The 115,343-nt window shown below is 43.7% G+C and carries 95 protein-coding genes, 2 tRNA genes, 3 rRNA genes and 1 riboswitch (1 of these 101 cut by a window edge); of the genes, 54 read left to right on the top strand and 46 right to left on the bottom strand.

The window, feature by feature from the left end:
- The 3 genes from MARME_RS19365 to nrtS all read right to left on the bottom strand — a co-directional run.
- Positions 1-187, bottom strand: the 5' portion of a protein-coding gene (locus MARME_RS19365) for a hypothetical protein (protein WP_013662964.1). It extends 437 nt beyond the left edge of the window; the window shows 187 of its 624 coding nt (coding positions 1-187); its start codon is at positions 185-187; its stop codon lies off the left edge, out of view.
- Positions 188-214: 27 nt separating this feature from the next.
- Positions 215-862, bottom strand: a complete 648-nt coding sequence (locus MARME_RS19360; protein WP_013662963.1) for a hypothetical protein — start codon at positions 860-862, stop codon at positions 215-217.
- 253 nt (positions 863-1,115) lie between these two features.
- On the bottom strand, positions 1,116-1,334 hold the full coding sequence (gene nrtS, locus MARME_RS19355; RefSeq protein ID WP_013662962.1) for a nitrate/nitrite transporter NrtS: 219 nt from the start codon (positions 1,332-1,334) through the stop codon (positions 1,116-1,118).
- A gap of 111 nt (positions 1,335-1,445) precedes the next feature.
- Here nrtS and MARME_RS19350 point away from each other — a divergent pair, with 111 nt between their 5' ends.
- Both MARME_RS19350 and MARME_RS19345 read left to right on the top strand, forming a co-directional pair.
- Positions 1,446-1,928, top strand: a complete 483-nt coding sequence (locus MARME_RS19350) for a GNAT family N-acetyltransferase (RefSeq protein WP_013662961.1) — start codon at positions 1,446-1,448, stop codon at positions 1,926-1,928.
- A gap of 231 nt (positions 1,929-2,159) precedes the next feature.
- Positions 2,160-2,987 (top strand): 5'-nucleotidase, lipoprotein e(P4) family, encoded by an 828-nt coding sequence (locus MARME_RS19345; protein WP_013662960.1) that lies wholly within the window; start codon positions 2,160-2,162, stop codon positions 2,985-2,987.
- A 73-nt stretch (positions 2,988-3,060) separates the two neighbouring features.
- Here MARME_RS19345 and MARME_RS19340 read toward each other — a convergent pair whose 3' ends face one another.
- Both MARME_RS19340 and MARME_RS19335 read right to left on the bottom strand, forming a co-directional pair.
- A complete protein-coding gene (locus MARME_RS19340) occupies positions 3,061-3,858 on the bottom strand; it encodes a DUF547 domain-containing protein (RefSeq protein WP_013662959.1) in 798 nt (265 codons plus the stop codon).
- A gap of 6 nt (positions 3,859-3,864) precedes the next feature.
- On the bottom strand, positions 3,865-6,015 hold the full coding sequence (locus MARME_RS19335) for an FAD-dependent oxidoreductase (RefSeq protein ID WP_013662958.1): 2,151 nt from the start codon (positions 6,013-6,015) through the stop codon (positions 3,865-3,867).
- Between the two features lie 202 nt (positions 6,016-6,217).
- On the opposite strand from MARME_RS19335, the gene MARME_RS19330 reads away from it, so the two are divergent.
- Positions 6,218-6,748 (top strand): hypothetical protein, encoded by a 531-nt coding sequence (locus MARME_RS19330; protein ID WP_013662957.1) that lies wholly within the window; start codon positions 6,218-6,220, stop codon positions 6,746-6,748.
- A 50-nt stretch (positions 6,749-6,798) separates the two neighbouring features.
- On the opposite strand, the gene MARME_RS19325 is transcribed toward MARME_RS19330, so the two are convergent.
- Positions 6,799-7,707: a LysR family transcriptional regulator gene (locus MARME_RS19325; RefSeq protein ID WP_013662956.1), complete on the bottom strand. Its 909-nt coding sequence runs from the start codon at positions 7,705-7,707 to the stop codon at positions 6,799-6,801.
- A gap of 87 nt (positions 7,708-7,794) precedes the next feature.
- On the opposite strand from MARME_RS19325, the gene MARME_RS19320 reads away from it, so the two are divergent.
- The 5 genes from MARME_RS19320 to MARME_RS19300 all read left to right on the top strand — a co-directional run bounded on the left by MARME_RS19320 (position 7,795) and on the right by MARME_RS19300 (position 14,478).
- Positions 7,795-8,760, top strand: a complete 966-nt coding sequence (locus MARME_RS19320) for a DMT family transporter (RefSeq protein WP_013662955.1) — start codon at positions 7,795-7,797, stop codon at positions 8,758-8,760.
- 400 nt (positions 8,761-9,160) lie between these two features.
- Positions 9,161-10,648 carry an ANL family adenylate-forming protein gene (locus tag MARME_RS19315; RefSeq protein ID WP_013662954.1) on the top strand — a complete coding sequence of 496 codons (1,488 nt, stop codon included), beginning with the start codon at positions 9,161-9,163 and terminating at the stop codon, positions 10,646-10,648.
- 12 nt (positions 10,649-10,660) lie between these two features.
- Positions 10,661-12,460, top strand: a complete 1,800-nt coding sequence (locus tag MARME_RS19310) for an AMP-binding protein (protein WP_013662953.1) — start codon at positions 10,661-10,663, stop codon at positions 12,458-12,460.
- Positions 12,461-12,467: 7 nt separating this feature from the next.
- A complete protein-coding gene (locus MARME_RS19305) occupies positions 12,468-13,382 on the top strand; it encodes a hypothetical protein (RefSeq protein ID WP_013662952.1) in 915 nt (304 codons plus the stop codon).
- A gap of 34 nt (positions 13,383-13,416) precedes the next feature.
- Positions 13,417-14,478: an MBOAT family O-acyltransferase gene (locus tag MARME_RS19300; protein ID WP_013662951.1), complete on the top strand. Its 1,062-nt coding sequence runs from the start codon at positions 13,417-13,419 to the stop codon at positions 14,476-14,478.
- A gap of 218 nt (positions 14,479-14,696) precedes the next feature.
- On the opposite strand, the gene MARME_RS19295 is transcribed toward MARME_RS19300, so the two are convergent.
- Both MARME_RS19295 and MARME_RS19290 read right to left on the bottom strand, forming a co-directional pair.
- Positions 14,697-15,632: a DMT family transporter gene (locus MARME_RS19295; protein WP_013662949.1), complete on the bottom strand. Its 936-nt coding sequence runs from the start codon at positions 15,630-15,632 to the stop codon at positions 14,697-14,699.
- Between the two features lie 121 nt (positions 15,633-15,753).
- A riboswitch (FMN riboswitch) is annotated at positions 15,754-15,947 on the bottom strand.
- 162 nt (positions 15,948-16,109) lie between these two features.
- Entirely contained in the window at positions 16,110-17,210 is a 1,101-nt protein-coding gene (locus MARME_RS19290) for an NAD(P)-dependent alcohol dehydrogenase (protein ID WP_013662948.1), read from the bottom strand.
- A gap of 238 nt (positions 17,211-17,448) precedes the next feature.
- Here MARME_RS19290 and rarD point away from each other — a divergent pair, with 238 nt between their 5' ends.
- Complete coding sequence (gene rarD, locus MARME_RS19285; RefSeq protein ID WP_013662947.1) at positions 17,449-18,333, top strand: EamA family transporter RarD; 885 nt, start codon at positions 17,449-17,451, stop codon at positions 18,331-18,333.
- Positions 18,334-18,486: 153 nt separating this feature from the next.
- Here the strand turns inward: rarD and MARME_RS19280 are convergent, their stop codons facing one another.
- Positions 18,487-19,212, bottom strand: coding sequence for a sulfite exporter TauE/SafE family protein (locus tag MARME_RS19280; protein ID WP_013662946.1), 726 nt, complete (start codon positions 19,210-19,212; stop codon positions 18,487-18,489).
- 252 nt (positions 19,213-19,464) lie between these two features.
- On the opposite strand from MARME_RS19280, the gene MARME_RS19275 reads away from it, so the two are divergent.
- A complete protein-coding gene (locus MARME_RS19275) occupies positions 19,465-21,432 on the top strand; it encodes a methyl-accepting chemotaxis protein (RefSeq protein ID WP_013662945.1) in 1,968 nt (655 codons plus the stop codon).
- 136 nt (positions 21,433-21,568) lie between these two features.
- Here the strand turns inward: MARME_RS19275 and MARME_RS19270 are convergent, their stop codons facing one another.
- A complete protein-coding gene (locus MARME_RS19270; RefSeq protein ID WP_013662944.1) occupies positions 21,569-22,027 on the bottom strand; it encodes a GyrI-like domain-containing protein in 459 nt (152 codons plus the stop codon).
- A gap of 169 nt (positions 22,028-22,196) precedes the next feature.
- Between MARME_RS19270 and MARME_RS19265 the strand changes: the two genes are divergently transcribed.
- Positions 22,197-23,024, top strand: coding sequence for a polyphosphate kinase 2 family protein (locus MARME_RS19265; protein WP_013662943.1), 828 nt, complete (start codon positions 22,197-22,199; stop codon positions 23,022-23,024).
- Positions 23,025-23,103: 79 nt separating this feature from the next.
- On the opposite strand, the gene MARME_RS19260 is transcribed toward MARME_RS19265, so the two are convergent.
- Positions 23,104-23,961, bottom strand: a complete 858-nt coding sequence (locus tag MARME_RS19260; protein ID WP_013662942.1) for a LysR family transcriptional regulator — start codon at positions 23,959-23,961, stop codon at positions 23,104-23,106.
- A gap of 116 nt (positions 23,962-24,077) precedes the next feature.
- Between MARME_RS19260 and MARME_RS19255 the strand changes: the two genes are divergently transcribed.
- Together MARME_RS19255 and MARME_RS19250 are read left to right on the top strand one after the other, a co-directional pair.
- Positions 24,078-24,731, top strand: a complete 654-nt coding sequence (locus MARME_RS19255; RefSeq protein ID WP_013662941.1) for a glutathione S-transferase family protein — start codon at positions 24,078-24,080, stop codon at positions 24,729-24,731.
- Between the two features lie 98 nt (positions 24,732-24,829).
- A complete protein-coding gene (locus tag MARME_RS19250; protein WP_013662940.1) occupies positions 24,830-26,176 on the top strand; it encodes a S41 family peptidase in 1,347 nt (448 codons plus the stop codon).
- Between the two features lie 36 nt (positions 26,177-26,212).
- Here MARME_RS19250 and MARME_RS19245 read toward each other — a convergent pair whose 3' ends face one another.
- Together MARME_RS19245 and MARME_RS19240 are read right to left on the bottom strand one after the other, a co-directional pair.
- Positions 26,213-26,812 (bottom strand): DNA-3-methyladenine glycosylase I, encoded by a 600-nt coding sequence (locus MARME_RS19245; protein ID WP_013662939.1) that lies wholly within the window; start codon positions 26,810-26,812, stop codon positions 26,213-26,215.
- A gap of 87 nt (positions 26,813-26,899) precedes the next feature.
- The gene (locus MARME_RS19240) at positions 26,900-27,976 is read right to left on the bottom strand and encodes a PA0069 family radical SAM protein (RefSeq protein WP_013662938.1); all 1,077 of its coding nucleotides are present in this window, start codon (positions 27,974-27,976) and stop codon (positions 26,900-26,902) included.
- 402 nt (positions 27,977-28,378) lie between these two features.
- Between MARME_RS19240 and MARME_RS19230 the strand changes: the two genes are divergently transcribed.
- Both MARME_RS19230 and MARME_RS19225 read left to right on the top strand, forming a co-directional pair.
- Positions 28,379-29,176, top strand: a complete 798-nt coding sequence (locus MARME_RS19230) for an alpha/beta fold hydrolase (protein WP_013662937.1) — start codon at positions 28,379-28,381, stop codon at positions 29,174-29,176.
- Between the two features lie 107 nt (positions 29,177-29,283).
- Positions 29,284-30,075 (top strand): GGDEF domain-containing protein, encoded by a 792-nt coding sequence (locus MARME_RS19225; protein WP_190273411.1) that lies wholly within the window; start codon positions 29,284-29,286, stop codon positions 30,073-30,075.
- Positions 30,076-30,212: 137 nt separating this feature from the next.
- On the opposite strand, the gene MARME_RS19220 is transcribed toward MARME_RS19225, so the two are convergent.
- The 4 genes from MARME_RS19220 to MARME_RS19205 form a co-directional block, all read right to left on the bottom strand.
- Positions 30,213-30,761: a DNA-deoxyinosine glycosylase gene (locus MARME_RS19220; protein ID WP_013662935.1), complete on the bottom strand. Its 549-nt coding sequence runs from the start codon at positions 30,759-30,761 to the stop codon at positions 30,213-30,215.
- A gap of 28 nt (positions 30,762-30,789) precedes the next feature.
- Positions 30,790-31,689: a nuclear transport factor 2 family protein gene (locus MARME_RS19215; protein ID WP_013662934.1), complete on the bottom strand. Its 900-nt coding sequence runs from the start codon at positions 31,687-31,689 to the stop codon at positions 30,790-30,792.
- A 153-nt stretch (positions 31,690-31,842) separates the two neighbouring features.
- Positions 31,843-32,763 carry an AraC family transcriptional regulator gene (locus MARME_RS19210; protein WP_013662933.1) on the bottom strand — a complete coding sequence of 307 codons (921 nt, stop codon included), beginning with the start codon at positions 32,761-32,763 and terminating at the stop codon, positions 31,843-31,845.
- 43 nt (positions 32,764-32,806) lie between these two features.
- A complete protein-coding gene (locus MARME_RS19205; protein WP_013662932.1) occupies positions 32,807-33,592 on the bottom strand; it encodes an endo alpha-1,4 polygalactosaminidase in 786 nt (261 codons plus the stop codon).
- 171 nt (positions 33,593-33,763) lie between these two features.
- Between MARME_RS19205 and MARME_RS21665 the strand changes: the two genes are divergently transcribed.
- On the top strand, positions 33,764-34,834 hold the full coding sequence (locus tag MARME_RS21665) for a hypothetical protein (protein ID WP_013662931.1): 1,071 nt from the start codon (positions 33,764-33,766) through the stop codon (positions 34,832-34,834).
- Between the two features lie 38 nt (positions 34,835-34,872).
- Here MARME_RS21665 and MARME_RS19195 read toward each other — a convergent pair whose 3' ends face one another.
- Positions 34,873-36,501 carry a methyl-accepting chemotaxis protein gene (locus MARME_RS19195; protein ID WP_013662930.1) on the bottom strand — a complete coding sequence of 543 codons (1,629 nt, stop codon included), beginning with the start codon at positions 36,499-36,501 and terminating at the stop codon, positions 34,873-34,875.
- Between the two features lie 25 nt (positions 36,502-36,526).
- Positions 36,527-38,155, bottom strand: a complete 1,629-nt coding sequence (locus MARME_RS19190) for a methyl-accepting chemotaxis protein (RefSeq protein ID WP_013662929.1) — start codon at positions 38,153-38,155, stop codon at positions 36,527-36,529.
- A gap of 688 nt (positions 38,156-38,843) precedes the next feature.
- Between MARME_RS19190 and MARME_RS19185 the strand changes: the two genes are divergently transcribed.
- The 9 genes from MARME_RS19185 (at position 38,844) to MARME_RS19145 (ending at position 49,162) form a co-directional block, all read left to right on the top strand.
- Positions 38,844-40,835 carry a methyl-accepting chemotaxis protein gene (locus tag MARME_RS19185; protein WP_013662927.1) on the top strand — a complete coding sequence of 664 codons (1,992 nt, stop codon included), beginning with the start codon at positions 38,844-38,846 and terminating at the stop codon, positions 40,833-40,835.
- 444 nt (positions 40,836-41,279) lie between these two features.
- On the top strand, positions 41,280-42,332 hold the full coding sequence (locus tag MARME_RS19180; protein WP_013662926.1) for an HTH-type transcriptional regulator GntR: 1,053 nt from the start codon (positions 41,280-41,282) through the stop codon (positions 42,330-42,332).
- A gap of 129 nt (positions 42,333-42,461) precedes the next feature.
- On the top strand, positions 42,462-43,505 hold the full coding sequence (locus MARME_RS19175) for a TRAP transporter substrate-binding protein (protein WP_013662925.1): 1,044 nt from the start codon (positions 42,462-42,464) through the stop codon (positions 43,503-43,505).
- Positions 43,506-43,620: 115 nt separating this feature from the next.
- On the top strand, positions 43,621-44,196 hold the full coding sequence (locus MARME_RS19170; protein ID WP_013662924.1) for a TRAP transporter small permease subunit: 576 nt from the start codon (positions 43,621-43,623) through the stop codon (positions 44,194-44,196).
- A 20-nt stretch (positions 44,197-44,216) separates the two neighbouring features.
- Entirely contained in the window at positions 44,217-45,527 is a 1,311-nt protein-coding gene (locus MARME_RS19165; RefSeq protein ID WP_041648985.1) for a TRAP transporter large permease, read from the top strand.
- A gap of 45 nt (positions 45,528-45,572) precedes the next feature.
- Complete coding sequence (gene ltnD / locus MARME_RS19160) at positions 45,573-46,478, top strand: L-threonate dehydrogenase (RefSeq protein ID WP_013662922.1); 906 nt, start codon at positions 45,573-45,575, stop codon at positions 46,476-46,478.
- Between the two features lie 10 nt (positions 46,479-46,488).
- Positions 46,489-47,754: a 3-oxo-tetronate kinase gene (gene otnK / locus MARME_RS19155; protein ID WP_013662921.1), complete on the top strand. Its 1,266-nt coding sequence runs from the start codon at positions 46,489-46,491 to the stop codon at positions 47,752-47,754.
- Positions 47,751-48,401 (top strand): 3-oxo-tetronate 4-phosphate decarboxylase, encoded by a 651-nt coding sequence (otnC, locus tag MARME_RS19150; RefSeq protein WP_013662920.1) that lies wholly within the window; start codon positions 47,751-47,753, stop codon positions 48,399-48,401. The genes otnK and otnC overlap by 4 nt, the downstream gene beginning before the upstream one ends.
- On the top strand, positions 48,401-49,162 hold the full coding sequence (locus MARME_RS19145; RefSeq protein WP_013662919.1) for a hydroxypyruvate isomerase family protein: 762 nt from the start codon (positions 48,401-48,403) through the stop codon (positions 49,160-49,162). The genes otnC and MARME_RS19145 overlap by 1 nt, the downstream gene beginning before the upstream one ends.
- 97 nt (positions 49,163-49,259) lie before the next feature.
- On the opposite strand, the gene hpxO is transcribed toward MARME_RS19145, so the two are convergent.
- On the bottom strand, positions 49,260-50,414 hold the full coding sequence (gene hpxO, locus MARME_RS19140; RefSeq protein ID WP_013662918.1) for an FAD-dependent urate hydroxylase HpxO: 1,155 nt from the start codon (positions 50,412-50,414) through the stop codon (positions 49,260-49,262).
- 281 nt (positions 50,415-50,695) lie between these two features.
- A complete protein-coding gene (gene uraH, locus MARME_RS19135; RefSeq protein WP_013662917.1) occupies positions 50,696-51,052 on the bottom strand; it encodes a hydroxyisourate hydrolase in 357 nt (118 codons plus the stop codon).
- Between the two features lie 134 nt (positions 51,053-51,186).
- Between uraH and uraD the strand changes: the two genes are divergently transcribed.
- The gene (gene uraD, locus MARME_RS19130; protein WP_013662916.1) at positions 51,187-51,720 is read left to right on the top strand and encodes a 2-oxo-4-hydroxy-4-carboxy-5-ureidoimidazoline decarboxylase; all 534 of its coding nucleotides are present in this window, start codon (positions 51,187-51,189) and stop codon (positions 51,718-51,720) included.
- Between the two features lie 146 nt (positions 51,721-51,866).
- Positions 51,867-52,490 (top strand): SGNH/GDSL hydrolase family protein, encoded by a 624-nt coding sequence (locus MARME_RS19125; protein WP_013662915.1) that lies wholly within the window; start codon positions 51,867-51,869, stop codon positions 52,488-52,490.
- A gap of 50 nt (positions 52,491-52,540) precedes the next feature.
- Here MARME_RS19125 and MARME_RS19120 read toward each other — a convergent pair whose 3' ends face one another.
- Both MARME_RS19120 and MARME_RS19115 read right to left on the bottom strand, forming a co-directional pair.
- Positions 52,541-53,197, bottom strand: coding sequence for a TetR/AcrR family transcriptional regulator (locus MARME_RS19120; RefSeq protein WP_013662914.1), 657 nt, complete (start codon positions 53,195-53,197; stop codon positions 52,541-52,543).
- Between the two features lie 51 nt (positions 53,198-53,248).
- Positions 53,249-54,547, bottom strand: coding sequence for an NAD(P)/FAD-dependent oxidoreductase (locus MARME_RS19115; protein WP_013662913.1), 1,299 nt, complete (start codon positions 54,545-54,547; stop codon positions 53,249-53,251).
- 187 nt (positions 54,548-54,734) lie between these two features.
- Here MARME_RS19115 and MARME_RS19110 point away from each other — a divergent pair, with 187 nt between their 5' ends.
- The gene (locus tag MARME_RS19110) at positions 54,735-56,078 is read left to right on the top strand and encodes a glutamine synthetase family protein (protein ID WP_013662912.1); all 1,344 of its coding nucleotides are present in this window, start codon (positions 54,735-54,737) and stop codon (positions 56,076-56,078) included.
- A 193-nt stretch (positions 56,079-56,271) separates the two neighbouring features.
- The gene (locus MARME_RS19105) at positions 56,272-57,393 is read left to right on the top strand and encodes a polyamine ABC transporter substrate-binding protein (protein WP_013662911.1); all 1,122 of its coding nucleotides are present in this window, start codon (positions 56,272-56,274) and stop codon (positions 57,391-57,393) included.
- A 12-nt stretch (positions 57,394-57,405) separates the two neighbouring features.
- On the opposite strand, the gene MARME_RS19100 is transcribed toward MARME_RS19105, so the two are convergent.
- The 8 genes from MARME_RS19100 to aguB form a co-directional block, all read right to left on the bottom strand.
- Complete coding sequence (locus MARME_RS19100) at positions 57,406-59,799, bottom strand: DNA/RNA helicase domain-containing protein (protein WP_013662910.1); 2,394 nt, start codon at positions 59,797-59,799, stop codon at positions 57,406-57,408.
- Between the two features lie 279 nt (positions 59,800-60,078).
- Positions 60,079-60,993 (bottom strand): GGDEF domain-containing response regulator, encoded by a 915-nt coding sequence (locus MARME_RS19095; RefSeq protein WP_013662909.1) that lies wholly within the window; start codon positions 60,991-60,993, stop codon positions 60,079-60,081.
- Positions 60,993-63,728: a response regulator gene (locus MARME_RS19090; protein ID WP_013662908.1), complete on the bottom strand. Its 2,736-nt coding sequence runs from the start codon at positions 63,726-63,728 to the stop codon at positions 60,993-60,995. Before MARME_RS19090 ends, MARME_RS19095 begins: the two co-directional genes overlap by 1 nt.
- 16 nt (positions 63,729-63,744) lie before the next feature.
- Positions 63,745-64,587 carry an avidin/streptavidin family protein gene (locus tag MARME_RS19085; RefSeq protein ID WP_013662907.1) on the bottom strand — a complete coding sequence of 281 codons (843 nt, stop codon included), beginning with the start codon at positions 64,585-64,587 and terminating at the stop codon, positions 63,745-63,747.
- Positions 64,588-64,598: 11 nt separating this feature from the next.
- Positions 64,599-65,843 (bottom strand): pepsin-like aspartic protease, encoded by a 1,245-nt coding sequence (locus MARME_RS19080; RefSeq protein WP_013662906.1) that lies wholly within the window; start codon positions 65,841-65,843, stop codon positions 64,599-64,601.
- A gap of 305 nt (positions 65,844-66,148) precedes the next feature.
- Positions 66,149-66,502 carry a hypothetical protein gene (locus MARME_RS19075; RefSeq protein WP_013662905.1) on the bottom strand — a complete coding sequence of 118 codons (354 nt, stop codon included), beginning with the start codon at positions 66,500-66,502 and terminating at the stop codon, positions 66,149-66,151.
- Between the two features lie 6 nt (positions 66,503-66,508).
- Entirely contained in the window at positions 66,509-67,636 is a 1,128-nt protein-coding gene (gene aguA / locus MARME_RS19070) for an agmatine deiminase (protein WP_013662904.1), read from the bottom strand.
- 17 nt (positions 67,637-67,653) lie between these two features.
- Positions 67,654-68,532 carry an N-carbamoylputrescine amidase gene (gene aguB / locus MARME_RS19065; RefSeq protein ID WP_013662903.1) on the bottom strand — a complete coding sequence of 293 codons (879 nt, stop codon included), beginning with the start codon at positions 68,530-68,532 and terminating at the stop codon, positions 67,654-67,656.
- Positions 68,533-68,693: 161 nt separating this feature from the next.
- On the opposite strand from aguB, the gene MARME_RS19060 reads away from it, so the two are divergent.
- The 3 genes from MARME_RS19060 to MARME_RS19050 all read left to right on the top strand — a co-directional run bounded on the left by MARME_RS19060 (position 68,694) and on the right by MARME_RS19050 (position 72,584).
- Positions 68,694-69,578 (top strand): LysR family transcriptional regulator, encoded by an 885-nt coding sequence (locus tag MARME_RS19060; protein WP_013662902.1) that lies wholly within the window; start codon positions 68,694-68,696, stop codon positions 69,576-69,578.
- 147 nt (positions 69,579-69,725) lie between these two features.
- Positions 69,726-71,225, top strand: a complete 1,500-nt coding sequence (locus MARME_RS19055; protein ID WP_013662901.1) for an aldehyde dehydrogenase — start codon at positions 69,726-69,728, stop codon at positions 71,223-71,225.
- A gap of 75 nt (positions 71,226-71,300) precedes the next feature.
- Positions 71,301-72,584 (top strand): NAD(P)/FAD-dependent oxidoreductase, encoded by a 1,284-nt coding sequence (locus MARME_RS19050; RefSeq protein ID WP_013662900.1) that lies wholly within the window; start codon positions 71,301-71,303, stop codon positions 72,582-72,584.
- Between the two features lie 158 nt (positions 72,585-72,742).
- Here MARME_RS19050 and MARME_RS19045 read toward each other — a convergent pair whose 3' ends face one another.
- Both MARME_RS19045 and MARME_RS19040 read right to left on the bottom strand, forming a co-directional pair.
- Positions 72,743-73,990 carry a hypothetical protein gene (locus MARME_RS19045; protein ID WP_013662899.1) on the bottom strand — a complete coding sequence of 416 codons (1,248 nt, stop codon included), beginning with the start codon at positions 73,988-73,990 and terminating at the stop codon, positions 72,743-72,745.
- Positions 73,991-74,202: 212 nt separating this feature from the next.
- On the bottom strand, positions 74,203-75,003 hold the full coding sequence (locus MARME_RS19040; RefSeq protein WP_013662898.1) for a response regulator transcription factor: 801 nt from the start codon (positions 75,001-75,003) through the stop codon (positions 74,203-74,205).
- Between the two features lie 354 nt (positions 75,004-75,357).
- Between MARME_RS19040 and MARME_RS19035 the strand changes: the two genes are divergently transcribed.
- The 6 genes from MARME_RS19035 (at position 75,358) to MARME_RS19010 (ending at position 81,770) form a co-directional block, all read left to right on the top strand.
- Complete coding sequence (locus MARME_RS19035) at positions 75,358-76,689, top strand: glutamine synthetase family protein (RefSeq protein WP_013662897.1); 1,332 nt, start codon at positions 75,358-75,360, stop codon at positions 76,687-76,689.
- A gap of 128 nt (positions 76,690-76,817) precedes the next feature.
- Positions 76,818-77,921 (top strand): polyamine ABC transporter substrate-binding protein, encoded by a 1,104-nt coding sequence (locus tag MARME_RS19030; RefSeq protein WP_013662896.1) that lies wholly within the window; start codon positions 76,818-76,820, stop codon positions 77,919-77,921.
- Between the two features lie 208 nt (positions 77,922-78,129).
- Positions 78,130-79,287, top strand: coding sequence for an ABC transporter ATP-binding protein (locus tag MARME_RS19025; protein ID WP_013662895.1), 1,158 nt, complete (start codon positions 78,130-78,132; stop codon positions 79,285-79,287).
- Positions 79,284-80,210 carry an ABC transporter permease subunit gene (locus MARME_RS19020; RefSeq protein ID WP_013662894.1) on the top strand — a complete coding sequence of 309 codons (927 nt, stop codon included), beginning with the start codon at positions 79,284-79,286 and terminating at the stop codon, positions 80,208-80,210. The genes MARME_RS19025 and MARME_RS19020 overlap by 4 nt, the downstream gene beginning before the upstream one ends.
- On the top strand, positions 80,210-81,037 hold the full coding sequence (locus MARME_RS19015) for an ABC transporter permease subunit (protein ID WP_013662893.1): 828 nt from the start codon (positions 80,210-80,212) through the stop codon (positions 81,035-81,037). The genes MARME_RS19020 and MARME_RS19015 overlap by 1 nt, the downstream gene beginning before the upstream one ends.
- A gap of 19 nt (positions 81,038-81,056) precedes the next feature.
- Positions 81,057-81,770, top strand: coding sequence for a glutamine amidotransferase-related protein (locus MARME_RS19010; protein WP_013662892.1), 714 nt, complete (start codon positions 81,057-81,059; stop codon positions 81,768-81,770).
- A 123-nt stretch (positions 81,771-81,893) separates the two neighbouring features.
- On the opposite strand, the gene MARME_RS19005 is transcribed toward MARME_RS19010, so the two are convergent.
- On the bottom strand, positions 81,894-83,333 hold the full coding sequence (locus MARME_RS19005; protein WP_013662891.1) for a glycoside hydrolase family 32 protein: 1,440 nt from the start codon (positions 83,331-83,333) through the stop codon (positions 81,894-81,896).
- Positions 83,334-83,874: 541 nt separating this feature from the next.
- Here MARME_RS19005 and MARME_RS19000 point away from each other — a divergent pair.
- The 5 genes from MARME_RS19000 (at position 83,875) to MARME_RS18980 (ending at position 89,470) form a co-directional block, all read left to right on the top strand.
- Positions 83,875-85,476, top strand: coding sequence for an ABC transporter substrate-binding protein (locus tag MARME_RS19000; RefSeq protein WP_013662890.1), 1,602 nt, complete (start codon positions 83,875-83,877; stop codon positions 85,474-85,476).
- Between the two features lie 96 nt (positions 85,477-85,572).
- Complete coding sequence (locus tag MARME_RS18995; protein ID WP_013662889.1) at positions 85,573-86,583, top strand: ABC transporter permease subunit; 1,011 nt, start codon at positions 85,573-85,575, stop codon at positions 86,581-86,583.
- Positions 86,584-86,591: 8 nt separating this feature from the next.
- Positions 86,592-87,500, top strand: a complete 909-nt coding sequence (dppC, locus tag MARME_RS18990) for a dipeptide ABC transporter permease DppC (protein WP_013662888.1) — start codon at positions 86,592-86,594, stop codon at positions 87,498-87,500.
- A gap of 9 nt (positions 87,501-87,509) precedes the next feature.
- A complete protein-coding gene (gene dppD, locus MARME_RS18985; protein WP_013662887.1) occupies positions 87,510-88,478 on the top strand; it encodes a dipeptide ABC transporter ATP-binding protein in 969 nt (322 codons plus the stop codon).
- Positions 88,475-89,470 carry a peptide ABC transporter ATP-binding protein gene (locus MARME_RS18980; protein ID WP_013662886.1) on the top strand — a complete coding sequence of 332 codons (996 nt, stop codon included), beginning with the start codon at positions 88,475-88,477 and terminating at the stop codon, positions 89,468-89,470. The genes dppD and MARME_RS18980 overlap by 4 nt, the downstream gene beginning before the upstream one ends.
- A gap of 38 nt (positions 89,471-89,508) precedes the next feature.
- Here the strand turns inward: MARME_RS18980 and MARME_RS18975 are convergent, their stop codons facing one another.
- Positions 89,509-89,880 (bottom strand): VOC family protein, encoded by a 372-nt coding sequence (locus tag MARME_RS18975; protein WP_013662885.1) that lies wholly within the window; start codon positions 89,878-89,880, stop codon positions 89,509-89,511.
- 68 nt (positions 89,881-89,948) lie between these two features.
- Entirely contained in the window at positions 89,949-90,314 is a 366-nt protein-coding gene (locus MARME_RS18970) for a VOC family protein (protein WP_013662884.1), read from the bottom strand.
- A 106-nt stretch (positions 90,315-90,420) separates the two neighbouring features.
- On the opposite strand from MARME_RS18970, the gene MARME_RS18965 reads away from it, so the two are divergent.
- On the top strand, positions 90,421-90,930 hold the full coding sequence (locus tag MARME_RS18965; RefSeq protein ID WP_013662883.1) for a hypothetical protein: 510 nt from the start codon (positions 90,421-90,423) through the stop codon (positions 90,928-90,930).
- On the opposite strand, the gene MARME_RS18960 is transcribed toward MARME_RS18965, so the two are convergent.
- The 3 genes from MARME_RS18960 to MARME_RS18950 all read right to left on the bottom strand — a co-directional run bounded on the left by MARME_RS18960 (position 90,927) and on the right by MARME_RS18950 (position 94,121).
- Positions 90,927-91,622 carry a helix-turn-helix transcriptional regulator gene (locus tag MARME_RS18960; protein WP_013662882.1) on the bottom strand — a complete coding sequence of 232 codons (696 nt, stop codon included), beginning with the start codon at positions 91,620-91,622 and terminating at the stop codon, positions 90,927-90,929. The two genes, MARME_RS18965 and MARME_RS18960, sit on opposite strands and share 4 nt — an antisense overlap.
- An 8-nt stretch (positions 91,623-91,630) precedes the next feature.
- On the bottom strand, positions 91,631-91,894 hold the full coding sequence (locus tag MARME_RS18955; RefSeq protein WP_013662881.1) for a hypothetical protein: 264 nt from the start codon (positions 91,892-91,894) through the stop codon (positions 91,631-91,633).
- 202 nt (positions 91,895-92,096) lie between these two features.
- A complete protein-coding gene (locus tag MARME_RS18950; protein ID WP_013662880.1) occupies positions 92,097-94,121 on the bottom strand; it encodes a phytase in 2,025 nt (674 codons plus the stop codon).
- Between the two features lie 339 nt (positions 94,122-94,460).
- On the opposite strand from MARME_RS18950, the gene MARME_RS21660 reads away from it, so the two are divergent.
- Both MARME_RS21660 and MARME_RS18940 read left to right on the top strand, forming a co-directional pair.
- Positions 94,461-95,450 (top strand): hypothetical protein, encoded by a 990-nt coding sequence (locus tag MARME_RS21660; protein WP_013662879.1) that lies wholly within the window; start codon positions 94,461-94,463, stop codon positions 95,448-95,450.
- A 38-nt stretch (positions 95,451-95,488) separates the two neighbouring features.
- Complete coding sequence (locus MARME_RS18940) at positions 95,489-96,493, top strand: AraC family transcriptional regulator ligand-binding domain-containing protein (RefSeq protein ID WP_013662878.1); 1,005 nt, start codon at positions 95,489-95,491, stop codon at positions 96,491-96,493.
- A 35-nt stretch (positions 96,494-96,528) separates the two neighbouring features.
- Here the strand turns inward: MARME_RS18940 and MARME_RS18935 are convergent, their stop codons facing one another.
- The 3 genes from MARME_RS18935 to MARME_RS18925 all read right to left on the bottom strand — a co-directional run bounded on the left by MARME_RS18935 (position 96,529) and on the right by MARME_RS18925 (position 100,517).
- Entirely contained in the window at positions 96,529-97,719 is a 1,191-nt protein-coding gene (locus MARME_RS18935; protein ID WP_013662877.1) for a nucleotidyltransferase domain-containing protein, read from the bottom strand.
- 135 nt (positions 97,720-97,854) lie between these two features.
- Positions 97,855-98,493 carry an NAD(P)H-dependent oxidoreductase gene (locus MARME_RS18930; protein ID WP_013662876.1) on the bottom strand — a complete coding sequence of 213 codons (639 nt, stop codon included), beginning with the start codon at positions 98,491-98,493 and terminating at the stop codon, positions 97,855-97,857.
- Positions 98,494-98,582: 89 nt separating this feature from the next.
- Positions 98,583-100,517 (bottom strand): putative bifunctional diguanylate cyclase/phosphodiesterase, encoded by a 1,935-nt coding sequence (locus MARME_RS18925; protein WP_013662875.1) that lies wholly within the window; start codon positions 100,515-100,517, stop codon positions 98,583-98,585.
- A 187-nt stretch (positions 100,518-100,704) separates the two neighbouring features.
- Here MARME_RS18925 and MARME_RS18920 point away from each other — a divergent pair, with 187 nt between their 5' ends.
- Both MARME_RS18920 and MARME_RS18915 read left to right on the top strand, forming a co-directional pair.
- Complete coding sequence (locus MARME_RS18920; protein WP_013662874.1) at positions 100,705-101,208, top strand: glycine cleavage system protein R; 504 nt, start codon at positions 100,705-100,707, stop codon at positions 101,206-101,208.
- Between the two features lie 189 nt (positions 101,209-101,397).
- Entirely contained in the window at positions 101,398-102,672 is a 1,275-nt protein-coding gene (locus MARME_RS18915) for an MFS transporter (protein WP_013662873.1), read from the top strand.
- Positions 102,673-102,755: 83 nt separating this feature from the next.
- On the opposite strand, the gene ahpF is transcribed toward MARME_RS18915, so the two are convergent.
- Together ahpF and ahpC are read right to left on the bottom strand one after the other, a co-directional pair.
- Positions 102,756-104,300 carry an alkyl hydroperoxide reductase subunit F gene (gene ahpF, locus MARME_RS18910; protein ID WP_013662872.1) on the bottom strand — a complete coding sequence of 515 codons (1,545 nt, stop codon included), beginning with the start codon at positions 104,298-104,300 and terminating at the stop codon, positions 102,756-102,758.
- An 87-nt stretch (positions 104,301-104,387) separates the two neighbouring features.
- Positions 104,388-104,945 carry an alkyl hydroperoxide reductase subunit C gene (gene ahpC / locus MARME_RS18905; RefSeq protein ID WP_013662871.1) on the bottom strand — a complete coding sequence of 186 codons (558 nt, stop codon included), beginning with the start codon at positions 104,943-104,945 and terminating at the stop codon, positions 104,388-104,390.
- A 756-nt stretch (positions 104,946-105,701) separates the two neighbouring features.
- Here ahpC and MARME_RS18900 point away from each other — a divergent pair.
- From MARME_RS18900 to rrf, 5 genes are all read left to right on the top strand, one after another.
- A 16S ribosomal RNA gene (locus MARME_RS18900) occupies positions 105,702-107,240 on the top strand.
- A gap of 72 nt (positions 107,241-107,312) precedes the next feature.
- Positions 107,313-107,389: transfer RNA gene (locus MARME_RS18895), tRNA-Ile, on the top strand.
- A 313-nt stretch (positions 107,390-107,702) separates the two neighbouring features.
- Positions 107,703-107,778: transfer RNA gene (locus tag MARME_RS18890), tRNA-Ala, on the top strand.
- A 338-nt stretch (positions 107,779-108,116) separates the two neighbouring features.
- Positions 108,117-111,003, top strand: a 23S ribosomal RNA gene (locus tag MARME_RS18885).
- A gap of 263 nt (positions 111,004-111,266) precedes the next feature.
- Positions 111,267-111,381: ribosomal RNA gene (gene rrf, locus MARME_RS18880) — 5S ribosomal RNA — on the top strand.
- Together the 16S, 23S and 5S rRNA genes with 2 tRNA genes alongside form the textbook arrangement of a ribosomal RNA operon.
- 195 nt (positions 111,382-111,576) lie before the next feature.
- Here rrf and MARME_RS18875 read toward each other — a convergent pair.
- Positions 111,577-112,740, bottom strand: a complete 1,164-nt coding sequence (locus MARME_RS18875; RefSeq protein WP_013662870.1) for an IS256 family transposase — start codon at positions 112,738-112,740, stop codon at positions 111,577-111,579.
- A 281-nt stretch (positions 112,741-113,021) separates the two neighbouring features.
- On the opposite strand from MARME_RS18875, the gene MARME_RS18870 reads away from it, so the two are divergent.
- Positions 113,022-113,924, top strand: a complete 903-nt coding sequence (locus tag MARME_RS18870) for an IS110 family transposase (RefSeq protein ID WP_013662869.1) — start codon at positions 113,022-113,024, stop codon at positions 113,922-113,924.
- Between the two features lie 427 nt (positions 113,925-114,351).
- On the opposite strand, the gene MARME_RS18865 is transcribed toward MARME_RS18870, so the two are convergent.
- On the bottom strand, positions 114,352-115,089 hold the full coding sequence (locus MARME_RS18865; RefSeq protein ID WP_013662868.1) for a substrate-binding periplasmic protein: 738 nt from the start codon (positions 115,087-115,089) through the stop codon (positions 114,352-114,354).
- Positions 115,090-115,343 lie beyond the last annotated feature (254 nt).

Genomic DNA, 115,343 nt, shown 5'->3' with positions numbered 1-115,343 from the left:
AGTCATTGCTGCTTTCACTAATAAAGCTAGAGTGATAACCACCCCCGATTTGTGCGAAGGTGCCGGAGTGTTTTGCGTCCGTTTCGTCTGTATCGGCAAAGGCGAAGATAGGAAACGCCAGTGCCGCGATTGCAGGTAAAGATAGTAGGGCTGTTGTTCTTGCGACAGCAAAGGTTGCTCTTCTCATGGGTCTGTCCTCAATTTGAAAATAGGCTTAATGTCGTTTCTGGTTACCGCGACTTCCCTTGTCGCTGCTGGCATCGCGTCCGCCCCTTTTCGAACTGCGACTGCCTTTATTCGAATCACGTGAGCGGCTATTGGATTTAGAGTCTGATTTCGAGCGATCACTTTTTTTGGTGTTTTGCTTGGTGTTTTGCTTGGTGCTTTGTTTAGTGTCTTTATCCGTAATTTGATTTGAGTTGTTTGTGCTCGGACTATCGTTATTGGATGCGTTGTTGGATGTATTGGATGCTTCTTCGTCTGACGCATCGGATTGATCGCTACTAGTAACCTCTTCGTCACTTGATGAGCTGCCACTCTCTTCATCTGCTGCGGAGTCTGAATCGTTTGATGTGACGTCCTCATCTGAGGTGGTGACTAAGGTTTCTTCATCCGAAGCCGTCTCATCGTCTGAATTCGTGACAGACTCGTCGTCTGACGTTGTGGACGTTTCTTCATTAGTAGCGTCACTTGAATCACTGCTTTCTTCGGTCGAACCGCTGCTGGTTTCTTCGCTTGTTGCCTCTGTCTCTGAGTCCCCAGTGACGTCTTCATCAGACGCCCACAAAGCGTTACCGAAAAAGCTGGTTGTCGCGATAACAAAAAAGGTGAATAACAATTGTTTTTTGAGTTTCGAAATCATGGTCATTCTCTATTTGTTTTGTTTGTGTGAAATAATCACACTTAGTATCTTTATATTAGGTGTGGAAAAATCACACGTAAATAGGGTGGAAAGAGGTTTGGTGTAAAGTTTTTGTAAGTTTATGGCGGGGCTGGCTGATTTTAGATGGGAAAAGCCAATAAAAACGGCGGCTTTTTAGCTTGAATCAATGTAAGTAAGCGTTAAAGGTTCTTGGGTAAATCTTAGTTCAATGAGTGAGACTTTCGATCAAAAGCTATGCCTTTTTCTGAATCTGTATTTTTGCTGCACTGTAAGACGAGACACAGTAAGGGACGAAATAGTTTAGGAGGAGTTTCCCCCATTCTATTTCGAGTCCATTAACGATGGCATCGCCTTGGTTGATGGCGTTTAGAACGGTTCCGACGACCAACGCAATTTTAATCGCGTTCATAGCGACGGCTTTTGACGATAGAACAGAGAGCCAATTGCGCATATTTGAGACCTTTGTAAACGTTTTGATTTGGAACTTTACGGTAAGTAACACCACATAATCCCAGATCTGAGTATTTGATGCTATCTACCCGTCACAAAAAGGCAATCAATCATGCATATTCGTGTTGCAACCATGAAGGACCTCGACGCTATTTCGCAATTGTCCGCTCAAATTCAGCGAGATCAGTACCGATCTGAGCCCGACTTGTTTTTAACGCCGGATCAAGTTTCTGACGAAGAGTACAGACATTATTGGAAACAGGTCTTAAATGGTCGTGAAAATAGAATTTTTGTTGCTGAGCAAGAAGGTCGGATTGTGGGGTATGTTAGTGCTCATATTCTGCGATTTGAGATGCCCTTTATGATTAAAAAAAATATGGGGCGTATAGGCACCATCGTCGTCGCGTACTCTATGCAGCGTTTGGGGGTGGGGAGACGGTTATCTGAGCATGCCGAGCAATGGTTGGTCTCAGCTGGCGCGCAGGAAGTCGCGTTGGAAGTACTTGAAAGAAACACAGACGCGCAATCCTTTTATACAACGCAAGGTTACAAAACCTGTACTCGTACTTTGTCAAAGACCCTCTCTCGTGCCTGAGAGCGATTATGCATTACCACTTGTCTAAACGGTTCGTGGCTTCTTGATTGAGCGTTGCTCGCTTAGGAGCGTTTTGAGCTGTACGGCGGTTTTTGACAGCGGGGAAAATGTGGAATAAATTTGACTTGTCGGTCAAGAAAAAGGAATTTGAGTCAGCCTGAACCCTATTCATATTATGCATGTGCCTATAATCGAGCCTCACACTACCGTGACAGAAGAGGAGAGTTGGACATGATGAATACCGTTTTTCGTACTTTTGTTTTATCAAGCACCCTTTTGCTTGGCAGTATATCGCTTCCATCTTGGGCTGATGAGAGTACTTACACCACCAAGGATTTGAATGAGCAACTGGTGCTTGCCAGTGTTTGGATGCAGAACTCAGGTGAATTTAAAGCGCTTTCTTATCAGGCGTTTAACTTGGCTAAGATGAGCTTGGACGACTACTTGGAACAACACAAGGGGTCGAAAAAAGTGGCGGTGGTCGTCGATGCGGACGAAACCGTCATTGATAACGGCGCTTATGAAGCGTGGCTTGTTGGTAAAGATTTTGGCTATTCGAGTAAAACGTGGGCGAAATGGATGGAGGCTGCGCAAGCGACGGCTATGCCGGGTGCGCTAGACTTTTTAACCTACGCTGAGCAAAAAGGCGTTGAGATTTTTTATGTCACTAATCGTAAAATGGTAGGGCTTGAAGGCACACGCAAGAACTTAAAAGCATTGGACTTTCCGTTCGTTGATGATGCCCATCTTATGCTGCGTGACTCGACCAGCAACAAAGAGCCGCGTCGTCAAAAAATCTTAGCGGATTTTGATATTGCTTTGCTTATGGGTGATAACCTGAACGATTTCTCCGCTGATTTTAAGACGAAAAGTCTAGAAGGATCGTATGCTGCGGTTGAGAAAAACAAAGCGCTTTTTGGCACTAAGTATATTGTTCTTCCAAACCCGACTTACGGTGATTGGGAAGGTAAAGTATACAAGGGCAATTGGGGTGCTTCAGCGGCAGAGAAAGATCAAATGCGTAAGGCACACCTAACGGCTTGGAAGCCAGAAAGCTAAACGCTACACATGCGTCTTGGTACTCAGAGGAGCAGCAAGACGCATTATTTATTACTGTTGTATTCGTTCGGAATTAATTAGTGCCGTTCAACGCCCAGTTGTAAGATAAGTAATCAATCTCTAAGTCGTGTTTCGAGAGCTTTCTTTGCTGCTCATCGGTCAAGTGCAATGCTTCTTGATAGTTTATTAGAAAATCGAACAGAGACCTGTAGCCCATCCAACCTTTTTCGAAATCCTCTTCGTACCATTTAAAAATAGATGAGAGTTCTAGGGTATTACCATTCGCACGATTGCGACTGTCGTCAGCAAGAAAGCGTCGTGTTTGAGACTCTAATTGCGCCTCCAGTAACGTACTTGTGTAAGCTTCTTCAAGTAACGCAGGGCAACCAATACTGGCGCAATTGACCGCAAAATGAATGCGAGGATCGTTATAGCGTCCCCAACCGCGAATCATCTTATGCTCAATGTCATCTAGGGAAACTTGCTTGCCGAACAGTGGAATAAACGAGCGCTTCCAAGGGTTGGAAAAGAACCCTCCAATGTCTTTGATCGAATCAAGGTCTGGCCATTCTGTGAGAATCAGTTCAACCGTCCAAGCATTGTAGGCATTGATCAGAAACGCGAGCTGTTCACTAAGCGGCCATTGATCAAAGTCGGATCTCGACACAGCACTCAGAGATTTTAAATAGCGAGTTAACTGAGGTCGGTCGTTGTCAAATCCTTGATAATCGACTTCGGTAGAGTGACCATCTCGAACGCTGACTACATGCGCATTAAGCAGCCTATTCCACTCGTCGTGATTCACGTTCGCGGCCATGCTCGTAACGGGCGTAAGAAGACACAGCAATAAGATAGAACATAATGTGCGCATACCTTGTTATCCTCTTCGCCATGTGTGGTATTTTTCGAGCCATTTCAGAGCGGTTTCAGGTGCATGTGCTTTTTTCCACTCACCAGCTGCATATTTGTTGGCTTCTGCCCATGTGGGATATGTGTGTATGGTGCCGAGTATTTTATTAAGACCCAGCCCATGCTTCATGGCCAGAACGAACTCCGCCAGCAAGTCTCCGGCGTGGTCGCCAACAATGGTCGCGCCGAGAATTTTATCTTTGCCGGGAACAGTCAGTACTTTAACAAAACCTTTATCTGCACTTTCAGCAATGGCTCGATCGAGATCATCAATGCCGTATTTTGTTACTTCGTATGCAATGCCTTTTTCTTGTGCATCCTGCTCGCTGAGCCCAACTCTGGCAACTTCCGGGTCAATAAAGGTTGTCCAAGGTATGACACTGTAATCGACACGGAATTTCTTCAAGTTGCCAAACAAGGCATTCACGGCGGCATACCACGCTTGGTGCGCGGCTGTGTGTGTGAACTGATAAGGCCCCGCAACATCGCCTGCGGCGAAAATATTAGGGAAGAGCGTTTCCAAATAGTCATTGGTGACGATTGTGCGTTTGGTCTCGATGCCGAGTTTTTCTAAGCCGTATCCTTCAAGTCGAGCAACACGGCCAACGGCGCAAATCATGTCGTCAAATTCGACGTGTGATTCGACGCCATTGTGTTCGACCGTGAGCCTTTTTTCACCGTTTTCAAGCGCACATCGAATTGCGGAATGGTTGGTGAGCAGCGTTACGCCACTCTCGCTGAGACTTTGAGTGGCATACTCTGAAACGTCTACGTCTTCACGAATCATGATGCGTTCAGAGCGCTCAACCAAGGTAACGTCAGAACCTAATCGAGCAAAGGATTGTGCCAACTCGCATCCTATTGGCCCGCCTCCTAGAACTACTAAGCGTTTAGGAGCTTCGTCGCGCTCCGCAAAGGTGTTCCACAATGTATCGCTGGTTTCGTAGCCAACGTCTTCAATTCCAGGCAGCGGCGGAACGAAAGGGCGCGCACCGGTTGCGAGAATGATGGCGCGACTGGTGAGGCGTTGGGTTTCACCATTGTTTAATTTGATTTCGATTGTCCAGGGGTCAATCAATTGAGCGTAGCCTTGAATGACTTCCACGCCTAATTTTGTGTAGCGTTCGACACTGTCGTGTGGTTCCACTTTGGCAATGACGTTGTGAACACGCTCCATGACTTTTTTGAAGGAGAATGTTGCATCGCTTGCCTCAAGACCGTAGTTATCCGCGTGTTTCATTTGGTGAGCAATCTTGGCGCTTTTTATGATGGCTTTGCTGGGGACGCAGCCGTAATTCAGGCAATCTCCTCCCATTTTATGTGCTTCAATTAAGGTGACTTTGGCTTTCACGGCAGCGGCAATGTAAGCACTTACTAATCCGCCTGCACCTGCACCGATGACTATGAGATTACGGTCGAACTTTGCAGGCTTCGTGTAGCCTTGGTATACGCGGCGTGCTTTGATAACGTCCAGTATTTTCTTAGCGATCAATGGGAAAATACCAAGCAGTGCAAACGAACCTAAAAGAGCGGGGGAAAGAATGCCACTTAAGCCTTCAAGCTGAGCCAATTGAGTGCCCGCATTGACGTAAACGATGGTGCCTGCCAGCATACCGATTTGGCTTACCCAATAAAACGTTGCGGCTTTAAGGGTGGTCAACCCCATTAATAAGTTGATCAAAAAGAAGGGGAACACTGGAACGAGACGAAGAGTGAATAGGTAGAAGGCACCGTCTTTTTCGACACCTTCGTTGATTGCTTTTAGACGATCTCCAAATTTAGCCTGAATGCTGTCTCTCAGCAGATATCGGGATACAAGAAACGCCAGTGTCGCTCCAATAGTGCTTGCGAACGATACAAGTAACAGCCCCCACCAAAGCCCAAATAACGCGCCCGCTGCGAGTGTCATGACTGCAGCACCGGGTAGAGAAAGCGCGGTGACTAACACGTAAAGAACAAAGTAGCCTCCAGCCACTAAAAGAGGGCTCGCATCCAACCACTCCTGAAACTCACTCAGTCCAGATTTTAAACCTGAAAACGTCAGCAAGTGATGCAAATCAAAATAGAAAAAGCCTGTAATGACACATGCCAATACCAAGACCAAGCCCAATTTTTTCATTCAAACTCTCCTAAAGAGTAAATCAACTGTTTGTTAGTCGTCTGTTACACACTCTTATTACAGCATAGTTAAGAAAAAATGAGACTAAGTGTATTTGACTCTATAGTCGACCTTTAGGGTTCGAAAGAAGGTTCGAAAGCGAGTTTCTGTTTCTAAGTGATTAGTGTGTATACTGCATGAGTTTTATACTCACGGAGGCGATATGAAATATCTATTACTATTCTTTATTATATTTTCAGTAGGATGTGCAACTGGACCAATTCCTGAAACATCCAACCCTAAAAAGAAAATAGAAAATGCTTATCGACTGAGAGATCGTGGTGAGCCGCTGAAAGCTGAAGCGCTAATTGGAGAGGCTCTTGCCATCTTTAAAACAAGAGAGAGTCGTTCAGGTATTGCTGGCGCCTATATCGCTTATGGCGATCTATATAAATCTAAAAGTTATCAAGGTACCGCTGACGCGCCAGAAAATGTACAGAAACTAAAAACCTATCAAGATTCCGCAAATTACTACCAAAAAGCCTCAGATGTGTATTACGAGTATGGAGATACATTCATGGCGTCGTGGGCATTGATGGGGATGGGGGATGCCTACTATAGTGCTGATAATCTTGAGCTAGCATGTGAATCATATGACAAGGCTGAAGTGATTTCTCAGGAAGTCTCTAAAAATAAAAGAGAGCTAGAATCAGGAATTCGTCGATTTAGGAATCATGTGAATTGTAACGAATAAATAGGATGTTCATAAAATAAGTGTTTGTAATCGTGCTTTGATACCCTCGCTTAATATACATCCCAATAGGGGGTATCTGTACCAATCTGCTCAATTATAAAATCGATAAAAACTCTCACTTTTTTGGGTAGGTAATGTCGCTCGGGGTATACCGCATACATGCTTTGACGTGGCATCTCGTATTCCTCAAATAAGGCAACGAGATTGCCTTTTTTTATCTCAGGGCCTGCAATAAACGTAGGCAATCTACCGATACCGAGTCCCTGAATAATGGCTTCTTTTAGTGCTTCACTGCTATTGACCTGATAATTACCTGAGATTGAAATGCGCTGTACTTCGCCTTCCTTCATAAAAGTCCATTCTCTTTTATCATTCGAGTATGTGAAAGCAAGACAATTATGCGAAGACAGCGCTTCCAATTCAGCGGGAACCCCGTGCTGATTTAGGTATGTTTGAGAGGCGCAAAGAACACTTCGCAGCGGTGCGAGTTTTCGAACCACCAAATTGGAATCTGGCAATACTCCTCCACGAATCGCAAGATCAAACCCTTGACCAATGATGTCGCTGATTTTGTCGTCCATCACGAGATCAATCGTAATTTTAGGGTATTTTTTTAAAAATTTTGGGGTAAGTGGTGCGAGATGTAATCGACCAAAAGACATTGGGCAACTGATTTTCAAGCGGCCTTGCGGTTCCCCCTGTAATTGAGCAACTGCGTCGATCGCGTCTTTAGATGCTTGATGGGCGATTTGAGCGTGTTTGAAAAAATGCTCACCTGCTTCCGTCAAACTCAGTTTTCGAGTCGTTCTATGCAGTAGCTTTACACCTAGTTGTGCTTCTAGCTGACTCACGCGTTTGCTGATAGCGGATTTCGATATCCCCAGACGCTCTGCTGCTTTTGAAAAACTGCCGGATTCAACGACCGTCACCAGTATTGAAATATCACCTTGGCTGTCCATGTGGACACCTCCTTTAGGGAAACTGTTTCCATTATCTCAACATAGAGTGTCTGGGGACTTGGATTATTAGCATAAAGGAGAAAGTGTATGCTTGCTAGATATTATCTAGAGGGAATACATATGATGACTACTGCTAAGAATGACGCAAAAACGCCAGTAGATTTGTTCGATCAAACTCTGCCTCGCACTTGGCCGATACATGGCTTGATGTTGGTGATGGTCTTGTTTGTGGCCAGTTCATTTCCGGTTGGTAAGCTCATTGCAGGTAAATTGCCTTCCGATGTCATGATGCTGATTCGGTTTAGTATGGCTGCCTTACTGTTCGCTCCGTATATCTTTATTAAGCATGGATTGCATATTCCAACTGTTCGGTCGCTTTGCCGTTATGCCTTATTAAGTTTGCCATTGGTGACGTTCTTTTGGTGTATGTTTGAAGCGCTAAAATATACAACGGCTCTGAATACGGGCGCTTTATTTACAACCGTACCGCTTATGACGGCAGTATTTTCGACCATTATTAATAAAGAGCGTACGAGAATACTCAAAAGCACTGGATTATTATGTGGCGCTGTTGGGGCAATTTGGATTGTTTTTAAAGGAGACTTTTCGGCCTTACTGTCTTTAGATTTCAATATAGGCGACAGTATTTTCTTAGTAGGAGCGCTGGTTTTCAGTTTGTACAACCCGCTTATAAAACGCATGCATGATGGCGAACCAACTGAGGTGATGACATTTTGGGTAATCTTATTTGGTGCAGGCTGGTTGTTGTTGCTCTCACTTCCTGAGTTGGTGTATGTCGAATGGGGTAAAGTAGACGCAATGGTTTATGGAGGGCTTTTGTATCTGGCAGTGTTTACTACTTTACTTAGTTTTTTCCTCACTCAATACGGCATCGTTAAATTAGGAGCAACAAAGGTTGCATCTTATAGCTTTTTAAACCCATTGTTTGTATTGGTACTGACAATTTTGATGGGGTCTGTCTCGTTTTCGTTGAGTATTGCTCCCGGCATATTGCTGGTGATTTTTGCTATGTTTCTTATACAGATAGAGTGATGAGATCGCCCTATATCGTGTTTTGAGATACCGATCGAATATGTCTAAATTGCCCCGTTATTATTGATATCCAGTGTTTATTTTCTAAGTGCAGTTTGGAAGAGATCGGTACCGTAGCCTTTTCCATTTCAGCAAGAAAGAGTTGTTCTTTTGATTTCCTAATATTTAGTCCGCAACAAATGTTGCTCAGTATCAATGGGAAGCTGTTACTTTAATTTCGTGAATTGCGTTGCTATGATGATCTTCAAGGTAGCTAAATTGCTATTGAAAGGAATGTTTGTGGAAACACGGAGTATGGTGGGTGTTCTAGCTCTCTATGTTTCAAATATATGCTTCAAAAAATAGTCCTTTCCAGATCCGCTAAAAGCGCTTCTTTCCATAAAGAACGAGAATTGAATATATGACTGTGTTCAAGACCTGCACCAATGATTCGAGCTGCTATATAGATGTTGATGAGTTAACTTATAATTTTGGCGTTGAAATAAAGGAATTTGTTTTACAGTTAAGTCAATCTTTTCGTCTTTATGCAGAGCAAGGGACATTGGCGATCGATAAGGTTGATATAGATAATGCTCGCATTTTAATGATCTCCGCATGGTTTGCAGGATGGAAAGTAGCGGTGATTCCTGAAAACAAACTGGCTGACCAAAAAAAAACGATGGTAAGCGATTTACAGGCTGACATTCTTATTACTGGTCAGAGCGCTAGTGGCTACAAAGGCGCTTCCTCTCAATCTTTTTTACATCTTGTTGTTGAGTCGGATGAGAGTGAACCGAAGCACTATGAACAAGACTTCTTTCTCTGGTTCTCAGAGCAAACAAAACGGATTTTTGAGTTAGCTACCGAAAGTTATCGTTGGGCGCCAAATTCTCCAGCATTAGTATTGTTTACATCTGGCACGACAGGCAAGCCAAAAGGTGTGCTCATCTCCATCCAAAGTTTGTGTCATTTGGCAGAAAATTTTACGCGTCATTTTAATATTACGAAAGACGACCGGCTCCTAAGTACAGCGGCATTACACACTATTTCAGGTATACGGAATTCAATATTTATCCCTCTTATGTATGGTACTGAGGTAATTGCCCCGCAATGCACTTTTTCTGTTAACAGTGTTATGGATCTTATGATTAATGACTCGCCGAGTATTATCTTCAGTGGGCCTAAGTTTATCCATCTTATGGCTGCAATTGGAGAAAGAGAGACAGACTCAGCGCCAAGCTTGAGGTTTGTTATTAATGGAAGCTCCAGAATGGATCACCAGCATAAGCTACAGGTTGAAAAACATTTCAATGTCCCCGTTTACAACACCTACGGTTCGACTGAGGCGATAGGAACGGTATTGGCTGAAAACCTGCATGAAAGAGCCCTTAACTTAGGGCTGGGCGGTAAAGCGTTTGGCGATATGACTCTAAAAGTGCTTGATGAGAATGGAGTGGAGCAGGATACCGGCGAAGGTGAACTCAGAATTTATTCTAATTATCTTTTCCTTGGTTATTTAGGGAAAGAGGGCGTTAAGCCAACTTACATTGATACTCAGGATATTGTTGAAATCAATGAGGATGGGTATGTTTCTTGGAAGTATCGTTTAAGCAATCGGATAAAAGGCGATAGCGGTGATTGGATTTTTTCCGAGCATGTTAATCAGTGCTTACAGCAGTATTCATGCGTGAGTGATTTGAACACGACTTTAATTTATAGCGAGGCCGGTGTTCCTTCTTTTCAGGTTGAGGTGTCTATAGATGGCTTAATTGACGGTGAGCTGTGGAAAAAGGAAGCCTATTCTAGATTGATTATCGAGCTGGGAAATGACTATAAAAGAACAGAATTGATTATAGTCAAAGACATTGTTCGCTCAAATTTGGGAAAATTTGAGCACTCGATTAAATAGATGTAGGTGATAATGAAAACACTTAACGATATATATCAAATTTTATCCTCTGAAAGTAACAAAAAGAAGACATTTATAAAGTTTGAAGCGCGCCATTTTAACTATCAAGAAGTGACACTTTCTGTACGTAAGTTATCTGGTTTTTTCAGATATCATTGTCTGGAAAAAGGCCATCGCGTATTAATATGCAGTGACAGAGAAGATATCGTTGTTTTTAGCGTTTTATCCGCTTTACTGAACGGCATTTCTTCAGCAGTGCTTCCTACTGATGTAAGTTCTCATCGTGCTCAAAGTATATTGGATACCTATCAACCCGATTTAATTGTTTTCGACGATAATCTTACTGCTTTTAGCGACGTTCGCTTTCCATATTTCAAAATCAAAGAAAAAAAAGCCCCTAAAGGCTCATTGTTATCTCGTTTTATTAATCGAGATAACTCTCCAGACCTGTCTATGTTTGAAGCATTCGAAGCGGAAGAGCCGAACCTGAGCGCGATGTCTGATGATTTGGCATTTGTTAATTTTACATCGGGTACTACATCGTCACCTAAAGGCGTCAAAATAACCTATAAGAACTTGTTTTCTCACCTTGAAACACTGGGTAAGCAGTTTAGTTACAATGCAGATAGCCGCATATTAAACAACTTAACTCTTTCGCATGCCGATGGAATGATACAAGGTCCGGTACTGGCACTTTATTACGCTTGCTCCTTATATCGGCCTTGTAGTACTGATTTACAAAAGCTGGAATATTTCCTGAACAGTATACATCGTGAACAGATTACTCATATGATTACCGTGCCGACAATTTTGAGTTTTATGGATCGATTTGCAAGTTATAACGATTATTTTGACACACGCTTTTTTCAACACCTTTTGAGTGTCGCTGGAGCCTTAAATAAAGACTTATGGAAACGAGTAGAGCGACGCTTTAAAACAAGAGTGTGTAATGTATATGGCTTGACGGAAACGGTCGCTGGAGGGGTATTTTGTGGTCCTAATGATAGTACCTATAAGACTGGAAGTGTTGGCGTCCCCATTGATATGGACGTGAAAATTGTTTCAAAAGAAGGCGTTGAGCTGTCCGAAAACGCCGAGGGAGAAATTCTTCTTAAAGGAGATAACGTTTTTGAAGGTTACCTCAACAACGTTCAGGCGACGGAAGCAGCGGTGAAGGACGAATGGTTTCTCACTGGGGATCTGGGCTATAGAGACGAAGAAGGCTTTCTCTTTATTTCAGGAAGAGCCAAGGAGCTTATCATTTCAGGTGGCTTTAATATCCATCCAGCAGAGGTAAATGAAGCACTGTTAAAAATAGAGGGAGTAGCTGAAGCCGCCACTGTCGGTGAGCCGCACCCTGACCTGCAAGAAACAGTGACAAGTTTTGTTGTATTAAAAGCGGATGTAAGCGAAACAAAGGACTCGTTATTAAGGAAGCTTCCGGTTTTTTTAGAGCATTACAAAGTCCCAAAAGATCTTTTTATTGTCGATCAACTTCCGGTTGGTGATTCTGGGAAAGTGATCCTATCTGAACTAAAAAAAATCATAAGTCATTCAAGAAATAAGCATAAGAAAGAGGAAATACTAGACCTCGATGCATTTTTTGCTTTAGTGTCAAAAGAGCTTAATGTCGAAAAGAATGTTCTTTCGTTGTCTACGTCATCACAAGATCTGCCATCTTGGGACTCTTTAGCCCATTTAAATATTATTGTCTCAGTTGAGAGTGCTATTGGCTTTAAACTGTCTAACCAAGATGTCGTTTCTATTACATCATTAAACGATCTTTGGAAAATAGCCTCTAAAGGACTTTAGCTTTACTATGAAAAGTGTGTTATCGATTAAAGCATGGTTCGTTATTTTCATATGTTTATTTCTTACCGTTTTTGTAATGGGGAGTGATTTTTTTTTAAAAGGTGATAATGCATCCGAATTTTACAATATTAATAGGCTAAGTATTAAAAAAGAGAATCCTAGTATTTTTATGGTGGGAACTTCTTTAATTAGGTGTGGTTTTTACTATGATGATGAACTTGAGTTAGAGTTAAATGGAAAAGGTTTGAATTACGATTTTTTTAGGTTTGCAAAATCGGGTTTTGATCCTCTTCCTTTTAGCGAAATAATTGATGAGGTTCTAGCATTTAAACCGAACGTTATTTTTTTGCATGCAGACTATTTTATTGACTATTCTGGGACTGATAGTCAGCTCTATAGTGTTGTCTCTGATTATCTAAATCAGTACAGACAGTTAATAATATCAATAAAAGAACTGTTTCTTGATGAGCTTTTCTATCAAGAAACAGTTCAAGAAACAGTTCAAGAAAAAGAAAACTATCCGTCATCTGGAAGCTGTGGAATTAAACAAAAAAAGATTGATATTGATAGAAAGTTGAAAAAAACTTACTCTGACTGGTACCCGAGACTAAAAAACTATGGAGAAATCCCATATTTGTATGACTTTGTAGAAGATCTAAAGGCGCAAGGAACTAAAGTTATCTTCATCGAAATGGGTCGTTCAAAGCTTGCAAATCGTTATTTAGGAAAGCAAAAACTAGAAGCCCTTTCACAATCGTTAGAAGAGCTAAAAAATGAAACGGGTGTATCGTATTGGCGTTTTCCTGCTAATTTAGATGAAGAATACTATTGGGATTTTTCTCATTTGAACAGTAAAGGTCGCGAAATATCAACGAACTGGTTTATAGACCAGTTATCACAGCATATTCAATTAAATGACTAGTTTTCACTTTTATCACTTCATGGCTTTATTCACTATGTCCTTAATGGCACGGTCTCTTCCTCAGAAAGCTCAGCTTCCTGCGGTGTCTCTGCTAGGTAATTTATTTGTTTTATGGTTCGCTCCCTATGCGTTTGCCGCAATGTCTATTAGTGCTTGTCTGGTGTATCTAATAAGTCATGCGAAAAGCCAGAAAGGGCATTGGGTTCTATTTGGCGTTGTGTACTGTATCTCTCAGTTTTTCTTACTTCGCTTTCTTCAAGAACACAGTGTTGATCTTGGATTAGGAGGGAGCTTTTCGGTATTGGGTGTTGCGTATTTTACCTGTCGTGATGTTCATTATTTAGTCGAATCTTACAAAGGTAATGTGAGAAAAAATATTGTTACTTTTTGGTATTATCAAAGTTTTCTTCCCGTTATGATCGCGGGGCCGATCAATCGATATCATGAGTTTGAAAGAGAGATTCAGCGAAGAAGCTTAGATTTTGATCAAATTTCTAAAGGGATTGAGCGAATCATATATGGGTATGCAAAAGTAACGGTATTAGGTAATTATCTGATTGAACATAAAATTCAGTCTTATCTTACTCAACTCCCTAATCAAGAGAGTATTTTGCATTCTTGGCTTGTGTCTTTGGCTGACTGGGCCTATTTGTATGCTCAATTTAGTGGTTGGTCTGATGTCGCAATAGGTTTCTCGCTGTGTATAGGGATAAAAATATCGGAAAATTTTAACCGTCCGCTAAGTTCAAAAAGCTTAGTCGATTTCTGGAAACGTTGGCATATTTCTTTATCATCTTGGTGTAAGGATTATGTGTTCACTCCTACGCTACTTATTACCCGGAATTTATTTATTGCGATCAGCCTTTCGATGATTGCCATGGGGCTTTGGCATGAGTCGAGTTTGTACTATATTTTTTGGGGGATCTACCACGCAATAGGCATCACATTGTGTCGACTCTATATGAAACAGGAAAACGACGTTGTCGTGTATTTTAGGACACAATTTTGGTGGTCTTCATTTACGAGGGCTTTAACAATATTCTACCTTATCAATGCGTCTGTTTTTATAGGCCTATTTTATGATGGGTTGTATTGATTACTCAGTGAGGTTCTTATGTACCGCTTTTTTGGATTGATCGATCGAGCTTTACCCAATAATGTAAAGCAATTTATAAAAGGTGTTTGGTTATATTTGTTGGTGCTGATGATTCTTTATGCTCTCAATACAGAATCTGCCGACTTTATTTACTGGAATTATTAGAAAAGAGTTTGAGTGAAAATATAAGAATTTCAAACTCTTTTCTAACGTGCTTTTTAAGCCGCTTGTTGCTGGACCGACTGGCGACTTTTTGCTTCCTCAACCATCCTCAGTCCGATGTTACCTGCGATCAAAAGCGTTGCGCCCGCCACTTGGTAAAGAGATAAGGACATATCCAAAAATACCCAATTAATCGCTGCTGCGAAGACTGGAAATGTAAGCTCAGCAAGCGTAGCCATTTGCGCTGGTAAGGTTTTTAAACCTTGATAGTAAAGCCACATGCCAATGAGCCCACTTAATAACGCCATCACAACCGTAAGGCTTAGGTCGGACGTTTGCATGGATTGAATAGCGTCGGGGGAAGTCAGCGTCATAAGTGCTAACACCACGAACCCCATAAAGAAACGTCCGGACATAATTGCATTTGCTGGTAGCGCTTGCATCGATAGATATTTACCACATACCGTGGATGCCCCCCAAGCAAAGACCGCCAGCAGTGTATAGCCATAGCCTTTTAGAAATTCAGCTTGATCTGGACTGTAATGCAAGTTCGAACTGTTGAGCGTTTGAATGTCAGGCCATATCATGACAAAGCTACCAAGCAGGATTACCCCAGCCCAGCGTAAAAAATGCGTTTGGATGTGTTCTTTCAACAGCCAGTAGGCGAGTAAAATCGCCACAATGGGCTGAAGCTTTTGCAGTAGTATGACCACGGTTGGGTTGAGGTATTGAAACGCTTGCGTAAAGGCTAAGGTGCCAACCGCAGATCCAATGCCTCCAATAAAAAATAGGCTGGCGAAGGACTTCTTAGACAATTGTAAATAGTGTCTACGGTAACGTATAAGAAGTGGGGCGGTAATCAATACCAGCGCAATGTGTTCGATGAGTACGATTTGAAGGGTGCTGTAGCCTTGCTCCAGCAAAGGATAACGAATTAACGTATCTAAAGCCCACGTAAAACACGCGGCCATAATAAAGAAAGTGCCTGCCATCTATGTATGTCTCCAATTATCATAAGATGAACAGGGTCGATGATTGAATCATTGCCAAGCAAAGTATAGAAAACACAAACGGTTTACCACGCGAAAAACGGATTTATCGCGTTATTGCTTAGTCGATCTTCTTTCATCCGGACTGTAACCGTCGGCTCTGGATTTACACCAGATCTGCTAGACCCTTTTCTTACGACATCATAAGAAAAAGCGCTCGCGGGCTTCTCAACACACTTTACTTCAACACTGTTGCCAGAAAAGCGTGGTATTTAAGTTACCGCCGGTGGGGAATTTCGCCCCGCCCCGAAGTTCGATTTAAAATTTATCTAAGTATTAAATTTATCTTGGTCAGTTGGTCAAAACAAGAGCAATGGGTCAAAAATTGAGGATAAAGCGGAGTTTTTTGATAGCACCAGTCAAATAGATCGCCTATTTGACTGGTGCTTACCGTCTTAATTTGCGCTAAGAGCTGACGCTTTATGACATTTTTACGATGGGTTTGATGGTTTTACCTGCCTCAGAATCTTCTATCGCTTGATTGATTTGGTCCATCTCATAGAAAGTCACCAGTTTATCAAATGGGAAGCGACCAGCTTGATGCAGACGAATCAGCTCAGGAATAAAGGTATCAGGGTTAGATTCGCCTTCTACGATGCCCATTAGACGGCGACCGCCACTCATAAAGTGGGTTTCATTGAAGCTTATTTCAGCGTCTGGTCCAGAAGCACCTAGAATGCCACAGGTGCCTTTTGGAGCAAGACTTTCGATTGCGCCTCTTATTACAGCAGGTATGCCAGTCGTATCCAAAGCGTATTGAAGGCCATAGCCAGTAATTTTCATGATTTCTTCTGTGCTATTGACCTTACTTGGGTTGATTGTGTGAGTCGCACCTAGTTCTTCCGCCAGCTCTAAACGTTCGTCATTCATATCGATCGCAATAATCGTTGTTGCCGCACAGATATCCGCTGCCATGATGGCTGATAGCCCCACGGACCCCGTACCGAATACCGCGACAGTGCTGCCTGACTTAACTTGTAAGGCATTCATAATGGAGCCTGCGCCAGTTTGAATGCCACACGCCAGTGGCCCAAGCAACGCTAGGTCGATATCGTCTTGCACTTTAACAACGTTGAGTTCGTTGCACAGTGAATGGGTTGCAAAAGAAGATTGCCCGAAGAAGTTACCGGATACCGATTCGCCATTTTGACTAATAGGGCTTACACCGTCTGGGCGTGTGCCGAAGAAGTTTAATGGGAAGAAATCATGACAATAAGAGTTGTCGTGATGTTCACAACTTGGGCAGGTGCCGCAGGAGTTGAACGTCATCACAACATGATCTCCGGGTTTTACTTTGGTGACGCCAGCCCCAACTTGTTCGACAATGCCTGCACCTTCGTGGCCTAAAACGGCAGGAAGGGGAGTCGGGAGTAAGCCATCTCGAACCACTAAGTCTGTGTGGCAGACGCCTGTTGCTAATACTTTAACTAATACTTCTTTTTCGCGTGGTGCATCGAGCTCCACCTGTTCAATCGAAAAAGGTTGACCTTGTGAGCGTGCTACTGCTGCTTTTACTTGCATGAGGTATGTTTCCGTTTGTTATCTTTTTATTTCATTCTAAACAGCCTAGCTCATCATAGGCCTGTCAGAATAATTGATAATGTCGCTGTTTATATTGAAATATTAGGTCTGCTTCGATCCAGTTTCATATTTTATGCTGAGAACTGCGTTGTTATTACCCTTATAAGCCTTTAAAGTCGGGCGTAACTAGTCGCGATTCATTCAATGCGTTGCAATAGATAATAGAAGGAGTGGAAGTATGTTGTCGACGTCCAGAGTAGGACTGTTTTATGCGTTGAGTGCGTTCACTCTGTGGGCAATTGCCCCTATGTATTTCAAAATGATGGCTTTTGTACCTGCTACGGAAATCCTCGCAAATCGTATTATTTGGTCCTGTGTTTTGGTTTTTATTCTGATCGCTGGAATGCGGAAATGGACCGAACTTAAACGCGTGCTTACGTCCAAAAATTTGCTTCTCGCGCTGTCTCTTTCAACTGTCTTAATTGGCTTGAACTGGGGAACATTTATTTGGGCCGTTAATGCGAATCAAATGCTCAGTGCGAGTCTAGGTTATTACATCAATCCCCTTATCAGTATTCTTCTGGGTGTTGTATTTTTTCGCGATAAACTTGATCGAGTAAAGCAAGGGGCTTGTGCGCTTTGTTTTGTCGCTGTCTTGTTAGAGGTCATTAACTTTGGCTCGTTACCTTGGGTGGCTTTGGTTCTGGCTTTGACGTTTGGTTTTTATGGTTTAGTCAGAAAGAAAATTGCGGTGGACAGTTTTACGGGGATGGCATTAGAGACCGCTCTGTTGCTGCCGTTTGCTTTACTCTATTTAATGTCGATTAATACGCCAACATCGAATTTATTGGAAAACTCGTTCGACGTGAATTGGTTGCTGTTTGCGGCGGGGCCGGTGACCATGGTGCCGCTTATGTGCTTCGCAGCGGCAGCCAATAGAGTCAGCTTAGTGACACTTGGGTTCTTTCAGTATATTGGCCCAAGTGGCATGTTCTTATTGGCGGTCTTTGTCTATGACGAACCCCTTAGTTCAGAAAAGCTGATGACATTCGCATTGATTTGGGGCGCACTGGCTTTACTTATTTTAGATACGGTCAGAAAAATGCGAAAGGCGTCTCGTTAGCGTTTTATTCTGAACGGTTTATCCCTAGGGAAGGTGCGAATAAGTCTTATAAGCTTCAGTCTTATCAGAGAAACAGCTTATTAAGGCGAGAGTGAGCAGGAATGTTAATACCTTCCCTAGCGCTTAACGTTTAATTCAGACGACAAACATGCGCTAGGAAAAGACGAAAAGCTTGAACGCCGCCATTGCAGACAAAATCCGTATTACCCATTTGAAGTGGGTCGGTTTTACCTTTTTAAGAAAGTGGTAGCCGATCCATATGCCAATAGCCAACCCTGGCAATGCATAGATACTTGCTTGAAGGCTTTCTTGAGTAAACAATCCGAGTAGCAAATACATGGGCAGTTTGGATAAGTTGATCAAGCAAAATGCCCAAGCACGCGTACTTACATAGCTTTCTTTGCTTAGCTTCTGTTCAAGAAAATAAAGGCTGTATATTGGTCCCGCGGCATTTGCCAACATACTGACTGTACCTCCAAAAAATCCCATAATGTAGGCTGCAAGAGGCGATTGCATAAAGGTCGCCGGTTTCATGTCGAGATAGACTCCGAGTGCCATCATGGCTAGAATCATAACTCCTAAAATGGTCATAAACTGAGTCGCATCGATACTTGATAGGACGCTAGCGCCAATCAACACACCTAAAAATGCGAGAGGCATCAATCGCAGAAGCACGGACCACTTGATGTGCTCGCGATAACTGTAAATGGCCATAATATCTGTGATCACGTAGAGTGGTAACATCACGGCCAATGCTTCAGGACCTGGGAAGGCAATCATAATGATGGGGAGCACTAACATGCCCATACCACCCACTGAAAATTTAGAAAACCCAGTGATCAGGCCCGCGATGAGCAATATTGTGACAGTGGCATCCATTGTGCATTCCTGTTGGAGGTGGTGTATAGGCAGCGTATATAAAGGACCATTTTACGCTAATTTAATAATGAATCGGCGACTTTTAAGGTTACTTTCACAATGTCGCTCGGAATTAGCACAGTGATGGCTATCTTAAAGCGATATATTTGACATTTTATAAGGCGTTTCACTAAATTGTAGGAAATGAAATTTAGCCTTTAATCTGAGTATTACCTAAACTCATAGAAGTAAGTGATAAGTAGAGGTTTGTAGATGAATATAAAAAATAAATTAATTGTCGCGTTTACGATAGCAATCTTGCTCCCATCGGTCTTTATTTGTGTTATTACAGCTCAGCTTGCAACCAAGAGTGCGTTAAAGTCGTTTGAAAAAAGCAGCGAACAAACGGTTACGGCCGTGGAACGTTCTTTCAGCTTGTTTATGGATGACATCAAGCACGTAGTTGATTTTTTGGTTGCCAATAAAACGGTCAACGACCCAAATGCACAGCCATTAACTACTTATTTTGAGAAAAAGGGAAAAGCTCCTCAAGAGGTTTCTGTTATCAAAGGGGGGAGAGAGCGTGATCTCTTCCAACTGTTTGAAGCCATTGGAACAACCAATCCAAACTTTGTTTATATTTATGCGGGTGACAGTACGGATGGTTATATGGAGTGGCCAGGCACTTATGGTTATTCGGAATGGCACCCTAAGAGTAGGCCTTGGTATCAATTAGCTGAGAAAAAGCGAGATCAAACGCTATTGCGAGAATCCTATTACTGGGAACCTGATGATGCGATTTATATTTCCGCAGTTCGTTCGTATAACAAGGGCAATGTTTTTGGTGGTGTCGTCGCGGTTGATGTTTCGATCAAAACGTTGACGGATATGGCCGCTAAGACGAAGCTTGGTGAAAACGGCACGGTCATGGTGATTGAGAACACGGGGAAAATCTTGGTCGATGTCTTAAATCCAGAAAATGGCTTTAAGTCTATTACTGAACTTGATGCAGAGGCGTATAAAAAGATCGCAAACACCTCGTCAGGGGTAGTTGAGGTGCGCTTAAACGACACGGACTATTATGCCAATGTCATGGTGTCTCCTAACCTAGATTGGAAGTTTGTCGGTATCGTACCTAAAAAGGAAATCCTTGCGACTACCACAGATCTTATTACGACGACCGTGATTGTGAGCATCGTACTGCTACTTGTATTACTCAGCCTCGCTTATGTTATGGCGAAACGCATTGTTAAACCGATAGAGTCTGTGTCCGGCCATTTGCAGGTTATTGCAGAAGGGGAAGGAGACCTTACAGCTCGCATTGAGACCGACTCGAAAGACGAAACTGGTGTACTCTCTAACTGGTTTAATCAGTTTATTCAAAGTACCTGCACCCTGATCTTATCGATCAAACAGTCCACTGTTCGAATGGATTCTGTTGCGACAGAAATGGCGAGTAAGGCACAAGAAGTGGCAAACTCCACAAGCGTTCAACTTGAGTCTATTGATCAGATTGCATCGGCAGGAAAAGAAATGGTGGTGGCGGCAAACGAAGCAGCAGAAAACTGTGAAAATACAGCACGCTTCTCAGATCAAGGTTTGGAAACAACCTTGTCTGGTAAAAAGCTTATTGAAGGCAGTTCGCAAGGTGTGCATCGTCTTGGCGATAAGTTGAAAGAGTCGAATGTGGTTATTAGTGAACTGGAAAAAGAAACTGGCAATATTAATCAAATTCTGTCCACCATTCAGGATATTGCGGAACAGACAAACTTGCTTGCACTCAATGCCGCAATCGAAGCGGCAAGGGCTGGCGAGCAAGGTCGAGGTTTTGCTGTTGTTGCTGACGAAGTGCGCGGATTAGCGAAACGTACTCAGGATTCGACGGAACAAATTGCCAGCATATTAGGGCTGTTGTCTGATCGTACGAAAGAAGCATCGTCTGCGATGGTGTCGAGTTTGACTGAGTCTGAAAGCGCAATTGAACTGTCAACTCAAGCACTGGATGCATTTGATCAGATTGAAGAAGTTGTGAAACAGATGCGGGATATGACGATGCAAACGGCGGCTTCTGCGGAAGAGCAGCGTCTGGTTACAGAAGGGATCAATGAGAATATTTTATCGATCAGTGAGTCGGCGAATACGATCTCAAGTTTGTCGGAAGATGTGGCAGAACTTAGTCAGCAGCAAGATGGACTAAGTCGCGATATTAATACGATGGTTTCGAAGTTCAAGACAGAGTAGTTTTTAACGAAGAAACAGCGTTTAAGCACTCAAAAAGTACAAAAGAGTCACCTTAAGATCTAAGGTGGCTCTTTTTTATTGGGGCGCTAAAGTAACTCTGAGTGCTCTACTGCAATATAGATATTTATCAATTAAATTAATCTTCTATGGCAATAAAAACACTGGCAGTGTGCTCACTTTGATAGTGTTCAAAGTCGGTTGTATACGCTCTTTTGTAAGGGCAGTCTGATTGCTCAAAGTAGCTCCAAACGGCTTGCCAAGCTTCAATCACGGCTTGTGGCATCTCACCTTTTGCAGGGAATTCTAGATAAGCGCCTCGCTGAATCGAAATGGATTGCGTGTCGTCGCTTTCGGTGACCCAATGCACAACGTCGACATCGGTTGCAGCCATGACATCGAAGTCACCATTTGCATCTGATTCATAATGACAGTACACACCGTAGATCGGATTATTCGGCGTTAAATGCGGCGCAATTTGACGAAAAAAAGTCCCCCATAAACCGCCAATTTTTCCACTTGATGACATTTCAGCCTTATTGTTGGTTCTTACTTTTAGCCCGTTGACCTGCTTCTCTTGTAAATAGACTGGTTGCATTGTTTTCTCCGTTTGCTCGTGCGCTTGTTGTGTGGACTACGACATGTTCCTACCGAGCGATTAGCTTAGCACAAAGGAATTTAGCAAAACTTGCGCTTTTCGTGCCTTTAATCATGGCCGTCTATAATGAGATGACGCTATAAAGGGTTTTAAAACGAAGGCGAATACTATGTTTTATCCAAGCCAGATTGAATTGGAACTGACTCCACCGCATCTAGATCGATGCAATTTAAGTAACGATCAATTTTCCTTAAAAGGGAAGAGCAGCTATCACAAGCAATTAAAAACGTGGCAGCGCTCGATGTTTGTCTTACAGCAAACTTATTATCACCAACATCGACGTGCGATTATTGTTTTTCAAGGGTGGGATGCCTCAGGGAAAGGAGGAGCCATTCGTCGATTAACAGAAACACTGGACCCAAGAGGCGTGAAAGTTCATTCGATTGCAGCTCCGACTGAATTAGAGCAGGGTCGTCACTATTTGTATCGTTTCCAGCAACGCCTTCCTTCCCCTGGTATTATCTCTATCTTCGATCGCTCTTGGTATGAAAGGGTGCTGGTAGAAAGAGTCGAGGGGTTTGCAAGTGATTATGAGTGGCAGCGCGCGTATCAGGAGATCAATGAGTTCGAGCGTATGTTGATCGATGACGGGGTGCGCATTGTTAAAGTGTTTATGCACATTGATCAAACCGAACAACTAAAGCGTTTTAGAGAGCGTTTCGAAAACCCTTTAAAACATTGGAAGCTAACAGTAGAAGATCTACGCAACCGTGATCGATGGTCAGACTACGAACGAGCCACTAATGATATGTTTCGGTTTACCTCTACCACACATGCGCCATGGCAGCTGATTCCCGCAAATAAAAAATGGTATGCTAGAGTGTCTGTGTTGAAGGCCGTTTGCGATGCGTTAGCGAAAGACGTTGATCTAACACCTCCGACGATGGATAAAAAACTTGTGAATAGTATGACTCAATTATTACGAGAAGAGAGATAATGTTCTTACGCTCACATCGTTTAGCTCGTGCTTTTATTTTTGAACGAGTTACTGTTTTTTCTTAATCGTTACTGGTTTTTTAAGAGCGACTGCGTTTTTGCTCGAACAGCTCCTGACAAATTTTTGCCGCCATGTGTGTACCAAACAAAGCATGTGGAATGGGAGCGACTGCCATCACAATGTCGACGGAAGGAAGTTGAGGCAGGTGATGATCCATAAGCACAGAAAGATTACCACCGACACTGGAACTGGCCATTGCGCTGATTGCTAAGTTTTCGCGCAGTAGCGCCTTGATAGCGGTTGCGCTGGCGGTGCTGCATAGAATGCGATAGTCCTGACCTTGTTTTTCTAGACCATCGATAGCAGCGCTGTAAAACTTGCAATCGGGCTCGTAGAGCGCCAGTGTTATCGCTCTATCACGGCTGAATTCGAACGCTTCTCCTGCAACCCAAACACCCGTGTCATGGCGTATTAAATAGCCTTCTTCCACTTCGGGCGATCGAGTTAGAATGGCAATATCGACGGTCCCAGCGTCCAGCTTTCTGCGTAGTTCCGTAGAACAATCACACACCACTCGAATATTTAATTCGGGTAAATACGCGTTAATTCTGCGAATGACTGAGGGCAAAATAGACTCAGCATAGTCATCAGGACAACCAATAATAATAGGCGGCTGAGTCATGCTTTCTGAAAAATGAGCGAGGGCGTCATCATGAAGTGCCAGTATTCGACGAGCGTAACTGACGAGCTGCTGGCCTTGTTCCGTTAGTGCCAAGTTTCTCCCTTCTTTAAAGAATAAGTCGTGGCCGACTTCTTCTTCCAGTTTTTTCATTTGCATGCTGATTGCGCTTTGCGTGCGAAAGGTCTGCTTCGCCGCGCGGGTGAAGCTGCCCGTATCAATGAAAGCGATAAAGGTGCGAAGCGTATCGACGTCCATAAACTGAATCCATAACCATTACTGATGGGATGCATCAAAAGTATTCGCTAGTCGTAAAAAATGCAACCTGAAACAATAGTGCTTATCGACAAACAAGTGTGCATAAAGGGCAAAATATGAAACTCATTATAGGAAATAAAAATTACTCATCGTGGTCTTTACGGGGCTGGTTAGCGCTCAAATTGTTTGATGTCCCATTTGAGGAAATCCAGCTAGAACTCTTTAGTGATGAATTTTTCAGCGAGCTGGCTAAATATTCTCCAGTAAAAAAAGTCCCTGTTCTGGTTGACGGGGATATCAGCGTATGGGATTCCTTGTCTATATGTGAATACATTAATGAGCAGTATCTTGAGGGTGCAGGGTGGCCGTCTGATAAAGGGCTGCGAGCGAAAGCGCGGTCAGTCGTTGCAGAAATGCACTCGAGCTATGTCGCACTAAGAAGTGAGATGCCAATGAACTGTCGCGCACGTAAGGTTCTGACCTTGTCCGAGGCTGCGCAAAAAGACATATGGAACATTGACTCCCTTTGGGCTGAATTGCTGTCGTCACACAAGGGCAAATTTCTATTTGGTGACATTAGTTTGGCGGACGCTTTTTTTGCCCCAGTTGTGTATCGCTTTAACACGTATGGTGTGTCTTTATCTGAAGCCTCAAAAGCCTATTTGGAGGCCATGTTGGCCTTGCCCCAAATGCAAGAATGGCTTGAAGGGGCGTTGGCTGAGGGGCGTGTTATTGATTCTGTGGAAGTGGGCGAGCCGGTGAATAATTGAGACTAAGTTACGTGTATTGACGGAATGTTGACATTTTGCGTGTACCTGTCATTAAATGGATAGATACACACATTGTTACTGTTTATGCATGAGGGATTATGCTGCTTAGATCGGTTTTGGCTGTCGCGACGCTATCGTTAATGGGATGTAATGTAGGATCGGATGATGATTCATCTGGTTCTGTCGCCGATGGCGACTGCTCTACCTCTGCGCAAAATGAGTATGTCTATCAGCAATTAAAAACAAACTATCTCTGGCCCGAAACAATTCCGAGTAATATTAACTCTGCCTCCTATTCGTCTCCCGAAACACTTTTAAATGCGCTTCGCTATCGCACGTATGATAAATACAGTTATATAACGACGGAAGCAAAATATAATGCTCAATCCAATAACGAATTTAAGGCAATAGGCATCTACTTTAAGTGGTTGGTAGAGGATGGCGAAGATGTGTTGATCGTGCGCTATACCGACGAGAACTCTCCAGCAAGGCTGGCTGGAGTTGTACGAGGGGATGAAATTATCGAAATTGACGGTATGACGATCTCTGAATACATAAAAAAAATTGAAGAACTTAACTATGATTCTTGGGAAAAAGTAAGACAGGGCTTTGGCAATCCAAACGACTATGTTTTTAAAATGAGAAGAACGGATAACAGTGAGTATACCGTCTCTCTAATACCAGTAACCTATTCGACAAACACGGTTCATGATCTCAAGTTTTTTGATACCAGTGCGAATAAAGTTGCCTACTTTTCCTATAAAAATTTCTCTTCCGCGTCCCGAGATGAGTTTAAGAGCGCATTTTCCCAAATCAGGGCGAATCAGGCCGATGCTTTGATTTTAGATCTGCGCATGAATCCCGGTGGTTCAATTTTGACTGCGAATCATCTCGCTACTCGAATAGCAGGCGCACAAGTATCAAGCCAAACATTCGCAAACTTTATGTTTAGTGCGCAGCGCTCGAACGAGAATTTTGTTTATCCTTTTAAAAATGATGAAGTCAGTGACGCGGTTGCTAACCTAAATACGTTGTATGTGTTAACAAGCTCATCAACGTGCTCCGCAAGTGAGTTAATAATTAATAGTCTAAAACCTTTTATTGATGTGAAGGTGGTTGGTGGCAAAACGTGCGGCAAACCCATTGGTATGACAGGTCATTCTTTTTGTGGAAATATTCTTTTCCCTATCGAGTTTCAGCTCACCAATGCTCGAAACGAAGGTGGGTACTTTAGTGGTATTTCGCCAAGTTGCGAAGTCGAGGACGATTATGCTCATAGATTTGGCGATGAAAACGACCCATTGCTGGCGACTGCGCTACGTCTGTCCGCGGGCGAGAGTTGTCCCACGCCCAAGCCATTTAACCGTTTGAATCGACAGGCTGCCACGGATCAATCGTTTATGATTCAGGGCGAGCCTTCGCAATTTAAAGAAAACTTTTTCTAACGGTAGAGTAACCATCCAGAAGGTACTGCTAAGAGGTTAGGCTGGACGTTTGTATTGGGCTTTGATTGCGTCGATTTCTGCTTTTAGGTAACAGTCAGGGTGGTGGTCATTGACTAACCCCATTGCCTGCATAAAAGAATAAATGGTGGTGGGACCAACAAACTTCCATCCCATTTTTTTAAGTTGCTTGGAAATTTCGGTGGACTCTGGTGACGTAGAGACGGTTTCGTATTCGGCTTTAGCTTCTGGCTCAAATCGCCAAAAATAAGTGGCAAGTGAGCCTTCTTTTTTGATCAGTTCTTTGGCGCGTTGAGCATTGTTAATGACGGCGGTGATCTTGCCTTTGTGTCGAATGATGCCTGCATCTTGAACAAGTCGTTCGACATCTTTTTCTGTGTAGTTCGCCATCTTCTCTATTTCAAAATTATCAAAGGCATTGCGGAAATTGTCTCGCTTTTCGAGAATCGTGCGCCAGCTTAATCCAGATTGAAAGCTCTCAAGACACAGTTTTTCAAATAACCTTCGATCATCATCGACGGGAAAGCCCCATTCCTTGTCGTGATATTGGGTGTATTGCTCTGTGGCAGAGCACCAAGAGCAGCGTTGTTTGTTGTCTTCTCCGGTAAACGTTCCCATTTTATTTATCCTTTTAGAGGTTCGAGATTAATGGTGAATACATTGTTATACATTAGATTATCTATTTTGCATTAGATCAAAGCTCGTTTAGATTAATGAGAGTTGATCCCCACTCTTTGGCGGAATACGAAACAAGGAACAATCCAACGGTAACATTCGTTCGCCTGAGAGCCCTGTTTTCTTTATTGCGAGGTGAAATCGTTGTCGTATTAAGTCCGCATAGATTCCTTCACCTGTCATGCGTTTACCAAATTGACTGTCATAAAGCTGACCTCCACGCATGTCTTTTATACGGCTGAGAACGTGCTCAGCTCGGTCTGGTAAGTGAGTATGCAGCCAGTCTGTGAAAAGCGGAGCGACTTCATGAGGTAATCTCAACATTATATAGTGCGCACTCTGTGCGCCAGCCTCAGCGCTTTGATGAACAATGGATTCGAGCTCGTGGTCGTTAACGAAAGGGATGACGGGTGCGGCAAGTACTGTGGTTGGAATTCGGCGCTCTGAAAGCGCTTTGACTAGGTTTAGACGAGTATGACCAGATGCCGTTCTGGGTTCGAGTATTCGTTTTAGGTCGTTGTCTAGAGTGGTAATGCTGATTGCAACCTGCACCAAGTTTTCAGCCGCCATTTTTTCTAATAATGACAAGTCCCTCGTAATTAAAGCGCTTTTAGTAATTAGTGATATGGGTTGTTTGTATTGGTAGGCAATTTCCAGCAAAGATCGAGTAATGTTAAGCTGCTTTTCGATAGGCTGATAGGCGTCGGTGTTAATGCCCAATGCAATGGGCTGACATTGATAGCGGATATTACAAAGCTCTCGCTCGAAGACATTTGGTGCGTTTATTTTTGCGGTTAGTTTAGTCTCGAAATCCAAGCCTGGAGACAAATCGATATAGGCATGGGAAGGACGTGCAAAACAATAAATACAACCATGCTCGCAACCTCGATAGGGGTTAACGGACAACCTAAAAGGCACATCAGGCGAGGTGTTCGACGTAATTAAGCTTTTGGCTTGTTCGTATCGTACTTCTGTATGAATTTGCGCTTCATATGTGGCTTCATAGGCGTACTCGTCTTCCAAATGAGACTGTGTCTTCTCAAAGCGACCTGTGATGTTGCTGTTTGAGCCTCGGCCTTTAATGAAGGTTTTTAAATCGGATGACATATCGCTACCAGCCCAATTAAAATAACTGTTTATTTATACAGTATTTTGCTGTCTGGTGCCAAGTCTAATGTTGAGTTTTTCTTCTATAGAAAATGAAAGTTTATCAAACATTGTTTCGTTTCAAGGTGGCGAGGGTTTCATGCTGAAAAGAAGCGTTCATTTAATGCTTCAATCTGCTATGGTTTTAATGCTCTCGTTTGTTTCTCTACTCGCTCGCTTTTGGGTAAAGGCAGTGTGCTGGATGGGATGAGAATTTGAAGCTTGAGGGCAACTTGCTCTTGTATCTAATCAGATTTGTCCGTAATTGACGAAATCTACGGCTCACTCTTATTGAGGTGTTATTTATTAATAAGCGTGCGTCATTTATATCTATACATTGCTAGCGGAGAGTTACCCAAACTAATGAATATTGTTAAGCGTAACAACGTAAAAATTATAGGCGACGGCGAAAAGACGCTTATGTTGGCTCACGGCTTTGGTTGTGATCAAAATATGTGGCGTTTTTTGCAGCCGATGTTAGAGGATTGTTACAAAATTGTTTTATTCGATTATGTGGGATGTGGGCTTTCGGATGTTTCTGCTTTTGATAAACATAGGTATCAGACTCTCGACGGTTATGCTTTGGATGTTGTTGAAATCTGTGAAGAGTTGAACCTTGAAAACGTGCAATTTGTCGGTCATTCCGTAAGTAGTATTATCGGAACGTTAGCTGCAATTAGGTCACCACATCTTTTTGAGAAGATGATTATGGTTTGTCCATCGCCTTGTTTTCTTAACGTTCCGCCAAACTACTATGGTGGATTCGAAAAAGAGGATTTAGAGGAACTAATCAACTTGATGGACAAAAACTACATAGGTTGGGCAAGCTATTTGGCTCCTTTAGTGATGGGGCAAACGAATAAAACGGAACTTATTCAAGAGCTTCAAGATAGCTTTTGTTCTACTGATCCTCGTTATGCAAAACCTTTCGCCAAGGCTACCTTCTTCTCTGATGACCGAAGTGCAATAGCCAAGCTGAACTTGCCCACATTAATACTACAGAGTAAAAATGATAATTTAGCTTCGGTTGAGGTGGGTAACTACATGCATAAAAAAATTGCTAATTCCACGCTTGAAGTTATCGATGCGTTTGGACATTGCCTGCATATGACTGAGCCTCAAGCTGTATATCAAAAAATAGAGAAGTTCATAGAGAGATGATAGAGCCGAGCCTTGACTCTTTTTCATGCTTGTTAGTAGTCACGGACTTTGAAACTAATAACCTTCAATATATCAATAGTTCTGCAAGTGTTTGCTTGGGGATAGAGATGAATGAGGCCTTAAAGTTCAACTTGTTCGATATTATTTCAAAGGCGAGCTCTATATTTTTTGAAAGCTACATTAGGCCAACTGTTATTAGCCTTGGAGAGTGTCAAGAAGTCCAATTGTCTTTGATAGCTAAAGCGGGTGAAAAAGTCCCTGCGGTGGCTAATATTAAATTAGTTGGCTCAAGTATATATTGGTCAATTTATACTGCGGTTGCTCGCGATAAATTATATCAAGAGCTTTTGTTGGTTAGAGATCAATTAGAAGAGGAAACACAAAAGTTAACTAAGTTAACCAGAATCGATCCTCTAACAAGGTTGCGTAATCGGAGAGCAGCTTTTGATGATTTGAATGATTTAATAGAGCGACTTAAGCGTCAGTTTGTTCCCGCATCTTTCATCATGATTGATATTGATTGGTTTAAAAAACTGAATGATAAATTTGGGCATCAATATGGTGATGACGTTTTAGTGAAAGTGGCCGCCATTCTTCAGAGTAGTACGAAGGTAAGAGATATATCTGCTCGCTGGGGAGGGGAAGAGTTTTTAGTTGTTTTGTATGATTCCAGCATAGAAGAGACACGTGCTTTCTGTAAACGATTGCATATAGAAATGAGTCTTTTGAACGCAAGTATTGAGGGTGAAGTATCCGTGAGCGTAGGTGTTTCTGCTTTGAAATCTGATAATCTAGTGTGCATTGAATTGATAGAAAATTGCTTGAAAGAAGCTGATGTTGCTTTATATGAAGCTAAGAGCAATGGACGCAACCGAACTGAGTATTTCGAATCTAGCTAGCCCTAGTTTGCAGAGCATATACTTGTATCGATAGTTTGAGACCTTTGCACGACGACGTTCTCCAATACAGTGTTAAAAAGAGACTCGTCTTGGCTTTGCTCGTGACTTCGTGCAAAGGTTTCAGTTTATATATTACCTTATCTAAGTATTTTCTCATGAATGGTTATGTCGTGGTTGCGACATAGCCAGACTTCTCTTAGCCAAATCTCGTATTTAACGTCTTTAGGTATTGAGGCGTTAGCAGGGCTGGTGGAGGGTAGGGTAACTAACTCGTATTGCTCGAAAAATTCGCTGTTTTTTTTCAGAAGGTGCTTTTTGAATGATTGATAGGCCTTTTGACCGTTGAAGCATATTTTTTGAATCGATGGTGTTTGTTCAAGTAACTCAACGATATTATTCGGCTTTTCAGACGACTTAATGATTTTCGAATCTAGGCTTCCCTCTCGTTCGCATTGTTGCAATACATCCCAAAGTGCAACTTGGTAATGCTCTAATGAGGAAAGGCGATCATTATAGCTTTCAAGAGCGGGTGCGTTTGGTAGTGTGCTTGGGATTTTCCAAAATAAGTTTTGGGGATGAGCATAATAAGCCTGTTGGTCTAATGAGGCTTCTCCTGGCATCGAGCCAAGAACTAAAATCGTTGCCCCACCGGGAACAATAGGCTCGAAGCTGTGTTTTACGGTCATGTAGATATGATCCCTTTTTATTTAGGCGCTATTGCATGGCTGAAGCGGGAAAATTAAACATACCGTTACTGTTCTTTCTTTGCTCCAAGGGCGGTACATTTTGAAGCACATCCCAATGCTCTACGACTTTCCCGTTTTTCACTCTGAACAAGTCATAGAACGCCATGTGTGTGCCGTTCAGCTCCCCTTCACTAATGGCTAATACAAAGTCACCTTGTCCTAGAATTGCATGCACTTGGTAGTAATGGATCGTTTGTCCTTGCGCCATCATGGCAGAAAACCCTTCTAATAGCGTGTCTAGTCCGTCACCAAACCAAGGGTTATGCTGGATGTAGGTCTCTTCGCTAATGAATTGGTTGGCTTTGTCGAACTCACCTTTAACAAACAGCGTCTCCATCATGCCTTTAACGAACGCTTTGTTTTCTGCTGTTTTAGAGAGATCGGAAATGTTCGTGGTGCCATCATACATAGTACGACCACTGGCGTTTGGTTTTGCGCTTGGCTGAATGGCGTCCCAATGTTCTACGATTAAACCGTCGTCAAATCGAAAAACGTCGAACACGACCCCACCAAAGCTTTTTGCGTAAGAATGCAGAACAACATAGTCATCGTCTGAGAATGAGCGAACGATGCTGCTTTCTTTGGAGTCGACTTCTGGGAATTGGCTTAGAAAGCTTAACAGCCCCGCTTTACCAGTTGGCGCTGACGGGTTGTGTTGAATATATTGCTCGTCACTTATGTACTTCAGAGGTGCTTTGTTGGTTGTGCCTAAACTGTCGAGAACAGCGATGGCTTTTTCTTCATTTGTCAGTGTATGCGTGGGCTCTATGCTTGCACAGCCTGTTAATAAAACGCTTGAACTGATTGCCGCGAGGCTAAAAAGTTTAAGTTTTGAGGTGAAACCTGTTTTGAAATTCATTGATATCATGGCGTTATGCTTCTCCGATTTGTATTAAGAAACCGACGAACACGTTTACTTGCTATTGCTAGAAGACCTGTTCGCCGAGTCCTAAATTCTGCTTATTCCTAAGATTAGAGATAAGCCTTTAGCGGCGAAAGGTCATTTGTTTCCCTTTGGTGGTCAATCTCTAACTTTTTGTCTATCAAGCTTTCGGTATTCTTGTGGCGTGATCCCGATATGGCGGCGAAAAAATTTATTAAAATTGGAGTTCTCTTGAAAACCTAGAGATAAGGCTATGTTAAATAAAGAGGAATCGCTGGTTAGAAGTTGTCGTTTCGCTTCGAGGATAACGAACTCATCGATGACACTTTTTGCTGTCTGCTTAGTAAATGTCTTACATAGTTCGTTAAGGGTTTTGTAGCTGACCCCCAACTTATCGGCATAGACGTTTGCGTCTCTTGTGTTCGCGTACTCTTGTTCGAGCAAAGTACGAAAGGCGAGGTAGTGCTTAACAGAACGCTCGGACTGAATACAGGCTGTGGTTGGCCAGCGTTCGAATAGAAGGTTTAGTAAGGCTGACAGCGTTAAATAGGGGAAGCGTCTTGTTTGCTTTCCGCTTTTTAATTCTTTATCCAATAGCTCGAATAAGGCAAGTATGGATACTGAATCTTTTGGCTCAATTTTATGTGTTGGGTGGTAGAGGGCGCTCCAATGAACGGGCTTTGTTTCCGCAAGTTCTGGCCACACTTCTTTGGATAGAAAAAGCATATAGCCTTTTGGTGATTGGCTGTCGTATGTAAAGGCGTGTACCTGATCAGGGTGAATCATGATGGCTTGATTAGGAACCAGGGTGACTTTTTGGTCATCTAAGCGATGGCATAGCTTACCGTCTGTTAAGAATAACAATAGATGAAAGGTGATTCTGTGAGGTTCGATCGGATTCGGTGAAAGCGGTTTTCGATTGCGCGTAGACGGGTCGGTGATTACAGAAACAACTGTTTCTAGGTTACGAATCTCGAAATGATAACCTTGCTTTGAGGGGGGGCGAAAGTCGACGTTTGGAACCAGGTTATTTGAATTCGTAGATCCCGTCTTTTTCATGTTTTTGTTACCTAATACTGATGTTTATGCTTGTGTATTGAGGTTATGGGCATGCATAGCGGTAGCTATCATCCAAGGCTAATGGCAACACCAGTGTTTGAATTTGTCGTTTTTTCGCATCGTCACATAGACGCTGCTTAAGAGGCCCATTATTTGCCCACTCCGCTTTGTATTCAGCATTGAATACAGGTTTGTTCTGATCAATAAAAGGTTGAAGCTTATCGCATTCATCAAACTCAAAGCATTGTTCGTTGATTGCTAAGTCAAAGTAGGAAACCAGCTCTGCAACTTGATCAAGATCGTTTTTCAACGCGACAATCATACCTCTTTGATGCGCTTCACCGGCGAGAAACCGATTGAATGCGATTTGATCGTCATAGGTTAGATTGAACCCGGTTTCTTTTAAGTAGCCATCAACGTTGTCGGGTTCCACGCCGTCGCAGCCTTTTGTTTTTGCTAAGTCCAAGCGGGCGATCATGACTTTTTTGATGTGTCTCGCTCTAATGTCGATCCAGTATTCGCCTTTCCAGTCATCTAGTGCCGTGCCAATGTGTTCGGGTTTAAAGCGGTCTTTGTCGTCACGCCATTCTTCATACGTGCCAGCTGAAAAGTAACAGATGACTTTATGACGTTTCGCGTGGAGCGCCCTGATGGTTTTCCATGACGTATCGAACAAATCGATGTCGTAGACGGTTGCGTTGTAGTCCGTATTGAGCGTGCCTTGTAGCTGCCATTGCCATGTATCTCCAATAACCGGTTGGTACTTTCCGACCGCAAAGCAGACGGATGAAAACATGACAAAAAGCGGTAACAAGGGTCTAAAGCGCATACGGTACTCTAATTGTTGCTAGATATAATGGCTGGTTGTTTTTTAGTCTATCAAGTATGTCGAATTGTATATTAAAACGTGTTGAGAATCCGCCGATAGCAAGTGTGTAACGTTACATCTTGTCTAAACGACTTTCAATTTGAAACGGATAGCAATTCGGAGGGGACCGCTATGGGAACGATGAACTTGGATATGTCATCGAGTCGTTCATATTCGCGAAATGAAGTGGTAACACAAGTAGAATTTACCCGCGTTAGACAGCGTGGTTCGGACAATGACAACCGTTCAGAGCAATCATCAAGTGAAAGCGCTACTTCACTGAGTGTTCGAGCAGCGTCAGAATCTCTGCTTAGTCAAACACTTGAAGTGGAGTCGACGTCGAAGTCTACCGGAAAAACGGAAGAAGGAGAGGCTTTCGAACAGCTGACCGCGCGATACCAAAAAATGCTGACCTTAATCGAAAAAATGTTCAATGTAGAAATTAACCTTTATGGCGAGAAAGAACCGCCATCGTCTCAAGCAGAGGTGGTGGAAGGTAGGCCGATTTCCGCTGAAGATGTGGAGGTCACTCGGAGGGATTTGGAAGTTGTTCGACAGAAATACCATCAGGTCAGTGAACAGGAAAGTACGTCCTTTAAAGCGAAAGGCGAGATCGTTTTAAGTAATGGAGCCAGTCTCAACGTTGATTTTAGTTTGGATATGTCCCGTACCCGTGACGAACAGTATTATGGAGAGGTGGTGTTTACGGGCGCACTTGTGGACCCATTAGTCGTGAATTTAAATGGGAATACCGCTCAATTAACCCATCATAAAGTCGCTTTTGATCTAGATGACGATGGTGAAGACGATCAACTTCACTTCGCGACAGGGGATTCTGCTTTTTTAGCACTGGATAAAAACGGCAATGGTTTAATTGACGGTGGTTCTGAGTTGTTTGGTCCTCAATCGGGCAGCGGTTTTGCAGACCTTGCGAGCTATGATGAAAACGGCGACGGCATGATAGACGAATTGGACTCTGTATTTGACCAACTGGTTCTTACTCAGCGAGATGAAAATGGCCAAGAAACGCTGATATCGCTTAAAGACGTGGGTATTGAGGCGTTTATATTGGAGCGTACGGAAACGCCTTTTAGCCTTTTTAATGATAAAGGCGAAGCAACAGGTGTTATTAGGGAAACGGGGTTGTACGTCAAAAACAACGGCTCCATTGATAGTATGCAGCACGTCGATTTGATCGTTTAGTGTTTGAACCATTTACCATTAGAGGTCGAGATCGTCGTTTAGACGGTAAAGCGCCTCACTTGGGACGACAAGTTATCGGAGTTGCTCAGCGTTTTTTGCACGGACTTGTTGATCTTGCGTGATATATCGAGCACCTCTTTAGAGGTCTCTGATAACTGAGCAAGGTTCTCGTTAATTTCATCGGTGACTTTACTTTGCTCTTCGGTTGCACTGGCTGTTTGTGCCGTATAGTCATGGATGTCTAGAGATGACTTTTTTACCGATTCAATCGACTTTTTGGCAGTTTTAGACCGACTTTCAGTCTCTTTCACCATGGATACGCTGGTTGTAACCACATTAACGGCTTCGTTCACGCCTTGGCGTAGGTTCGTAATCATGGCTTGAATGTCGACGGTAGAATGCTGGGTCTGGCTGGCCAGGTCCCTTACCTCATCCGCCACCACGGCAAAACCACGGCCTTGTTCGCCCGCTCGTGCGGCTTCGATGGCGGCATTGAGCGCCAGTAAATTCGTTTGTTCGGCTATATTCAAGATGACGTCTAATACCGACACGATATTGTCTGATTGTTTAGACAATGACTGAATGACACCGTAGGCGTGATTAATTTGAGCGGACAGTTGGTTTAATTTATCCACAGATTGGTCCAGCATGATAAGGCCAGCATCAGAGCGGTTGTTGAGCGTATCAACTTGAGCAACTGTGTCGGCGGCGTTGCGCGCGACGTCTTTTGTCGCTCCCGCCATTTCTTCAATAGCAGATACAATGAACTCAAGCGTTTCATTTTGTCGCTCACTGAGTTGGGCGGATTGAGTTGAGGCTTGGTCCAGATGTTTCATTTCTTCTCGGATATGTTCTGTACCGTAGCGGACCTCTCGAATAATACCGGATAACTTGGCGACGAAATTATCGAGCTCTCGACTAAGCTCGCCGGTTTCATCTTTCTTTTTGCTGTTAATACGTTTCGTTAAGTCACCATCACCACGGCTGATATTTCGTACGCCCAGTGTGACTCGTTTGATGGCCGCTGATATGTTTTTTGGTGCGAACCAAGCAAGCAGAAGGCTCAGTATTAAGACAGTAAGAGCCAATGTCGTAACGCCGAGTTTAAATCGATCCGTGACCTCGTTGATACGGACTTGCTCCTCTTGTGAATAACGGTCAATCAACTGCTCTGCTGTGTCGTATTTCGACCGAAGGTTGGTGAAATCTGCGGCATTGGACGTCGCGTAAAGTAAAGATGCTTCATCGAGTTTGCCTTGTTGGTAAAGGTCTAAAATTTCTTGAGTGCTTTGCTCCCAAGATCGAAACAAGACGTCGAACGAGTTTAAATGAAGTGCTATGTTCGAAACGTCGGAAGATATTGACCTAAAGCTCTGCATTCGCTCTTTTGCTTGCATAGCATTGTCTACAACGCTTTCAAGGGATTGACGTGTATCGGCTTCTGTTGGTGTTTTTGTAAAGAGTAGATGCGTTAAGCTGAGTCGCGATTGATAGAGATCTCGGTCAGCATTTTGAACGAGAAAAATGCCTTCCGCATACTTGTTCATATTGTGTTGAAGATAATGTACGAGTTGATAAGCGGCTAACACCACGATCAAAAAAACAGCGGCCATGGTGCCAAAAGCAATCGTATATCGTCCTTTAATAGTCTGAAATGTGCTTTCCATCGTTGTAGTCCTTTCTTAGTCATCATTAAACAACAAATCGTTTTACTTGCCCCGCAAGCTCGTCGGAGTTAGTCAGGGTTTCCTGTACCGATTCACTCACTTGTTGAGAAATGCCTAATACTTCCTTTGACATACTCGATAGCATGGATAGGTTTTCATTGATTTCATCGGTCACTTTGCTCTGTTGTTCTGTCGCACTCGCGGTCTGTGTTGTGAAATCGTAGATGCGGTTGGCGGCTTGCTTTACCTCCAAAATCGATTGCTTGGTCTCCTGAGAAAGGTTTTGTGTTGCGGAGGCCATCTCAACACTTTCGTTGATGGCGATGACGGCATTTCTCACGCCCGCTTGAAGGTCGTCGATCATGGCTTGAATATCGCTGGTGGAGTTTTGCGTTTTGCTTGCGAGATTGCGAACTTCGTCTGCAACAACGGCGAATCCACGCCCTTGTTCGCCCGCTCTAGCGGCTTCAATTGCGGCATTGAGCGCCAATAAGTTGGTTTGCTCAGCAATGCCGAGAATGACATCCAAGACCGAGGCAATACGTTCAGAATGTTCCGAAAGATTATTAATAACCTTTGCCGCATCGGATACCTGTCGAGATAAGTCAGCGAGCTGCCCAACAGAGCTCTCTAGCATTTCAGAGCCTTGGTCAGCACACGCGCTCAAGCTGTTAACTTGATCAACCGTTTCTGACGCGTTTCTGGCGACATCCCGTGTCGCACCTCCCATTTCCTCGACTGCCGTGACGACAAAATCCAGTGCAGAGTTTTGCCTTTCGCTCAGTTCTGCAGATTGAACGGATGATTTCCCTAAGGCATGCATTTCTTCGCGTATGTGGTCGCAGCCATGACGCACCTGACCAATAAGACTGCCTAACTTGGATACTAGACCATCTAACTCTCGACTTAGTTCACCCGTCTCGTCTTTCTTAGTGCTGCTGATACGCTTTGTTAAATCGCCGTCTCCTTTGCTGATGTCCATCACTCCACGCGTAACGCGCTTTATGGCATTGGAGATGTTTCTTGGGGCGTACCAAGCGAGCGACATGCTAATCAATAAGACGATAACAGCAAGCGCTGCGACGACGGCTTTGAATGCATTAGTAAATGCATCAATTTCTTGTTTTTCTAGATGAGCGTGCTTGTCAATTAACTCTTCAGAGCCGTCATAAAGGTCGCGTAACGATAAAAAAAGATGCTCGTTGGTGTCGATGAAAGCGAGCGTCGCAGCGGCGGTTTCGCCATTGCGAAGATTATCCAAAATCAGGTCTGAATCGTCTTGCCAATTTTTATATTGTGATTCGAAGTCATGTAAATAGCGCTGAATTTCATCAACGTCTGCCGTTAATGAAATAAACCCTTTCATTCGGTCATACGCTTGTACGGCATTAGATCGTTCTTGTTCTTCCAATGCCTTACGCTGATTTTCGGTGAGCTTTCCTTCAGCAAACACCAAAGATGCCAATGCGAGGCGTGATTGGTACAAATCTCGGTCTGCGTTTTGAACCAAAGATATGCCGCCGCTGTATTTTCCGACGTTGGTTTGTAAATAGGAGATGAGTGCGTAGGTTGCGAGTACAACAAGCAAAAAAACCGCACTTAAGCCCCCGAACGCAAGCGTATAACGGCTGCGAATACTAGACAGTGTCGCCATAGATTTTCCCTCTCTTCCTTGGAATCGATGTGAGTTCAATATGTTAGTTGGGTGGTCACTGCATTTGTCCGGTGGGCGTGCACTGTTACGGCGAGAAGCACTGAATGGACAGACCGAAAACGAAGATTACAAATTTAAAGATGGCATGAATCTCTGTGCTCGCAAGTTCAATTGCAAACAAACGGTTATAAAATTGTGTCAAACTGTAAAAAGTGTAAGTTATTAGTTACAAAAAATTAGGATAGGGGGAGGCGCTCTTTAAGGGGCTTCGCGGCCCTTTTACGTTCAATAAGAAACGAAATACTGTGTCTTTTAGGCGAAAATTTTATTCAAAAAGTGAAAGGTATCTGTTCTTTTACAAAACTTTATAGAACCCGTTTCAGAAACGTCATCCAAGTGGCTTACTTTTTCTTGGTGAATTGTTGTTTGCTTATCTGTTGCCCAGGTAGTTTACGATTTCTTGGTTTGCTTTTTGCAGACTTAATGGCAATCGTCGCTTCTTATGTGTGATGTAGTACGAACTAAACCGTTATTGTTTTAATAAACAAACAAATATAGAAAGGGGTTTATACATAATAATGTTCACGAAGGATGCAGTATGGAATTGTAGTCGGCAGTTTTTTCATGGTTGTTTGACTATAGTAAATAATAAAACTCATATTCTGAATACCTCAGACTGGAGAAGTATATGAAGCGTGCTCTAATGATTAGACAACAAATTAGAATAGGCTTAGCTGCTATTCTACTGCTTGCTCTTGCGGTGATATTTATCGTTACCGAAATCAAGGTGAAGCCGGATTTAGTAACGGAAAGGCAAGAGCAAATAGCCGTTAACCAGTCTGCATTGAATGACCTTTTAAGTGCAAAACTCTCTCAAATTCAGCTACTAACGACGTCTCTCGCATCAATGGCAGAAACCTTGCCAAAAGACGAAGCGTTATTTAAACACGTTTTTCCGCCTATCGTAGACAATCATGGTAACGGCGCGATAGCGGGCGGGGGGATTTGGCCCGAAACAGGTAAGTTTACTTCGGGCGTTGACCTTCGAAGTTTTTTTTGGGGTAGAACGAGTTCTGGTATTGAGTATTTTGATGACTACAATGACCCCTCTGGATCTGGTTATCACAATGAAGGTTGGTATACCGTAGGTAAAACATCATCAACAAACGCTTGCGCTTGGTCTGAAGCGTATACTGATCCAGTCACGAAGACGCCGATGGTGACCTGTACCGTGCCGATGAAAGAAAAGGGCGCTTTTAGTGGTGTAGCAACGGTCGACATGATGCTGGATGATATTACCACTGTGCTTGAACAGTATGGTATGGAGCAAGGCGGTTACGTTTTTGCAGTTGATCCTCTTGGGCAAATGATTAGTTTTCCAAAAGGCAGAGCGGAACTCGTTAACGCCGATGATTCCATGGTGACAATCGATCAATTGTCACAAAAGCTGCCTTGGTTAGCACCCGCTTTAGCAGTAACGAAAAACTTAAACGGTACAAAGACGCTTGAGTTATTGAAAGATGAGATCATAGGCGGCAGTGCGTACGTTCATGTGTTTAAACATAATGAGACCGGTTGGTCATTAGGGCTAGTCGTACCGACTAAGACAATGATCAAGTCTGCTGAAGACATGAGTTTGTTTATCATGATTGCGGTGGGCGCGTTGCTGATTGTTGTGGGTGTGTTGGCGATGGTCTTCTTCAATAACTTGCTAAGCCGCGTAAATCAGACGACTTCCCAAATTCGCGAACTGGTAGAAGGCGGTGTCTCGAAAGAGCTTGAAATTGGTTCGCCAAACGAAATTGGTCTGCTTCGAGAAGCGGTTAATGACTATGGCGGTAAACTGAAGAGCTTACTGGCGAAGATACATACCGAGTCGGCGAAGCTCGTTCAAGATGCTGGTCGCTTGAATAATTTTAGTAATGAGTTTTTAGACAAAGCATCTAGCTTAAGTGACGAAAACCATATGTTGGCTGCTGCGACTGAAGAGTTAGGTACCACTTCGAGAGACGTTGCGAACTATGCGAATGAAACCAAAGAAACGGTTGATCGTATTCATCAGGATGTTATGAGCAGCGGAAATGAAATGTCGGAAGTGATTCAGACGATGCGCAGTTTAACTCAAGCAATGACGGAAGCTCAAGAAAGCATTCTAAAATTGGATGAAGACAGCAGGCAGGCGAATGGCATGCTTGGTGTAATTCGTGACATCGCTGAACAGACGAACTTGTTAGCACTTAATGCGGCGATCGAGGCTGCACGTGCTGGTGAGACGGGGCGTGGTTTTGCGGTTGTCGCGGACGAAGTACGAAATCTAGCGGCGAAAAGTGAAAGCTCTGCGGTTGAAATTGAGCAAGTGCTCAGTCGCCTACAGGTGGCTTCTCAGGAGTCTGTAGACTCGATGGAGAAAGGTCAGAGTGAAACGCAAAATGCCGTTAGTCGCGCTGAGTCTACCGCTACGCATTTGCAAGAAGTGGTTGAAGCCTTTACGCAAATCACGGATCAAGGTACGCAGATTGCGGTCGCAGCCCAAGAGCAGCAAAAAGTATCGGACGACTTAAGCCAGTTTGTAACTCGATTGCAAGCGCTTACTAGCAGTAACGCTGAGGACTCATCGTTATTGCGTAATATGAGTGAAGAGATTGATTCAATCGCTCAACGTCTTGATGCACTGCGATAGGGCTGCTTTCCCTTAGAGCAGTTATCACTAATCCAAAAAGGTGAAAGGCCAACATGAGTTGGCCTTTCAGGTTACTGATAAATCACAGTTTTTTCTGTTTTTTCTTTATCTAGAAAAGCTAAGAGTATTTGAAAGTTTCTATAAAATTGGGTTTTATCGTGATGACGATTTAGGAGCGCTTGAGGCTTTCAGTACGCGTCATTATGTTTTTTAGTCTCTAACATTGAGCGAATCTTCAGCTAACTCTGCATTAAGGCGATCTTCTTCATATTTTGCGTAGCCGCTGTCATTAGACACTGTGGTGAGGCTTATCTATTCCCCTAAACGTTTAAGTAAAAATATCGGCTTTAGACTTTTTAGTGCTCACATTAATATTGGCATTAAATATTGTTTTCTGTAGTAAAATAGCAACAATATGATGCATGTTTATGAATGGATTAGATAATGATTAGTAACAAAAATAACAATATATCAAGCCGAAGTATGGGTAGGGTCACCTTAGCTGACGTAGCTGAAAAAGCGGGTGTCAGCCCAATAACCGCCTCACGGGCATTAAAGAATCCTCAGCAAGTATCTGAAAAACTGAGAACTAAAATCTATGATGCGGTAAATGAGTTGGGCTATATTCCAAATCATGCGGCACGCTCATTAGCGTCTTCTGAAACAAAGATTATCTCTGTTATTTTTCCTTCTCTTTCTAATGCGGTATTTCCAGATGTATTAGATGGTATTCATGATACCTTAGCCCCCGCCGGATATCGGATCTTACTTGCTAATACCCACTATGAAACCGATCAAGAAGAAATTTTGGTAAGAACGTTACTTGAACAGAACCCGGATGGCATTATCGTGACGGGCATTGATCAGAACGAAAATACGCGCAAATTATTACTCGGCTCTAAAACTCCAGTGGTGCAAATCATGGAGTTAACCGACTTTCCTATTGATATGAACGTGGGTTTTTCACATTTTCAAGCTTCCTATGATTTAGTTCGACACTTACAGAACGCTGGGTACAAAAAGATAGGCTTTATCGGCGCACGCATGGATCCTCGATCTCAACGCCGCATGGAAGGCTACAAGCACGCTATGCAGGAAATAGGCATTAGCAATAATGACTATGTCTTAACGAACCAAAGTCACACGTCATTTAAACTTGGCGCGAAGCTCTTTAACCAGCTATTTACCCAATTCTCTGATTTAGAAGCGATTTGTTTTAGCAATGACGACCTTGCTGCTGGTGCTATGTTTGAATGCAGTAGAAAAGGCATTCGTGTTCCTGAAGACATCTCTATCGCGGGGTTTAATGATCTAGATTTTGCTGAAGAGTTAACGCCATCCTTAACAACTGTCTCTATTCCTCTTTATGAAATGGGCAAAAAAGCAGCGGAATACTTATTACATAAAATCGTTAATCGTACTAACCCTGATTCACTTCAATATGATGTGAGCTATAAGGTAGTTGAGCGAAAAAGTACCTATACTGACTTTTCTTAGTCAGATCAAAAGTTTTATCATTTATTTGACAGCGCTATCATTTGTGATAATCTTGCTTCGTGGTGTATTTGATAGCGCTACCAAGATGTCATTATTTATGTTCCAACAAAAATTAAAAAAGGAATAATCATGCTTTCATTCATATCAAAAAAGAACCTTGCAATACTGGCTATATCTACCGCTGTATTTTCAACATCTTCTGCCGTAAGCGCTGCAGATGCTAAATATAAATGGACTTTTCAAAGCGGGGCACAGGCTGGCGATAGCTTTTTCGCCATTCAACAAGAATGGGCAAAACGAGTCGGCGTTATGAGCCAAGGAGAGATCGATATTGATCTAGTTCCTGTTAACTCCGTCGTTGCTTATAACGAAACATTAGATGCAGTTGGTGTCGGTATTCTCCAAGGCCACATTGCAGACCCTTCTTATTTCAGCGGTAAAGATCCAGCCTTTGCGATGTTAGGTAACTTAGTTGGCGCTTGGAGTAGTCCATATCAAATGTTTGGCTTTATGGAATACGGTGGTGGTAAAGAGGTCTATAACCAATTAGTGAACCCTTACGGTTTACAATTCATAGGCGCTGCTTCTACAGGTGTTGAATCTTTTGTGTCTAAAACGCCTATCCGCAGTGTAGAAGATTTTAAAGGCATTAAAATGCGCGCCCCTGAAGGTATGGTGCAAGAAGTTTTTGCATCCATCAACGCTGCACCCGTTAACTTACCCGGCTCCGAAGTTTATACCGCTTTAGACAAAGGTGTTATTGACGCTGCTGACTACAGTGTTTTTTCAACAAACCAAGCTCAAGGCTTACATAAGTTCGCCAAATATCCGCTTTTCCCTGGTTTCCATTCGATGCCAACCCTAGCCGTATCTATGAACAAAAATATATGGGATGGTCTATCCCCGTCGTTAAAAGAAGTACTTTCTGTCTCCGTTCGCGAGTTCGGCTACGACATGGTTCAACGACTAGAAATGTTAGATAAACAAGCCGTTGTTGAAGCGAAGAAAGACTCCTCTATAGAAATCATCAATTGGCCTGAAGAAGAGCGTGCAAAATTTCGTGGTATCGCTCAGAAACAATGGAAAAAATGGGCGGAAAGATCGCCTATGGCGAAAGAAGTATACACTAAGGTATCTGCATACCTTGTGAGTCAAGACCTTCTAGCAAAATAATCGTTTTCTTGGGCAGGGACGGAAGTAATAAAAATAGTTTTTTATTTCGATAAGAAATGAGGAAACAACCTTTTATTGCTTTCCGTTTACTCTCCGATTTTCTCAGGATACCACGATGAATAATAACGAAAATCCCAATACCTCAGTAGAAGAAGTCTCTGCTGTTGCCTTAGATCATCTCAATGACATTCAGTTTAATAATGCATTGGATCGGTGGGTTGATAGGTTAGGTGGTTATGTTTCTTTCCTATTTCTGATCAGTGTAGGTATCAGCTTTTACGAAATCATCAGTCGTTATTTCTTTAATGCTCCAACGATTTGGGTACATGAATCAACCACTATGATATGTGCTCTATGTATGGCTTACGGCGGATCATACTGCTTAGCAAGAAATACACACATTAGTATCAAAATGCTGTATGACGCTGTTGGTGACCGCGGCAGGCACTGTTTAGATATAGTAAACGCTCTGCTCTCTGTTTTTTTCTGCTCTTTAATTGCTTATGCCGGTTACATCATGACACACAAGGCATTATTTACGCCGTCCGGCATGTTTCGCCTAGAAACATCAGGTTCTGCTTGGAACCCAGTTACACCAGCGGTTGTGAAAACAGGGCTCTTTGTCATTCTTCTTCTAATGACACTACAAAGCATTATTCGATTAATCCAAGCCATTAAAAAAGCGAGATAAGTATGTTTGAATTATCGCAAATGGGCATTGAAGCGGCATCTTATTTGATGATCGGTTCTATTCTGCTGTTACTCATTACTGGGCTTCCGCTTGCCTTCGTTACTGGTTTGGTTGCGCTTGTGTTTGCTCTGGGCTGGTTCGGACCAATGTCCATTCCATTGATAACGACACGTATATACAGTTTTGTAAATGAATATGTTCTCATATCCATTCCCATGTTCGTGTTAATGGCTTCCATTCTTGATCGATCTGGCATAGCCAAAGACTTATACAATACACTGCGTATGTTTGCAGGACGTTTACCAGGCGGTGTCGCTGTTCAAACATTGTTTGTTGCTATTTTCTTAGCCGCTATGTCTGGCATTATCGGCGGTGAAATCATTCTTTTAGGCTTGCTTGCTTTGCCGCAGATGTTGCGACTTGGTTATAACCAACGCCTCTCAATCGGTACTGTATGTGCTGGTGGTTCTTTAGGCACCATGGTGCCTCCAAGTATCGTTCTCATCATTTATGGCTTAACCGCGAACGTTTCAATCAGTGAGTTGTTTCTTGCATCCGTTATTCCCGCTTCTTTACTAGCATCCCTTTATATTGCCTACATTTTAATACGTTGCTTTTTGGACCCCAAAATGGGACCTCCAGCGCCTAAAGAAGAATTGGACGTTTCATTTGCAGAAAAAGCGGCCCAACTAAAAAGTATCATCTTGCCTGTATTAGTGGCTGTATGGGTTCTCGGTAGTATTTACGCGGGTATTGCTTCGGTTACTGAAGCCGCCTGTATGGGGGTTGTTGGTGTCATTATTTCTACGATTGTGCGCCGTGAGTTGAGCTTTGCAATGATGAAGGCCAGCTTGAAGCAAACTCTTAATACTTGCGGCATGATCATTTGGATTGGTATTGGAGCGAGCGCGTTGGTTGGTGTATACAATCTAATGGGTGGTAACCGCTTTATTCAATCCGTGATTTTAGGGCTAGATATTGCGCCTATTTTTATTGTGCTGATCATGATGGCTATCTTGGTTGTACTTGGTTTATTCATGGATTGGATTGGTATCGCTTTACTGACCATGCCTATTTTTGTTCCGATTATTGTGTCTCTAGGCTACAGCCCTATCTGGTTCGGCATTTTATTCTCCATGAATATGCAAATATCATACTTAAGCCCGCCTTTCGGCCCCGCCGCGTTTTATCTTAAAAGTGTGGCGCCACCGCATATTTCCCTAAAAGAAATTTTCCTTTCTTTATGGCCATTTATTTTATTGCAAATCTCCGCTCTTGGTCTGGTCATGGCCTTCCCTAGCATCGCACTTTGGTTACCGGGTCTTAATTAACGAACCCAGTCATACCCATATATTTAACTTTATAGGTAATTATTTATGTCTACTTCTACGTCCACTTTTTCTGTTATTGGCTTAGGTTCGATGGGAATGGGAGCCGCGAAATCGGCTGTTTCGGCTGGTTTAACAACCTATGGATTTGATCTAAACCCAGAAGCTATGCGCTCATTTAAAGAGCATGGAGGCCTTGCACCAGCAACCCTTTTAGAGGCGACAAAGGGCGCTGATGTGGTATTGCTTATGTTGGTTAATTCTAATCAATGTGATCAAGTATTGTTTGGAGCGCACGGTATTGCCGCCTCACTTAGGCCTAATACTGTGATTATCTTAGGTAGCACGACCTCAGCGAGCTATGCGAAAGCACTAAATGAAAAGCTTCAAGAAATGAATTTGCGAATGATTGATGCGCCTGTTAGTGGTGGCGCAGCAAAAGCCAATACTGGTGAACTGTCTATTATGGCATCTGGTCCAGAACAGGCGTTTGTAGACTGTGGGCCTCTATTTGATGCTATTTCTGCGAAATTATACCGAGTGAGCGATACTGTTGGAGGAGGCGCATCTGTGAAGATGATTAATCAGTTGCTGGCAGGTGTTCATATCGCTGCGGCGGCAGAAGCGATGGCATTAGGGGTAAAAGCAGGGCTAGCCCCTGAAATGCTCTATGAGATTATTTCAAACAGTGCAGGTTCTTCTTGGATGTTCCAAAACCGCGTACCAAAGATTTTATCAGGGGATTACAGCCCAAATAGCATGGTTGATATTTTCGTCAAAGACTTAGGTATCGTACTGGATGCAGGTAAGGAATTTAAATTTCCTTTGCCTATTTCCGCCAGCGCACATCAACAATTCTTGTCTGCTAGTGCAGCAGGTCATGGGTTAGAAGACGACTCTGCGGTAATAAAAGTCTACCCAGGCATCACCTTGCCAGAAGCTAAATCTAAATAAGGAGCAAGTCATGAGTGTTCTTTTAGGCTGTATTGCCGACGATTTTACAGGAGCAACGGATTTAGCCAGCTTTCTTGTTAAATCAGGTATGAGAACCGTTCAATTGATTGGCGTGCCAGATTCGCCTATTGATTTAACCGAGGCGGATGCGGTTGTCATCGCGTTGAAATCACGTACCTTGCCTGCTGACCAAGCAATACAGCAGTCTGTTGCTGCTCTCGAATGGCTTAAGCAATATCACTGCGAGCAGTACTACTTTAAATACTGCTCCACGTTTGATTCAACAGAGCGCGGCAATATTGGTCCAGTCACTGATGCCTTGCTTAATAATCTGGGTGAAAGTTTTACCGTCATTTGTCCATCTTTACCAGTAAATGGCCGCACCGTTTATAAAGGTCATTTGTTTGTAAATGATTCCCTGCTTAGTGAAAGTGGTATGCAACATCACCCGTTAACGCCTATGAAAGATGCCAATCTTATACGTGTGATGTCCTCTCAAGCCGAAGGCACAGTCGGACTCGTACCTTTTGACACCATTTCAAAAGGTACTCAGGCGATTGAGCAAGCCTATGAAAGATTGGCTGAAACTCACCGTTATGCCGTTGTTGATACGCTTTCAAATGATGACCTTTATGCCATAGGTAAAGCGAGCGCCAACCTCAAGCTACTAACAGGCGGTTCTGGTTTATCGGTTGGCTTAGCTAAAAATTTCGAAGACAAAGGCTTATTTAAAATCAGAGATAACTCCGCTGAGCTTAGTAAAGTAGCCGGAGATGCTATCGTTCTATCGGGTAGTTGCTCGGTTATGACGCAAAAACAGGTCGCTTGTTTTAAACAGAGCAATCAGTCGAAGAAAATCTCTCCTCTTGATATTGCTTCTGGCAAAACGACTCTTGAAGACTATTTGGCTTGGTTCGATGAGAACCGGAACACTGGCACATTGATGTTTTACGCTACCGATACTCCAGAGAATATTAAACGTATTCAATCCGTATTAGGCGTAGAAAAAGCCAGTCAAATCGTCGAAGAATTTATGGCAGGTCTAGTAACAGCACTTGATCAAAGAGGCGTCACAAAATTTGTGATTGCAGGCGGTGAAACTTCTGGCGCCGTCATCAAAGCGCTAAATCCGAGCATGTTAAAGATTGGTGCCAGCATTGCTCCCGGCGTGCCACTAGCGGAAATCTCTGGAGAGTTTGCAAAGTTAGTCGCGCTTAAATCGGGTAATTTTGGTAATGAAGAGTTCTTCAAGAAAGCGGTGGAGATGATGTCATGAGCAGTAAGGAAAATCAGCTTAGAGAGCAAATATGCCTAATGGCAAAATCCATGTTTGATCGAGGACTAACCTGTGGTTCGTCAGGCAATATTTCGGCTCGTACCGAAGATGGTGGCTTGCTCGTGACGCCAACAGGAAGTTGCTTTGGTAGGCTTGACCCCGCGACGCTAAGTCGCTTTGATCAACATGGAACCTTGATAGATGGGTTACAGCCAACCAAAGAAATGTCATTGCATGAAGCCTTTTACCACACACGTTCCAGCGCGAACGCTATTGTGCATTTACACGGTACTTGTTCTGTCGCTATGTCTATGATGCCTGACGTTAATGAAGATAACTTCTTACCACCGTTAACCCCTTACTCCATTATGAAGCTGGGCAAGGTTAAATTATTGCCTTACTTCATACCTGGAGACTCAAAAACGGGCGATGCTATTCGTGGCCTCGCGGGTAAGCGATCTGCTGTGATGTTGGCGAATCATGGTCCTGTCGTAGCTGGTAAAGACCTTGAAGCTGCGGTTTACGCTATTGAAGAACTAGAAGAAACCGCCAAATTGGCGATGATGATGCGTGGCTTTGACGCAAAAATGCTAAACGAAGCGCAGATACAGAAAATCATTAGTAAATTCAATGTGGAGTGGGATTGATGACAACATTTTCAGCAAACCTAGGTTTTTTGTGGAATGACAGACCCTTACCAGAAGCGATTAAGCTTGCTTATCAAGCAGGCTATTCCGCGGTCGAATGTCATTGGCCCTATCAATTTGATGCGAGTGAAGTAAAAGCCGCATTGGAGGAAACCGGTCTACAAATGCTAGGACTGAATACTGACCGTGGGAATCTCGCCAATGGTGAAAATGGCCTATCTGCGCTTCCAGGAAGGGAAGCCGAAGCTCGAGCCGCTATTGATCAATCTATTGATTATGCTATCAAAATTGAGGCGTTAAATATTCATGTAATGGCTGGCTTCAGTACAGGCGAAGAAGCAAAAAAGACCTTTATTAACAACCTGCTATACGCATCGGATAAAGCGAAGCCTCATAACATTAATATCTTGATCGAGCCGTTAAACCATTATGATGCGCCAAACTATTTTCTGCAAACATCAGAACAGGCTAAAGACATATTGCAGGAAATTGGACGAGATAATGTAAAACTGATGTTTGATTGTTATCACCTGCAAATTATGGAAGGTGATATTTGTCGGCGCTTAACGCAATTGTTGCCTATTATCGGTCATATTCAAATTGCATCAGTGCCTGATAGAAGCGAGCCTAATACTGGCGAGCTAAATTATGGCTACGTACTCTCGGAATTGGACAAACTCGGTTACTCTGCGCCAATTGGTGCAGAGTACAAGTCTAAAGCGGGTAAAGTAGATTCTAGCTGGTTAGACGACTACCGCTAAGAAATAGTAGGTTTGTTATTGTAAAAATCACTCTCTTTGCCCCGTAAGGGGCTTTTTTATATTCTTTCAAACCTTAGGAGATTTATTTGTCGCTTTTTTAAGCCAACGGACCTCCGAGAATGGTTTTTTTCAAACCGTCGATAATGCCTTCTCCAGATTCTACTTTTAACTCGTCATACCAAGCTAGGGTCTCAGACATGTCTTTACCATGGGTGACATCACAGCGTTTTCTTGCTTTCAAAACCAAATCTTTTACTCGAAAACGGCGCGCCGCTTCGTATTCTTTGAGTGCAGCCTCAATATCTTTAATTTTCGCGAAACATTGCCCTAAGACCACGGCGTCTTCGAGTGCAGAGCACCCTCCCTGACCTATATCGGGCGTAGTGCTGTGAGCGGAGTCCCCTAGTAAAGCAATTCTCCCTTTTACTAACTGATCGAACGGTTCGATGTCGTGAATTTCAATTCGATTGGTGGTGTCTGGATTAATGGCTTGAATCAGCGTTTGGACTGGGGACGCCCAACCTTCAAAATAGCCTGTTAAATCTTGTTTAACGGTGGTTCTGTCTTCATCAAGACCGAGCGGCAAAGGGACGTCGAAAAAGAAATAAAAACGATTGTTTGCAATGGGCATCACTGAAACCCGTTTACCTTCACCGACGAACATGGTCCATTGGTTCGGTGGGGCGATGTCGTCACTCACGTCTACAAGACCATTCCAATTGACATAGCCCGCATAGCGGCGTTCGACATCATGTCCAAGTACGTGTTTACGAGCCTTTGAATGTGTTCCATCCGCCGCGATGACAAAATCGCCGTGAGCGCTCGTACCGTCGGTAAAGTAAGCGGTAACACCGTTTGCATTTTGTTCGAGAGATTCAAGGCGTTTGCCAAATTGAATCGAGTCTTTCCCCCACCAGTCTATCATCTGCTCTTGTAGGTCTGCGCGCGAGACAGGACAAGGACGTTCGCCTACTGCTTCGACCAAAGGCGAAAGACTGAACTGTGTCATTAGGCTGTTGTTTATCCCATCTTTATACGCCACATAGTGCATGGGTCCACCTAAGCGGTCCATAATGCTGCCCATGCCGAGATGGTTCATACACTTTACGCCATTGGACCACACTGAAATGGCGGCGCCTACAGGCTTGATTGCTTTTACAGCTTCAAAAATTTCACATTCAATACCTTGCTGTTTTAGCGCGGCAGCAGCAGATACGCCGCCAATGCCTGCACCTATTACTAACGCTTTCATGTTGCGCACTCCTATCGAATTCGTTTTGCTATGAGTTCTAAGGGGCAAATTTCGTGCCTTAGGAGGCTTGCTTGATTGTTTTTTGTTGTGTAACAATGATTTTTATCAAATTTGACCAGTCGTTTAGGTTTTTTTGTGTTTTTTGATTTTATTGAATGGCTAGTTAGTCGGCACGTGAGGGTTTCTAAGATGTACTGAGAAATGCTTTTAAATGGTGCAATAGAGCGATGATGGGAAGCGTTTGGGGTTATGGTGGTGCGCTTCCCATTTTACGTTGTTGGTTAGCTTCCTCGATAGGTGCTATAGGAAAATGGCGAAACGAGCAACGGAACATGGTAGTGCGATTCGAGGTCGTTAATGCCAAACCGAATCACCACTACATCCAGAAAACGTGGTTCAGGCAACTCGACGCCTTTGTTGGCGTAGTACTCCCCGATGTCGAACTCAAGCTCATAGGTCCCGACCTCAAACGTCTGTTCCGTTAAGATCGGTGTATCGCAGCGCCCATCATAATTCGAGGTTGTATCTGTTATGAGTATTCGCTCGCTGCCTTCGCCAATTGCATACAAGCGTATGTTGACACTTTCCGCTGGAGTGCCGTTTGCAGTGTCTAAAATGTGTGTTGTGAGATAGCCCATAGAAAGTCCTAGGTCTTTTTGGCATACAGATGCCGTGCTTAATGTATTTGAGCAACTGAACAAGATTTATGCCATTGCAGAGTTTGCAGTGAGACATACACTAATAATAGCGAATAAATAAGAGGATGAAAGAAATGTTGAACGAAGTTCAGAAAGAGCGGTTAGACGGGTTATCCAACCTCAATAAAGAAGACTTTATTCTCTTGTTCGGTAGCGTGTATGAGCATTCTGATTGGGTAGCTGAAGCGTTGTATAACAAAACCGTCGAGTTTAACTCGGTGGAAACGTTAAAACATGAGATGAAACTTATTGTCGACAACAGTGACATGGAAACAAAGTTAGCTTTGCTTCGAGCGCACCCTGATCTTGCGGGTAAAGCGGCATTGGCTGGTGAACTAACAGACAGCTCAACCGAGGAGCAGGCGGGAGCGGGGTTGGATCAATGTACTGAAGCGGAGCTGGCGCATTTTTTGACGCTTAATAATAGTTATAAAGATAAGTTCGGTTTTCCATTTATCATGGCGGTCAAAGGAGCAACGAAGGCTCAAATTTTAGAGGGTTTTATCAGTCGAACACCAAACGATCGACAAACGGAGTTCGATACCGCTATTCAGGAAGTTCATAAAATCGCAGGATTTAGGCTCGACGCGTTATCGGTCGCTGTTTAGTCTTGCCTGTTGATTAAAATCATATGGTGAAAATCATGAGGTTGATATGCTGCCTTTATAAGACACACTGATCGAAATCAGTGGACATATGCTCAGCTTCCTTAATACTTAAGGTGTGTGTTTTTTAAACGGCAAAGGAGAATGGGATGGCAACAGTACTGTGTTATGGCGACTCGCTTACATGGGGAACTGTACCGAATGGCGGACGTTATATGAAGCCGCTTCGTTGGACCAGTATCCTTGAAGAGCTTTTGGGCAATGATCATCAGGTTATTAACTATGGCCTTCCGGGTCGAACCACTATATGGGAGGACCCATTTCGAGACGGTCGCAATGGTGTTTCATACATTCAAGCCGCATTGGAAACCTTTGGACCGGTTGATGTATTGGTGCTTATGCTGGGGACAAATGACCTTAAGCGGCATTTTAATGTGGGTGCCTTTGAAGCCGCCAAAGGCGTTGAGAAGATCATTGAAAGAGTGAGAATGCCAAACAGTCAGGACTTCCCATCACCAAGCATTATCGTTGTCGCGCCGCCTAATATTACTGAGCCAACAGGGGATATGGCCGAGACCTTTTCCGGAGCGGTCGAGAAATCTCAGTATTTTCATCAGCACTATCAGAACATGGCAATGCGCAACGACTGCCTGTTTCTAAATGCTGCTGGTGTACTTCAAGCGAGTACTGCTGATGGAGTTCATTTGGATACGAATGGCAACGAAGCGCTGGCAAAAGCGTTAGTTCCGTTTATAGAGAAACTGCTGGGGTGACGAAACCGCACGATTGATTACGTATTACGGGTCTGAGTGAGTGTCGTATTTTAAATGGGTTGTGACTTTTTATGAGACAGCAGTAGTCCGCTGATCATGCGCTTTAGGTCTACTAATGTGCGTGCCGCGCGTTGGTTATTTTGGTTGACGATCACCAGATAGCTAGCGTGCGTGACTTCTAGGTAGAGGCGAGCGATTCGACCTCTTTCGTCTTCAGGTTGTTTAAACCCCAGTCGTTGGAAAAAATCGGCCATGTAGCGAATCACTAAGTTATCATGACGTTCATCCAATTCCTTTAATTCTGGAATAGAAAACATGGCTTGAACCAATACAAGAATGGCTTTCTGGCTACGATAGGTGTGTAGATTTAAGTCGATGGCTTTTTCAATGAACTCATCTAACGACATGTCTTCAATTGCCCATGTGTTCATGGATTCTAGTACTGCTTCAATGCTTTCTAACCAGACTTCGCCCATCGAGAATAAAATAGCCTGTTTGTTGGGAAAGTAGTGGTAAAGCGAACCGACAGAGATACCAAGCTCCTTGGCGATCATGGCCGTTGTGAGGTCGTTGACGCCGACATGCTCAAGTAATTCGCCCGTGATATCCAGTATTTGTTGGGTTCGTTTAATCGAGCGAGATTGAACGGGACGACTTCGTTTGGCCACTTCTTGTAATGGTTTTTGTTGAGAAGGTAATTGACTCATTATTATTTTTTTCTCCATATTGAGCAGTCAATGAACGAGGTTTGGTCGCATCTAAAAGGGCAGTTTGTCTCTTAGTGAATAATAAAACATGCCAGCAGCTAACCCCGGCCAGCGTAAAAGTGTGCCACCAGGGAAGTCTCGCATCGGCAGCTTTTCAAAGACATCCACGCCTTCTAATGAGCCCTGAACGGCATTGGCAAACAATGAACCTGCGTACGTCGCCAATGCGACGCCATGGCCAGAATACCCTTGCGCCACAAAGATATTATCCGCTTGGCGAGCAATATGAGGCATACGATTTAGCGTGATGGCTAACGTGCCACCCCAACTGTAATCAATGGTGTAGCGATCCAATTCAGGGTAAATCTTAATCATATGCTTTTTGACAAAACTCGCAATGTCGTTTGGAAATTTCGAGGTGTAGTTTTCCCCACCACCCCAAAGCATTCGATTGTCTTGAGACAGGCGGAAATAATTTACAACAAAGTTAGAGTCAGCGACGGCATAGCGATTTGGATTAATACTTTCTGTCAATGAACGGGGTAACGGCTCTGTGGCAATAATAAAATTATTGATTGGCATAATTTTACGCGCGGCTTTGGTATTGAGTTTGCCGAGATAACCATTGCAAGCAAACAGTAAATACTTGCAAGTTACTGTGCCGTTTTCCGTTCTTACTCGCGGAGATTGCCCTTCTGTGTAGTCAATGACACGGGCGCTTTCATATATTTCAGCGCCCAGTTTATGGGCAGCATTTGCCATACCAAGAGCGAAGTTGAGTGGATGTATATGAGCGCCGGTTTTATAAAGCTCCCCACCAAAAAAGTGTTCGGTGCCTAATGCTTCGGAAACTTGCTGCGGTGTTAGGTAGTCGACTTGATCGAAATTCAACGTGGAGTGCGCGTATTCTACGGATTCTTTTAGTTCGTCATCGTGTTTATGCTTCGAGGCGACATGTAAGACGCCAGAGCTTAGATCACAGTCGATGTGGTGTTTTTCAATGAGATTCTTTACTAACTCAACGGAGTCGACAGAGGCCTGCCACAGTGCATCTGCGTGGTGCCTTCCAACTGCTTCGGTTAGCTCCTCATGATCCATATTATGGCCCTGACAGAGCTGCCCGCCATTTCGGCCAGACGCGCCCCAACCGATTTTGTTCGCTTCAAGTAAGCAAACCTTAAAGCCAGCCTCGGCAAGGTGCAATGCGGCCGATGTTCCGGTAAAGCCGCCGCCAACAATACAGATATCTGTTTCCAGTTCACCTTTTAATTGTGGATAATCGCGCATCATTTTTGCGGTTGCCGCGTAGTAAGATGCTTGATGAGGAAGAGGGGCTTTATTTGTTCGCACTGCTAAGTTCCTGTTTGTTTCGGCCAAATACGCTTAATCGAGTATTTTTTACGTCATGCGCGTTGATTTTTTAATCAAACTGAAATATGTTTAAAACCGAAGTATTATTCGGTTTAGTGCAAAGCATAACCAAAAATATTCATATCGCAATAGAAATATGCATGAAAATTAGCATGAAAGGTGAAGTATGAAAGCGCTAGAGGCTTTTTTAAAAGAGCACGCGATTACGGAAGTGGAATCCACATTGGCAGACATGACAGGAAACGCACGAGGTAAGTTTTATCCAACTTACAAGTTCCTCGCTGAAAAAGGGGGGCGTATTCCTGAAACGATTTTAGTCCAAAGTGTCACAGGTGATTGGGCCTATAATCACTACGACATTGTCGATCCTAGAGACCGCGACATGGTGTTAGTCCCTGACCCAAATACGCTTCGCCTCGTGCCTTGGGCTGACGAACCGACTGCTCAGGTTATCAACGATTGTTATGATACCGATGGTGAACTACACCGTCTTTCCAGCCGAACGATTTTGCGTAATATCTTGAAGCTGTATGAAGAAAAAGGGCTTAAGCCGGTTATCGCTCCGGAAGTCGAGTTCTATCTCATTCAGAAAAATGCAGACCCAGATAACGAACTGAAGCCTGCTGCTGGTCGCTCAGGTAAGCCTGAAAGCGCGCGCCGTTCTTACAGTATTGATGCGGTAAACGAGTTCAATCCGTTTATCGATACTATGTACAGTTATTGCGAGGCCCAAGGTCTTGATGTCGATACCTTGATCCATGAGTCCGGTGCGGCTCAGATGGAGATCAACTTCTTACACGGTGACCCTTTGGATCTTGCCGATCAAGTTTTTGTGTTTAAACGAACCTTGCGAGAAGCGGCGATAAAGCACGGTGTGCATGCGACCTTTATGGCGAAACCCATGCAGAATGAACCTGGCAGTGCGATGCACATCCACCAAAGTCTGTTGAACAGCACAACGGGTGAAAACGTATTTGACGACAATGGGAAGCCAAGTCAGCGGTTTTATCATTATCTTGGTGGGTTGCAAAAATACACCCCAAATGCGATCAGCTTTTTTGCGCCAAATGTAAACTCTTATCGACGCTTTGCGCCTGAAATGGCGGCTCCGATCAACATGGAATGGGGCATTGACAATCGTACGGTTGGTTTACGTGTGCCAAAAGCATCGCCGGAAGCGACGCGTATCGAAAACCGTTTCCCAGGAGCTGACTGTAATCCATATTTAGCGATCGCGGCGACATTGGCGTGTGGTTATCTTGGCCTTACAGAAGAGCTTGAACCAACGGCGCCGTACGACAGTACAGACGCGCCACCAGACCACCAAAACGTTGAAATTGCACGTACTCTTGAAGAAGGACTGCGTTTACTCGATGCTTGTGAGCCGATCTGTAATATCATGGGGCGCGCCTTTGTTGAGGCGTATGTTGGGGTAAAACACAGTGAGTTTGAAACCTTCAACCGTGTTATTAGTTCTTGGGAGCGAGAGCACTTATTACTGAATGTGTAGAGGGTGAAAGCAGCGCTATTTAGTATGCCCGTAGTCACGCTAAGGCCTCGCTAAACATATTTGTTTTCTGCAATCTCTCTCGGTGTATTTATTCATTGAGAGAGTGCATTTTTCTTAAGTTTTCATAATAATGGGAGTTTCTTCAATAGAAGTTCGGCTCCCTACATATAACTATCCAATAGGAACCACAATCATGAACAAACACGTTAAAGGCTTGAACCGTCTTTTGCCTGTGGCTGGCGCAGTATGTGCTTTGTCTATGGGTGCAGTGACAGCCCATGCAGAAGATCTTAAGTTCTACAACTGGTCTGATTATATTGCTGAAGACACGATTCCTAACTTTGAGGAACGCACTGGTATCAATGTGATCCAAGACGTCTTCGACAGTAACGAAGTACTTGAAGCCAAGTTGTTAGCTGGCTCGTCTGGTTATGACCTTGTGGTTCCGAGTGATAACTTTCTTGCTCGTCAAATTAAAGCCAGCATTTTTGCGAAATTGGATAAGTCGAAACTGCCAAATCTGAAATACATTGATAAAAAGCTTTTGTCAGTGCTAGAAACGGCTGATCCGGGTAATGAGCATGGCGTGCCTTACATGTGGGGCTCAACGGGTATTGGTTACAACGTCGATAAAGTGAAAGAAGTGTTAGGTGACGATGCACCTGTAGACAGCTGGGATCTTGTATTTAAAGCAGAAAACATGAAAAAGCTACAATCTTGTGGCGTCATGTTCCTTGATTCTCCCGATGAACTTTACCCACTTGCACTAAACTACGTAGGTAAAAATCCAAACAGTCATGATCGCAAAGATTACTCGACGGACAGCGAAGCGGCGAAAGTTCTGAAAAGCGTTCGTCCATATGTGCGCCAGTTCCACTCTTCTCAATACATCAGCGCACTTGCAAACGGTGAAATCTGTGTGGCTATCGGTTGGTCAGGTGATGTGATTCAAGCACAAGATCGTGCATCAGAAGCTGAAAATGGTGTGAATATCGAATACAGCATCCCGAAAGAAGGCACGCAAATCTGGTTTGATATGTTGGCCATTCCTAAAGGTGCGAAAAACAAAGAAGCGGCTTACAAATTTATCAACTACTTGTTAGAGCCGAAAGTCATTGCTGATATCTCAAACTATGTGGCGTATGCAAATCCAAATACGGAAGCGAGCCAATATCAAGATGAAGAGATTACCAACAATGCGGGCATCTACCCTTCTGAAGAAGTGAAGAGCAACATGTACGCTCAAGAACTTCGTCCGATGAAAATCGAACGATCACTTGTTCGTATGTGGACGGATTTGAAGACCGCTAAGTAAAAAAAATGAGCTTTACGAATAGTAAAGCTCATTTTCGAATTCAGTAGACAAACTATAGAATTTAGTTTTTTTAGTTTCAATAATTATATTTTCAGTAATTAGTATGTCTCTTATATAACCAGATTTTCCGGCAATAGATTGTTTTTTTTCTAAATACTCATCAATATTGCAGCAAAGATAGTCCACAATATCCGCTAAGCTGAAAATATTTTTTTGCCGATGTATAACTACTACTGCGACTAAGTAATGAATTAAGAATAGAGAAGTATTATCAGGATATCTATTCTCTATTAGTTTAATGATTTTTTTTATGCCGAATAATTTGGGGCTCTTTATTATGCTTAGGATTATTGAAAGAGTTGTTGGGAGATTCTTTTTTTGTTCAGGGGTTTTGTTTTTGTTTTCTAGGATCAACTTTATTTCTTTCTTTATTTCATTTTTCAAATTAAATTTTCTCTCTTTGTTTTTTATACAAGATATACATGCTTCGTTTTTAAATGATTTTTCTTTGCATTTTTCGCAATATGATATTTTTGATTTTAATGCTGAGTTGTGTTCATCTTGATGAGATAGGAAGAAAATATTTTCAGAATCTGGAAAGTAATAGCATATCGGTGTTTTACTTTTTTTATGAAAGTAGTCTGAAAAAGCTACACTCAGTATCGGGTTTATTGGATGAGGTGGGACAAAGAGGAAGTTATATTTTTTTGACCAATATATATCTAATAAGTCTTTGTTTATTATTTCTAGATCAAGATCTAAATCGTTGATCAAAGTTTTATTTTTTTGCGAGTTGGATATCTTTTCTATTTCTTCTAATCTGTGTTTTTTTAGGTCTTTGCTTAAATCTTCGAAGTGTCCTTTCGTTACCATTTTGTAATCTAATATAGAAATGCACTTTGTCGTCGCCCTTGAATATGAGCAAAAAAGTTCTCTATTAGATATTGGGCTAGTTCCATAGATAATAACAACAGGCTTTTCCAACCCGCGGAATCTTCCTATACTTTCAACTTCAACCCCTTGGGGAACGATACCCGAAGGAATTTTTCCTGAACTGAATGGAGCTAAAACGCAAATTTCTCTCTCAGAGACTCCCTCTTGATTTAGTTGCTGGAATACTTTTTTTATTTCGCGTTCTATATCCTCCGTAACTATTTCTAAAAGAGAGCTCTCATTTAGTTCCCTTTTATTGATGATTGCATGTTTAGGGAGTTCAAACAATTTTATTCTTTCGCATACCTTCTTTGGTACTCTTAGACTTTCACTTAAAGTGTAAGCTCTTTCTTCAAATAAGGATTCTAGGAAGTTTAAGTCGCACCCGTTTTCAAAAGAAAGTTTTTGGGAGTCATCAAGAGAGACTATGATTCTCTTCTCTCTAAAGCTTTCATATATTGCTTCCCAATAAGAACTATGAAATGACTGAGATTCATCAGTAATGACTACATCGTAATTTGTTTTATCTTTGTTGGATAGAGCCTTTTTTAACTCTCTTGCTGTCTGCTGAGTATTTTTAATGTCTGGAACAGTTCCAATATAGCTATATAAAGTTGAAACACTACAGTTTCTGTGATCTCTTAAACTGTCAGATATTTTCTTTCTAAGTAGTGTGTTATGTGTAAGAAATAATACTTTTATATTGTTTTTAGAAAAATACCTTGCTAACTGTATAAGGATGATGGTTTTTCCTGAGCCGGGCCAGCCCGTAATTATAAAATTTTGTTTTAATATTGCAGTTCTGGCACATTCGAACTGTTCTTGAGTGAATTTAAGGAATTTCTTGTTATAATCGATTTGATCTGATAGAAAACTTAAACTTCTACACTTTGGAAGTAGCTTGTTAATAGCTCTCTTGATATCTGAATTAGAGTAATTAGGAACATTGTGTGATTGCTTTTGCTTACTGATGATTTTTACAAGTTTTTTTTCAAAATTGGCTATGTCTGGCTTTTGTATAACTAGGTTTGATTCTTCATGTTTTATAGAGATGGGAAGCTCTCTTAAATTCGACTCTGGAAAAATGAATACTCTACTTACTTTTAGGCCTTCTAGGTATGGTAAGAGTAAGTTTTGTAATTTCCATAGTCCTCTGTTTAGTTGTTCTATTGGATAAATCCTTATTTTTTCTTTGCTATGGTTGTTACCATCATAGTAAAAACCATCTTCGTCTAAATGTACTAACCCTCCTTTAACTTCGATCGCTATTACTCCGTATGAAGGGTGAAAAATTATGAAATCGATTTCTCCAATTGAAGATCTTTCTTTTCCTTCCCTGTCATACATTAACCAAGCGATTGAATGGATGATTGTAAAGCTATCATCTAGTGATTTTAAAAGGCTATAAACCTGAGGTTCTGCCTTGATGCTGTTGTTCGACCTTGGCCCAGTAGAAGGGTATAAAATAGCCATATAATTCCTTTTAATCAGTAATAATAGGTGTTGCCTATTATTACTGATTTTTTGTGATGAAATCTAGAGTTTTTCTCGCTCTATCGCCAGTAACGTCATTGCTATTTATATTTTAATTTAGGGCTTGAAATAATGGTTTTTTATATGGAGTTTTCAAAAAATCAACCAAGTTTTTAGGCTGATATAATATTCTAAATTGTACTAAAATATTAGAAAGTTACTTATTTTCCGAATAGATAATTAGTCACACCTGAATAACTCGTAATGCAACAGTATTCTTCAACAAGCGTGCGCGACAACGCTTTTCTTCCATAAAACTCTATTTTTGCCTGCTTTCTTTGCTTGATACAGGAGCTCATCAGAGCTTAAGAACAGTTGATCAAGGTGAGCGTTTGGAGTAGGGGTCATGGTTGCACCACCGACACTGATAGTGACAACGCCCCCAGAAGGGTGAGGTAGAGCAAGCTCGCGAATGGACATAACGCAACGATCCAGTTTTTCATAAGCGCCTTGTTGGTCGATATTCGGGAGAATAACGACAAACTCTTCTCCGCCATATCTTGCGACTAATTCATCTTCTCCATTGAATTCATATGACAAAACGTCAGCGACTTTGCGGATGATTTCATCTCCTGCCGCATGGCCATTTGAATCGTTATATTGCTTGAAATTATCGATATCAATGACGGCGAGCGATAGGTAGCCCTTTGTGGTTAATAATTCATGCCACTGATTGGCAGCAACTTCTTCATACTTACGTCGATTTGCGATAGAGGTTAAAGGATCGACGTTTGCTAATTTTTCGAGCAGCATTCTTTTTTTAGCGAGTTCTAGATGCAACTTCACTCTAGCTCGCACAATGGCTGGTTTTAACGGTTTTTGAATGTAGTCAGCAGCGCCTGATGACAGACCTTTTTCTTCGCTACTGCTGTCATCCAGTGCGGTAATAAAGATAACCGGAATGTGGCATGTTTTTGGATCGCTCCGAAGTATTTTTAATGTCTCGAACCCATCCATTTGAGGCATGACAACGTCCAAAAGGATTAGGTCTGGCATAAACTCAGCCGCTTTTCGGATGCCTTGCTCTCCGTTCTTCGCCAAAATAAGCTGAGTGTCGTCGCGTAGAATATCGCTAATCACTTTTAAGTTTATCGTTTCATCATCGATGACTAATACCCCAGAATTAGTCGACATTATAAATCACCTCTTTTAAGTCGATCTAACTGACTGCGAATGAAGATCGCAGCCCTTTCAAATTCAATCTCTTCTATATAATGATGAATCGTTGTTAACTCATTATGCCATTGAGTAAATGTTCGGTCATTTAAGAGCTCTTTTAATTTGTGCTCAACAGCAAAGTCATTGTCTTCAATCATTTGAAGGAGCGTTTCTAAGGCCGTGTGTTGATCTTGTTGACCCGCATTGGACGGTATTTTATTGCCCTCAAAGACTTTTTCTAGAGAATCGACTAAGGAATAAAGTCGTTGATGTAGCGCTTCGAGAGCGTGACTCTCTACCTTAGAATCGTTTTTTAGGGCGTATTCTATTTCAGAGCATAGTGCCGAGAGCGTGTTTTCTCCGATATAGGCAGCATTGGATTTTAGAGAGTGGATATCGCCAAATAGAGTGGCACTCTCAAGTGTAAATTGTAAGTTAGAAGTATCTTGAACACATGGAAGATATTGTTTGTGAAACGACTGAACGATATCGAGGTAGAGTTTGTCTTTATTTCTGAGCGCGACTAACGCGTTATTTACATCTAATGATGTTCCGCTTCGCAACTTTTCCAATATTGATGTTTTTTCACTTACTGTTGGTAAGTTGGTGTTTCTAAGTTGAGCTGTTTGTTTCGGTGAGTCGCTAATATGCGCTCTAATCATGGAATAAAGCTGCTCACTTGAGATTGGTTTAGATAGGTGGCCATTCATTCCCGCTTCTAGGCTTTTTTGTTTGTCCGCATCAGATGAGTGTGCTGTCATAGCAACGATTGGTAGCTGTTGACCTTCAGGCATCGTTCTAATGTGTTTGGATGCAGTTAGGCCATCCATGACGGGCATTTGAATGTCCATTAAGACTAGATCGTAGGATTTTGACTGTATTTTTTTCAGCGCGATCTCGCCATTTTCTGCGCAATCGATGCCTATGTTTGTATGATCCAAATAGCCTATCGCGACTTGCTGGTTGATTGGGTTGTCTTCGACGAGCAAGACCGAGTATCCCGAAAAATTTGGGATCTCATTTTCTTCTGGAATTTCATCCACGTTGATGTTCAAAAATTTAGCGATAGAATCATAAACGGTTGATCTACTCACAGGCTTTTCTATGAATTGGCTGATTAGTCCGCTTGTCAGATGCGATTGAATATAATGTTTTTCATACGCTGAAATCATTAGAATTGGCGGTGCGAAGTCTTTAAATTCTTCTCTGATTTTCTGAGACGCTTCAATGCCATTCATCTTTGGCATGTACCAATCCATAAAAATAACATCGTATTTTTGCTGAGAGTGATACGCATCTCTGATTGCTTCAATGGCCTGAAATCCATCGCTCGCCGTATCGGCTTGGATATCAAAACCATCCAAAATGTTTTTTAACACGGTACGAGAGATTTCATGATCGTCTACGACTAAAATGCGTTTGGGCTTCATTCCTTCAAAGCGTTGGGCCTTAGGTTGATGGGAGGAAATTTTAAGGGGCAAGTGCACGGTAAATGTGGTGCCACTCCCCAACTCACTTTTTACTGTGATTGAGCCGCCCATCAGTTCAGATAGCTGGCTAGTAATAGTAAGGCCTAATCCGGTACCGCCAAATTTACGAGTAATGCTGTCATCGGCTTGAGCAAAAGAACTGAACAATGTATCCATATGCTCTTCGGGTATGCCTATGCCGGTATCCGATACCTCACATTTGAGAGAAACATGACCCTCTTCTTGTTCTTCACTCGATAGACGAATGCATATCGAGCCTTCACTGGTGAATTTAACCGCATTATTCACTAGATTGATGAGGATTTGCTGGATTCGAAGTGGGTCGCCAATTAATTCGGTTGGCACGTCTTTCGCGATGTCTGTGATCAGTTCGAGATTTTTTTCGTAGGCGCTGAACGAGTTCATATTGATGGTCGTTCGCACCAGTTCTTCTGGGTGGAATGGAACCGATTCAAGCTTCAACATGCCGGCTTCTATCTTAGAGAAATCTAGAACGTCGTTGACGAGCCCAAGAAGCACATCGCCAGAATCTTTTATTTTTGTAAGATAGTCATTTTGTTCGGCATTGAGCTGCGTTTTTAGTGCTAGATTACTAAGCCCAATTACAGCGTTGATTGGTGTTCTTATTTCGTGGCTCATGCGGGCAACAAAAGCGGATTTTGCATCGAGTGCCTGTTCAAGCTCTTGTTTAGCGTTTTCTAATGCCGCGGTACGTTCTTTTACTTTTCGATCTAGAGTTTCGTTGAGTTGCTCAAGGCCAGTATTGTATTCTTTAAGCTTTTCTGAGGCTTCAAGCGCAACTTTTTCAGCGGTTTTGATTTTTGTAATATCTCGGCTCACGCCACAAATAAAAGTCGCGTTACCGGATGCATCGAATATAGGGACAAGCAATGTGTCATAGCATGCCTGCTGTTCTTCTATGTAGATTACTTGCTCTAAAGAAATAGGCTTTCGAGCTTCTATCGCCTTGTAATAGGTTGCGTACAAACCTTCGGCGACAGCGTCTCCGAAATACTCACGTATGTTTAACCTGTGTATCTTCATGTCTTTATCCAGCCCCATTATTGCGCGAGAAGCTGGATTATTATCGAATAAAGAGAATTCTTCACTTTCGACGGCCATTATAAACATAAGGTCTGCAGAGTGACGCCAAAGCTGAAAAAAGCACTCTATTACCATTTCTTCATGTTCTTTTATATCAAAGGCGTCACTTAGTTTCATTGGTTATATCCTATGGTTATATTTTTGTAAGGCGCAGACCCGTAAGGTTGGATTGATAGTACACTGTACTTTGGTCGGTTGAGTCACCAAGCCATTTGCTAACAAAAAGTGTTTGATTAGAAAGGTCCAAATAGCCGCTAATTGAAATCGGTGTTATTTTGCTCTCTAAATGGTCTTTTGCTAACGCAGGGTCGTTTAGATAACCGCTTAGTGTAATACTCTGTTGAGTTACAGAATCCCCTTCTTGGGTCATAAGACGAGTATCGCTAAATCCCCACATATTGAGGCTTTGCTCGCCTATTTTTACACTAGCGAACGTTAAGCCTGTTTTTTCATCCAATACTGAAATGCATAAATTGGTTGCTTGAAGCGCGTCTTGCCAAAGCCCGTCTAGATTAGATGGAATAGAGGGTTGAGAAGGTTCTTGATCGAAGTTTATCGGAGTGACATTTGCGGCTTCATCATCGGTCTTTTTAAAGATAAGCTGGTCTATGTAGTCGCCTTCAATAAAGCCGTCGAACTTCGCCGTTGCGACCAAAGAGTTTATAACAGACAAATCTCCGTTTGGCTGGAGCTGGCCACAATATGTTGATACCCAATGCCAGGTATTGTCGGGCGTTGCACCAGTGTCAACGGCTCTCCAATAAATAGACAGTACGACGCCTTGACCGATAGGATCCTTTTGCTGCGAGTTACGCTCTGCTTGAGGGGTAGTGATCGTGTGGCCAATAACTTGATAGATACCACTTGATCCTGTGGTCGACGAGTATTCGCCAGCGACGGATCCATTTTCATCGACAGCAATCTTAAGTTTTGAATGGTAAGAGTTTACCCAAGTACCTTGTAATTTGTTCGACATGTTATTTCCCTCTATTTGGACTTATTAAAAATAGGAGCTGGTTTGTCTTGCTTGCTTTGGATTATTTCTACTCCAGTCGGCTGATTAAAGATCCACATGCCTTTCGGTGAGATCATGAGTGAATCGTCTTCTACGCGGCCTGAAATCGAGTATTCATACACTGTGTAAAGGTGGTCCATAAGAACGGAACCGACTAAAGCCATTGGCCCTAACCCTTCAAGTGGAGCAAACTGTGAAACAACTTCTCCCTTTAAGCTTCCGGCCTCAATTTTACGGTTATAAATCTCCGGTGTGATAACGAGTTTTCCAGGCTTTCCATTACTGTCTTGACCCACTTCAATTTCAACATCACCGCCTTGTAAAGTCGTGATCTGATAGGCTGCAAACATGGCGGCGACATCGCCTTTAAATTGCGAAGAGCCTGAGTCTAAACATAGAAAAGCGGTATTGTGCTCATCCGACGAGAGTAGATTTGTACCGTTTGCCGAGAACGAATACATTTTCGTTGTCCAAAGGTAAGCTAGAGAGTCAGTACTATATTTATCCCAAGGAAGAAATAGGTAATCTTTAGAGTCACTATAACGGTCGTCTAATTTGCCAAAACGTACTTCGCCCTCTCCTGTATTTGAATCAGTTGAAAAGGTGACGAAAGGGGAATCTTGAGCGACTTTTTTTTCTTTCACTAATGTCTTAAAGAAATGAAAAGAAGGGGCGTGTGACTCAGCACAACGAGGGGAACTCCGATATCTTGTTAAGTAAGGATTATGTTGAACCTCTGGCAGCTCTTCTAAAGCTGGCAGTCCAATACCTCCATCCCAATCTAACTCTTCAAACTGTTGTCCAGAGTAATTTTTAGCAGTGTAAAGGTCGGAGTTCACTTCTATCTTATCGTCTTGCTCTATAGATAGTAGATTGAAGTCATCGTTACCCGCATTGACCTCCATTGAGCCCCAAGGGCCAAAACCTACTATATGTGGTGTTGGGTTTGAGACAGACGGGCGTAGAGGAATATTTACAAAACTAGCCGACTTATTAATGAAGAATCGACCTTTTCCATAGTGCTTACAGCTATCATCTGCGCATAAGTTAGAGGTTACCCAAATAAAGTTGCTACCAGTATCGAATGAAAATTTCAATTTTTGGTAAGGGGTTCCTAAGCCTAAAGTCACATACCACGGAGAAGCACCGTTGTTTTGAAATGGACCTTTTTTCAAAGGTAACGAGAAACCTTGGTTGGCGTTATTTACTGTATCCATAGCTAACTCCTATTGCTTGTAAATATTAGGGCGCATGACTTCTTTGCTGCCCGCATTTAGATTACTCAACGTGTCCTTGTGTTAACTTATGTTTTTTGGATGTGTTATTCAATGGTATTAATTTTATATTAACTGATTGTTTCTGTGGGGCTTTGTAATTTTTATGAAGTTTTTAGGTTGTTTGTAAACTAAAGTTAAAACCAAATAGGAGTGGCTACATTGCTAGGGAAGGGCAATTGGAGTAGGTAGTACGATGAGTAAGAAGGAATTGGGCTGTAAACCTTTTTCCATTCTTTGTATTGCGTTTAATGAGCAGATAAAGATATGAGTGCTGCTAGTCCGAGAATGACAACGGCAAATGCAGCGTATTGCATCGTATCCCAAACTTTAAAATCACCATTCATGATGGCTACGCCCACAATCGTTGCGACGAACCAGAGCAATGTCTGAATGGTGGTGGATGTGGCACCGGCCATCGTTAGGAATCGAACCGAAAAGACGTACAGAGAAACGCCAATCATAAAGAACAGCAATGAGAGCGCTCCCTGTTTTACCGAGAGCTGATTTGTGTGAGTCCAGGTTAATCCAGCGTAGTAAAAACCTTTGGCATCAAACCAAGCAGACAGTAACAACAGGATGAGCGATATCAGCGTATACATACGTGACTAGTTATCGATCTGAGGCTTGGGTACTTGCTGAGTAATACAGTGCAGGTTTCCGCCACCGAGTACGATTTCTCGAGCAGGTATGCCGACTATCTTATGTTCAGGGAACGCCCCTTGCAGTATTTTCTTAGCTTGCTCGTCGTATCTTTCATCCAACATTGGGAAAAATAGTGCATTGTTGGTGATTAGAAAGTTGGCGTACGAGGCCCCTAAACGCTCACCTTCACAACGTTCCATACGCGGTGTTTGAACGATGCCTTTTGCTTCTTCCTCTGTAATGTAAAGAGGGCCGGGCATGGGCAATTTATGAACGATGATTTTTCTTCTTTGGGCGTCTGTCTCTGAAGAAAGAGTCTTCAAGGCAGCCTGACTAATGTCGTATTGAGGGTCTTCTGGATCATCACAAACCGTGATGATGACTTCTCCAGGGCCGACAATGTGCAAGATGTTATCGATGTGACCATTCGTTTCGTCGTTCACCAACCCGAGCTTTAGCCATATGACTTTCTGTGCACCAAGGTAGTTAAATAAATGCTGCTCTATTTGCTCTTTGGATAGCTCAGGATTTCGACTTGGATGCAAAAGGCATTCTTCAGTGGTATAAACCGTCCCTTCACCGTCACTGTGGATGGAGCCGCCTTCTAAAATAAAAGGGGCTTTATACGCGGCCGCTTTTTCCGCATCGGCAACCTGCTTGGCAATGCGCTCGTCATCTGACCAGTCTTCATACAGGCCGTCCAACTCGCCGCCCCAAGCGTTAAAGTGCCAATCGACAGCGCGTTTCTCGCCTTTATCATTGATAACAAAGGTTGGGCCAACGTCACGCATCCAAGCGTCGTTCGATTTCATTGGGTGTAGGGTAACGTTTTCAGGGAGCTGTTGCTTTGCATCGTTTAAGCACTCTGGAGACACAGCGAGGTTTACGTCGACATAGTCAGACAGCGCAGTGATAAAACGCGCAAAGGTTGCTTGAGCAGGTTTAGCGTTGTCTCGCCAGTTGTCTGGGCGCTCTGGCCAGATCAACCAAACGCTGGAGTGAGGGTGATGTTCCCCCGGCATGTGAAAGCCGTCTTGAGCGGGTGTCGACTCAAGATACGCTTTTGTTAAATGAGTATTTTCGGTGGACATGGTGATACCTGCTTCCCTTATTTTACGTTGCCGTCTAGCGTTTTAATTACATCGTAATGCTCTGGGCGACGGTCACGGAAAAGTCCCCATGCCTGACGTTGGAAGCGAATCTCATCCAGATCAAAGGTATGTACAAGAACCGATTCAGAGGTTCTGTCGGCCTGCTCGATCAAGTTACCGGTTTCGTCACAAATAAAGGAAGAACCAAAGAAGGTCATATTAAGGTCACGGTGTTGTGCTTCTTCTGTGCCAATTCGGTTCGATGCGATGACGGGGACCATGTTGGCTGCAGCGTGGCCTCGCATCACGTTGGTCCAATGCGGCATGCTGTCCACGTTTGGTTGGCTCGGCTCGCTGCCAATTGCTGTAGGAAATAAGAGAACGTCTGCGCCCATCAAAGCCATAGAGCGTGCTGTTTCTGGGAACCATTGGTCCCAACAGATGCCAACGCCCACTTTTCCGTATTGTGTATCCCATACTTTAAAGCCAGTATCACCAGGGCTAAAGTAGTATTTTTCTAAGTAACCATCGCTGTCTGGAATGTGGGTTTTGCGGTAAACACCTAAAAGGCTACCGTCAGCATCGATCATGGCTACGGAGTTGAATCTGACTTGCCCTGCTTGTTCAAACCAGCTGAAAGGAAGTACGACGTTCAGCTCTTTCGCTAGCACTTGTAAACGGGGAAACATTTCGTTTTCTTCGAGAGTCGTCGCAAGCTGCGTATAAGGCTCATGGATTTCGATGCAAAAGTAAGGAAGCTCAAATAGCTCTTGCAGAAGAATGACTTGAGCACCTTCCGCCGCGGCTTTTCTTACCAAAGATTCTGCGCGGTCTAGGTTTTCTGCTTTGTTCCAAGTGCAGTGCATTTGAGTGGCTGCAACCGTCATTTTGCTCATTTTCGACGCCTCTTTTTCGAGTTATTAATCTTGTGTCTATTCTTTTTAGTGGTATTTGGATTATTCTGGAAGTGCTAAATTTGATTCTCAGTATGAGAAAAACTAATAACATCGGGAAAGTGTCAATACGTTCCCCTAGAATTTGTACACGGGATTAAGCCATGGACATAGACATTCAGCAACTTAGATTACTGACCGTATTGGCCGAAGAGGGCAATTTAACTCGTGCTGCGGACAAGCTGTTTATGAGTCAGTCTGCTGCCAGTCACATTCTGGCAAAGTTGCGTCAGCGTTTAGATGACCCGTTGTTTGTTAAAACTCGCATGGGAATGGAGCCATCGCCACTTACGTTAAGTTTATTGCCTGATTTGCAAAAAGGGCTTAATAGTATCGAGATGGCGCTTTCTAGAGCGAAGCCTTTCAACCCAGTATTGGACGCAAAAACCTTTAATGTCGCCGCCGTGGACTACTTTGAGTTTTTTGCATTGCCTCAGCTTGTACCAGTATTGGAAAAAGAAGCGCCGAACGTTCGAATCGCCATTGAAATCTTGCCAGAGAAGCGCCAGCGTGAGCGCTTAGAATCCGGCGATATTGATATGATCATCAGTGTTGATCAACCTTCCACTGTGCCTAAGTATTACCAAAGGTACGATTGGCTGGATGATCCACTTGTCGGCATCGTTGCCGAGGCTTCTCACTTGCCTGAAACACTGACGTTAAAACAGTTTCTCGAAACGCCACATATTCATTTGCCTAATGCGTCGACGGACCCTATCGACGACTGGCTCTTACAGCACCATCAGGCGCGACAGATTGCTATGATTGTTCAAAGTTACGCGATAGGTGGCATGGTCACTGCAAAGTCGAGTTATCTCATGTGTGTGCCATCTCGGATTGCGACGTCTCTCTTAACCATGTTGCCACTGCGTCAGGTTGCGCTTCCCGACGGTGTACCTCCATTAAAATTAAGCTTAACGACGCATCACAGGTTTGATAATCAAGACAGCGTACAATGGTTAATTCGTCAAATACTCACATTAAAATAGCGTGATACCTCCTAAGGGATATAGTTTTACTTAAAGCATGTCGGTAGCTTTAGATGTATTGAAAAAGTAAACGTGTCCAAAAGGCGGGTATCCATACTTTAATATACCCAATACACCACATTTAGCGCACGATACAGGAACGAATTTATGAAAACTTATCAAGAATGGCTGTCTCTTCGTGACGAACTAGTCAGCCAAGATCGATTGCCTCATATGGCCTATATTAATGGTGCGTATGTCCCTGCCGTGAATGGCGAAACATTTGATTGTATTAATCCAACCGATGAGTCGTTGTTAGCCAAAGTCGCAAGCTGTGATGAAGACGATGTAAACGTCGCGGTAGAAGCCGCTAAGAATGCGTTTAAAAGTGGTGTTTGGTCGACAATGGCGCCAGGCAAGCGAAAACGAATCCTTCAAAAATGGGCGGACTTATTAGAAGCGCATGAAGACGAATTAGCCTTAATCGATACGCTGGATATGGGAAAGTCGATTAATGAAATGGTCAATATTGATGTGCCTGACTCCATTGACGCTTTGCGTTGGTCGGCAGAATGTATTGATAAATTGTATGGTGAAATTGCGCCTACCGATCCAAAAAACCTTGCGTTGATTACACGTGAGCCTTTGGGTGTGGTCGCGACGATTACGCCTTGGAATTACCCTTTGATGATGGTGATGTGGAAAATTTCCTCAGCGCTCGCGGCGGGTAATTGCGTTGTACTGAAACCTTCTGAAAAATCGCCTTTGAGTGCGCTTCGCATTGCGCAACTGGCGACACAGGCTGGCTTGCCTGACGGTGTGTTTAATGTTCTCCCAGGCTTTGGACACACCGCAGGTAAAGCCCTCGCATTGCATATGGATGTGACGACGCTTGCGTTTACAGGCTCTAGCCGTGTTGCTGGCTTGTTAATGCAATATGCAGGGCAATCCAATATGAAACGTGTATGGCTGGAAGCTGGCGGCAAATCACCTTGTATCGTCTTCTCTGACTGCAAAGATATCGAGGCAGCGGCAGAAGGTGCCGCGTCTGCGATCTTTACCAATCAAGGTGAAGTGTGCATTGCCTGCTCGCGCTTGTACGTTCATGACAGTATCAAAGATGAGTTTATGACGGCCTTGTTACGCGCGGCGAAAACGTATCAGCCTGGCGACCCATTGAACCCTGACACGAAAATGGGACCAATGGTGGATAAAGCGCAGCTTGAAACCGTAACGCGCTATATCCAAAGTGCGAAAGAAGAAGGCGCAAACCTATTATTGGGCGGTGAGCCAGACTATCAGGAAGGCAATGGTTTCTTTGCGAAGCCAACGATTTTCGATCAGGCGAACAATGGTATGACTTTTGTTCAAGAAGAAATATTTGGCCCTGTGTTGGCGGTTCAAACGTTCGAAACAGAAGAAGAGGCGATCGCACTGGCGAACGACTCTCAGTATGGTTTGGGTGCAGCGATCTGGACAGCCGATCTATCACGAGCGCACCGCGTCAGTCGCTTATTGGAGTCGGGCATGGTGTGGGTGAATACTTGGGGTGACGGCGATACAACGGTGCCTTTTGGTGGTGTAAAAGCGTCTGGTAATGGTCGAGACAAGTCTTGGCATGCGCTAGAAAAATACACCGAAGTGAAATACACCTGCATTCGCTTATAAGTTTTTTGTTTTGCCAAGCCATCGCTCGAGCTGCGGTTCGAGCGTCATTTAGGCAGCTTTATTAGGAGTTTATTCATGTCAGTACCTTCACATATTGATTCGTATTACGCGGCGTCCGCTAACGACAAAAAGGTTAGACCTAAACTAGAAGGTGAGCATCGATGCGACGTTTGTGTTGTAGGTGCTGGATTTACAGGAATTTCAACCGCACTCAGTCTGGCTGAGCGTGGTAAGCGGGTTGTTGTGCTAGAAGGAACTCGTATTGGGTTCGGCGCATCAGGTCGTAACGGAGGACAAATTGTAAACAGTTTTAACCGTGACATCGATTACATCACTCGTACCTATGGCGAAGATATCGGCCAAAAAATGGGCAAAATGGCATTTGCTGGCTCAGAGTTGATTCGAGAACGAATTGAAAAGTACAACATCGATTGTGATCTAAAGCACGGCAACGTTTTTGCAGCCTGCAATAAAAAGCAATTTGAGGATCTAAAATCAAAGAAAGCGCTTTGGGAAGCGCATGGTCACAATGAATTGGAGCTGCTGTCTGCCTCTTCCATTCAAGATCACATTGGATCAGATCGCTATGCTGGTGGCTTGCTAGACCGTAAAGGGGGGCATATTCAGCCTTTGAATTTGGTTCTTGGTCAGGCGCAAGCACTGGAATCCCTTGGCGGCATTATCTTTGAAGATTCAAAGGCCATTCGTATCGAACAAGGCAAACCTGCGAAAGTGGTGACGGAGCATGGTGTTGTGGTTGCGGATACTGTTGTGGTTGCAGGTAACGCTTACTTATTAGGTTTGATTCCAGAAGTCGAGAAGAAAGCCATGCCTTGTGGTACCCAAATGGTTGCGACTGAAGTTTTGTCCGAAGAGCTTCAAAAGCAACTGCTTCCAACGGGGTACTGTGTCGAGGATTGTAATTATCTGTTGGACTACTTCCGCTTATCCGGTGATGGGCGTCTTATATACGGCGGCGGCACCTCGTATGGTGCACGTGAACCGGGAAAAATTGAACAGCTGATCGTCCCTAAAATGCTGAAGACCTTCCCATACCTGAAAGGGGTGAAGATCGATTTTGAGTGGACGGGTAACTTTTTGCTGACGCTGTTGAGGATGCCGCAAGTTGGTTGTATTGGCGATAACCTGTTTTACGCTCAAGGTTATTCCGGTCACGGTGTCACGAACTCCCACCTAATGGGCGTGATTTTGGCGGATGCAATCGAAGGTGATCGAGAACGTTACGATGTCTTTGCTAGTATGCCTCAGTATCCGTTCCCGGGTGGGCGTATGTTGAGAGTGCCTTACACAGCCATTGGCGCGTCTTACTATATTATGCGTGACAAATTGGGTATTTAAACCGAGGTTCCTCGTGAAGCGCGAAGGGGAGAAAGGGACTTCTCGCCGACGTGTTTTGAACGTCTCTTGGTAGGAAGTTGAAAGAAAGTTGATAGAAGTAGCCCCCTACTCTTTCTAAGGGGCTACTATGTCATCCCTGCTTGTATTTACTAACAAGGTTACTTGTTGATTGTAACGCCGTGGCTGCTGGTGTTATCCCCTTTACCATTGCCTTTTAACATGACGTTGCTTAGGCTTACCGTACCTTGTGCTTCTTCAGATGTTGCTTCCTCTTCAACCAACCACTGTTCGATTTTTGCCCCGTACTTTTTGCTATTTGTCACACTAACATTGTTTAGTGCTGCATCGATTTGACCTTTGCCAAGCTCGGTAAATTGAATGCCGTCATCTTGGCTGTGATCGATACTGACGTTTGATAGCGTTGCATTAATATCGCCTGCGTCTTCTTCGTCTAATTTGATGGCTTCGTCATCAATGTAGGAAGCGAAGACGTTGTTGATGGTTGCTTGAATATTGCCGTTGCCAGCTTCATCAAAATCCAAACCTTCGTCACGATTGTGGTTAATCTGTAAGTTATTCAGCGTCACAATTAAATCACCGTCGTCGCCTTCATCGATATCGAATCCGTCGTCTAGGTCTTTTTCGTTGTATGCGCCGTTGTTATTAATAGCCACATTGTTCATTGTCGCGTTGACATCGCCCGCGCCAGCTTCGTCTAATTCAATTCCGTCGCCGCCGTTACCAATAATGTTGGTGTTGACGATGGTCGCGGTAATGCTGCCTTGTGCACGCTCGTCAACGCGAATGCCGTCAAAGTCAATTGCGCCAGTACCGTTATTGATAAAGTTAGAATTGCGGATGTCGAGCTTGATGCCAATCGCAGACCCCAAATCGCCGTCGTCTAATTCGCTTAGGTTGTCATCAAGGTGCAAGCCATACAGAGACGATCCTTTTACATTGACGTTGTTGAGCGTCATGTGAAGGTCTTTGCCTTTGGCGTTTTCTGGTACGGTGACGACAATGCCTCGAGTATGGCTATCGACCACTGATAGGTCACTGATAGTGATGTCTGCAGCGGTTTTGAAAACGAGCGTGCCATCATTTGTTCGAACGGTTGTTACTTTTTCTTCTTTGTCGTAAAACTCGTCGTACGTCCCTGACTTTTCGCCGTTTAGTACCGCACCGTTTCCTTCAATAGAAAGCGCTTGCTTTCCGGTATAGATAATTGGTGAAGTGAGCGAAATAACCGCGTCCTTTTTTAAAACAATGCTCGCGACGCTTGAATCACGGTTTGCTTGTTTGATGGCCATATTCAGCGATGTTTCACTGTCTACTGGCTCCATAGCAAAAGCGAACGAAGAGAGCATAGCGGATAAAACGGTAATACTAGGTAATACGTTGTTCATAATAACTCCGTTGTTTTAATTAGGAATGAAGGCATGAACAGGGCGTAGATGAGAGGCGACTGTTTGGTTTTCGAGACCGCAACCACCTTAACCGCTCGATTGTGATTCGTGTTTTCTTTAGAGGGAAACAGAAAACGAATTCATGACTTGCGGCATCAGTTTACAAACGGACAATGACAAACATGTTGCGGTTATGAGTTGCTCGAAATGGGTTAAGTGTTATCCACGTCGTCTAGATGATTCAAAAATAAGGTGAAGATTTCTGATTGTGTCGACGTGTTGAGTCTGGCATGTATGTTTTTTCGGTGTACTTTCACAGTACCGGCGCTGATGCTCAGCAAGTCAGCAATCGCTTTAGAAGAATGACCGCGTAGGATGAGGCCTAATATTTCTTGCTCACGAGCAGTTAATACGCCACGAGCGAAGGTTTTTAACGCGTGTTTTAAGGCGCCTTTTTTCGGCGCTTGGTCCAAATAGTCTCGTGCTTGAGCTAACCAGAACTGACCGATGAGCGCTTCAATCATTGGAAATGCGGTTTTTAAATTATTTAATTCTGTTCTGCGTATGGAGCCGACGACTTTCTTTCGGCCGAGTGTAATCGCCAATGTGGTCGATTGGTCGACGGAAACAATCAGATTAATTTCATCGACTAAATCGAATTTTTTATAGCAGGTTTGAAAATACTCGGTTTCTTCAAATGAATCCGGTGCGATGTCGACTAATCGACAGATACCAGAGTTGATTCCGTTTTGAATCGAGTTAAAAAGAGGGTCAATAATATACGCTTTGTTGAGATACAGTTTTAATGAAGGGCTGTGCTCAGCGGGATCTAGAGGGTGGATAAGAACCGGTCTAAGGGATTTTTTATAAGAGACCATTAAAATGGTGTCGAAGTAACATAAATTGCTTAGAAAGCTTTCCATAACAACGGGGAAGCTGTGAACACGCAAATGGGTGGTCAATACCGCAAGGTCTTTGATTAGGCTTGATGTGTCCACTTGTGTCTTGTGCATTTCGAGTGTTCCTACGCTGAGTGCGTTAGCAGGTTATTGTTATTCAATTTACGTACCTGATGACCCTATTAAGCAGGTCAACTGTCCCTGATATCAATAACGGTTCGTCGTGTTCCTCGCAAAACGTCCAATGTTGCGCCTTGCTTAAAAAGCGCCTAATAAAAATAGTAATGGAATTAGGCGTAAAGTACATATACCCACTCGGGGATAGTTACTCTTCCTGTTTGTAACGGGTAAGGTGATATATATCAAGTGAAAGTCAGCTTTAGCGAACCCGTCAATGAGAAATGACGGTTTTTTGAAACGCTAGACGTTCAATACATGTTTTATAACGACAAACTTCAGAGAATGACTATGTCTATTACACAAGAAGGGAATGAGTTTGATCTGTTTATCACGGACTTAAACGGCAATTTACGTGGTAAGCGCATTCCAGCATCTGGCCTGAAAGGCGTCATGACGCAAGGCGTGAAATTACCTCAATCTGTGATTGGCTTTGATCACTGGGGAGACGATGTTGTTGAAAATGGTTTGGTATTTGAAACAGGTGACAGCGATGGTATCTGCCTTCCTGTACATGCAGATCCTATCACTGTTCCTTGGGCATCTGAGCCGAGAGATCAAATACTCGCCATGATGTACAACCCAGACGGTACGCCTTTTATGTGCGATCCACGTCAGATTTTGAATAACATAGTGGAACGTTTTAAAGCGCTTGGTTATACCCCAGTTGTCGCGACTGAACTTGAGTTCTATTTGTTGGATGGAGACTCTGAGTCGAAGAAACGCCCTGCTGAGCCGACCATGACGGAAGGAAGTCGCAGTACGCTGACTCAAACGGATTGCTACTCTATCGAAGAAATGGACGGACTAACGAGGTTCTTTACCGACGTGCGAAATGCGTGTGACGAACAAGGGATTCCTGCGGATACGATCATTTCAGAACTCGGGCCAGGTCAGTTCGAAATTAATATGAATCATACATCCAATGCGGTTCAAGCGGCGGATCACGCAAACCTGTTTAAGCGTTTGGTTAAAGGCGTTGCGCGTAAACATGGCTTCGGCGCGACGTTTATGGCGAAACCTTACCCGCAAAAAAGCGGCAATGGTTTCCACGTTCACTTTAGTTTGATCGACAATGACGGCAATAACGTTTTTGATGACGGGACTGACAAAGGCACTGAATTGCTTCGCCGCGCGGTAGCTGGATTGTTGAATCGCATGTCCGATAGCATGTTGATTTTTGCCCCGCATTTGAATTCGTATCGTCGCTTCCAATTGGGTACCCACGCGCCAACCTTTGCGAGCTGGGGATATGAGAACCGCACGGTATCGGTTCGTATTCCTGAAAGCCCATGTGTTGCGCGTCGTATTGAGCACCGTGTTTCCGGTGCGGATGCCAACCCTTATCTTGTATTGGCTGCGGTATTAGGAGCGGCGTTATATGGCATTGAGCAAAAGCTTTCGCCACCAAGCCCTATTGAAGGCGACGCTTATGCCTTAGCCGATCAGCATGAAACCCTGCCAAATCGTTGGGAGTTGGCTTCGGAATCATTCAAAGACAGCAGTTTCGTAAAGGACTATCTAGGTGAATCTTTTGTTCGCGTATTCGCAGCGGCAAAAGAGCAGGAGCAAAGTAAGATATTTAGCCAAATATCGAACGTCGAGTATGAAGCCTACTTATAGGTTTCATACTCACCGCGCGAAAAACTAATAATAATTATTCATTATCACAAAAGAAACGAACGAGGAAAGCAGACGGTAAGCTTAATGATTTTTACTCACCAGATGCCTCCTTACACTGGAGAAATTCAATGCAAAAGAAAACGTTAGGTAACATCGCATTAAAAACTATGGTCATCGGTAGTAGTGCTCTTTTTGGGGTTGCTCATGCTCAAGATGTCGTCAATGTTTATAACTGGTCAGACTACATGGCGCCAGGCGCAATGGAGAAGTTTGAAGCTGAGACTGGCATTAAAGTAAATTACGATGTGTATGACAGCAATGAAGTATTAGAAGCGAAGTTGATGGCGGGTAGCACTGGCTACGACCTCGTATTTCCTTCAAATTCATTTGTTGAGCGCCAAATTAAAGCTGGAATTTATCAACCAATCGATAAGTCAAAGCTAAGCAATGCAGGCAATATCGACCCCATTACTGCGAAGCAAATTGAATTGCATGATCCAGGCAACGAACACAATATTCCTTATGCTGGTGGCACGATTGGCATTGGCTACAACGTTAAAATGATTGAAGAGCGTTTAGGAACAAAAGACATTGATTCGTTAGATGTGCTTTTTAACCCTGAAATTGCGGCGAAACTAGCGGATTGTGGTATCGGCATCTTAGACTCTCCTGCTGAGGTGATGGCTGTGGTGAATAACTACCGTGGCGTTAACCCGAACTCCGAAGACCGTTCAGAGCTTAAACAGTCGGCAAAATTGCTTTCTTCGGCTCGCTCTTTTTATAAATATTTCCACTCTAGTAAATACATTGCAGATTTAGCCAATGGTGATATTTGTGTCGCTCTTGGTTACAACGGTGACATTCTTCAGTCTCAATCTCGTGCAGAGGAAGCTGGACAGGGCGTTGAAATCAACTACGTGATTCCAAAAGAAGGCACGGTTGCTTGGTATGATGTGATGGCAATGCCTAAAGACGCTCCGCACCCAGAAGCGGCATACAAGCTGATGGATTTCATTCTTAAAGGTGAAACGGCGGCGGCCATATCCAATTATGTGTATTACGCGGTTCCTAACACCGCAGCGGTACCATTGTTAGACGAAGAAGTGAAAACCAACAAAGGTATTTACCCAACCAAAGCAGTGCAAGAAAAGCTATTTGTTCAAATCGCTCATACGTCTCGATTCGACCGCTCTTTAACCCGAGCATGGCAATCTGTTAAAACAGGTCGTTAAAACGATATAGATCGTTATATGATTAGGCATAGGGGCGCTAGAATATTAGCGCTCCCTATTTTCTTCTAATGCCTATAGAATCGAATAGATGAGTTAAATTCACATAATGGGACTCTCTATAAGAAGCCCGTCGTCCTAGTGCGTATCTACGTGATGCAAGGTGACTTTTTAGAGATCTCTTTTTGAACCTATATTGCACTGGTGAGCTATGTCTTTGTCCTCGGTACCTGAGTCTATATCAAGTGAAACACCTTGGCGCACGCCTGATGCGACGCCCTATGTCAAAATCGAAAAGGTTACAAAACGGTTTGGCGACTTTACAGCGGTCGACTCTGTTTCACTGGATATCTATAAAAATGAATTGTTTTGTCTGCTGGGCGGTTCCGGTTCAGGCAAAAGTACATTATTGAGAATGTTAGCGGGTTTTGAAACGCCAACGTCTGGCCGGATCTTAATTGATGGCGTTGATATGTCGCACATCCCTCCGTGGGAGCGTCCCGTTAATATGATGTTCCAGTCCTACGCCTTATTTCCTCATATGTCCGTTGAAGCCAATGTTGCGTTTGGCCTTAAGCGAGAAGGCGTTCCCGCCGCGCAAGTGAAAAAGCGCGTCGCGGATATATTAGACATGGTCCAACTTGGCCACTTAGCACGACGTAAGCCGCACATGTTATCGGGTGGTCAACGTCAGCGTGTTGCATTGGCTCGCTCGCTGGTTAAACAGCCAAAATTGCTTCTTTTAGACGAGCCGTTGGGCGCGTTGGATAAGAAACTAAGGGAAGAGACGCAATTTGAGCTTATGCGTATCCAAGAGGAGCTGGGCATCACGTTTGTGGTCGTGACGCACGATCAAGAAGAGGCAATGACCCTCGCAACTCGCATCGGCGTGATGAACAATGGCGTGATCGTTCAAACGGCTGAGCCTCATGAGGTTTACGAATACCCGAGCAACAGCTTCGTGGCGGAGTTCATTGGCAATGTAAACTTGTTTAATGGTGTCGTCGCGGACGACGAAAGAGACAGCGTCACAATTCAATCGGATGACATGGGTGGCTCGATTAAAGTTGATCATGGCATCAGCTGTGCGCCAAATCAAAACGTAAGCGTGGCTATTCGTCCGGAAAAACTTCGTATTGCCAAGCAGTCTCCTGACTTGCTTGATAGCAAGGTGAATTGTACAAAAGGGCAGATCATCGATGTTGCTTATATGGGTAGCCAGTCGATCTATAAGGTCAAGTTGTTAAGCGGAAAAGACGTTCGTGTGACACAGCCTAATGTCTCTCGTTCGGCGGAAGATCGTTTAACGTGGGACGATCATGTTATTTTGACGTGGGACCCAGACAGTAGTGTGGTACTGACTTCATGATGAATTCGACGCTGAAGAACAGCACGCTAGTGAGCTTACTGCTGAAGATCAATTTAGGTCGCCTCTTTGTGATCTTGGTGCCGATGCTTTGGCTCGCGGCCTTCTTTTTTGTTCCGTTTTTGGTGGTATTCAAAATCTCGCTTTCTGAAGCGGTCATCGCCGTTCCACCGTATTCTCCGATCTTTGAATGGGACGCGACAGATGCGTATGCCACGTTAAAAATAACGTTGGGTAATTATCTATTTCTGTTTGAGGAGCGCTTTTATTTAGACGCTTACCTCAGCTCGGTCAAAATTGCGGTGATTTCGACGATCATCACGCTTTTTGTTGGCTTTCCGATTGCTTACGTTATCGCGAAAAGCTCCTCGACAATGCGCAGCATACTGCTTGCCTTGGTCATTTTGCCGTTTTGGACGTCATTCTTGCTGCGTGTTTACGCGTGGATGGGGCTATTAAAGAAGAATGGCTTGGTGAATGAGCTTTTTATGTCGATTGGTTTGATCGATCAGCCGATTCAGATGCTACAAACCGACTTTGCTGTGTATTTGGGGATTGTTTATACCTATCTTCCATTCATGATTTTGCCTCTTTATACCACGTTGGAAAAGATGGATTTGAATTTGATTGAAGCCGCGCAAGATCTGGGTGCTAAACCGTATCAAGCATTTTGTTTGGTGACCTTGCCTTTAGCGAAGCCCGGTATCATCGCTGGGTGTCTTTTAGTCTTTATTCCTGCAGTCGGCGAGTTTGTGATTCCGGCCTTGTTGGGTGGTTCAGATACGCTAATGATCGGACGGGTACTATGGGATGAGTTCTTCCTTAATCGTGATTGGCCGATGGCGTCTGCGGTTGCCATTATTATGCTGATTGTCTTGGTTGGGCCGATTATGTTTATGCGTAACGGCAATAAGGAGGCGGTGTAATGTCGAGTACAACAAAAGGTCAATCTAAGTTTTTGTTGGCGAGCGCAGGTGCGGGCTTCCTATTTCTATACGCGCCTATTATTGCCTTGATTATCTACAGTTTTAACGCGTCTAAGTTGGTGACAGTGTGGGGCGGTTGGTCGTTCAAGTGGTATGTTGCTCTGTTTCAAAACGAGCAAATCATGAACGCCGCGTGGGTCAGCTTAAAGATCGCTTTTATCAGTGCGACTTTAGCGGCGGTGCTAGGCACCATGGCGGGCTTTGTGCTGAGTCGCATGGGACGGTTTAAAGGTAAAACGTTATTGGCGGGGTGGGTTACTGCGCCGCTGGTGATGCCTGAAGTGATTACAGGACTTTCGTTGCTGTTGTTGTTTGTCGCGATGGAGAGTCTCTTTGGTTGGCCAGCAGGTCGCGGTATGACGACCATTATCATTGCTCATACGACCTTCTGTTTAGCGTATGTCGCGGTGGTGGTGCAATCTCGTTTAGCGTCACTTGATGCGACGTTGGAAGAAGCTGCGATGGATCTAGGGGCGAAACCTTCGTCTTTATTTTTCCTGATTACCTTACCCTTGATTTCTCCCGCCATAGTGTCCGGTTGGTTATTGTCCTTTACCCTGTCGCTTGACGATCTGGTCATCGCCAGCTTCGTGTCCGGTCCGGGTAACAGTACGTTGCCGATGGTGATTTTCTCCAAAGTGAGATTGGGAGTCACGCCTGAGGTGAATGCACTGGCGACACTTATGATAGTGGCGGTGACGATTGCCGTATTGGCTGCTGTCATTATTATGCGTCGTCAAAATAAGGTTGAGATGCCTCAAAATTAATGTTGGAGCAGGTTACGAAATGAAAATCGGTATTTTAGCCGCTGGCATTACGCCAGACAGCTTGTTGTCTGAATATCCCTCTTATGCGGACATGTTTGCTATCCAGTTAGGTAAAATTGAACCAAGTCTTGAATTTCGCACTTATGATGTGCGTCTTGATCAATTTCCTGAAAGCGCCAAGGAGTGTGACGGTTGGCTTATCACTGGCTCGCGTTCAAACGTCGATGAAGCGTTGCCATGGATGTTGCAGCTTGCCGATTTAGTGCGTGAAATCGATCAGTTAAAGCAACCGCTTGCTGGGATTTGTTTTGGGCACCAGATTATTGCTTACGCATTAGGTGGTCACGTTGAGAAGTTTGAAGGCGGTTGGGGCGTGGGGATTCATTCCTATGCCGTCACGGACGATTCTGTTCCCGGTATTCCGCAAGGGGAAACCTTGTCTATTTGCGCATTTCATCAATACCAAGTGACCGCGATTCCGGCCAATGCTCGTGTTTTCGCACGTTCTGATTTCTGTGAATATGCAGGGTTAATTTACGAAGATCGTATATTAACGTTCCAAGCTCATCCTGAATTTTCGAAAGTGTATGAAAGTGCATTATTGGATCTACATGGCAATGCGTTATTGCCTGAGGATGTGACAAAAGAGGCTTATCAGAGCGTTGAAAGCGTTGCGATAGACTCGCCTAAGATCATGGTTTGGATCGCGTCTTTCCTTCATCGAGCGTCGTAACCCTTCTTTCACAAAGGGTCGTAACATAAAGAGCCCTTCTTATATCAAGCTGATTGATTTAGGAAGGGCGCTGCTACTTTTTGTTAGCGTTCGCGTCCGGTTTTGATTTACGCGTGCGTTGATTTATGTGTGTGATAAGACGTCAACAGACTCCATCAGTATTTGTCCTTCAAGAATCGAACAAGTCACCTTCCCAGTATCGTGTGTAAATACCGTATCTGTGCAGCTGTAAAGTCCGTCACAGAGAAGCAACTCACAACTGTGGGCGTCTTTTGCCAACATCAAATTAAGGGCATTTTGAGACGGTATAATAAAGCGAGATTGATAAGGAAACGCTTGTTCAAAAACATTAGACGAAGAGACAACGACTTTCCGTTTTGTCTCGACAAGGTAACCAGATTCACTGTGTGAAATTCGGTAGGTCAAGGCCTTGTCGCCAAACGGTTTGATTTCAATCTGCGTGCCTTTACTCATTTTAAGTTCTGCTTTGAGTAAGCCTTGCTTAAGTTCAAAACACCATTGATTTGGTTCGTTATGCTGGATGGCTTCGTTGGCGCTTGAGGTTAATGAATCGATGATAAATGATTGCTTTAGACGCAAACCTTGTTCGGTTGTGATCAAAAATAGTTCTCTAGGAAGTGTCATTGAACCACGGTAACCGTCTGTTGGGACGTCGTTAGCATAGAGCCAGTTACTCATCCACGCGATGGCGATTCGTCGGCCATTTGGAGCATTTGAAAAACTTTGTGCAGCGTAGAAGTCTTTACCATAGTCTAGATACAAAGCGTCTTCTTTCGCATTGAGGTTCGTAAAACGCTCGCCATCGAAATGCCCTACGACATATTGGGTACCGCTGCCGCCTGCGTAAGCGGCTCGTTGTAAGCCGATTACTAGAACCCAACGTTCCACCCCTTGGTCATCCGTTATTGGGAAGAGATCTGGGCATTCCCAGGGCAATTCATCATGGATCGCTTCCTCTTCACCCCATGTGGATAGCTTTTCCCATTTGGTTAGCGTGGTTGAACCGTAAAGGCCAATGCTTTGCCCTTCAGTGACGACCATGACCCATTTATTCGTTGGATCATGCCAAAAGACCTTAGGGTCTCTAAAGTGCTGGATACCTTCGTTTGGCGCGACAGGGTTCAGATCGATGTGCTGTTTGAAGTATCGACCATCCGTGCTGGTTGCTATGGACTGTGCTTGTAAGCCATTGTCTTGGATCGCCGTTAAACCGAGTGTGTTGGTATACAAAGAGACTAGGTTAGATTGACTAGGGTGTTCGAATAACCCCGACGTATTGTACGTATCAACCACTGACGAGCCTGAAAAACATTGGCCGTTTTGGTCAGGCTTAAGTGCAATCGGTAAATGTTCCCACTGCAATAGGTCTCGGCTCACCGCATGTCCCCAATGCATGGGTCCCCATGTGGTTCCGAAAGGGTAATACTGGTAAAAAAGGTGCCACTCACCATCCATGTAAACCAACCCATTTGGGTCGTTAATCCAGCCAAAAGGCGCCGAAAAGTGCATCGTTGGGCGAAAATTTTGATGTGTATCTGGCATGGTGCTTTTCTTATTAGTTAGTTTCTTAATCGATTAAGTCGATGAATTATCCATATTGCGGATAATCTATCAAGCCGAAAATTACATCAAAATAGAGTGTTTTACCTTCAAATTTTACAAGCGTTAATCTCATCGAAACGTAAGAACTTTTTTATATTCATAGAGTTATATCTTTATCCCACCTCTGTATACGTTGTGCGTATAGGGCATATCGTTATTTCGATTGGTCATTTAGGAGGTATTACGTAATCTTTTTGTCAGCCGAGATCGCAATGTTTGCATTATAACGGAGCGGTGGCTGGCTAAAGGGGGCTCATGGATGAGGCAGAGCAACCCTGCTCAAACACTGAACGGTGTTTAGCGGGGATTGCTTCTCATTGATCTGCTTCTTCACAACGAAACAGGGGCCTTTCAGATGAGACGCCGCCTAGTTTTGTATGAATGCTTCCCTTCAAAAAAATATCACAAAAGAAACGAAAGACCTGATTTTGCTTTTCCACGTGTTTACACGATCTATAACTACATAATCGGAGAGTTAAAAATGAAGAAAAGGTTAACCTCTTTGTCACTGGCTCTAGTGACCGCAGGCGTTATGGCGTCTACCTCAGTGCAAGCCGCAACGACACTAGTATATTGCTCAGAAGGCAGTCCAGAAGGTTTTAACCCTGCCTTCTATACTGCGGGGACGACATTTGATGCGACCTCAAAGAATATGTTCAACCGACTTGTGGAATTCAAACTCGGAACAACCGAAACCGAACCGGGTTTGGCCGAGAGCTATGAAGTCTCTGACGATGGTTTGGAATACACCTTTCACTTACGCAAAGGGGTAAAATTTCATTCATCCAAGTCGTTTAAACCAAGTCGTGACTTTAATGCGGACGATGTGATTTTTACCTTTGCTCGTCAGTGGGATAAGAAACACCCATACCATAGCGTATCAGGTGGCTCTTACGAGTACTTTGTTGGAATGGGGATGGACTCTCTTATAAACGGCATCGTAAAGGTCGACGATTACACGGTTAAGTTCGTTTTGAATCATCCAGAAGCGCCTTTTGTTGCCAATATGGCGATGGACTTTGCGTCGATTTTCTCTGCTGAACAAGCTGATTATTTAATGAAAAAAGGAACGCCTGAGAAGTTGGACACTGATCCAGTAGGAACAGGCCCTTTCCAGAAAGTTCAATATCAAAAAGACGCATTGATTCGTTACACCGCCTTTAAAGATTATTGGAAAGGCAAAGCGGAAATCGACCGTTTAGTGTTTGCCATCACGCCGGACGCCTCAGTTCGTTATGCGAAGCTAAAAGCGGGTGAATGTCATGTGATGCCGTATCCAAACCCAGCGGATCTTGCTCAGATGGACGCGGACAGCGACATAAATCTAATGAGTCAAGAAGGGCTTAATGTCGGTTACCTTGCATTTAACACTCAAAAAGCGCCTTTTACGGATCGAAAAGTACGTCAGGCTTTGAACCTTGCGACCAATAAAAATGCCATTATTGATGCGGTATTCCAAGGCGCGGGTAAAGTCGCGAAAAATCCGATTCCACCTACTATGTGGTCTTACAACAATGATGTAAAAGATTACCCATACGATCCAGTAAAAGCAAAGCAATTACTGAAAGAAGCGGGTTATGAAAACGGCTTCTCTACCAATATCTGGGCGATGCCGGTTCAGCGTCCTTACAACCCAAATGCGCGTCGAATGGCTGAGATTATCCAAGAAGACTGGAAGAAAGTCGGCGTAGAGGCAAAAATTGTCTCTTACGAATGGGGTGAATACCTAAACCGTTCTAAGAAAGGTGAGCATGATACTGTCCTGTTAGGTTGGACAGGGGACAATGGCGATCCAGACAACTTCTTGTATGTGTTGCTTGGTTGTGACGGTGTGGGTGGTTCGAACCGTGCGCAATGGTGTAACGAAGAGTTCAATAACTTGCTGCTTGAGGCAAAACGTACATCCGATAAATCTGAACGTACGAAATACTATGAAGAAGCACAACAAGTGTTCAAACGTGAAGCGCCTTGGGTCACGGTTGCACATTCCGTTGTTTATGAGCCGATTCGTCAGGAAGTACAAGGGTACAAGATCGACCCACTCGGTGGTCACTACTTCTACAATGTTAGTTTGAAGAAGTAACTTAAAACCTGAGAGCCAGTAGGCTTTCCATCGATGAACCGCAGTTGATGCCGTCAGCTGCGGTTTGTGTTTTAAGCATCGAGAGACATCATTCATATGCTGCAATTTCTACTGCGACGATTAGGGTTGGTTATTCCAACCTTCATTGGTATTACTCTACTTACCTTTACATTGATTAGACTGATCCCTGGTGACCCGATTGAGGTGATGGCAGGAGAGCGAGGCGTATCTGAAGAGCGTCACGCAGAGCTAAGTGCTCAATTGGGCTTTGATCAGCCTTTATACACTCAATATTTTCGTTATGTGACTGGGGTCTTACAGGGCGATTTAGGCAACTCTTTGGTCACCCGTGAGCCTGTTTTGAGTGAATTTCTCGCGTTATTTCCTGCCACGGTTGAACTAACCTTTTGCGCTGCTATTTTTGCCATCTTAGTCGGTCTCCCATCCGGCATTTTTGCCGCCGTAAAACGCGGCACTTTTTTCGATCATTCTGTGATGACGGTGTCATTAACTGGGTACTCAATGCCGGTTTTTTGGTGGGCGCTGCTGCTTATGTTGGTGTTTTCCGTTTCGTTGGGGTGGACACCTGTATCGGGGCGGATTGATGTCGTGTATTGGATTGACGACGTGACAGGGTTCATGTTGATCGATACCTTGTTGTCGGATGAAGACGGCGCATTTTCTTCTGCATTGTCTCACCTTATATTACCAAGCATTGTTTTGGGAACGATCCCAATGGCGGTGATTGCGCGTATGACACGATCCTCAATGCTCGAAGTATTGGGTGAGGATTACATTCGGACAGCGCGCTCTAAGGGCATCGCACCTTGGCGAGTGATTGTGATTCACGCGCTACGTAATGCCTTGATTCCTGTTATCACTGTAATTGGTTTGCAAGTCGGTATCCTGCTCGCAGGGGCGATTCTGACTGAGACGGTGTTTGCATGGCCGGGCATAGGTAAGTGGTTGATCGAGTCCATTGGTCGTCGTGATTATCCCGTGGTACAAGGCGGTATTCTGATCGTTGCGACGATTATTATCATTGTGAATCTTTTGGTTGATGTGACCTATGGCATCGTTAACCCTCGTATTCGTCATACAAATTAGGAGTAAGTATGAGTACTACTGCTTCCACTCCCACTCCCGCGCGCACTGAGCTCGTTATTCAGACACCGCTACAGGAATTCTGGCACTATTTTAAAACCAATCGGGGTGCGGTGATTGGTTTGTTTTTTATTCTTTTCGTTAGCTTTCTTGCCATTTTTGCGGATCTTGTGGCGCCTCACTCGCCTTCTGCGCAAGCACGCGATGCTTTGTTGCTGCCTCCTGCGTGGCTCGACGGTGGCAACCGGTCTTATCTTTTAGGAACCGATGATGTGGGTCGTGATCTGTTGTCGCGCCTAATTCATGGTGCACGGCTATCATTGTCTGTTGGCCTTGTTGCGGTGACGGTGTCCTTGGTGATCGGCATATTGCTAGGGCTGATCGCAGGGTATTTTAAAGGGCTGATCGACACCGCTATTATGCGTATTGTTGATATTATGCTGGCCATGCCGAGTTTGCTTTTAGCCATTGCTATTGTGGCTGTATTAGGCCCAAGTATCGTCAATGCAGCGTTGGCGATTTCCCTTGTTTCTTTGCCTCATTACGTGCGATTAACGCGGGCGGCGACCTTGTCTGAGATGTCGCGCGATTATGTCACATCATCACGTGTCATTGGTGCGAGTCCGTTGCGCTTGATGTTTATTTGTATTCTTCCAAATTGCCTCGCACCACTGATTGTTCAAGCGACTCTGGGGTTTTCGAGCGCTATTTTGGATATGGCGGCACTGGGTTTTCTAGGCTTAGGCGCTCAACCTCCGACGCCTGAGTGGGGCAGTATGCTCGCAAACGCGTTGCAGTTCGTTCAGCGTGCGTGGTGGGTAGTGACTTTCCCTGGCTTATTTATCTTGCTGACGGTCTTGGCCTTTAATCTCATGGGCGATGGGCTGAGAGATGCACTTGATCCCAAACTGAAGCAGTAGGAGCGTTTTATGTCTTTGTTAAAAGTAGAAAACTTATCCGTTTCGTTTGGCTCGTTTCAAGCGGTGGACAACATTAGTTATGAAGTGAAAGAAGGTGAGATCCTTGGCATTGTCGGGGAGTCTGGATCCGGTAAAAGTGTCAGCTCACTTTCCATTATGGGGCTGATTGATTTTCCGGGCGTTGTACAAGCTCAAAATCTATCGTTTGAAGGTCAAAACTTGCTCGCAATGCCTGAAAAACAACGGCGTAAACTGACAGGTGCAGACATTGCGATGATTTTTCAGGACCCGATGACCAGTCTAAACCCTTGTTTTACGGTTGGCTATCAAATCATGGAAGCGTTAAAAACGCATCAAGGCGGCAGCAAAAAAGAATTGAAACAGCGAGCGATCGAGCTGCTAACCTTAGTTGGCATTCCTGCTCCAGAGACACGTTTGAAGGCCTATCCGCATCAGCTATCGGGAGGCATGAGTCAGCGCGTCATGATTGCGATCGCCATAGCGTGCAATCCTAAGCTTTTGATTGCCGACGAACCGACAACGGCGTTAGATGTGACGATTCAGGCGCAGATTATCGATCTGCTTATCGAGCTTCAAGAGCGTGAGAAAATGGGACTAGTGCTGATTACTCACGACTTGGCGCTGGTGGCTGAAGTGGCGCACCGAGTCATTGTCATGTACGCGGGGCAAGTGGTCGAATCCGGTACAGTGGCAGACCTATTCTCGACCCCAAAACATCCCTATACCCAAGCTTTACTGGCCTCGTTGCCAGAGTCTGCATCAGGTCGTACTCGTCTAGAAGCGCTGTCTGGGGTTGTTCCCGGATTATTTGATCGTCCGCAAGGGTGTTTGTTAAGTCCTCGTTGTCCTTATGCCACAGAGCGCTGTCATTCAGAGGTTCCTGAAAATCGAGGAACGTTAGAAAGACAAGTGAAATGCCATACGCCATTAAATGATGAGGGGAGGCCTGCTGCATGAGTAACGATAATATGGCGTTGAAGGCAGACAACTTGAAGCAGCACTACGTAGTAAAGCAAGGTCTGTTTAAACCTGATGCGGCGGTCAAGGCAGTAGACGGAGTCAGTTTCGAATTGCCTGCTGGAAAGACTCTTGCCGTAGTAGGGGAGTCGGGTTGTGGTAAGTCCACGCTTGGGCGTATGTTGACCATGATTGAAACCCCGACGAATGGTGCGTTGACGTTTGAGGGTGAAGACTTACTAGCGTTGTCAAAAGCGGAGCAAAAAGCGCTGAGACAAAAAATTCAGATTATCTTTCAAAACCCTTATGGGTCGCTGAATCCAAGAAAGAAGATCGGCTCTATTCTTGAAGAGCCATTGGTGATTAATACGGCGTTATCTAAAGCGGAGCGCAAACAAAAAGCGCTGCAAATCATGGATAAAGTCGGCCTCAAATCTGAACATTATGACCGCTATCCTCATATGTTTTCAGGTGGTCAGCGACAGCGAATTGCAATCGCCCGAGGTTTGATGCTGGATCCACAAGTGATTGTGGCGGATGAACCGGTATCCGCCCTAGATGTGTCTGTTCAGGCTCAGGTTTTGAACCTTATGATGGACTTGCAAGAGGAATTCGGCCTCAGTTATGTGTTCATATCTCATGATTTGTCGGTGGTTGAGCACATAGCTGATGAAGTGATGGTGATGTATCTTGGAAAAATTGTGGAGCGCACATCGTGCGAACAGCTCTTTATTAACCCGCAACACCCTTATACGAAAGCGTTGTTGTCGAGTACACCTCAGCTCTCGCCAGATAAGCGACGTACACGAATCAAGTTGGAAGGTGAATTACCTTCTCCATTGAATCCGCCATCTGGCTGTGCTTTCCATGGCCGCTGCCAGTACGCGAATGAGCGGTGTAAAACAGAGACACCTGAATTGATCGAAACTCGGTTTAATGAACAAGAGCACTGGATTGCCTGTCACGGTGTTCAGGAAAAGCGTATTTCCTAGAAATCATGTCGTCAGGCAGGCTTATCGCCTTCCGACTATCAGTCTGCTGAAGAGATTCGGATAAGGTGTCCATCGGGGTCTTTTACTAAGAACGTTTCACCAAAGACATCTGTATGCAGTGGCGTATGGATGTTAATGTCTGTATTTGCTTCCCACTCTGAATACAGTTCTTTTACTTCCTTATCTGAGTTGAGACACATTCCAATTTCAGAGTATCGGGGAGCGTCCTTGTCGGGTTCGCCTGCTCCAGACCAGATGGCGAAATTCGCTTCGCCATCAATGTTAAACACCACATATCTAGGCGTGATAAAATAGGGCTCAATGTTAAATATCATTTGATAGTAATGCGTGGATTGTTTTATGTCTGAAACATAGATAAGTTGCAGATTGGGGCGTCGTATTGTGATCATTGTTAATCCCTTTCTTAGAATGTGTCGTTTTTTATCAGAAAACGACACTCAGAAAATTGTCTAACGCGTTACTTTTGGCACATAACTCGTAATCTGTGACCATCAGAATCAAGCGCTGTAAAGCTGTAGCCAAAGTCCATTTCGACAATGGGGTGAAGAATGGAAAGATTAAGCGATTCGTATTTGCCTAGTTCTTGTTCCAATTGGGCAGAGCTCTCAACCGCGAATACGATTTCCATACCGCATCCTACTTTATCGAGCTCAGGGTGAACTTGATCTTTTTGCCAAATGCCGAGCATTAACCCCTCGTTTGTGCGGAACATGGCGAAGTTTGGTGATTGGTCAACCGGTGGAAGGCCGATCAGTTGAGTATAAAGCGCCACGCTTTGGTTGATCGATTCTGCATAGAGAACGACGCAGTTTAGTTGCGACATGTTAGTCTCCTTGATAACGAGTTTGACTGTGAAAGTGAAACCAGTTTAAGGTGACCTAGTGTCAATTTTTGTCAGTAGTGTTTAATACCGTTTGAGATCGTTTTTTATGGATTTGTATTTAATTGAATGGCTCTTAGGAGTCACACCAACAGTTGTTTTTGTTGGGTTTATATCGTTCGCTATTTTCCTAATCGAACCTATTGCAAAAATGATGACTAGAAGTGGAAGAGAGGCTCATTTTCACCTATTAGATATGAAAGATGGTTGGGTACGCCTCCCATTAAATGTATTTAAGCGAAAACGCTCAGCGGTTTTCTTCAGTATCTTTATGTTGTCTATTATTTTTGTAATAACGTCTAATACTTTATATGGAATGAAGCTCCAAAGCTTGCTGAGATGTGAAGGCGGTCAATCACAGTTACTGAATAGTCAAGGTATAGTAATCCAATCAGACTTGAGTACTCTGGGATATCATTTAGAGCGTAATCGTGCACCTAGTCGCGACGAAATAAACGCTGAGCGAGGTTGGTTAATGTGTAAAGGTGAAAAAATTGAATTGGGTTATATTCGCCCTTCAAGCAATAATAATCAGTATTTATTACTTTCTGATCATTAACTAATGATCCCGTTTTCCTTTTTCCACTCTGCTGCGAGAGCCCTTTTTGATTTAGGGGAGCGCTCTTCAAGTAGGGTTAGATTTCGTATTCGATCTGTACGAAAGTGCCTGTTTGCGTTGCGTGTTTCACACCATCCTACTAATACGGAAACGGACTCAAAATAACCCAATGCAAAAGGCCAGACTTTTCGAGATGATGCTTTGCCATCTAAGCTTTTGTAGTCAAATTGAACGATCTTTTCTTCTCGAATGGCTTGTCGCAGAGGAATCAGAATGTCTTTAGAGGTGTTTTCTGTTTTACTTTTTTGAGGCGGGGGTACGAGTAGCGTATTGTGAAGTACTTTGTCATCCAGGTCGTCTGGCAAGGCATTTCGAATTTTAGCGAGTGCAGAGACCGCGTGAGACTGCATCTCGGAGTCTGTTTGTTTGGACGCCCAGCGCATACCTAGGACGATGGCTTCGAGTTCTTGTTCGGAAAACATGAGCGGCGGCATCCAAAAGCCGTCTTGCATGACATAACCTACGCCCGCTTCTCCTTCTATTTGGGCTCCTTGTTCCTGCAACGTTAGGATGTCTCGATACACGCTGCGCACGCTAATGCCAAGTCGTTCAGCTAATTGCTTAGCGGTCACCGGACGTCGGCTTTGTCTAAGAAGATCGAGGAGCTCGAGAAGTCGTTGAGAACGAGTCATCGTGATGTCTACGAGACGAACTGATGTTCTAAGACATCATAGTGATGAACAAATGTATCAGGATCTAATTCATATTGATCATCTTCTGGATAGAGCTTAGCGACATCGATATCTTGACCTGCAAATGCCATAACGCTCTCACGATCAGGCCAATAGGTGATTAAGGTGATTTCGACATGTTGCTCGTCAAACCGGCGGCAGAATATTTGTGCTCCTTTAAAACCTTCTTTGTGTCTATTTGGAACTCGTGCTTTCCATTCTCGAGCAATCATGTCTATGCCTTTTTTAAGGTGAAAGCTCAAGTTTAACACTGATATTTTGCAATGGGGGATTGAAAAAACAGAATAAAAAAGCCGCCTAACGTCACAAAAATTAGGCAGCTTTCACTTCCATGAAGGGTTATGGCTTGTTAAGGAAGGTGTGAACAAGTCCGTTGGCTCATAAGACTTATTCGTACCTTCCTTATGCTAAGCGTTATTTCAGCTTAAGCGCTGATTGGATTTCTCTCCAATCGACCATTTTGAAGTTTTGCTTTTTCAATTCGTACTCGTCGTTGATGTTGTACCAATCTTGCGCAATGAACATACCATTCGGGTAGGCGCTACCCAGGTTGCCAGAGAACGCGTGAACACCGTCAGTATCGCTTGTTCCGTCAATTCCCTTGTCATCATCACCAATGATGGCAAAGCTGCCTTTGTACTGGTTGTTGTCGTTCATATCGTAAACCGCGTACGTGTTGTTACCTTGGCTGGAAGCGATCAGGTAACGAACTTGGTCTGTTTCATAGATAGTCACACCTTCAATGTCGTCAACCAAATGCTTGCCGTCTACTGCCGCAAATAGCTTGGCTTTGGTTGAGCCATTTTCGCGGGCATCGAAAGTCCAGATTGCTTCGTCTTCTTCGCCGACATAGATTGTTTGAGTCTCGTCGTCTACAACACAACCTTCAGGTTGGCTTTCAACAGAGAAAGTGCGAACGATGTCACCTTTGGCGCCGTCTTTTGTGAGTGTGATTTTCCATTGTTCTGTGGTTCCGTCTTTACCGTTGACGAAAACGTAAGGAGTACCGTCTTCACCTTGTCCCATACATAGACCGTAAACAACATCGACGTTGGAAATGAACTCAGGAGACTCGTCATGAACATTGTCGCCGATTGCAGGCAACAGTTTGATTGGTGTATCTGAACCGTCGATTGTGTATAGAGTCACCGTATTTAGGTCGCGGTTTGAGGCAGCTGCCAATGTGATTTTACCGCCTTTTCCATCATCTATATTTTGGCGTAGGTCGACATTGTTTGGACGGCCTTCTTCGAAGAATTGAACTTCGTTTCCGTCCAGGTCGTAGGCGAGCAATCCGCCTTTTTTATCAGTTGCGATAATCAGGCTTTTAGCTGGGTTTGATTCGTTGAACCAAATGGTTGAGTCATCCGCTGCATCGCCTTTGCTGTCGACTGCATCTGTTTCGCCAGACGCTGTGACGACTTTGACCCCCGCTACTTTGATGTCTCGGTTACTTTGTAAACCTGCAAGGCTTACACCGCTTAAAGATTTAAACTCGTCGGCGCTCATGAACTGATAAACAGGTTCGTTAGCTTCGGTATTACCGATCCAAATTCCGTTGCGTGCCGTTGTAACTAGCTTAGCTTCTTCGACGCCTTCTACATCGAATTTAGCCAGGAATTCGCCTGAGTTGCGGTCGTAAAGGTTAAAGCCTTTGCCTTCGTCTGCGATCAGAACCACGCCTTTCCCGCCTTCTTGGATCGCTAGGTCGATGTTTTCGATCTCCTCAAGCTTCCCGTGTGGCTCAACAACATCTAAAAATGCTCGGTCTTTTACGTTTTCGGCATCGGCGCCGTATTTCCATACACCAATGTTTTGTTCTGCCACGTAAAGCGTGCCAGATTGATCATCGACGATACAACCGCTTAACTCGCCACCGACATTAGCATGACGTACTGGTTCGGCAACGCCGCCATCGTTGAAGCGGCTTTTTACTGTATCTCCATCCAAAATTAGCTTGTACTGAAGTAGATCCCCGTCTTCAGTGTAGGCTGTCGCCGTAATTTGGCCGCTTGTTGGGTGTTGATAAAGGCAAACCCCTTCAGGTGTCGCGTCAATGTTGATGGTGCCCACTGAGCTAAGAGGGTGCTTTGCATCGCCTGTAATTTTGTAGAAGCCTAATGAGTCTTCATCAGGAAGGCCAATAGCGACGATGTCCATACTCGCGCCATTATCATCCGTAAGGCTGTAGCGAACGTCCGCACCTAGAGCTTCAATGCCCTCGATGTGTTGTATCTCTTTACCTTGCTCGTTAAATACGGCAATGCCGTCACCTTCAAGGGTTGCAATTAAAAGACTCTTTGTAGTGTCTTTACTAACCCAAGTCGCCGCGTCGGCAATATCTTCGTATGTGGTTTCTGAAATAACCGCTGCATGGGCGCTAACAGAAGCGAGCATTGCACTGCTGATTGCAGTCGCAAGTAAATGACGTTTAAACATGCTTACACACCTTTAGGATTGGTTGAGGTGGTTGCACGTTAATCCGCTCTTGTGTCATTTTTGTTACGTTTTTTGGTCATATCATCCGCATTTGTGCTATTTCTGCCTCTTGATAGGCGAAATGAGCTGATCGGACTAAACTGTTTTTATACCTATGATCGTATAACACTGCTTAGATCATCGGGTTTCCTTATGGGTTTGTAGTGTCAGCGCTGTTCGTGTGAGCGATTTGGACTATTTCGTCATTTTTAAGCGGGGTGGCTCACTTTCTGTCATCTAATGGCAACAAAAATGTCACAAAATAGGCGTACAAACGAGACACTCTACTAGGAGTTCATCATGTTTCGCAGGTTTCATACCTTTCATTATCGATTGTCAGACTTTCTTTACCGCATTCGGCCTAACCTTTATTGGTTGGTGGCTTTGGTGTTTGTGTGCGCGGGCCTAACGCTGCTTAATATGAGTGCCAGTGACGTTAAATCCATTTCCGATTGGTCTTGGATTGATATATTCGGCGAAGGGGCGACGGCGCTGTTTCTTGTGGTTTGGCTGTGCATTGTTCTTGCGTCTCGATCAAAAGGGGCAACAACCAACTGGTTAGCATTCGGTATGCTCGGTCTATTTGCCTCTTGTTATCAAGATGTTCTTGATGAATTCTTTAAACTACACGATGGGCATTATTGGGATAGCCTTTTAGAGTCTCTGCCAGTTGGGTTGCTGGCTCTGACGATAGGTTTGTTTCGTTGGTACCGAGAGCAAACGGAAGTGCAAAAATATCTTCATAAACGTGCTCGGATGTTTCACAACCGATCACATAAGCTTCACGGAGAAACGTCGCTGCCACAAGCTCCTCACTTAAAGAAAGCCTTAATATCAGATCAAGAACAGTTGCTTGTCTTCTTGGATGTGGTACCAGACGTTGAAAAAGAAGGGGCGCAAAGCGCTTTGCCACGCAACGAATACGGCAAACTCCGATCCATTATTGCAGATACCATTTTGTGGAATCTACCCGATGACAGCGGTGTATTTCATATAGTGGGCGATCAATATGCCGTTTTGATCAAACCTACTTCTTTGCAGCAACAAGTGCTGGCAGAAGCACATCTACATAAGATGGTTCAGGATTTGATTATGGCATTGCGAGCGATTCGATATTTTTCGTCTTCTTCCCAGACCGCTATTGAGATGTCGGTGATGCACTCTAAGCAGAGTGTGGCTGCACATATGGATGAAAGGGAAACGACTCAAGCAATCAAGCTTGCTCAGATTGCGTTGATTGAATCGATTCCTTCCAATAGTAATGTCTCGGTAACGGTTCGCCCAAGCTGATGTCCACACGTTTGTTTAATAATGGGGAACCAGCGCCAATGAAGAAAAAAGCGTGGCTTGAAAGTACGGACGCTTTTATTGGTTTGCAGTCGGGGATGGCATTGTTAAATGACTTGTTAATGGAGTTTGGTGAATTACCCGATGTATTTCTTCGCAAAACTCGACTCTTTCAAGACAATTTCTTTTCTTTAGAAAGAAAAGTGAGTGCTGAGCAAATGGCTCAACTTTGCTACAACGCGACGTTGACGGATTACCGCTCCGATTTAGCGTTTCAATTGGGCCAACGCCTACTCCCCAGTGCGCTTCAGTCGTGGTCGCAGGGTATGCAGCATGCGCCCACTTTAAATGATGCTCTGTATTTACTGATGAACAGTACGAGTCACTGGTCTCCTCTTATATCAATTGAACGACGACAAACTGAAGATCGCTTGTTTTTTGTGTTTCGTGATTCATTTGGCCTGCTACAGGACAACATTCACAAACGCTTTGTGATGACCTATAGCATGGAAGCGTTTCGATATGCCTGCGATTGGTTGCTTCCTATAAATACGGCAGTTGATTGGCAATTTGAGTTGGAAGATGTTCCTGAAAACTTGGAAGAGTACTCAGGTGTTTGGGGCAAGGAGTTAAGTGTTGGCGTGAAGCGTTACAGCGTCAGTATTTCGAATCAATGTGCGCGATCTGCACTAAAAATGCCGTCTCAAGGACTTTATCAAACGGTATTGGCTGAGGTAATGAATAATGAAACATACAGTATTGTTGAAGAAGTTCGTTCTTATCTAGCGCAGGATGTTAGCTGTATTCCGTCACTCGAAGCGTTGTGCGAATACGCAGGAATGAGTTTAGCGACCTTGAAACGTAAGCTTAAGAAGCACAATACAAGCTACCAAATGCTGGTGGATCAAATTCGTGAGGACGAAGGCCACTTCTTGCACGATAGAATGTTTTACACAGAAGCGGACTTGGTTGAGCATTTCAGTTTCTACGACGTCAGTAATTTTCGTAGGGCTAGAAAGCGCTGGCGTTGGCCTTTGTATTCGTAATTTCTTGCTGAAAACTCTAAAGCGACTCAGCGTAGTTAGTCTTTAGATTCAAGGTATGTATGAACTTGGACACTTGTTTTTGTATCTGGGTCATTCTTGGTTCTAAAAAAACTCATTAGACGGTTAAAAGGTCGTATTATATAGAACAAATATAATTTCCAAGAAGTGACTTCTATATTATAGGCTCTTGCTAAGTTAGCTTTAGGTATAATGAGTTTTTTCAACGCGTAAATAAACCAGTGCTGAGTCGCGATGTTTTTTCGAAGACCAATTCCTTCTTTGTACTCTAAGTTTTGCAGACTTAGAGCCGCAATAGAAGATAGATTCAAGTTGTGAGTAAAAGAGTCTTGCGATGTTGGCCAGTCAATTGTCACGTTGCTCCAGTATAGCTCTACGATTTGTAAGGTGATTAAGCAACCTTTTGTCCATTGCCCTTCCTCACATAACTCCCAGAAACGAGGCCAGTTTACTTCATTTCGCTGAATAAGCATTCCTATGTCTGAGATAAACAGGGGGCCGCAGTTAAAGGTATGGGAGTAACTTGCGTGTATTGCGAGATGCAGCAACATGATGGTGTCAGAAAAGTGGTGGTAGTTGTATTTCGAGTGCTTGAGAATATCACTCGCTGATTTAGCAAACTCTTTACAATCTAAGACATCTAATAAATCGGGTCTTTTTGGGTGTGAGTCGAGAACCTGTATATGTAGTTCAATAATGCATCGCCTGTGTGGCGAATAGATATTTGGAAAGTCTTTAGTGGCATCGAGATCAAACACATCAAGATTGATCTCAGGGGTGTAACCATTATCTTTTAATAGCTGAACGGCTTTCTTTGTGTCTTTTCGCTCAATTAATACGTCCAAATCACGCATCGGTCTTAGGTGAGGGGAAGGGTAAACATCAGAGGATATCACTGCCCCTTTTAAAACGACTAATGGGATTTCATTCTCAGAAAATAGCTTGTTGATTGCGATTAGCTCGGATTGTATTGCTAAGTATCGTTGGATACTTTTTTTGTTTGCTTTCGTTAAGTAATCGGAGAGTGTATCAGGTACGGATAAATTTGCTTTCTTTATGCTTTCGCTCAGCAAAGGCCCAATTCGATGTTGTGCGCAGGTTCGCGCAAGTAAGGAGACTTCTTCTTCGTTCAGATTATCGATTTGTAATTGTCGAACGTTTTCTGGTCGAAATAATAAATCGAGCAGAAACAAAGGCAGTTGGTCCATGTTACATTCCATCAGCGATTAGTATTGTGAGTCTGTAGTATGTATAACATGGTGTCGTAACGATATGAACCGATAGGCATGATTAATATGCCATATCGGTTATAGGCAGCGTTTGTTTACCGTCTTTTTAGGAGACTATTTCAATTCAGTAATGAATTGCTCTTTTGCTCGACGCACTTTTTTGAGGTTCACTAGCCAATCCCCATCTTCTGCTCGATAGCCTAATGGTAAGAGAATCACAGAGCGAAGCCCTTTTTCTTTTAATCCGAGAATTTCGTCTACTTTTTCAGGGTCAAAGCCTTCCATTGGTGTGCTGTCGATACCTTCTTCAGCGGCAGCAATGAGCGCGGTGCCTAGACCAATATAAGCTTGGCGAGCGGCATGTTCATAGTTTTCTTTGGCGTCACGAGGAGGGTACACGGCCAGCAGTTTTTGACGGTACGCTTCCCAGCCTTCGTTTGTAAAACCGCGTTCTTCGTTGACCAAATCAAACATGGCGTTAATGCGCTCTTCGGTATAGTTATCCCATGCCGCGAAGACGAGTAGGTGAGAACCATCCGTGATCTGAGTTTGTCCCCAAGCATGTGGAACTATGTCTTCACGCAAGGCTTTGTTTGTGACAACAAAAACGTCATAGGGTTGGAGTCCGCTTGATGTTGCAGTTAGGCGAATCGCTTCTAGGATGGCGTCGACTTTCTCCTGAGGAACCGGCTTTGACGGATCCATTTTTTTTGTAGCATAACGCCAATTAAGCTTTTCTAATAAATTAGACATAGAGTTGATTCCCATAAAAGGTTCAATAAAGTCGTACTAATATGACATCGTCAACAGGAATTTCAAAATTGAAATGATTAAAATGAAGTTCACGGCTGTAGAGATAGGTCAGAGATCTGATTCATTGTCATTGGTCTGTAATACAGAAAACCTTGATGCACACTAATATCTAGTGATTGCAGCTTCTCTGCTTGATTCTTGTATTCAATACCCTCTGCAATGATATTAAAGTGAAACGCTTTAGATAATTCAGTGACGGCTTTTATAACTGACGTTTGTTCGCTATCAATTTGAGTGATAAAGCTTCTATCTAATTTGACCAGATCAATGTCGAAATTTTGCATATAGGCTAGGGAAGAGTATCCCGTGCCAAAGTCGTCTATTGCGACTTGAATGCCCAGTGATCTGAGCTTTCGTAACTGGGTCATAATCGTCGATTTATCTTGTGCCATAGCCGTTTCTGTCATTTCAAGAACCAGTTTATCCGCTGGAAATTGAGTATCCTTTAACGCCTTAATGACGACTTTTGAGAAGTGAATATCATGAAGTTGATTTATTGAGACATTGAAGCACAACTTGGTTGAATGTCGCTCCATTACATAGGTTTTTGCTTTTTCTAATGCGCGAATAAACAGTTGCTCCCCGAGTGACTTAATGAGTCCATGTTGCTCTGCAATAGGGATAAATTCTGCGGGACTAATCTGTTCACCATCAAGGTTCCACCTGGCGAGTGCTTCAATGAATGCAATCTCGTTATGGGTTGTGTCTATGATAGGCTGAAAAAGGACATAGAAATCCTTGTTGTTAATCGCATTTAGCATGCAGTTACGCAAATGTAGCTCTCTCAGTAACTTGCTTTGTAAATTATCATCGAAGAATCGAGCGTAGCCTTTCTCAATGTTTTTTTGGTGATACATTGCCATATCTGCACGCTGGATCAACATACTTTGCTCAAGACCATGTTCTGGATAAATGGCAATGCCAATCGTAGCGCCAATATTTGCGCTGGATTGCGCCGTGACTGGGTACGGTAGAGATAAACGCTCGATCAACCCATTTGCGAATTCAAGGGTTTTAGCTTTCGACTCATAGGGCGAGTAGACCAAAAACTCATCACCGCCCCAGCGGCATATAAGCGTTGAATCAACACAATACTCTAAGATTCGTTCTGCCACTGACTTCATTATTTGATCGCCAGCGGCGTGCCCCATGCCATCATTGACGAGTTTGTAGCCATCGAGATCAATAAAGAGCAGTGAGCTATGCTGGTTCGCTGGGCTATTAATGTCCTTGAACGTTTCGATAAACGCCGCTCGATTAAGTAACCCTGTTAAAGGGTCTTTATGGGATAGCTCATATATTTGACGTGACCGTTGTTCTACTTTTTCTTCCATCTGTTCTAGAAGCTCTGAGTTGGCGAACTTCAGTGTGATTGAATTGGTTAGAACACGGGCATTGGTTCTGGCCATCGTTGCTAGTGCGACGGTGGCGCAAAGCCCAATGACACCAAGGACCCGGTGGTGCTCTATTGGTGAGAAAATTAAAATAAGTGAATACGGGACCATTAAAAGTAATATGTAGCTTATGGCTGTTGGTTTATGGCTGGCCAGTGTCGTCGCTGCACCACCTGATAAGCCCGTCATAATAATCATGCTGATTGTTTGTTCATTTACTGTCGACCCTTCGTAGAAAAACAAGGGGTAAGACGACCAGATAAGAGCGGAAGCAATGCAGCCGCTCGAAAAACGCCGCTGATATTTACGAGTATCGAATTGCGGGTCGCTAAGTTTTTCCTTTCGAAAGAGTACAAAATCAATGCAACGCTGAACAGCGCTTGCAATCATGGTTAATAACCAGAGTAGTTTGGCTGTGTCTCGTTCGTCACCGAAGAATACGATCACGATTCCAATGGCTGAGATCAATGACACGACTAACCCAGAGAAAAGGCCACTGTAAAGTACCGAAATCTGCTCTCGGTCGATGTTTTCGTGCTGAGAAAGAGGGCCAGTGTGATGGTTTTTCATTTCTATTCTCTGCATATAAAGGGGTTATCGGCTATTGGTAGAATCCTATTGTCTACAAACAACGCCAATAATTCATTAGTTGAATGTAAGTGATTGTTTTGAAACTTTCAAATTTTAGATTTTAGTTCTATCTTTTAAAGTGCGAGCTGTATTGCGAACTGGCTCAGAAAATAGGATGGAAAGTAGTATGTTTCAAACATTGGTTCTGACAGTAATAGGCGAAGATCGACCTGGTTTAGTGGAAATGCTTTCGAATGTTGTTCAGTTGAATAAAGGCAGCTGGAAGGAAAGCCGAATGGCTCACCTAGCGGATAAGTTTGCTGGAATCGTTACGGTTGAAGTGGAGAAGAATGAGGAAACCAAACTTGTAGCCGCATTGGAGGACTTAGAGCCGTTAGGGTTAAAGGTCTCTGTTGAGCGAGCTTCAGTAGTTGACCGAGACCTTCTAGAGCTTTCGATTAAGGTGATTGGAAATGACCGCCCAGGGATTGTTAAAGAAGTTTCTGAAAAACTTGCTAGTTTACAAGTGAACGTTAAAGAGCTTTCTAGTTTCTGTGAACCCGCCCCTATGAGTTCTGAAATGTTATTCGTAGCGAATTTTCTTTTGGCTTTACCAAAACATCTTACAGAATCGGATCTTGAAAATACGATTGAAGAAATTAGTAGTGATCTGATGGTGGAGCGTAATTAACGACTGATTTATATTCTAAAAATTTAAATTACATTATGTAAGGACGTGAGTTTCGCGTTCTGAGGTTGTGCAATGGATTGCCGCTGAGTTTCATTGTAGCCGTCAACCTATCAAGCATTCAGTTTTAGTCGACGAATGAACGATTACGTTCATTTTTAGTTGAAAGTTCTGTTTGATGAGGAGAAGGCTGTGCTTCAAACATTCCGCTCGCTTGAAAATAGGTATTTTCGTTTTTGGTTAAGCAGTGTATTTGTTTCTAATCTAGGGACTTGGCTGCAAAGAACCGCACTAGATTGGTTGGTTATCGCTTATCTTTCCAAACAAAATGCCACTGCTATTGGTATTGTCGTTCTACTGCAATACGTGCCTCAGTTAGTCTTATCTCCATTTACGGGTTTTTTGGCCGATTATTTTGATCGCGCCAAGCTACTACTAGTAACCCAAGTGTTGCTTATGTCTACATCGTTTACTTTGGGTATGCTCGTTATAACGGAGCAAGTCACGCTAGTGCATATCTATTTTTTAGCTTTGACTCACGGTGTCGTGGTGGCGTTTGATATTCCTGCGCGACATGCATTTGTTTCAGACGTTGTGCCAGAAAAAGCGCTAACAAATGCAGTGGGCTTGAACTCAGTCTCTTTCAATAGTGCACGTCTTATAGGGCCTGCAATCGCAGGTGTATTAATCGCGTCAACGAGCTCTGGTTGGGTGATTCTAATGAACGCAATGTCCTATATTCCGATGTTGTGCTGCGTCCTATGGTTATCGTTGAAATCTTCATGCGTTTTCAAACATCATTCCGCCACCAAAGGCACAAATAAAATATCAGATGGCTTTGTCTATATCGCATCTCGTCGGGAAATGGTCGTGGCATTGGCCATGGTGTCTTGTGTGTGCATTACCGGAATGAGTTTTGCGGTTTACTTGTCCTCAATCAACATCAACGAGTTTCATGGGGGGGCGATGCAATATGGGATGCTGGTTTCAATGATGGCTGTTGGGTCGATTACTGGTGCTGTTTTAACCGCAAGTCTGCCTGCACCGACCGTAAGACGTATGGTGTATGTTGCGACGGCATACTCAATAGCCTGTCTTTGCGTTGCCATGAGTGGTTCTATTTGGATGTTTTGTGTCGCTCTTGTTTTCTTAGGAATGACTTTGCAGCTCATGACAACGTCGGCAAACGCTTTTATTCAGGTTTCTTCTGATAAGAAATACAAAGGTCGTGTCATGGCGGTTGCGATTAGCGTTATCTTAGGAAGTACGGCGTTAGGTGGACCGTTAGTCGGTTGGTTATGTGATGAATTTGGAGGGCGTTATGCGATTGGTCTTGGCGCATTATTGGGAATAGTTGCCTGTATCATTGGCGCTGTATCGTTGGGAAATGCTCGGAGTCAACATACGTTATGTCGGTTAAGTATTGATTCTACCGAAACGAAAGAGTACGAGAAGGTAAAGATATAAAAAAACTGGCTGCTTGGATAAGACAGCCAGTTTGTTTTGGTTGGAACGCACAAACCAAATTGAAATATTGAATCTAAGCTATATTAGCTTCTGATTAAGTGATCAAATGCTCCAAGAGCCGCTGTTGCGCCAGCTCCCATTGAGATAATGATCTGTTTGTATGCTTGTGTGGTCACATCGCCAGCAGCGAATACGCCTGGCATGGATGTTTGCCCTCTATTGTCGATTACAATTTCACCACGATCCGTCAGTTCTAGAGAGTCCTTTAGGAACTCGCTGTTCGGAACTAAACCAATTTGAACAAAAATGCCTGCAACATCGACAAGGTGTGATTCACCTGATTTACGATCTGTATATTTCAAGCCGATGACACGTTGCCCGTCACCAATAACTTCAGTTGTCATGGCCTCTTTTATGATCGTAACGTTTGATAGCGACTCTGCTTTTTTAACTAGAACATCATCTGCCCGAAGTTGATCGCCAAATTCAAGTACTGTGACATGTTCTACGATTCCAGCAAGATCGATGGCTGCTTCTATGCCTGAATTACCGCCGCCGATGACTGCTGTTTTCTTACCTTTAAATAATGGGCCATCACAGTGTGGACAGTAAGCAACACCTTTGCCTTTGTATTCGTTCTCGCCAGGAACGTTCATTTCTCTCCAGCGAGCACCCGTTGCAAGAATAACGGATTTACTTTTTAGAACTGCGCCATTTTCCAGCTCGACTTCTATCAACTCGTTTTTCTCGATACGAACTGCTTTTTGTGTCTTCATCAAGTCGACATCGTAGTCCAATACGTGTTGTTCAAGGTTTGCGACGAGCTTCGGCCCTTCAGTTTCTTTAACAGAGATAAAGTTCTCGATTGCCATTGTATCGGCAACTTGTCCACCAAAGCGATCTGCAACGACACCAGTACGAATGCCTTTTCGAGCTGAGTAAATTGCTGCGGAGGCACCTGCTGGACCGCCGCCGACTACAAGCACATCATAAGGTGCTTTTTCAGACAACGCAGCGGCTTGCTTATCCGAAGCGCCAGTGTCTACTTTATTTAGAATCTCATCTAATGACATTCTGCCTTGTCCGAATAACTCGCCATTAAGATAGACAGAAGGAACAGCCATTATGTTGCGTTCATTAACTTCGTCTTGGAATAAGGCGCCATCAATCATTGTCGTTGTGACATTGGGGTTCAGTACCGCGAATAAGTTAAGTGCCTGAACAACTTCTGGACAGTTTTGACAAGTCAGTGAAATATAAATTTCAAAATTGAGTTTGTTTGAAAGCGATTTAGCTTGTTCAATGGTCTCTGCGGACTCTTTTGCAGGGTGTCCGCCAGCCTGTAATAAGGCAAGAACAAGAGACGTAAACTCGTGCCCCATTGGAATACCTGCGAATTGAACTCGCGCTTTTTCACCTTTAGGGCCAATTGCCATTAAAGGTGCTCTTCCTGTTGGCGTTTCATCAACAGATAAGGATATTTTTTCATTCAGGCTCGTAATATCACGAGCAAGATCTAGTAACTCTTCTGCTTTTGCAGTGCCGTTAGTGGACACAGTAATCTCGATCGGATTAATGATGTTCTTTAGATAGGTGTCCAGTTGTTGCTTTATATTTGAATCTAACATGTTCGTTAACCCGTTACTGTGTGTTAAATAAAGTGGAGTGCCTCCCTCTAAGAGGGGATGAGGGAGGCGGTGCCGACGTTATCTAAATTAGATTTTGCCGACTAGGTCCAAAGATGGTGCTAATGTCGCTTCACCTTCTTTCCATTTTGCTGGGCAAACTTCACCCGGGTGCGCTGCTACATATTGTGCTGCTTTGATCTTACGTAGTAGGTCGTCAGCGTCACGGCCAATACCTTCTGCTGTGATTTCTACTGCTTGGATCGTACCTTCTGGATCCATCAAGAAGGTTGCACGATCAGCAAGACCTTGACCTTCGCGCATTACACCAAAGTTATTAGTGATAGTGCCTGTTTGGTCGCCTAGCATGTAGTAATTGATTTTACCGATAGTGTCAGAGCTATCGTGCCACGCTTTGTGAGTGAAGTGAGTGTCTGTTGATACAGAGAACACTTCAACGCCAAGCTTTTGTAGCTCTTCGTACTTGTCAGCAACATCACCTAGTTCAGTTGGGCAAACGAATGTGAAATCAGCCGGGTAGAAAAAGAATACTGCCCATTTACCTAATACGTCTTTTTCAGAAACCTCTACGAACTCGCCTTGTTTGAATGCTGTTGCGTTGAAAGGTTTGATTTGAGTGTTAACCATTGTATATCTCCTAAAGTTAATTGCGGTTTGCGTTACCAACGAGAGCTATATTAGGAAGTTTTTCTAAATTAATGAAATTGGTAATAACTAAATTTTAAATAGCTAAAAACTATTTTGGTTTTGATAGGCTGCTTGGAAGTAAGAAGAGAGTCAGTTGTAGTCTATAAAGAGCTATGAAAATCTATGAAGCTATTTTAGGCAGAGATACATACGCTTAGTTAAAGAGGCTCAGTTCAGAGTTGCGTGCTGTATTCTGATTGGTCTTGTTCCTGTTGACTATATAAGGTGCCCGCTTCTAATCGAAGCGAACGCCTTCTTTATGAAGGTAGGTTAAGAAGGACGTTTGGCTCCTACTCGCGCTTCTTTATTAGCAGTGTTCTTCTATTTGTTAGTAGTGCCCTCTATCTAGCAAAGCCTATGAATTCTAGGATATTGAGATGAATAGATAAAAAATCAAAATAAATGAAAAAAGTACTTGCGTAAAAAAATCTGGAAGGTAATATACGCACCCACTGACACGGAGAGCCACTCAGAACAACGAGTGACACACTAAGAAGAACACTTCTTAAGATGATCCAGTCAGTACGCTCTTTAAAATAGATAATCAGATAATTTGTGTGGGCGCTCGCTGGAGACTTCTAAAAAATTAAAGTCTTTGATGAGTGAACACGTCAATTCGCTTTACGGTCTTTCAACTTAGGTTGGAAGGCAAATAGTTAAAGTCAGACGTTATTCATGAGTTAGAGCAAATTCTTTTAACTGAAGAGTTTGATCATGGCTCAGATTGAACGCTGGCGGCAGGCTTAACACATGCAAGTCGAGCGGAAACGATGATAGCTTGCTATCAGGCGTCGAGCGGCGGACGGGTGAGTAACGCGTAGGAATCTGCCTAGTAGAGGGGGACAACATGTGGAAACGCATGCTAATACCGCATACGCCCTTTTGGGGAAAGGAGGGGATCTTCGGACCTTCCGCTATTAGATGAGCCTGCGTGAGATTAGCTAGTTGGTGGGGTAAAGGCCTACCAAGGCGACGATCTCTAGCTGGTCTGAGAGGATGATCAGCCACACTGGGACTGAGACACGGCCCAGACTCCTACGGGAGGCAGCAGTGGGGAATATTGGACAATGGGGGCAACCCTGATCCAGCCATGCCGCGTGTGTGAAGAAGGCCTTAGGGTTGTAAAGCACTTTCAGAAGTGAGGAAGGGTGCTTGATTAATACTCAAGTACTTTGACGTTAGCTTCAGAAGAAGCACCGGCTAACTCTGTGCCAGCAGCCGCGGTAATACAGAGGGTGCAAGCGTTAATCGGAATTACTGGGCGTAAAGCGCGCGTAGGTGGTTTGTTAAGTCAGATGTGAAAGCCCAGGGCTCAACCTTGGAATTGCACCTGATACTGGCAGGCTAGAGTACGGTAGAGGGATGTGGAATTTCCTGTGTAGCGGTGAAATGCGTAGATATAGGAAGGAACATCAGTGGCGAAGGCGACATCCTGGACTGATACTGACACTGAGGTGCGAAAGCGTGGGGAGCAAACAGGATTAGATACCCTGGTAGTCCACGCCGTAAACGATGTCTACTAGCCGTTGGTCGATTTTAGATTAGTGGCGCAGCTAACGCGATAAGTAGACCGCCTGGGGAGTACGGCCGCAAGGTTAAAACTCAAATGAATTGACGGGGGCCCGCACAAGCGGTGGAGCATGTGGTTTAATTCGAAGCAACGCGAAGAACCTTACCTACTCTTGACATCCAGAGAACTTAGCAGAGATGCTTTGGTGCCTTCGGGAACTCTGAGACAGGTGCTGCATGGCTGTCGTCAGCTCGTGTTGTGAAATGTTGGGTTAAGTCCCGTAACGAGCGCAACCCTTATCCTTATTTGCTAGCAGGTGATGCTGAGAACTCTAAGGAGACTGCCGGTGACAAACCGGAGGAAGGTGGGGACGACGTCAAGTCATCATGGCCCTTACGAGTAGGGCTACACACGTGCTACAATGGCGCATACAGAGGGCGGCGAACTTGCGAAAGTAAGCAAATCCCAAAAAGTGCGTCGTAGTCCGGATTGGAGTCTGCAACTCGACTCCATGAAGTCGGAATCGCTAGTAATCGTGGATCAGAATGCCACGGTGAATACGTTCCCGGGCCTTGTACACACCGCCCGTCACACCATGGGAGTTGATTGCTCCAGAAGTAGCTAGCTTAACCTTAGGGATGGCGGTTACCACGGAGTGGTCAATGACTGGGGTGAAGTCGTAACAAGGTAGCCCTAGGGGAACCTGGGGCTGGATCACCTCCTTAAACGATAAGAAGCTCTGGTGAGCGTTCACACAAATTATCTGATATCTGTGTTAGTGAGTGTTGTAAATTTTTGGGTCTATAGCTCAGTTGGTTAGAGCGCACCCCTGATAAGGGTGAGGTCGGCCGTTCAAATCGGCCTAGACCCACCAAAAATCCTTATAGCGTCGTTATGAAGTTAGCTCGCATAGAAAACTATGCTTCGCAACTTCAAGCCTTGCTCTAAGAAATTTTGGATTTAAAATGGATTTAGCTTGTTTGATATTGAGCGCACCCCATTCTCGATTAGAGAGCGGTGAGGTGGTCTGTTTTTTTCAAATCGGCCTAGACCCACCAAAAATCCTTATAGCGTCGTTATGAAGTTAGCTCGCATAGAAAACTATGCTTCACAACTTCAAGCCTTGTTCTAAGCCTTTTTGGTATTGAATTATAAGATTTTCGTTTTATAATTCTGCAGCGATATATGGGGCTATAGCTCAGCTGGGAGAGCGCCTGCTTTGCACGCAGGAGGTCTGCGGTTCGATCCCGCATAGCTCCACCACTTCTTCTAAGTGGTGATCGGAATACAACACATATATATAAAACCCTAAGCAAGATGCTAAGCCAGTTGGTTGTTTTAATTAACATCATCAGCTGAGGCTTCTTAGTCTCTGACTTAGTGTTTTTAAGCACTAAACTTGCTCTTTAACAATATGACTTTTTGAAATAGACGATAATCAAGCGTCAAACCGGTGGATTGATATTCGGATCTCTTAATTCCTTCTGAGATTTGAGTAAACAATCTAACAATCGTAAATCCAAAGAGGTACAAAAGCTCTTTGGTATGTAGTTCAATGTTTCTGATTCAGTATTACTGAATGAGATCATTTTGGGTTATATGGTCAAGTGACCAAGCGTGCACGGTGGATGCCTTGGCAGTCAGAGGCGATGAAGGACGTGGTAATCTGCGATAAGCTTGGGGGAGTCGATAAACAGACTTTGATCCCAAGATTTCCGAATGGGGAAACCCACCCGCTTGCGGGTATCGTAACGTGAATACATAGCGTTACGAGGCGAACGAGGGGAACTGAAACATCTAAGTACCCTTAGGAAAAGAAATCAATTGAGATTCCCTTAGTAGCGGCGAGCGAAAGGGGATTAGCCCTTAAGTTGATTTGGTGTTAGTAGAAGACTCTGGAAAGGGTCGCCATAGTGGGTGATAGCCCCGTATACGAAAATGCCTTATCAATGAAATCGAGTAAGACGGGACACGTGATATCCTGTTTGAATATGGGGGGACCATCCTCCAAGGCTAAATACTCCTGACTGACCGATAGTGAACCAGTACCGTGAGGGAAAGGCGAAAAGAACCCCAGTGAGGGGAGTGAAATAGATCCTGAAACCGTGTACGTACAAGCAGTGGGAGCCGACTTAGTTCGGTGACTGCGTACCTTTTGTATAATGGGTCAACGACTTATTTTCAGTAGCAAGGTTAAGCATTTAGTGGAGCCGTAGGGAAACCGAGTCTTAATAGGGCGTTTAGTTGCTGGGAATAGACCCGAAACCGGGCGATCTATCCATGAGCAGGTTGAAGGTTGAGTAACATCAACTGGAGGACCGAACTCACACACGTTGAAAAGTTTGGAGATGACTTGTGGATAGGAGTGAAAGGCTAATCAAGCCCGGAGATAGCTGGTTCTCCTCGAAAGCTATTTAGGTAGCGCCTCGCGTATTGCCGTTGGGGGTAGAGCACTGTTTGGGCTAGGGGGTCATCCCGACTTACCAACCCCATGCAAACTCCGAATACCAATGAGTATGAGCGCGGGAGACACACGGCGGGTGCTAACGTCCGTCGTGGAAAGGGAAACAACCCAGACCGTCAGCTAAGGTCCCAAAGTTACAGTTAAGTGGGAAACGATGTGGGAAGGCTTAGACAGCTAGGAGGTTGGCTTAGAAGCAGCCACCCTTTAAAGAAAGCGTAATAGCTCACTAGTCGAGTCGGCCTGCGCGGAAGATATAACGGGGCTAAACTGTACACCGAAGCTACGGATACTAGTTTACTAGTATGGTAGAGGAGCGTTCTGTAAGCCGTTGAAGGTCAAGCTGTAAGGCAGGCTGGAGGTATCAGAAGTGCGAATGTTGACATGAGTAACGATAAAGGGGGTGAAAAACCCCCTCGCCGGAAGACCAAGGGTTCCTGTCCCATGTTAATCAGGGCAGGGTGAGTCGGCCCCTAAGGCGAGGCTGAAAAGCGTAGTCGATGGGAAACAGGTTAATATTCCTGTACCGATGTATATTGCGATGGAGAGACGGAGAAGGCTAGGCCAGCGCGGCGATGGTTGTCCGCGTTTAAGGTTGTAGGCTGAGGGTTTAGGTAAATCCGGACCCTCTTAAGGCTGAGAATTGATGACGAACCCTCTTTTGGGTGAAGTGGTTGATGCCATGCTTCCAGGAAAAACTTCTAAGCTTCAGATATACATAGACCGTACCCCAAACCGACACAGGTGGTCAGGTAGAGAATACCAAGGCGCTTGAGAGAACTCGGGTGAAGGAACTAGGCAAAATGGCACCGTAACTTCGGGAGAAGGTGCGCCGGTTAGGGTGATGAGACTTGCTCTCTAAGCTTTGATCGGTCGAAGATACCAGGTGGCTGCGACTGTTTATTAAAAACACAGCACTCTGCAAACACGAAAGTGGACGTATAGGGTGTGACGCCTGCCCGGTGCTTGAAGGTTAATTGATGGGGTTAGCGTAAGCGAAGCTCTTGATCGAAGCCCAAGTAAACGGCGGCCGTAACTATAACGGTCCTAAGGTAGCGAAATTCCTTGTCGGGTAAGTTCCGACCTGCACGAATGGCGTAACGATGGCCACACTGTCTCCACCCGAGACTCAGTGAAATTGAAATCGCAGTGAAGATGCTGTGTATCCGCGGCTAGACGGAAAGACCCCGTGAACCTTTACTATAGCTTCACAGTGAACTTTGAACCTACTTGTGTAGGATAGGTGGGAGGCTTTGAAACTTGGACGCCAGTTCAAGCGGAGCCAATCTTGAAATACCACCCTGGTATGTTTGAGGTTCTAACTCAGGTCCCTTATCGGGATCGAGGACACTGTGTGGTGGGTAGTTTGACTGGGGCGGTCTCCTCCCAAAGAGTAACGGAGGAGCACGAAGGTGCGCTCAGCATGGTCGGAAATCATGCATAGAGTGTAAAGGCAAAAGCGCGCTTAACTGCGAGACAGACACGTCGAGCAGGTACGAAAGTAGGTCTTAGTGATCCGGTGGTTCTGTATGGAAGGGCCATCGCTCAACGGATAAAAGGTACTCCGGGGATAACAGGCTGATACCGCCCAAGAGTTCACATCGACGGCGGTGTTTGGCACCTCGATGTCGGCTCATCACATCCTGGGGCTGAAGCCGGTCCCAAGGGTATGGCTGTTCGCCATTTAAAGTGGTACGCGAGCTGGGTTTAGAACGTCGTGAGACAGTTCGGTCCCTATCTGCCGTGGACGTTTGAGATTTGAGAGGAGCTGCTCCTAGTACGAGAGGACCGGAGTGGACGAACCTCTGGTGTTCCGGTTGTCACGCCAGTGGCATTGCCGGGTAGCTATGTTCGGACGGGATAACCGCTGAAAGCATCTAAGCGGGAAGCCTCCCTCAAGATGAGATCTCACTGGAACTTTAAGTTCCCTAAAGAGCCGTTCGAGACTAGGACGTTGATAGGTTGGGTGTGTAAGGGTTGTGAGGCCTTGAGCTAACCAATACTAATTGCTCGTGAGGCTTGACCATATAACACCAAAGTGGTTTTGAGAAAGACTGCGAAGTGCATATGAATTTACGACGCTCTTGATAAGAGAGTGGGTTTGAAGTTTGATTAGAGTTATTTCAAAAAGCATTGTTAAAGCACGCTGATTGCGTTGAGTAAATTCGATCGATTAATTAGATTGAAAAAGCCAGCAGAATCAGTAAGATAAGCCAAGTAACGAACTTGTGTGTTTTGGGAGTAGATCAGAGAAACAATCGATCACCCAGAACGAACACATCCCAGTTTGCTTGACGATCACAGAGGCGTTGAACCACCTGATCCCATCCCGAACTCAGAAGTGAAAAGCGCCATCGCCGATGGTAGTGTGGGGGATCCCATGTGAGAGTAGGTCGTCGTCAAGCTTCTAATACAGAAAGCCCTGATCAGAAATGGTCAGGGCTTTTTCTGTTTCTGGACTGAACCAAACTGAACGTCTGGAAAGGTCTTATTCCCTCCCCTTATCAAGGGGAGGGCGAGGGAGGGGTCATACGGACTGGCTCATACAAAGGTACTGTCCCAAAAAGTGTGTCTTGTCTCTCATTTCATGGCTTCACTCTTTATTTAAACAGGTGGCTTTTCTGAAAACGACTCACTGGGTGACGATAAGTCGAACTATTCATATCTATGGCCACTTTGCTTAAAAGCGTTAATACCGACTCGACGCTAGGCATCGAATTTCGGATTTTCAACGTCCGTTTGAACGCTTTATTTAAACGCTCTATCCAGTTCGTTGTATAAATCATATTACGGATATCATATTCAAAACTAAGATACGTTGCATAGTAAGATAGCCAATCAGCATCCTCTAGTCGCTTTAGGTGTGGATAGTAACGCTGCCACTTTATTGAAATGGCTTTGGCTCTTTTTAAGAGAGCATCTTTTGTATCATCTCGATTCTCTAGCTGAAAAATGTCACTGAGATCCGAGACCATTTCTGGACGATGCTGCTTCTTTGTTTTGTTAAGGATAGAACGTTTGAGGTGTAGAATACACTTTTGAATGGGCGCTTTGAAATGCGTCTCAAGCGTGCTGTCTAATCCGGTCAGGTTATCGATGACAAACAAGTCTGATTGCTTAAGACCTCTGTTTTTTAAATCAATGCAGATCTCATTCCACACGCTGGCTGATTCTGTCGGTGCATTGTAGATACCAATTACCTCACGTGTCATATCTGCCAACACCGCGAGGGCTATGTAATACGCTTCGCTGGAAACTCGTTCACGCCTCGTTTTTACAAAGGTTGCATCAAGATAAATGATAGGATAATACTCAGCTAATGGACGCTCTCTAAACGCTTGCATGGCTTCTGATAAGCTCGAAGTGATGCGGGATATTTGGCTTTTTGACAGATGTTGTCCGTATATTGTTTCGGTAATGGACTCAATATCACGGGTGGTCAATCCTTTTGCATAAAGCTCAAAGCAAAGCTCATTGAGTGAATCTGCTTGATCTTTCATGACCTTAAGTAAGGTTGGTTTAAAGCCTCCCAAGCGATCTCTGGGAATTTGCAAAGATAGTGAGTCGCCCACACCATAGCCACTCACAGAACGGTAACCGTTGGCTTTATTGCCTTTTAGTGCCGCCTCTAAATAGGCGTTACGCTCTGCCTTCATTAGACTGTTCATTGCTATCTCTAGCAACCGGTTCACACCGTCGGGTTGTGATGTGAGTTGATCAACAACGGCTTGTATCTGAGTTTGGTTTAGCTTTAAATGATTCATAGTCTCTCTTTTGTTAAATGGTTTGTTTTTTGGTCGAAACAATGTCATTTAATGAGAGAGAGGCTTCTTTTACAACACCTCGTTAGACACACTTATTGGGACGGTATGTACGTGAATTGCTTAGCTAGTAATTCACTCCAGTCTGGTAAGTATGTTCCTAACCCAAGCACTTGATGCTGTGGGGGGAGATTATTCTACCAGACTGATCCTTCAACATTGGATTGTATCCAAGCGCCTGTTTTTTTACAGTGATGCTGCATGTACAAGGGAAATAAAGGTAAATGATTTATATTGGAATTGATGTCGGAAAAAATAAGCTAGACTGTCTTTGGCTAAAAGACGTCTTATCAGAAAAAATCAAAACGAAAGTCTTTAAAAATAATCCGGAAGACTTTGAACGTATTGCTCAATGGCTCACTAAAGTCACGACAGCACAGCCAGAACAACTTCATGTCACTCTAGAAGCAACTGGTGTTTATCACGAAGGCATTGCTACCCATTTATTTCAGCTAGGGTTTCAAGTTAGCGTTGTTAATCCAGCAAGGTCTAAAGAGTTTGCTAAGGCACTTGGTGTAACTCACAAAACAGATAAATCGGACCGTTTGCTTTTAGCCAAGTTTGGCTATCAGGTGACGCCAAAACTATGGACTCCTGAAGCGCCTGAAGTACGCAAGCTAAAGGTCTTGATCAAGCGAATAGAGTCGATAGAGAAAGACATACAACGAGAATTGAATCGAAAGGAGCAAGCTGAAATCGCAGCCAATTCTTATATTGTTATTGTCTCTGTCTTAGTCAAAGAGAAAAATAGGTTAATTGAGGAGCTTGATACGCATATTGATAATCATCCAACATTGAAAGTAAATAGACGCTTTCTAGAAAGCATTCCTGGTGTAGGGTCTGTTGTATCAGCCTACTTGGGACTAATTCCAAGAATTAGAGAATCAGGGACACTAAAAGGCCGCTCAATGTTATCAAAGGTTGGGCCAGCTAATGTTAGAGCAAAAATCTATATGGCAGCTGTTGTAGCAAAGCAACATAACCCTGATGTAAAAGCGCTGTATGAGCGCCTAAAAAGTCGTGGAAAGACTCACATGCAAGCACTCGGAGCAGCAATGAGAAAGCTTGTACAAATTTGTTTTGGTGTTGTAAAGCATCAAAGCGAATACAAGCCTCAAATAGTCTAAATAGCTAAAAAAGGCTTGATTAGAAAGAGGGAGGGGTCATGAACTAGCATTCCAAAAAGTCTTCCTAAATATCAAATAAATAGATTGCTGATTAGCGTAGTGTAACTAATACCGCTCCAAATGAATGTGTCTATGGGGGGGAATAAAAGGCCTCTCTTTCATTAAATGGATTTTGTTTCAACCAAAAAACAAGTAATTTAACAAAAGATAGACTATGGATACTTTAAAACTAAACCTTTCAATTCAAGCCATTGTAGATCAACTGACATCGCAACCAGAGGGCTTCAAGCTTGTGGAAATCGCTTTTATAGACACGCTAAGGATACTATAAGGTGAGACGGGTCAAAGCATAAGGTATTTAGATATGAAAAATGAACCGGTAGACAGAAAGAGAAGAACACGAACCAGTGTCCTTCTCTTATTGGGTCTATTGTTGATTGAACTCCGTTAAGATTTCGTCGAATTTACCAGAGGCTTGAATTGCAAAAAGTCCTTTATTGAATGCGTCTCTAAGTTCCATTGCATTAGGAATGGATTTTGAAATTAACAAATAAAGGTCGTTCTTTTCTAATGGTGGAAGCAAAATCTGTAGTTGAGAACTGTCAAGGCCCGATGACTGAGCCGCATCTTTTGCAACAGCTAGATTATCCGCATAAAGGTCGATTTCACCCATAGTTAATGCTTTTACTGCGCTGCTTACTGAATCAAATTCATGAAGCTGAGAAAACTTAAAGGCATCGAAGGAAGCTCCAATAGAAGAGCCTTCAATTTTACCTATTTTGTAGTCATTTATTGCTTCAAAAGAATTGTAGTTTTTCAGTGGGAAATCAGAGGTCTTGATTAGGCCTACTAATACGGTATAAATCGGAATGGAATAATAGTAATCTTTAGTTCGTTCTTCGGTATAGTAAGCACCGATAAGTGCATCTTTACTACCTGATTTCACCGTATCGAGTGCTGTTTGCCATCCAGTAAATTCTACAGCACTGTCGTAGCCTGCTTCAGATAAAGCTTCTTCAACAATAGCAGTAATAAAACCACCATTATTCAAGCTTTCAGCATAGAAGGGAGACCAGTTCATAGTGGTTAACTTAACGGTTTGTGCTGATGCAATAAGAGGAAAGGCAATAGCGATAGCGGATATAAATAACTTTAGCGATTTCATATCTTAAGTTCCTTTCAATTAATTTTTTTGTTTATTTAAAAGGTGACGCAGATTGTTTTTTATGATTTAGTGAACAAATTCATTCTAATCTAACTTTTCCTATTGAGAAACAGAATATATTGTCACGTTTTGTTATCGAATAGAGCGAGTACGAATAGAATTGGTATTTTTAGCCAGTCGCTCAAGTTGTTGAAATAATCAAATGTTAATGAAGCCCATAAGTGCTGTCATTGAGTGATTTCTAGATTTTTTGT

The sequence above is a fragment of the Marinomonas mediterranea MMB-1 genome (assembly GCF_000192865.1).
Taxonomy (GTDB): domain Bacteria; phylum Pseudomonadota; class Gammaproteobacteria; order Pseudomonadales; family Marinomonadaceae; genus Marinomonas; species Marinomonas mediterranea.
This window is presented reverse-complemented; position numbering and strand designations above follow the sequence as displayed.

Excerpts from the sequence above, each read along its gene's own strand:
- MARME_RS19360 (WP_013662963.1), bottom strand. The coding sequence starts at position 862 with ATGATTTCGAAACTCAAAAAACAATTGTTATTCACCTTTTTTGTTATC.
- nrtS (WP_013662962.1), bottom strand. The coding sequence starts at position 1,334 with ATGCGCAATTGGCTCTCTGTTCTATCGTCAAAAGCCGTCGCTATGAAC.
- MARME_RS19350 (WP_013662961.1), top strand. The coding sequence starts at position 1,446 with ATGCATATTCGTGTTGCAACCATGAAGGACCTCGACGCTATTTCGCAA.
- MARME_RS19345 (WP_013662960.1), top strand. The coding sequence starts at position 2,160 with ATGATGAATACCGTTTTTCGTACTTTTGTTTTATCAAGCACCCTTTTG.
- MARME_RS19340 (WP_013662959.1), bottom strand. The coding sequence starts at position 3,858 with ATGCGCACATTATGTTCTATCTTATTGCTGTGTCTTCTTACGCCCGTT.
- MARME_RS19335 (WP_013662958.1), bottom strand. The coding sequence starts at position 6,015 with ATGAAAAAATTGGGCTTGGTCTTGGTATTGGCATGTGTCATTACAGGC.
- MARME_RS19330 (WP_013662957.1), top strand. The coding sequence starts at position 6,218 with ATGAAATATCTATTACTATTCTTTATTATATTTTCAGTAGGATGTGCA.
- MARME_RS19325 (WP_013662956.1), bottom strand. The coding sequence starts at position 7,707 with ATGGACAGCCAAGGTGATATTTCAATACTGGTGACGGTCGTTGAATCC.
- MARME_RS19320 (WP_013662955.1), top strand. The coding sequence starts at position 7,795 with ATGCTTGCTAGATATTATCTAGAGGGAATACATATGATGACTACTGCT.
- MARME_RS19315 (WP_013662954.1), top strand. The coding sequence starts at position 9,161 with ATGACTGTGTTCAAGACCTGCACCAATGATTCGAGCTGCTATATAGAT.
- MARME_RS19310 (WP_013662953.1), top strand. The coding sequence starts at position 10,661 with ATGAAAACACTTAACGATATATATCAAATTTTATCCTCTGAAAGTAAC.
- MARME_RS19305 (WP_013662952.1), top strand. The coding sequence starts at position 12,468 with ATGAAAAGTGTGTTATCGATTAAAGCATGGTTCGTTATTTTCATATGT.
- MARME_RS19300 (WP_013662951.1), top strand. The coding sequence starts at position 13,417 with ATGTCCTTAATGGCACGGTCTCTTCCTCAGAAAGCTCAGCTTCCTGCG.
- MARME_RS19295 (WP_013662949.1), bottom strand. The coding sequence starts at position 15,632 with ATGGCAGGCACTTTCTTTATTATGGCCGCGTGTTTTACGTGGGCTTTA.
- MARME_RS19290 (WP_013662948.1), bottom strand. The coding sequence starts at position 17,210 with ATGCAAGTAAAAGCAGCAGTAGCACGCTCACAAGGTCAACCTTTTTCG.
- rarD (WP_013662947.1), top strand. The coding sequence starts at position 17,449 with ATGTTGTCGACGTCCAGAGTAGGACTGTTTTATGCGTTGAGTGCGTTC.
- MARME_RS19280 (WP_013662946.1), bottom strand. The coding sequence starts at position 19,212 with ATGGATGCCACTGTCACAATATTGCTCATCGCGGGCCTGATCACTGGG.
- MARME_RS19275 (WP_013662945.1), top strand. The coding sequence starts at position 19,465 with ATGAATATAAAAAATAAATTAATTGTCGCGTTTACGATAGCAATCTTG.
- MARME_RS19270 (WP_013662944.1), bottom strand. The coding sequence starts at position 22,027 with ATGCAACCAGTCTATTTACAAGAGAAGCAGGTCAACGGGCTAAAAGTA.
- MARME_RS19265 (WP_013662943.1), top strand. The coding sequence starts at position 22,197 with ATGTTTTATCCAAGCCAGATTGAATTGGAACTGACTCCACCGCATCTA.
- MARME_RS19260 (WP_013662942.1), bottom strand. The coding sequence starts at position 23,961 with ATGGACGTCGATACGCTTCGCACCTTTATCGCTTTCATTGATACGGGC.
- MARME_RS19255 (WP_013662941.1), top strand. The coding sequence starts at position 24,078 with ATGAAACTCATTATAGGAAATAAAAATTACTCATCGTGGTCTTTACGG.
- MARME_RS19250 (WP_013662940.1), top strand. The coding sequence starts at position 24,830 with ATGCTGCTTAGATCGGTTTTGGCTGTCGCGACGCTATCGTTAATGGGA.
- MARME_RS19245 (WP_013662939.1), bottom strand. The coding sequence starts at position 26,812 with ATGGGAACGTTTACCGGAGAAGACAACAAACAACGCTGCTCTTGGTGC.
- MARME_RS19240 (WP_013662938.1), bottom strand. The coding sequence starts at position 27,976 with ATGTCATCCGATTTAAAAACCTTCATTAAAGGCCGAGGCTCAAACAGC.
- MARME_RS19230 (WP_013662937.1), top strand. The coding sequence starts at position 28,379 with ATGAATATTGTTAAGCGTAACAACGTAAAAATTATAGGCGACGGCGAA.
- MARME_RS19225 (WP_190273411.1), top strand. The coding sequence starts at position 29,284 with ATGAATGAGGCCTTAAAGTTCAACTTGTTCGATATTATTTCAAAGGCG.
- MARME_RS19220 (WP_013662935.1), bottom strand. The coding sequence starts at position 30,761 with ATGACCGTAAAACACAGCTTCGAGCCTATTGTTCCCGGTGGGGCAACG.
- MARME_RS19215 (WP_013662934.1), bottom strand. The coding sequence starts at position 31,689 with ATGATATCAATGAATTTCAAAACAGGTTTCACCTCAAAACTTAAACTT.
- MARME_RS19210 (WP_013662933.1), bottom strand. The coding sequence starts at position 32,763 with ATGAAAAAGACGGGATCTACGAATTCAAATAACCTGGTTCCAAACGTC.
- MARME_RS19205 (WP_013662932.1), bottom strand. The coding sequence starts at position 33,592 with ATGCGCTTTAGACCCTTGTTACCGCTTTTTGTCATGTTTTCATCCGTC.
- MARME_RS21665 (WP_013662931.1), top strand. The coding sequence starts at position 33,764 with ATGGGAACGATGAACTTGGATATGTCATCGAGTCGTTCATATTCGCGA.
- MARME_RS19195 (WP_013662930.1), bottom strand. The coding sequence starts at position 36,501 with ATGGAAAGCACATTTCAGACTATTAAAGGACGATATACGATTGCTTTT.
- MARME_RS19190 (WP_013662929.1), bottom strand. The coding sequence starts at position 38,155 with ATGGCGACACTGTCTAGTATTCGCAGCCGTTATACGCTTGCGTTCGGG.
- MARME_RS19185 (WP_013662927.1), top strand. The coding sequence starts at position 38,844 with ATGAAGCGTGCTCTAATGATTAGACAACAAATTAGAATAGGCTTAGCT.
- MARME_RS19180 (WP_013662926.1), top strand. The coding sequence starts at position 41,280 with ATGATTAGTAACAAAAATAACAATATATCAAGCCGAAGTATGGGTAGG.
- MARME_RS19175 (WP_013662925.1), top strand. The coding sequence starts at position 42,462 with ATGCTTTCATTCATATCAAAAAAGAACCTTGCAATACTGGCTATATCT.
- MARME_RS19170 (WP_013662924.1), top strand. The coding sequence starts at position 43,621 with ATGAATAATAACGAAAATCCCAATACCTCAGTAGAAGAAGTCTCTGCT.
- MARME_RS19165 (WP_041648985.1), top strand. The coding sequence starts at position 44,217 with ATGGGCATTGAAGCGGCATCTTATTTGATGATCGGTTCTATTCTGCTG.
- ltnD (WP_013662922.1), top strand. The coding sequence starts at position 45,573 with ATGTCTACTTCTACGTCCACTTTTTCTGTTATTGGCTTAGGTTCGATG.
- otnK (WP_013662921.1), top strand. The coding sequence starts at position 46,489 with ATGAGTGTTCTTTTAGGCTGTATTGCCGACGATTTTACAGGAGCAACG.
- otnC (WP_013662920.1), top strand. The coding sequence starts at position 47,751 with ATGAGCAGTAAGGAAAATCAGCTTAGAGAGCAAATATGCCTAATGGCA.
- MARME_RS19145 (WP_013662919.1), top strand. The coding sequence starts at position 48,401 with ATGACAACATTTTCAGCAAACCTAGGTTTTTTGTGGAATGACAGACCC.
- hpxO (WP_013662918.1), bottom strand. The coding sequence starts at position 50,414 with ATGAAAGCGTTAGTAATAGGTGCAGGCATTGGCGGCGTATCTGCTGCT.
- uraH (WP_013662917.1), bottom strand. The coding sequence starts at position 51,052 with ATGGGCTATCTCACAACACACATTTTAGACACTGCAAACGGCACTCCA.
- uraD (WP_013662916.1), top strand. The coding sequence starts at position 51,187 with ATGTTGAACGAAGTTCAGAAAGAGCGGTTAGACGGGTTATCCAACCTC.
- MARME_RS19125 (WP_013662915.1), top strand. The coding sequence starts at position 51,867 with ATGGCAACAGTACTGTGTTATGGCGACTCGCTTACATGGGGAACTGTA.
- MARME_RS19120 (WP_013662914.1), bottom strand. The coding sequence starts at position 53,197 with ATGAGTCAATTACCTTCTCAACAAAAACCATTACAAGAAGTGGCCAAA.
- MARME_RS19110 (WP_013662912.1), top strand. The coding sequence starts at position 54,735 with ATGAAAGCGCTAGAGGCTTTTTTAAAAGAGCACGCGATTACGGAAGTG.
- MARME_RS19105 (WP_013662911.1), top strand. The coding sequence starts at position 56,272 with ATGAACAAACACGTTAAAGGCTTGAACCGTCTTTTGCCTGTGGCTGGC.
- MARME_RS19100 (WP_013662910.1), bottom strand. The coding sequence starts at position 59,799 with ATGGCTATTTTATACCCTTCTACTGGGCCAAGGTCGAACAACAGCATC.
- MARME_RS19095 (WP_013662909.1), bottom strand. The coding sequence starts at position 60,993 with ATGTCGACTAATTCTGGGGTATTAGTCATCGATGATGAAACGATAAAC.
- MARME_RS19090 (WP_013662908.1), bottom strand. The coding sequence starts at position 63,728 with ATGAAACTAAGTGACGCCTTTGATATAAAAGAACATGAAGAAATGGTA.
- MARME_RS19085 (WP_013662907.1), bottom strand. The coding sequence starts at position 64,587 with ATGTCGAACAAATTACAAGGTACTTGGGTAAACTCTTACCATTCAAAA.
- MARME_RS19080 (WP_013662906.1), bottom strand. The coding sequence starts at position 65,843 with ATGGATACAGTAAATAACGCCAACCAAGGTTTCTCGTTACCTTTGAAA.
- MARME_RS19075 (WP_013662905.1), bottom strand. The coding sequence starts at position 66,502 with ATGTATACGCTGATATCGCTCATCCTGTTGTTACTGTCTGCTTGGTTT.
- aguA (WP_013662904.1), bottom strand. The coding sequence starts at position 67,636 with ATGTCCACCGAAAATACTCATTTAACAAAAGCGTATCTTGAGTCGACA.
- aguB (WP_013662903.1), bottom strand. The coding sequence starts at position 68,532 with ATGAGCAAAATGACGGTTGCAGCCACTCAAATGCACTGCACTTGGAAC.
- MARME_RS19060 (WP_013662902.1), top strand. The coding sequence starts at position 68,694 with ATGGACATAGACATTCAGCAACTTAGATTACTGACCGTATTGGCCGAA.
- MARME_RS19055 (WP_013662901.1), top strand. The coding sequence starts at position 69,726 with ATGAAAACTTATCAAGAATGGCTGTCTCTTCGTGACGAACTAGTCAGC.
- MARME_RS19050 (WP_013662900.1), top strand. The coding sequence starts at position 71,301 with ATGTCAGTACCTTCACATATTGATTCGTATTACGCGGCGTCCGCTAAC.
- MARME_RS19045 (WP_013662899.1), bottom strand. The coding sequence starts at position 73,990 with ATGAACAACGTATTACCTAGTATTACCGTTTTATCCGCTATGCTCTCT.
- MARME_RS19040 (WP_013662898.1), bottom strand. The coding sequence starts at position 75,003 with ATGCACAAGACACAAGTGGACACATCAAGCCTAATCAAAGACCTTGCG.
- MARME_RS19035 (WP_013662897.1), top strand. The coding sequence starts at position 75,358 with ATGTCTATTACACAAGAAGGGAATGAGTTTGATCTGTTTATCACGGAC.
- MARME_RS19030 (WP_013662896.1), top strand. The coding sequence starts at position 76,818 with ATGCAAAAGAAAACGTTAGGTAACATCGCATTAAAAACTATGGTCATC.
- MARME_RS19025 (WP_013662895.1), top strand. The coding sequence starts at position 78,130 with ATGTCTTTGTCCTCGGTACCTGAGTCTATATCAAGTGAAACACCTTGG.
- MARME_RS19020 (WP_013662894.1), top strand. The coding sequence starts at position 79,284 with ATGATGAATTCGACGCTGAAGAACAGCACGCTAGTGAGCTTACTGCTG.
- MARME_RS19015 (WP_013662893.1), top strand. The coding sequence starts at position 80,210 with ATGTCGAGTACAACAAAAGGTCAATCTAAGTTTTTGTTGGCGAGCGCA.
- MARME_RS19010 (WP_013662892.1), top strand. The coding sequence starts at position 81,057 with ATGAAAATCGGTATTTTAGCCGCTGGCATTACGCCAGACAGCTTGTTG.
- MARME_RS19005 (WP_013662891.1), bottom strand. The coding sequence starts at position 83,333 with ATGCCAGATACACATCAAAATTTTCGCCCAACGATGCACTTTTCGGCG.
- MARME_RS19000 (WP_013662890.1), top strand. The coding sequence starts at position 83,875 with ATGAAGAAAAGGTTAACCTCTTTGTCACTGGCTCTAGTGACCGCAGGC.
- MARME_RS18995 (WP_013662889.1), top strand. The coding sequence starts at position 85,573 with ATGCTGCAATTTCTACTGCGACGATTAGGGTTGGTTATTCCAACCTTC.
- dppC (WP_013662888.1), top strand. The coding sequence starts at position 86,592 with ATGAGTACTACTGCTTCCACTCCCACTCCCGCGCGCACTGAGCTCGTT.
- dppD (WP_013662887.1), top strand. The coding sequence starts at position 87,510 with ATGTCTTTGTTAAAAGTAGAAAACTTATCCGTTTCGTTTGGCTCGTTT.
- MARME_RS18980 (WP_013662886.1), top strand. The coding sequence starts at position 88,475 with ATGAGTAACGATAATATGGCGTTGAAGGCAGACAACTTGAAGCAGCAC.
- MARME_RS18975 (WP_013662885.1), bottom strand. The coding sequence starts at position 89,880 with ATGATCACAATACGACGCCCCAATCTGCAACTTATCTATGTTTCAGAC.
- MARME_RS18970 (WP_013662884.1), bottom strand. The coding sequence starts at position 90,314 with ATGTCGCAACTAAACTGCGTCGTTCTCTATGCAGAATCGATCAACCAA.
- MARME_RS18965 (WP_013662883.1), top strand. The coding sequence starts at position 90,421 with ATGGATTTGTATTTAATTGAATGGCTCTTAGGAGTCACACCAACAGTT.
- MARME_RS18960 (WP_013662882.1), bottom strand. The coding sequence starts at position 91,622 with ATGACTCGTTCTCAACGACTTCTCGAGCTCCTCGATCTTCTTAGACAA.
- MARME_RS18955 (WP_013662881.1), bottom strand. The coding sequence starts at position 91,894 with ATGATTGCTCGAGAATGGAAAGCACGAGTTCCAAATAGACACAAAGAA.
- MARME_RS18950 (WP_013662880.1), bottom strand. The coding sequence starts at position 94,121 with ATGTTTAAACGTCATTTACTTGCGACTGCAATCAGCAGTGCAATGCTC.
- MARME_RS21660 (WP_013662879.1), top strand. The coding sequence starts at position 94,461 with ATGTTTCGCAGGTTTCATACCTTTCATTATCGATTGTCAGACTTTCTT.
- MARME_RS18940 (WP_013662878.1), top strand. The coding sequence starts at position 95,489 with ATGAAGAAAAAAGCGTGGCTTGAAAGTACGGACGCTTTTATTGGTTTG.
- MARME_RS18935 (WP_013662877.1), bottom strand. The coding sequence starts at position 97,719 with ATGGACCAACTGCCTTTGTTTCTGCTCGATTTATTATTTCGACCAGAA.
- MARME_RS18930 (WP_013662876.1), bottom strand. The coding sequence starts at position 98,493 with ATGTCTAATTTATTAGAAAAGCTTAATTGGCGTTATGCTACAAAAAAA.
- MARME_RS18925 (WP_013662875.1), bottom strand. The coding sequence starts at position 100,517 with ATGAAAAACCATCACACTGGCCCTCTTTCTCAGCACGAAAACATCGAC.
- MARME_RS18920 (WP_013662874.1), top strand. The coding sequence starts at position 100,705 with ATGTTTCAAACATTGGTTCTGACAGTAATAGGCGAAGATCGACCTGGT.
- ahpF (WP_013662872.1), bottom strand. The coding sequence starts at position 104,300 with ATGTTAGATTCAAATATAAAGCAACAACTGGACACCTATCTAAAGAAC.
- ahpC (WP_013662871.1), bottom strand. The coding sequence starts at position 104,945 with ATGGTTAACACTCAAATCAAACCTTTCAACGCAACAGCATTCAAACAA.
- MARME_RS18875 (WP_013662870.1), bottom strand. The coding sequence starts at position 112,740 with ATGAATCATTTAAAGCTAAACCAAACTCAGATACAAGCCGTTGTTGAT.
- MARME_RS18870 (WP_013662869.1), top strand. The coding sequence starts at position 113,022 with ATGATTTATATTGGAATTGATGTCGGAAAAAATAAGCTAGACTGTCTT.
- MARME_RS18865 (WP_013662868.1), bottom strand. The coding sequence starts at position 115,089 with ATGAAATCGCTAAAGTTATTTATATCCGCTATCGCTATTGCCTTTCCT.